Source organism: Myxococcus sp. MISCRS1 (assembly GCF_026626605.1).
GTDB classification, from domain to species: Bacteria; Myxococcota; Myxococcia; order Myxococcales; family Myxococcaceae; genus Myxococcus; species Myxococcus fulvus.
Window position 1 is genome coordinate 1669455 of record NZ_JAPNKB010000001.1, and the last position, 115343, is coordinate 1784797.

Sequence of the window (115343 nt, forward strand, 5' to 3'; positions counted from 1 at the left end):
GCTGAAGAGCTATCTGAAGAAGAAGTCCGGCGAGGAGTTCTGGCGGCGGCTGGAGACGCGCGCGCTGGAGGCCGAGCACGGCCTGGTGGCCGCCTCGCCCGGCATGCCCATGGCGGGCGTGGAGCTGCCGCCGGAGCTGCGGGCGCTCGTCGCTCGGTGGGTGGTGGACGGCTGCAAGGACACCGAAGGCAAGTCCTGGTGCCGTCGTTGACGGCCTTTGTGGGGGACGTTCGCGCAGGTTCCGCGACACCGCATGGCGCGCCCCTCGGAGCTGCGGGCACTCGTCGCTCGGTGGGGGGGGTGGAGGGTTGAAGGAGTTTCCGCAAGCAGGTCCTTGTGCCGTCGCTGACGGCCTTTGTCGGGGAGGTTCGCGCATGTTCCGCAACGCGACGTGGAGCAGTTCCGTCCGGTGGTGCGCCGTCCTGGCGCTGTGGCTCCTCGCGGGCTGCGGCGAGTGGGCGATGGCGCCGGCCCCCGCGCTGAGCCAGGTGCGCGTGCCGCTCGCCGGCCGGAGCTCCGCGTCGCGCCTGTCGCTGGGCCAATACCACTCGGTGGGCGTGCACTCGGACGGCACCGTGTGGGCCTGGGGCTACAACCGCCAGGGACAGCTGGGCAACGGCCAGCTCACCGACAGCCCGACGCCGGTGCAGGTGAGCCAGCTCACGGACGCGGTGGCGGTGGCCTCGGGGGACTACCACTCGCTGGCGCTGCGCTCGGACGGCACCGTCTGGGGCTGGGGCGACAACTACTCCGGACAGCTCGGCACGGGGACGACCAGCGCGAGCGTGCAGCCGGTGCGGGTCCAGTCCCTGACGGGCGTGCTCTCGGTGGGCTCGGGCTTCTCGCACTCCGTGGCGCTGCGCTCGGACGGCACCGTCTGGGCCTGGGGTGACAACCGCTACAAGCAGGTCGGTCCCCACTCGGCGACGAGCAACTCGCTGCCCATCCAGGTCCCCGGCCTGCGCGAGGTCATCGCGGTAGCGGCCGGTGGCAACACTTCGCTGGCGCTGCGCGCGGACGGCACCGTGTGGGCCTGGGGCGACAACCGCAGCGGTCAGCTCGGCGACGGCACGGTGACGACGCGCGGCCAACCCGCCCAGGTGCTCGGCCTGACGGGCGTGGCGACGGTGTCCGCGGGCGCGTCACACTGCGTGGCCTTGCGCTCGGACGGCACGGCGTGGGCCTGGGGACTCAACGCCACCGGGCAACTGGGAGACGGCACGGTGAGCAACCGCACCGCGCCCGTCCAGGTGCCGCTGACGGAGGTGATGGCGGTGGTGGCCGGCAACTACCACTCGCTGGCGGTGCGCTCGGACGGCGCGGTGTGGGCCTGGGGCGACAACCGCTACCGGCAGCTCGGCAACGGGACGCTGACGAGCAGCCGGGTGCCCATCCTCGCGGGGCTCACGGGCGGCGTCACGCTGGTGGCGGGCTTCAAGCACTCGCTGACGCTGCGCGCGGACGGCACCGTGTGGGCCTGGGGCGACAACGCGTTCGGCCAGCTGGGTGACAGCACCTTCCAGCCGCGCATGTCGCCGGTGCGCGTGGGGACGACGCAGACGCTGGGCAACCCGGGTGTCACGTCGGGCCAGCTGCACTCCGTCTACCTGGACGCGTCCGGGAATGTCTGGAGCTGGGGCGACAACGAGAGCGGCCAGCTGGGCAACGGCACGGGCGCGGACCGGCTGACGCCCGCCCTCATGGGGCTGTCAGGCGCGGTGTCCGTGGCCGCGGGCGACAAGCACACCGTGGTGCTCAAGGCAGACACCACCGTGTGGGCCTGGGGAGTCAACAGCCGGGGCGAGGTGGGCGACGGCAGCAACGTGGACCGCTCGCAGCCCGTGCGGGTCTCCAACCTCACGGGCATCTCCGACGTCTCCTCCGGGGCCCTGCACTCGCTGGCGCTGCGCAACGACGGCACGGTGTGGGCGTGGGGCTTCAACCGCTACGGACAGCTGGGGGATGGCTCCACGGCGGACCGCAACGTGCCCGTGCGGGTGACGGGGCTGACGGGCGTGACGGCCATCGCCGCGGGCCACAGCCACTCCATGGCACTGCGCTCGGACGGCACCGTGTGGGCGTGGGGCTACAACTTCGACGGACAGATTGGCAGCGGGACGAACGCTTGGCACATCGTCCCGGTGCAGGTGGTGGGGCTCACCGGAGTGACGAGCATCATCGCGGGGGGCTACCACTCGCTGGCGCTGCGCTCGGACGGCACGGTGTGGTCCTGGGGCTACAACGGCTCGGGGCAGCTGGGGAATGGCTCGACCCTGAACCTCAACGCGCCCGGGCCGGTGTCGAACCTGACGGGCGTCGTCTCCATCGCGGCGGGGAACTTCCACTCGCTGGCGCTGCGCTCGGACGGCACGGTGCGCGCGTGGGGGTTCAACTTCGACGGCCAGCTGGGCGATGGGCTGCTGGAGAACCGCCACGTGCCGGTGATGGTGGCGGGGATGAGCAACGCGGTGGCCATCATCGCGGGGGACCACCATTCGATGGCGCTGCGCTCGGACGGGACGGCGTGGGCGTGGGGATACAACGGCGAGGGACAGTTGGGGGACGGCACGCGGGATGACCGCCTCATTCCCACGCAGGTGGAGATGTTCTGAGGCGCCACGCTTCACGGGACGGCCGTTGGGTCCCTTCCGCAGCACCCGACAAGGAGACACCCATGTTGCCTCGAAGACTGAACGGGCGGGCGCCTGGAGCGCTCGCGGCCAGCGGACTCGCCCTGGTGTTGCTGGGCGGCGCCGACGCGCGGGCCTTCACCGAGGAGCACGTCATCATCCTCATCGACCGCAGCGGCTCCATGCTCACGACGCGCGCCTCGGGCCAGACGCGCTTCGTGGAGGCCGTGACGCGGGGACGCGACTTCGTGCAGACGCCCAATGCCCTGCCGCGACGCTTCGCCGTGTGGACGTTCGAGGGGGCCACCTACCGCCGTGAGCAGGGCTTCATGGACGGGGCGTCGACGGTGACGACGCTGAACAACCTGACCTCGGGCCTGGGGGCCACGCCGCTGGCGGTGACCGTCTGCGATGCCGCGGACGAGCTGCTCCAGTTCGAGCCCGGCGTGGACGCACGCAAGGTGGTCCACCTCATCTCCGACGGAGAGGAGAACAGCACGCCCGAAGACTCGCTGTGCTACGGGCCGTCCAGCAACAAGCGCTACCCGGACCTGGAGGAGGGCTCGTGGCAGTGGAAGGTCCGCAACATGCTCAAGACGGGCGACCCGCTGCGCGACAGCCCCAACCCCTTCCAGCTCGTGTTCGACGCGGACGTCTTCTACAACCACCTCAACCTGTCGCCCTTCGCGGACCCGCTCGAATCCCCCTTCCTCGTCCTGCTCCGGGGGTTGTCGCGCGACTCGGGCGGTCAATACATGCCCATCGAGGACTCACGACCGCTTCCCATCCCGGGTGACACGGATGGCAACGGGTGCATCGACTCGAAGGACTACTACCTCATGCTCGCCAACTACGGGCTGAGCATCCCCCCTGGAGACCCCAAGGCCGACTTCAACGGAGACAAGGTCGTGGACTTCACCGACTACAGCATCGTCCTGGGCAATCTGGGCCGAGGCTGCGGGGCCAGCCCTCAGCCGTGGCTCCCCACGGGCGGCGTGCCAGAATAGTCAGCCCCGGCGTGGACCCGGCACGAAACAGCCGGCCGGGTCCGCGCCCCGAGGTCTCAGGTCAGAAGGTCACGTTGCACCGACCGCCCATCCCCCACTGAGCGATGACCATGGAGTAGTCGTTGTAGTCGACGATGAAGTCACCGTTGATGTCGGCCCGCTTGTCCCCAGGCGGAACGGTGTTCCCGAAGTTGGCGAGCACCAGGTCCAGGTCCACGTTGTTGACACAGCCGTTCCGGTCGACGTCGCCGAGCGCGGGAACCGGCTGGTTGTCCTCGACGACCGTGAGCCGCCCACCGGACTCCTCGGCGATGGTGCGCAGGTACCTGACGAACGGGCCGCCAGTGGGAGCGGGAATGCTCGCATCCGCGACAAGCCTCCCGTCCCGCGAGACCTCCGGGACCACCTCCGAGCCGCCATCCCGAAGAGTCAGGAAGCTCCCGAAGAAGGTGATATGAGAAACAATCTCATAGCCGGTCGGAGGCACGTTGGTGTTCTGGGCATTTCCGGTCCGCAGCTTGTTCCTCACCTTCCACTGCCAGGACTGGGGGTCCATCGCGGGGCTGTCCGAGCCCTGGCACTCGGAGCCAATGGGACTGTCATTCTCCTGGCCGTCGGAGCTCAGCTCGATTCGCTTCTGCGCGAAGACATTCGTACGAAACCCTCTCAGCTTGTTCACCGCCTCGCAGGCCGAGTAGGCCAGCGGGGTCGTCCCACTTCCCGCCTGCAAGGCGCTCAAGGCATTGAAGATGAGCTGGGGCTCCGTCGTGAAATCCTGATGCACCTGATATGAATTATTCTCGAACGACCAGACCGCCATGTATCGCGGCAGCGACGAACCCGCCTCCACGGCCTCCCTGGCCATCTGCATGCCCACCGCGAACCGCTGCCGGTTGTCCAGCGAGCGCACGGTCTGCATCGACCCGCTGCGGTCAATCAGGAAGACCACGTGCACCTCCTTGAAGGGAGGGAGCGGCTGCGCCATCACCACGCCTGGGCTGGCGAACACCAGCAGTCCCAGGAGCATGGCCCAACGAACGACGGCATCGTGTTTCGTCACGGGGGCATCCTTTCGTGAGGGAGGAGGGACGACCCGACTCGAAGTCCACGACTGAGCGGAATCCGTCCCCAGAACGCCAGACATTCGAGCGCTCGAACCCTGTATGCCATACAGTTTCAACCCGACCAATAAGGGGAATCACATAACATCCAAACCACACCACGGACGCCCATCCAGGACTCCATCGGACAGACACACCTTGCGATGGCGTGACACACTTTCGATGACGCCCTCCGTCACATCCAGGAGCGTCGCCGGGGCGCGATCACCTGTCCCGAGGCCCGTCGCGGTCTGCCCCCTCCTCGGAGCCCCACCGTGCGGGGCACGTCCGACAGGACTGGCCTTGGGAGGTCGGCTCCGGAGAGAATGCGCGCGCGCCGGTGGGTGGCCGGCGACCTTGGGGGAAAGCGCATGAGCCAGGAGCGCGTCATCTTCGGCAACACGGTGGACAGCCTGTATCTGAAGACCCTCGACAAGGACTTGTCCTACGACCTTCGCAACGAGCTGCGGGAGATGGGCATGGACCTGGACGGCCCGCTCCAGGCCGCCTATCCCCACGCCGTCTGGGTGCGCTGCCTGGACACGGTGGCCCGCGCGCTCCATCCGGACCGGACGCTCGAGGAGGCGCGCCGGCTGCTCGCGCGGCGCATGATTGAAGGCTACGCGCAGACCGTCATGGGCGCGGCGGTGCTCACCCTGGCGCGCGTGCTGGGCCCCATGCGCTCGCTGGGCCGGATGACGCACAACTTCAGGAGCGGCAACAACTTCACCGAGACCCGCGTCACGGTGGTGAACCCCACCACCGCGGACCTCTGGTTCAACGAGCCCGCGGCCACCGAGGGCTTCGTCGAGGGTGTGCTGGAGGAGGGGCTGCATCGCATCGGTGTCCGGGGGCTGACCATTTCCCGCACCCGTCACGACCAGGACTCCTGTACCTATCGGCTCGAGTGGTACGACCCCTCCGCTCGCTGACCTCCTTCCCCGAGCCCCTCGATGCCCCGCCTCCTCGACTCCCTCCCCGAGCTCTACCGCGAGCTGCTCCCCGGCTTCTTCCGCCAGGACGTCCCCGAGGAGACCAAGGCCACCTGTTCGAACTGCGCCATGTGCGAGGGCTCCGCCCAGGGCAGCGTGGAGGCCGTGGACGGCGTCAGCCGCCTGTTCCGCCCCGACACCAAGTGCTGCACCTACTTCCCGCGCCTGCCCAACTACCTGGTGGGCGCGCTCCTGTCGGACGAGCGGCCGGAGCTGTCCGAGGGCCGCTCGCGCATGGAGGCGCGCATCGCCGCGCGCATCGGCGTGACGCCGCAGTGGGTGAAGCCCCCGGCCAAGTTCAACTTCCTCTACAAGAACGGCACCCAGTTCTTCGGCCGGGCCGCGTCGCTGCGCTGCCCCTACTACGCGCAACACAGCGGCGGCTGCACCATCTGGCCCTACCGCGAGGCGGTGTGCTCCACGTTCTTCTGCAAGTACGTGGCGGGCGCGGACGGCCGCAGGTTCTACATGTCCCTCAAGACGTACCTGACGCTGACGGAGATCCAGCTGTCGCGCTGGACGACGCTCCAGCTGCTGCCCGACTACATCCTGTCCGGCAAGGACCGCCCGGAGCTGCAGCCCTCACCGCTCGCCGTCGAGGACCTGGACGACGCGCCACCTCCCGCGCGCGCCTACGCGGACCTGTGGAAGGGCTACGTGGGCCTGGAGGTGGACTACTACCGCGAGTGCCACCGGCTGGTGCGCGGGCTGGACGCCGCGGGGCTCGACAAGCTGCTCGGCCTGGACGGCCTCATCGAGCTCAAGGCGCTGGAGGCGCACCTGGGCACCGCCGTGTCCTCCCAGCTGCCGCGCACGCTCAAGTTCAACGCGGACGCCACCGTGCAGTGGATGCCCGACGGCAGCGTGGCCCTGGGCGCGTACAGCGACTTCGACGCCGTGGCCCTGCCCGGCGAGGCCTACGGACTGCTCGTGGAGTTCACCGGGCGACAGAGCGTGGAGGCCGTGCGCCACCACCTGCGCGAGCACAAGCAGGCGGACCTGTCCGAGGACGTGCTGCTGGAGCTCTACCGGCACCGCATCCTCGTGGAGGTCTAGGCTCGGCTACGGAGGGCCGGACAGCGCTCCCAGCTCCTGCAACAGGCGGCTGGACGCGTGCGCCTCCCGCCACGCGGGCACCGACGCCGACAGGTGCTCGGCCAGCCACGCGCAGAAGCCCGGGTCTCCAGCACCGAGCCACTCCGCCGACTCGGTCAGCTCCGCCTGCGCGGCCTCCCACGCCCGGCGGTAGGCGCTCGCCGAGGACATCACCTGCGTCACCGCGTGCGTGAAGGCATCCAGCGACGCCCTCAGCTCCAGCGCCGCCGAGGGCTCCTTGCCGCGCGACTCGCGCAGCCGTCCCAGGTGCAACAGCAGCCCCTGCTCCAGCGCCGCGGTGGTGCCCAGCCGCGCCTGCGCCCCGCGCAAGAGCAGCTGCAGGTCCTCGTTCAGCTCGCGCAGCAGCTCCTCCGTCGAGCGCGCCACCGGGCGGCCCAGCCGCGTGCAGACGGCCTGCCAGAGGTTGCTGTACGCGAGCAGCTCGCTGACCCCGCGGCGGACGTGAGGAGGGATGCGGTCCAGGAACTCCAGCGCGGCGCCACGCGCCTCGACGGCCAGCGCGCCGGAGCCCTTGGCCAGCTGCAGCAGCTTCCAGGCCCACGGAAGGGCCTGCTCGGTGGAGCGGAACAGCGCCTCGCAGCTCGCGCTCAGCGCGCCCGCGTGGCTGCCCTCCTTCGGCACCGCGGGGGCCTGGGCCATCTTCAAGGGCTCCGGTTCCTGGGGCTCATGCTGAACACTTCCTTCGTGCTCGCGCCGCGCGCCTTCCGACGAGGAATGTTCGCGTTCCGAAGAGCTGTCGTCCAGCCACATGCATCTCCTCCGGCCTCGTCGGCGGACCCCCGGTTATCGCACGCCCCGTCGGCAACCTCCAAGAGCCTCGCGACCCGGCATGAAGGACACCCGACGTGCGTCCCGGACGTCGACGTCCGTGGCCGTTCGGGCATTCAAAAGGTCACAGGCATTCCCGAAAGTTGAGAGCTCCAACAAAAGCGGGCCCGGACCCGCGACGCGCGCAGGCCCGGGCCCAGGTGAGGGGGGCGCCCCAGGCCTCAGTGCAGGGTGTGCTTCAGGTGGCTGAGCTTCTTGTGCGTGCTCTTCTGCTTGGGCAACAGCTCCATGCGCACGAAGCGGCGCAAGTCACCGTGGACCTTGCCCGCGTTCTGCTCGTAGTCGCGAAGGCCCTTGTCCTCGCCCTCCTCCAGGGCGGAGATGGCCTTGTCCTCGCCCAGGAGGTCCGCGCCGCCCTGGACCACCTTCGCGAAGACGCCCCACACGCCCGAGCCCTCCGCGGGCTCTCCGTCGAGCTGCCGGATGCGCTCCTTGAGCGCCTCCACGCGCTGCTCGTGGTCCTTCAGGCACTCCTCGAGCGTGCGCCGCCGCACGTCGTGCTCGATGTGCCCCATCGCCTGGCGGTAGGTCTCCACCGCTGAAATCTCGCCCCGCAAGAAGGAATTGAGCGTCTCGACATCCTTGCCGGCCTGAGCCATCGACGGCCTCCTGGTGAGGGTGAACGGATTGCTGTTCCAAGAAGTTGAGGCGCGGCCGGCGGCTCGCAACGAGGGCCCCCTCCCCCGCCACCTCCCCCGGGCCACACGCACCGTCCGTGTTTCCACGCGGGCCGGCGCGACTGTCCGGGTAGTCTGTTTGCAAGAATGCGTCAGGGCTGTGAAGCTGATCCCAGAGTACCCCGGTTCCTGTGCCGTGCCCCTGGCCCGTGGGAAGCTGGCCAGGCAACCCAGCTCGCTCCTCCTCGACGAATGACCGCCCCGTCGCCTGCTTCACCGTCGCGCCCGCTGCTCACGTTCGCCCTGGTCTGGCTGGGTCAGTTCGTCTCCCTGTTCGGCTCCGGGCTGACAGCGTTCGCGCTGGGCGCGTACGTCTACCAGCTCACCGGCTCCACGACGCGCTTCGTGCTCATCTCGTTCTGCGCGACGCTGCCGTTGGCGGTGTTGTCGCCGTTCGCGGGCGTGCTGGTGGACCGGTGGGACCGGCGCAAGGCGATGCTCTGGAGCGACGTGGGCTCGGGCGTCACCACGGGGCTCATCTGGACGCTGCTGGTGGCGGACAACGCCGGCTGGCTGAAGTTCCAGAGCTGGTACATGTACCCCATCGTCCTGCTGGGCGGTTGTTGCACGGCGTTCCGGTGGCCCGCGTGGCAGGCGACGACGCCGCTGCTCATCCCCAAGCGGCACCTGGGGCGCGCCAGCGGACTGGCGGAGCTGGGCGCGGCCATCAGCCAGATTGCCTCGCCGGTGTTCGCGGGCGTGCTGGTGGGCAGCATCGGCCTGCACGGCGTGCTCTTCATGGACGTGCTGAGCTTCCTGTTCGCCGCGAGCGTGCTCGTCGCGGTGCGCTTCCCGTCACCACCGCCGAGCGCGGCGCGGGCTCCGGGCCAGCGCTCGATGCGCGCGGAGCTCGCCGAGGCGTGGCGCTTCGTGCGCGAGCGGCGGGGGCTGACGTACCTGCTGTGTTTCACCACGTTCACCAACGCGAGCATGGCGCTGGTGCTGCTGCTCATCACGCCGCTGGTGCTGAGCTTCACGGACGTGAAGAACCTGGGCGTCATCGGCTCCGTGTCCGGCCTGGGCATGCTGGCCGGGGGCGTGCTCACCAGCGTGTGGGGCGGCCCCAAGCAGCGCATGCGGGGCGTGGCGGGCTTCCCGCTCATCGCCGCGACGATGTTGCTGCTGGCCGCGCTGCCCCCCAGCGTTGCGTTGCTCGCCACGGCGGCGATGCTGTTCCTGTTCTCCATGCCGCTCACCGCGGCCAACTCGCAGGTGCTCTGGCAGACGAAGGTGCCGCTGGAGATCCAGGGCCGGGTGGCCGCGCTGCGAAAGACGGTGGGCCAGTCCGCGGTGCTGCTGGTCACGCTGGTGGCGGGTCCGCTGGCCGACCGCGTCTTCGAGCCGTGGATGGCTCCGGGCGGCGCGCTGGCGGACAGCATGGGGCGCCTTCTGGGCACCGGCCCCGGCCGCGGCATCGCGCTCCTCTTCGTCGTCATCGGCCTCACGGTGTTGTGCGCCGTGGGCCTGCTGCTTTCGTCCCCTCGCGCGCGGCGCGTCCAGGAAGAGCTTCCGGACGTGATTCCCTCCCATCCGCTCGCCTCGACGCTTCCTTCCGAACCGCCCGCGGCCAACGCCGTGCCCGAGAACAGGCTCTCGGCGACGGGGAACACCCCGTCTTGAGCACGTCGCGGTTCTGGCCGTCCGCGCCCATGTATCCACTGGAGTATCCGTGAGCACGCGCATCGACTCTCCGACGTCCGTCGGCCCCGTCACCCCATCCGACGCCCCCGTGGCCGCCTCCGGCTCGCCGCTGGTGGTCCTGCGCGCCGGTGACGAGAAGACTCCGCCGATCTACCTCGTGCATCCGCTGGACGGCCGGCTGGACTGCTACGCCGCGCTCGCCGGGCACGCGCCCGCGTCCCAGCCCGTGCTGGGCTTCCAGGCGCGAGGCCTCACCGATGGCCGCGCCCCGCTGGAGTCGCTGGAGGCGATGGCCGTCTTCTACGTGGAGGCGCTGCGCGCCGAGCGGCCCGAGGGGCCCTACCACCTCGCGGGCTGGGCGCTGGGCGCCGTCATCGCGTGGGAGATGGCACGCCTGCTCCAGCGCGACGGGCACGCCGCGCGGCTCACGCTGCTCGAGCCGCCGCCCGCGGTACCCGACCGGAGCGTGTCCGCCACCGCGCTCGCGGCCCACGCGGCCCTGTTCGCGAGGGACCTGGCGCTCCAGGGGGGATTGGCTCCGCTGGAGCTGCCCGCGGCGCTCACCACGGGAAAGGACCCGGAGCCCCTGCTCGCGCACCTGCATGGCGCGGGGCTGCTGCCCGAGGGCACGCCCATCGAGTCCCTGCGCGCGCGCTTCAAGGTCTTCTCCGCTCACCTGCGCGCCGCCCGCCGCTACGTCCCGGAGCCCTTCCCCGGCTCCGCGCTCGTGGTCCGCGCCGCGGAGGCCACCGGGGCCAGCGACACCGAGCAGGACCGGGGCTGGGCGGTGCTGGCGGAGGAGGGCTCACGGCTCGAGGTGACGCCGGGTGACGGCTACACGCTGCTGCGCGAGCCGCACGCGAAGGCGCTCGCCGCCCGGCTCTTCGACGCCGCGCGCGCGGGCGAGGGGCCCATCCCCACGGGGCATGGCGACGGCGCGCCGCTGTCCTACGCGCAGCAGCGGCTGTGGTTCCTGGACCAGCTCCAGCCGGGCAGCCCCGCGTACAACATGTTCTACGGCCTGCGCTTCACCGGGCCGCTGGAGCACGCGCTGCTGGAGCGCGCCTTCACGGAGCTGACGCGGCGCCACCAGACGCTGCGCACCACGTTCCGTGCGTTGCCGGAAGGCCCCGTGCAGGCGGTCTCCGAGCCCGCGCCGTTCAGCATCCCGGTGGTGGACCTGCGCGCGCTGTCGCCGGAGGAGCGCGACGCCCAGGCCCAGCGCCTGGCGGACCAGGCGGCGCGCACGCCCTTCGACCTGGCGTCGGGACCGCTCTTGCGCGCGACGCTCTTGAAGCTGGACGCACACGAGCACGTGCTGCTCATGGTCATCCACCACATCATCTCGGATGGGTGGTCCATCGGCGTGCTCACGCAGGAGGTCCCCGCGCTCTACCTGGCCTTCGCGCGGGGACAGCCAACGCCGCTGCCCGAGCTGCCCGTGCAGTACGCGGACTTCTCCGTGTGGCAGCGCGGGTGGCTGACGGGGGACGTGCTCGAGTCGCAGCTGGCGTACTGGCGCACGCAGCTGGCCGACGCGCCGCACGCGCTGGAGCTGCCCACCGACAGGCCCCGCCCGCCCATCCAGACCCTGCGCGGCGACATGCTGCGCGTGGACATCCCGGAGAAGCTGGCGCCGGCCGTCTACGCGCTGTGCCGCGAGGAGGGCGTCACGCCCTTCATGGTGCTGCTGGCCACGTTCCAGACGCTGCTGGCGCGCTACTCCGGCCAGGACGACATCATCGTCGGCTCGCCCATCGCCAACCGCACGCGCGCGGACCTGGAAGGGCTCATCGGCTTCTTCGCCAACACGCTCGCGCTGCGCGCCCGCTTCAAGCCGGGCATGACGTTCCGCGAGCTGCTCCTCCAGGTGCGCGAGACGACGCTGGGCGCGTACGCGCACCAGGACGTCCCGTTCGAGAAGCTGGTGGACGAGCTGCGTCCGGAGCGGGACCAGAGCCGCACGCCGCTGTTCCAGGTGATGCTCGCCCTGCTCAACACGCCGAAGGCGGTGGGCCAGGACGACGGGAGCTCCGCGCTGAAGGTCCGCCCGCTGGACGCCATCAGCGGCACGTCGAAGTTCGACCTGACGCTGCTGATGTCCGATGACGGCACCGCCTTCCACGCGGTGTTCGAGTACAACCTGGACCTCTTCGACACGGCCACCATCCAGCGGATGGCCACGCGGCTGGTGCGCCTGCTGGAGGCCGCCGTCCGCGAGCCGGGCCAGTCCGTCTTCCGGCTGCCCCTGCTCGAGGACGCCGAGCGCCACCAGCTGCTCGTCGGCTGGAACGACACGTCGAAAGGCGACTTCACGCCCTCGCCCATCCACGTCCCCGTGGAGGCGCAGGCCCGACGCACGCCCGACGCCGTCGCCATCACGGACGGCACCCACGCGCTCACGTACGCGGAGCTGGACACGCGGGCCAACCAGCTCGCCTGGCACCTGCGCGCGCGCGGCGTCGCGACCGGGAGCACCGTCGGCATCTGCCTGGAGAAGTCGCTCGACATGGCCATCGCCGTCCTGGCCACGCTCAAGGCCGGGGCCAACTACCTGGCGCTGGACCCGACCTACCCCTCCGAGCGGCTGGCCTACATGCTCGCGGACACGCTCGCGCCCGTGGTCCTCACGCACTCGAGCCTGAAGTCCGCCCTGCCCTTCCTGGAGTCCACCCGCGTCATCACGCTGGATGACGAGGCGGACGCGCTCGGACGGCAGCCGCGCCACGCGCCCGGCGTCGACGTGCCGGTGGATGCCACCGTCTACGTCATCTACACCTCCGGCAGCACGGGCCTGCCCAAGGGCATCGTCATGCCCCACCGCGCGCTGAGCTCGCTGCTGACGTGGCAGGTGGGCCAGTCCGCGCTGCCCGGGGCCACGACGCTCCAGTTCGCGTCGCTCAACTTCGACGTCTCCGTGCAGGAGCTCTTCTCCACCTGGTGGACGGGCGGCACCGTCGCCCTGCCCACCGGGGCGCTGCGCCAGGACATCCCCGCGCTGCTCGACTTCATGCACCAGCAGGGCGTCGCGCGGCTCTTCCTCCCGTTCGTCGCGCTGCAGGCCATGGCGGACGCCGTCGCGCACGGGGCGACTCTTCCCACCGCGCTGCGCGAGGTGGTCACCGCCGGCGAGCAGCTGCAGGTGAGCGCCAGCGTCGTGGCCTTCTTCGAGAAGCTCCCGGGCTGCTCCCTGGAGAACCAGTACGGCCCCTCCGAGGCCCACGTCGTCACCGCGTTCCGCCTGCGCGGCGAGCCCGCGGCCTGGCCTCCCCTGCCGTCCGTCGGAAGCCCCGTGGGCCACACGCGCATCTACCTGTTGGACGCGCTGGGACAGCCGGTGCCCGTGGGCGTCGCCGGTGAGGTGTACGTCGGCGGTGAGCACCTGGCGCATGGCTACCAGCGCAAGGCGGACGTCACCGCGCGCAGCTTCGTGCCGGACCCGTTCTCGCGGACGCCGGGCGCGCGGCTGTACCGCACCGGTGACGCCGCTCGCTGGCGCGCGGACGGGACGCTCGACTTCCTGGGCCGCCTGGACTCGCAGGTGAAGCTGCGCGGCTTCCGCATCGAGCTGGGCGAGGTGGAGACGGTGCTGCGCTCCGCGCCGGGGCTGCGTGACGCGGCCGTGGTGGTGCGCGAGGACGTCCCGGGGGACCGGCGGCTCGTCGGCTACGTCGTCTCCGCCTCGGACGCGGCGCCGGACGTCGAGGCCCTCCGCGTCTTCCTGCAGGAGCGGCTGCCCGAGTACATGGTGCCCAACGCGTTCGTCGCGCTGGAGGCGCTCCCGCTCACGCCCAGCGGAAAGCTCGCGCGCAAGCGGCTGCCCGCTCCGGACGCGGAGAGCCTGCGCGGCGGCGCCTTCGCCCCGCCGCGCACGCCGCTGGAGGAGAAGCTCGCGACGCTCTTCGCGGACGTGTTGCACGTGCCGCGCGTGAGCGTCACCGACAACTTCTTCGCGCTCGGGGGGCACTCCCTGCTCGCCACGCAGGTGGTGTCGCGCGTGCGCTCCGCGCTCGGCGTGGAGCTGCCGCTTCGCACCGTCTTCGGCGCGCCCACCGTCGCGGCGCTCGCGGCGCAGATCGACACGATGCTGCTGATGTCGGGCAAGCGGCAGCCCCCTCCGCTCGTCCCCGTGCCGCGCTCCGGGCCCCTGCCGCTGTCCTTCGCGCAGCAGCGCCTGTGGTTCCTCGACCAGCTCCAGCCCGGCACCGCGACGTACAACATGCCGTCGTTCGTCCGGCTGGACGGACCGCTGGACCGCGCCGCGCTCCAGCGCGCCTTCGACGAGCTGGTGCGGCGTCACGAGGCGCTGCGCACCACGTTCCTCCAGCAGAACGACGAGCCCTACCAGCTCATCGCGCCGCAGGGCGAGCTGCCCGTGACGCACGTGGACCTGAAGGCCCTGGAGGCCGAGGCGAAGCAGCGGGAGGTGGAGCGCCTGCTCCACGAGGAGTACCTGCGCCCCTTCAACCTCTCCACCGGGCCGCTGGTGCGCGCGCTGGTGCTGGAGCTGACCCCGACGGAGCGCATCCTCGCGCTCAACATGCACCACATCGTCTCCGACGGCTGGTCCATGGGCGTGCTCGTCCAGGAGGTCGGCGCGCTCTACGGCGCGTTCGCGATGGGGCTGCCGTCGCCGCTGCCCCCGCTGGCCCTCCAGTACGCCGACTACGCCGTGTGGCAGCGCGACTGGCTCAAGGGTGAGGTGCTGGAGCAGCAGCTCGCGTGGTGGCGGGGACGGCTGGGCGGAGTGCCGCCGCTGGAGCTGCCCATCGACAAGCCCCGGCCTCCGGTGCAGACGTTCAACGGAAGCCAGGCGCCCATCACCTTGAAGCCGGAGGTCTCCCGGCGGCTGAAGACGCTGTGCAACCGCGAGGGGACCACGCCGTTCATGGCGCTGCTCGCCGCGTGGCAGCTGCTGCTCTCGCGGCACACGGGCCAGGACGACATCGCCGTCGGCTCGCCCATCGCGGGCCGGCAGCGCGCGGAGCTCGAGGGCCTCATCGGCTTCTTCGTCAACACGCTGGTCTTCCGCGCGCGCGTGGATGCGCGGGCGTCCTTCCTGACGCTGCTCCGGCAGGTGAAGGAGAACGCGCTCGGCGCCTACGCGCACCAGGACGTCCCCTTCGAGCGGCTGGTCGAAGAGCTCCAGGTCCGCCGGGACCTGAGCCGCAGCCCGCTGTTCCAGGTCCTCTTCGCGCTCCAGAACACGCCCGGCACCTCCGCCCAGAAGCAGGACACGGCGCTCGAGCCCGTGGAGGTGAAGGACACCGTCATCAAGTTCGAGCTGGAGCTGAACTTCGTGGACGGGCCCGAGGGGTTCCTCGGCGCGCTGACCTACAACACGGACCTGTTCGAGCACGCCACCATCGCGCGCATGGCGCGGCACTTCGAGGTGCTCGTCGAGGCCGTCGTCACCCGGCCCGACGCGCCCCTGGCCACGCTCTCCATGCTGCCGGAGGAGGAGTCCCGTCAGCTCCTCGTCGACTGGGCCTCCACGCCCGCCCGCGTCCCGGTGGACGTCACGCTGCCGGAGGTCTTCTCCCGCGTGGCGGCCGAGCGGCCCGACGCCACCGCGCTCCTCTTCGGCGACACCACCGTCACCTACCGGCAGCTCGACGAGCGCTCGAACCAGCTCGCCCGGCACCTGCGCTCGCTCGGCGTCACCACCGACTGCCGCGTCGCCGTCTCGCTGGAGCGCTCGCCCGAGCTCATCGTCGCCCTGGTCGCCATCCTCAAGGCCGGCGCGGCCTACGTCCCGCTCGACACGTCCTATCCGCGGGAGCGGCTGGTCTTGATGCTCGAGGACTCGAGCCCCGACGCGCTCGTCACCACGGGCGCGCTGCGCTCCCTGCTCCCCGCGGACGGGCTCACGTGCGTGCTGCTCGAGGAGGCCCCGCTGGACGGCCTCGCCTCCACGCCGCTCGCGCCCGCCGCGCACCCGCATTCGCTGGCCTACATCGACTTCACGTCCGGCTCCACGGGCAGGCCCAAGGGTGTCGCCTGCACCCATCGCGGCGTCATCCACACGCTGGTCGGCATCGACTACACCCGCTTCGGGCCCGAGCAGACGCACCTGATGCTCGCGCCCATCTCCTTCGACGCCTCCACGTTCGAAGTCTGGGGCGCGCTGCTGCACGGCGCGCGGCTGGCCCTCCTGCCGCCGAGGACGCCGTCGCTCGAGGAGCTGTTCCAGACTGTCGCCCGCCACGGCGTCACCACGCTCTGGGCCACCAGCGGTCTGTTCTCGCAGCTCGTCGAGAGCCGCCTCCCCGTGCCCGCCTGCCTTCAGCGCCTCCTCACCGGTGGCGACGTCGTCTCCGCGCTGAACGCGCGCCGCGCCGTGGCGGGCTGGGGCATCCAGGTCACCAACTGCTACGGCCCCACCGAAATCACCGTCGTCGCCACGACCTTCACCGTCGCGAGCCCCGACGACGTCGGCGTCTCCGTCCCCATCGGCCGTCCGACGAACGGAACGCACCTGCGCGTCCTCGACGCGTCGCTGCAGCCCGTGCCCGTCGGCGTGACGGGGGAGCTGTTCATCGGCGGTGACGGCCTCGCGCGAGGCTACGTCGGCCAGCCCACCTTCACCGCGGAGCGCTTCGTCCCGGACCCGTTCTCCACCGTGCCCGGGGCGCGCCTCTACCGCTCCGGCGACCTGGTGCGCTGGAGGCAGGACGGCGCGCTGGACTTCGTCGGCCGCGCGGATGCGCAGGTCAAGGTCCGCGGCTTCCGCATCGAGCTGTCCGAAGTCGAGGCGGGGCTGCTCTCCCATGCCTCCGTGCGCGAGGCCGTGGCCATCGCCCGCGAGGACGTCCCCGGCGACAAGCGCCTCGTCGGTTACTTCGTCTCGGACGAGCTCGACGCCGTCACCCTCCGGGCCTTCCTCAAGTCGCGACTGCCCGAGTTCATGGTGCCGTCGTCCCTGCTGCGGCTCGAGGCGTTCCCGCTCACCGCGAACGGGAAGGTGGACCGCAAGGCGCTGCCTCCGCCCGAGGCCGTCCTCACGCCGACGTCCTCCGCCGAGCTCGTCCCGCCGCGGACGCCCACCGAGGAGCGGCTCGCCACGCTCTGGATGCAGATCCTCCGCGTCCCGCGCATCGGCGTCACCGACGACTTCTTCGCGCTGGGAGGACACTCCCTGCTGGCCACGCAGCTCGTGTCGCGCATCCGCACGGCCTTCCAGGCGGAGCTCGCGCTGAGGGAGCTGTTCGAGGCGCCCACCATCGAGACCCTGGCCGCCCGGCTCGACGCGATGGCGCTCGCGGGCAAGGGGCCGGTGCGTCCGCCGCTGATCCTGGTGCCGCGCGATGGCGCCCCGCTGCCGCTGTCCTTCGCGCAGCAGCGCCTGTGGTTCCTGGACCGGTTCCAGCCCGACAGCCCGTTCTACAACGTGCCGTCCGCGCTCCCCCTCGACGGAGCGTTGGACCTGCACGCGCTGGAGAAGGGCATCCAGGCGCTCGTGCAACGACACGAGGCCCTGCGCACCAGCTTCCACGTGCAGCCGGACGGAGTGCCCTTCCAGCGCATCCACGAGCACGCGGAGCTCCGCCTCCCCATCGTCGACCTGAGCACGCTTCCGGAAGCGGAGCGCGAGGCCCGGGCGTTCGAGCTGGCCGCGGCCGAGGCCCAGAAGCCCTTCGACCTGGGACAGGCGCCCCTCCTCCGCGCCTCCGTGCTGCGCCTGTCCGACGAGCGCCACGTGCTGCTCGTCACCCAGCACCACATCATCTCCGACGCGTGGTCCAACGGCATCATCTCGCGCGAGATTGGCGTGCTCTACGACGCCTTCGCGCGCGGGCAGCCCTCTCCGCTGCCGCCGCTGACGTACCAGTACGCGGACTACGCCGTGTGGCAGCGAGGCTGGCTGCAGGGCGAGGTGCTCGCGCGGCAGGTCGGGTGGTGGAGGACGCAGCTGGAGGGCGCGCCGCGGGTGCTGGAGCTGCCCACGGACAGGCCCCGGCCGCCCGTGCAGACGGCGAACGGCTCGACGCTCAACATCCGCCTCGGACGCGAGCTCACCGCGCGGCTCCAGGCGATGTGCAAGCGCGAGGGCGTCACGCCGTTCATGGCGCTGCTGGCCTCCTTCCAGGTGCTGCTCGCCCGCTACTCCGGTCAGGACGACATCGTCGTCGGCTCGCCCATCGCCAACCGGCACCAGTCCGAGGTGGAGGGAATCGTCGGGTTCTTCGTCAACACGCTCGCCCTGCGCGCCCGGCTCACGCCCGGCCTGAGCTTCCGTGAGCTGCTGAAGCAGGTGCGTGACACGACGCTGGGGGCCTATGCCCATCAGGATGTGCCCTTCGAGAAGCTGGTGGAGGAGCTGCGGCCCGAGCGCGACCTGAGCCGCTCACCGCTCTTCCAGGCCCTGCTCGCGCTCCAGACCTACGAGCGCACCGGCGGCGACGGCGGCGACTCCGACACGCTGGACGTGGACAGCGGCACCGCCAAGTTCGACGTGTCCCTGCTCCTGTTCGACTCCGGCAACGACATCGGAGGCATGCTCGAGTTCAACACGGACCTGTTCGACCGGAGCACGGCGGAGCGGATGCGGTCGCACTGGACGCGGCTGCTCACGTCCGTCGTGGACGCCCCCGAGCAGTCCATCTGGAGCGCCCCGCTGTTGGCCGAGGAGGAGCGCGGCAGGCTCCTGGTTGACTGGAACAGCACCGCGAAGGGACCGCACACCGCCACGCCCATCCACGAGCCCGTGAGCGCGCGCGCCAGGCTCACGCCGGACGTCATCGCGGTCACCGATGGGACGCGCGCGCTCACCTACGCGCAGCTCGAAGGCCGCGCCAACCAGCTCGCGCATCGGCTGCTCGCGCTCGGCGTCGAGGCGGGTGTGCCCGTGGGCATCTGCCTGGACAAGTCGTTGGACATGACCGTCGCCGTGCTGGCGTCGCTCAAGGCCGGCGCGTCCTACCTCCCGTTGGACCCGAACTACCCCGCCGAGCGCCTGGCCTTCATGCTCGAGGACTCGGCGACGCCCGTCGTCCTGTCGCACTCCACGCTGCGCGCCTCGGTGCCCGCGTCACGCGCGAGGCTCGTGCTGCTGGATGAGGAGGCACAGGACCTGGCCACCCGGTCCACGCACGCCCCGGAGGTCTTCGTCTCGCCGGAGTCCCCCGCCTACGTCATCTACACGTCGGGCTCCACGGGCAGGCCCAAGGGCGTCGCGCTGCCGCACCGCGCGCTGAGCCACCTGCTGACGTGGCAGCTGAGCCAGTCGCCAGTGCCCTCGGCGACCACGCTCCAGTTCGCGTCGCTCAGCTTCGACGTCTCCTGCCAGGAGCTGTTCTCCACGTGGTGGGCCGGCGGCACGCTGGTGCTCCCCACGGGAGGACTGCGTCAGGACATCCCCGCGCTGCTCGACTTCATGCACCGGCAGGGCGTCGCGCGGCTCTTCCTCCCCTTCGTCGCGCTCCAGGCCATCTCGGACGCCGTCGCGCACGGCGCCACGCTGCCGGTCGCGCTGCGCGAAGTCGTCACCGCCGGTGAGCAGCTCCAGGTGACGCCCGCGCTGGTGGCGTTCTTCGAGCGGCTCCCGGGCTGCATCCTGGAGAACCAGTACGGCCCATCGGAGACGCACGTCGTCTCGGCGTTCCGACTCCAGGGCCCTCCCGCGTCCTGGCCCCGGCTGCCGTCCATCGGCGGCCCGTTGCCGCACACGCAGATCTACGTGCTGGACGCGCTCGGACAGCCGACGCCCGTGGGCGTTCCCGGCGAGCTGTTCATCGGCGGCGCCCACCTCGCGCTGGGGTACGCGGGCCGCGCCGAGCTGACGGCGGAGAAGTTCGTCCCCCATCCGTTCAGTCCCACGCCGGGCGCGCGGCTCTATCGCACGGGCGACTCCGCGCGGTGGAAGGCGGACGGCACCGTCGAGTTCCTCGGCCGCCTGGATGGTCAGGTGAAGCTGCGTGGCTTCCGCGTGGAGCTGGGCGAGGTCGAGTCCGCGCTGCGCGCCCTCCCGGGCATCCGCGATGCGGCCGCCACGGTCCGCGAGGACGTCCCCGGCCTCAAGCGCCTCGTGGGGTATCTGGTGCCCGCGGCCGAGTCCGCGTCGCCGGGCCTCGAAGCCCTGAGGGCCGCGCTCCTCCAGCGCCTGCCCGAGTACATGGTGCCCTCCGCGTTCGTCACGCTGGAGGCGCTCCCCCTCACGCCGAGCGGCAAGGTGGCGCGCCGCCAGCTGCCCACGCCGGAGGTGAGCGAGCAGGAGCGCGAGGCGCCGTTCATCGCGCCCCGGACGCCCCGGGAGGAGAAGCTCGCGGAGATCTTCTCCAACGTGCTGCACCTGCCGAGGGTGAGCATCACCGACAACTTCTTCGCGCTCGGTGGGCACTCGCTGCTGGCCACGCAGGTCATCTCGCGCGTCCGCTCGGCGTTCGAGCTGGAGCTGCCGTTGCGCGCGCTCTTCGAGGCGCCGACGGTGGCCGCCCTCGCCGCCCGCATCGAGGACGAGACACCTGGAGCCGGCCGCGCGCCTCCCCTCGTCGCCGTGCCGCGCGACGGCGCGGTGCCGCTGTCCTTCGCCCAGCTGCGCCTCTGGTTCATCGACCAGTTCCAGCCCGGCGGCGCCGCGTACCACATGCCGTCGTTCGTCCGGCTGGAGGGACCGCTCGACACGGCGGCGCTCCAGCGCGCCTTCGACGAGCTGGTGCGGCGTCATGAGGCGCTGCGCACCACGTTCTTCCAGCAGGACGACCAGCCCTTCCAGCGCATCGCGCCGCACGGCGAGCTGCCGCTGGCCCGAGTGGACCTCCAGTCCCTGGAATCCACACAGGCCCACGCTGAGGTGAAGCGCCTGCTCCTCGAGGAGCTCGCCCGCCCCTTCAACCTGTCCACCGGGCCGCTCATCCGCGCCCAGCTCCTGGCCCTGTCACCCACCGAGCACGTGCTCGCGCTCAACATGCACCACATCGTCTCCGACGGTTGGTCCATGGGCGTGCTCGTCCAGGAGGTCGCCGCCCTCTACGACGCCTTCGCGCACGGCAAGCCGTCACCGCTGCCGCCGCTGACGCTCCAGTATGCCGACTACGCCATCTGGCAGCGCGCCTGGCTCCAGGGTGACGTGCTGGAGGGACAGCTCTCCTACTGGCGCCGTCAGCTCGCCGGCGTCACGGCCCTGGACCTGCCCACGGACAAGTCGCGGCCGCTGGTCATGTCCTCGCGCGGTGGCAATGTCGGCGTCTTCCTGCCGGCCACCACGGCGAAGAAGCTCGCGGAGCTGTGCCAGCGCGAGGGCGCCACGCCGTTCATGGTGCTGCTCGCCGCGTGGCAGGTGCTACTGTCGCGCTACTCGGGCCAGGACGACGTCACCGTCGGTTCTCCCATCGCGGGCCGTCAGCGCGCGGAGCTCGAGGGCCTCATCGGCTTCTTCGTCAACACGCTCGTCTTCCGCGCGCGCATCGATGGGCAGGCGTCGTTCCAGCACCTGCTCAAGCAGGTGAAGGAGTCCGCGCTCGGCGCCTACGCGCATCAGGACGTGCCGTTCGAGCGTCTGGTGGAGGTGCTCCAGCCCGCGCGTGACTTGAGCCGCAGCCCGTTGTTCCAGGTCCTGTTCTCGCTCCAGAACACGCCGGCCTCGGCCATCCAGAAGCAGGAGCTGACACTCAGCCCCGTCGACATCGACGACACCACGTCCAAGTTCGAGCTCAACCTCAACCTCGTGGAGCTGCCGGACGGATATGCCGGCTCGCTCGGCTACAACTCCGACCTGTTCGAGCACGGCACCATCGAGCGGCTCGCGCTCCACTTCACCCAGCTGGTCGAGTCCCTCGTCTCGCGCCCCGACGCCCCCATCGCCGGCCATGCGCTGCTCACCGCGCACGAGCAGCGGAAGGTCCTGGTCGAATGGAACGACACGCGTTGGGACATCCCCACGGAGCCCTGCGTCCACCGGCTCGTGGAACAGCAGGCGCGGCTCACGCCCGAGGCCGTCGCGGTCCTCTCCGATGACGGAGCGCTCACGTACCGTCAGCTCGAGGCGCGCGCGAACCAGCTCGCGCGGCTTTTGGTCTCCCGTGGCGTGAAGCCGGGAGACTTCGTCGCCCTCCTCTCGCACCGCACGCTCCAGCTCCCCGTCTGCCTGTTCGCCATCCTCAAGGCGGGCGCCGCGTACCTCCCGCTCTCGCCCGACTATCCGCGCGAGCGCCTGGCCTTCATGCTCCGCGACAGCGGCGCGCGGTTGGTGCTCACCCAGGAGTCCCTGCTCGACCTGCTGCCCGAAGGTGTCACGGCCGAGCGGCTGGACTCCGCGGCGTACCAGGAAGCCCTCGCGCGCGAATCCACCGAGCCGCTCTCCGCGCGTCACGAGGCCGAGGCGCCGGCGTATGTCATCTACACGTCCGGCTCCACGGGTCAGCCCAAGGGCGTGCTCATCCCGCATCGAGCCCTCGCCAACCACATGGCGTGGTTCCTCGAGGCCTTCCCGCTCACGGACCAGGACAAGGTGCTCCTCAAGACGCCGCTGGCCTTCGACGCCTCCGTCTGGGAGTGCTGGGCGCCGCTGCTCGTCGGCGCGCCGCTGGTCCTCGCGCCGCGGGATGCACACCGCGACGCCGCGCTGCTGCTCGACTCCGTCATCCGGCACGGCATCACCGTGCTCCAACTGGTTCCGTCGCTACTGCGCTTCGCGCTGGATGAGCCCTCGCTGTCGCGTGTCACGTCGCTGAAGTGGCTGTTCTGCGGAGGCGAGGCGCTGTCCACGTCGCTCGCATCGAAGGTCCGTGAGCAGCTCTCCAGCACGCGGCTGGTCAACCTCTACGGCCCCACGGAAGTCACCATCGATTCGACGTCCACCGTCGTGGGCGAGGCCGTGGCAGGAGGCTCCATCCCCATCGGCCGCCCGGTCGCCAACACGCGTGCCTACGTCCTGGACGGCGCGCTGCACCCCGTGCCCGCGGGCGTCCCGGGCGAGCTGTATCTGGGCGGCGCGCAGGTGGCACTCGGGTACCTCGGCAGGCCCGCGCTCACCGCGGAGCGCTTCATCCCCGACCCGTTCGCTTCCACGCCCGGGGCGCGGCTCTATCGCACGGGTGACCGGGCGAGGTGGCTCGCCGAGGGACAGCTCGAGTACCTCGGCCGCACCGACTTCCAGGTGAAGCTGCGCGGTCTGCGCATCGAACTGGGGGAGATCGAGGCCGCGCTCCGCACTCAACCGGGCATTCGCGACGCCGTCGTCCTGGTGCGTGAGGACGTGCCCGGCCAGCACCGACTCGTCGCCTACCTCGTGCCCGGGGCGGTCGACACCGTGGCCCTGGTGGCCGCGCTGCGCGAGCACCTGCCCGAGTACATGCTGCCCACGGTCTTCGTGCCCCTGGAGGCCCTGCCGCTGACGCCCAACGGCAAGGTCGACCGGCAGGCCCTGCCCGTTCCGGAGCAGCGCGCCGAGGACACGCTCTTCGTCGCGCCGCGTGACGCGCTCGAGACGGCCCTCGCCGGCATCTGGGCCGAGGTCCTCCAGCTCGACCGGGTCAGCGTCACCGCCAACTTCTTCTCCCTGGGCGGACATTCGCTGCTGGCCACGCAGGTGGTCTCCCGCGTGCGCAGGACGCTCGACCTGGAGCTGCCGCTGCGCGCGCTCTTCGAGTCGCCCACCGTCGCCACGCTCGCGGCTCGACTCGCGCAGACCTCCGGCACGTCCGCGGGCACGAAGACACCCGCGCTGGTGCCGGTGCCACGCTCGGGAGAGCTGCCGCTGTCCTTCGCCCAGCAGCGCCTGTGGCTCATCGACCAGTTGGAGCCGGGCAGCTCGACGTACAACATCCCACTCGCGCTGCTCCTTCAGGGGCCGCTCGACGTGGTGGCGCTCCAGGGTGCCTTCACGGCGCTCGTCGACCGACACGAGTCCCTCCGCACCACGTTCGTGACGCACGAGGGCGCTCCGCGTCAGCACATCCACGCCTCCTCTCCGGTCCACCTGGCCGTGGTGGATCTCCAGTCGCATCCCGAGGTGACCCGGCTCGACGAGGCTCACCGGCGGGTGAGCGAGGAGGCCTCGCGCCCGTTCGACCTGGAGCGCGGCCCGGTGCTGCGCGTGCTCCTGCTGAAGCTGGAGGCCGAGCGGCACGTGCTCGTGGGGACGGTGCACCACATCGCGTCGGATGGTTGGTCCATGGGCGTGCTGCTCCGTGAGCTGGCGGAGCTCTACTCCGCGAAGCTCAACGGACGGGCTTCGCAGTTGGAGCCCCTGCCCATCCAATACGCGGACTTCGCCGCGTGGCAGCGTGCGTGGCTGCGTGACGAGGCGTTGGAGCGGCAGCTCTCGTATTGGCGGCAGCAGCTCGCGGACGCTCCGCCGTTCCTGGAGCTGCCCACGGACAAGCCCAGGCCTCCCGTGCAGACGAACCGGGGGGCCACGGTCCCCGTGCGCCTGCCTCGCTCCGTGGCGGAGCGACTCGCGGCCTTCTGCCAGCAAGAGGGCATCACGCCGTTCATGGCGCTTCTCGCCGTGTGGCAGGTGGTGCTGTCCCGCTACTCGGGGCAGGACGACATCGCCGTGGGCTCACCCATCGCGGGCCGCACGCGCGCGGAGACCGAGGGACTCATCGGCTTCTTCGTCAACACACTGGTCCTGCGCACGCAGGTCCCCGCGTCGCTGCGCTTCCGTGAGCTGCTCGCGCGGGTGAAGCGCACCACGCTGTCCGCCTATGAGCACCAGGATGTGCCCTTCGAGAAGCTCGTCGAGGAGCTCAACCCCCACCGCACGCTCAGCCACTCGCCGCTGTTCCAGGTGATGCTCGTCCTGCAGAACGCGCCGACGACGAGCATGGAGGTGCGTGGAAGCACGGAGGTCAAGGCACCCTTGCGCCTGGAGGCGTTCGACTCGGGCGCCCCGAGCGCGAAGTTCGACCTCACCCTGACGCTGGGCGAGGGACTCGAAGGCGGACTGGGCTACCGCACGGACCTGTTCGAGGAGGCCACCATCATCCGGATGGTGGAGCACTTCGGAACGCTGCTCGAGGCCGCGCTCGGTTCGCCGGACTCACGGCTGAGCGAGCTGGAGATGTTGTCCGCCGAGGAGCGCCGCCGCGTGCTCGTCGATTGGAACTCGACGCGCCGGGAGATGCCCTGGAAGGGTGCCTTCCACGAGCTCTTCGAGGCCCAGGCCGCCCTCACGCCTGACTCGCTCGCCGTCCTCGACGACTCCGCCTCCCTCTCCTTCTCTGCCCTCAACCAGCGCGCCAATCGGCTCGCGCACCTGCTTCGCGCTCGCGGCGTCGGGCCCGAAGTCCGGGTCGCCTTCTGCCTCGAGCGCTCCGTCGACTCCCTCGTCGCCCTCCTCGCCATCCTCAAGGCCGGCGCCGCCTACGTCCCCCTCGACTCCGCCTACCCTCGCGAGCGCCTCGCCTTCATGCTCCAGGACTCCGGCGCTCCCTTCGTCCTCACCCACTCCCACCTCCTGCCTCGTCTCGACACCAGCGTCTCCACGCCTCTGTGCCTCGACGACTCGGCCCTGCTCGACTCCCTCGCCGCGCTCCCGGACTCCAATCCGCACCGCGTCTCGCTTCCCTCCCACGCCGCCTACGTCATCTACACCTCCGGCTCCACCGGCAGGCCCAAGGGCGTCCTCATCCACCACTCCTCCGTGGTGAATCTCCTCCACGCCCTCTCCTCCTCCATCTACTCCGACGTCCAGCGCCCGCTGCGCATCTCCCTCAACGCGCCCCTCTCCTTCGACGCCTCCGTCAAGCAGCTCGTCTTCCTCGCCCTCGGACACGCCCTCTGCTTCGTCCCCCAGGCCGCTCGCGAAGACGTCCCCCTGCTTCTCTCGTGGCTGTCCCGTCACCAGCTCGACGTCCTCGACTGCGCCCCCTCTCACCTCCGCCTCCTCCTCGACGAGGGCCTCGCTTCTTCTTCTCGGCCCCTTCGCGTCCTCATCGGCGGTGAGGCCATCGACGACTCCCTCTGGACGACGCTCTCCTCCTCGCCTTCCCTGCGCGCCTTCAACGTCTACGGCCCCACCGAAACCACCGTCGACGCCACCGCGCTCCCCATTACCTCCGCCTCTCGGCCTGCTCTCGGCCCTCCTCTCCCCAACGTCTCCACCTTCATCCTCGACGCCTCCCTCCAGCCCGCTCCCATCGGCGTGCCTGGAGAGCTCTTCGTCGGTGGTGACGGTGTCGCGCGTGGCTACCTCGCCCGGCCGGACCTCACCGCTGAGCGCTTCATCCCCAATCCGTTCTCGGACATCCCCGGCTCGCGCCTCTACCGCACCGGTGACAAGGCCCGCTGGCTGCCTCACGGCCACCTCGAGTACCTCGGCCGCATCGACTTCCAGGTGAAGCTGCGCGGCTTCCGCATCGAGTTGGGTGAAGTCGAGGCCGCTCTCGAAGCCCTTCCTTCCGTCCACCACGCCGCCGCTCTCGTCCGCGAGGACGTCCCGGGACTCAAGCGCCTCGTCGCCTACGTCACCCCCTCGGACGTCGACACCTCCGCACTCCGCACCGAGCTGCTTCGCAACCTCCCCGAGTACATGGTGCCCTCGGCCTTCGTCGCCCTGGACTCCCTGCCTCTCAACACCCACGGCAAGCTCGACAGGAAGGCCCTCCCCGCCCCCGACTCCGGGCCCACTGACTCCTTCCTCGCTCCTCGCAACCCCACCGAGACGCTCCTCGCCTCCATCTGGGCAGAGGTCCTCCACCTCGACGCCGTCAGCGTCTCCGACGACTTCTTCTCCTTGGGTGGCCACTCCCTCCTCGCCACCCAGGTCGTCTCCCGCATCCGCAAGGCCTTCCAGGTCGAGCTGCCCCTGCGTGCGCTCTTCGAGGCGCCCACGGTGGCATCGCTCGCGGCGCGCATCGAGGTCGAGAAGCAGTCAGGGCTTGCGAACGAGAAGCCGGCGCTCGTGGTGGTGCCTCGCACGGGACCGCTGCCGCTGTCCTTCGCGCAGCAGCGACTGTGGTTCCTGGATCGACTCCAGCCGGGTAGCCCCTTCTACAACATCCCCTCGGCCATCCAGCTCCACGGCGGAGTGAACCTCGATGCGCTGGAGCGTGCGCTGCGCACGCTCGTCCAGCGACACGAGGCCCTGCGCACCTCCTTCCACGTCCAGGCGGATGGCGAGGCCGTGCAGCACATCCACACGGATGTGACGCTGTCCGTCCCCGTCGTGGACCTGCGGCACGTGCCCGAGTCCCAGCGGGAAGCCGAGACCCTGCGACAGGCCCAGGCCGAGGCGCAGAAACCGTTCGACCTGGCCCACGCGCCGCTGCTCCGAGCCTCCGTGCTCCAGCTGTCCGAGCAGCGCCACATCCTGCTCGTCACCGTCCACCACATCGTCTCGGATGGTTGGTCCAACGGCATCCTCACGCGCGAGGTCGGAGCGCTCTACGGCGCGTTCGCGCAGGGCCTGCCGTCACCGCTCGCTCCGCTGGAGTTGCAGTACGCGGACTACGCCGCATGGCAGCGTGGCTGGCTGAAGGACGAGGCGCTGTCCCAGCAGGTCGGTTGGTGGAGACAGCAGCTCTCCGGCGCACCGCACGCGCTGGAGCTGCCCACTGACAGGCCCAGGCCGCCGGTCCAGACGTCCAATGGGTCCACGCTTCCCATCGCGCTGGGAGCCCAGCTCTCGGCCGAGCTGCGTGCCCTGTGCCTGCGAGAGGGCGTCACGCCGTTCATGGCGCTGCTGTCCGCGTTCCAGGTGTTGCTCGCGCGCTACTCGGGACAGGACGACATCGTCGTCGGCTCGCCCATCGCCAACCGGCAGCAGGCGGAGATCGAAGGCATCGTCGGGTTCTTCGTCAACACGCTCGCCCTGCGTGCGCGGCTGTCCGTCGGGATGACCTTCCGCGAGCTGCTGAGCCAGGTGAAGGAGACGACGCTCGGTGCCTACGCGCACCAGGACGTGCCGTTCGAGAAGCTCGTCGACGAGCTGAAGCCCGAACGTGACCTGAGTCGCTCGCCGCTGTTCCAGGTGATGTTCGCCCTGCAGAACACGCAGCGGACAACTGGACCGAAGGACGGTGAGGACGCGGGCGCCATCCAGCCGATGCATGTGGACAGCGGCACCGCCAAGTTCGACCTGTCCCTGCTCTGCGGCGACTTCGGCGACGACATCGGCGGCCTGCTCGAGTTCAACACGGACCTGTTCGACCGGAGCACCGCGGAGCGACTCGGCGCGCATCTGCTGAACCTCTTGCGCGCAGCCGTGAGCGAGCCGGGCCAGTCCATCTGGAAGCTCCCGCTCCTCGGCATCGAGGAGCGCCAGCGCACGCTGGTCGCCTGGAACGACACCTCACGCCACGACCACGCGGCCACGACGATGCATGGGCCGGTGGAGGCCCAGGTGCGTCGCACGCCTGACGCCATCGCGCTGTCTGACGGTACGCGCTCGCTCTCCTACGCCGCGCTCGACGCTCGCTCCAATCAGCTCGCGCACCACCTGCTCGCCCTCGGGGTCTCTCCGGGCAGTGCCGTCGGCATCTGTCTCGACAAGTCCCTCGATATGGCCGTCGCCGTCCTCGCCACCCTCAAGGCCGGCGCCTTCTACGTCGCCCTCGACCCCAACTACCCCGCTGAGCGCCTGGCCTTCATGCTCGCGGACACCCGCGCGCCTGTCGTCCTCACCCACTCCTCCCTCTCCTCCGCCCTCCCCGCCTCTTCCTCCGCTCGACGCATCCTCGTCGACTCCGAGGCCGACGCGGTGGCCCTGCGCCCCTCGGTGGCGCCCGCCATCCACGTCTCCCCCGAGGACATCGCCTACGTCATCTACACCTCCGGCAGCACCGGCATCCCCAAGGGCATCGTCATGCCCCACCGGGCCCTCAGCTTCCTGCTCGCCTGGCAAATCCGGCAGTCACCCAACCCCCTCGCGGTGACACTCCAGTTCGCCTCCCTCAACTTCGACGTCTCCATCCAGGAGTTCTTCGCCTCCTGGTGGGTAGGCGCCCACGTCGTCCTCCCTCTCGGGGGCCTTCGCCAGGACATCCCAGCCCTCCTCGACTTCATGCACGCGCAGAAGGTCGAGCGGCTCTTCCTCCCCTTCGTCGCACTCCAGGCCATGGCCGACTCCGTCTCCCATGGCGCCACGCTTCCTTCTTCGCTTCGCGAAGTCGTCACCGCGGGGGAGCAACTCCAGGTCAACGCCACCCTCACCGCCTTCTTCGAGAAGCTCCCCGGCAGCGTCCTCGAAAACCAGTACGGCCCCTCCGAGGCCCACGTCGTCTCCGCCTTCCGCCTCGACGGTGCGCCCTCCGCTTGGCCTCGCCTGCCTTCCATCGGCAGCCCCGTTGGCCATACGCAGCTCTACGTCCTCGACTCCCTCGGTCAGCCCGTCCCCATCGGCGTCGCCGGTGAAGTCTTCGTCGGCGGCACCCACCTCGCTCACGGCTACCTGGCTCGTCCGGACACCACCGCCGCGGCCTTCGTGCCGAATCCGTTCAGCAGCATCCCCGGCTCTCGTCTCTACCGCACCGGTGACTCCGCTCGCTGGAAGGCCGACGGCACCCTCGAGTTCCTCGGCCGCCTCGACTTCCAGGTGAAGGTGCGTGGCTTCCGTGTCGAGTTGGGCGAAGTCGAGTCCGTCCTCCGCATGGCTCCCGGCCTGCGCGACGCCGCAGCCGTCGTCCGTGAGGACGTCCCGGGCGACAAGCGCCTCATCGGCTACGTCGTCCTCTCCTCCGACGCTCCGCTTGACGCAGAGGCCCTCCGCGCCTTCCTCCTCCAGCGCCTCCCCGAGTACATGGTGCCCTCCGCCTTCGTCTCCCTGGCGGCACTGCCCCTGACTCCCTCCGGGAAGCTCGCTCGCAACCGTCTCCCTGCTCCGGACGTCGACGCCTTGCGTGGCGACTCCTCCTTCGTCGCTCCTCGCAATCCCGCCGAGGAGAAGCTCGCTTCCATCTTCTCCTCCGTCCTTCGCCTGGAGCGCGTCGGCGTCACCGACAACTTCTTCTCCCTCGGTGGCCACTCGCTCCTCGCCACCCAGGTCATCTCTCGCATCCGCTCTTCCTTCGGCGTCGAGCTGCCTCTGCGGGCCCTCTTCGAGGCCCCCACCGTCGCCTCTCTCGCCTCGCGCATCTCCTCCGCTTCTCGCGAGGCCCTCGGCGCTCAGCCTCCTCCCATCCTCCCTGTTCCTCGCACCGGGCCCCTCCCCCTCTCCTTCGCCCAGCAGCGCCTCTGGTTCATCGACCAGCTCCAGCCCGGCTCCTCCACCTACAACATGCCTTCCTTCGTGCGCCTCTCAGGCCCACTCGATTCGAAGGCCCTCCAGCTCAGCTTCGACTCCCTCGTCTCCCGTCACGAAGCGCTGCGCACCTCCTTCATCCAGAAGGATGACCAGCCGTTGCAGGTGATCGCTCCGCACTCGGAGCTACCGGTGACACACGTGAACCTCCGGGAGCTCGCGCCCGAGGTCCGCGGCGCCGAGGTCGAGCGTCTGCTGCGCGAGGAGTACCAGCGGCCCTTCAACCTCTCCACGGGTCCGCTCATCCGCGCTCAGCTCCTGGAGCTCAGCGACACCGAGCACGTCCTCGCCCTCAACATGCACCACATCGTCTCCGACGGTTGGTCCATGGGTGTCCTCATCCAGGAGGTCGCCGCCCTCTACGACGCCTTCTCCCACGGCAGGCCTTCTCCCCTCGCCCCTCTCTCCATCCAGTACGCCGACTTCTCCGTCTGGCAGCGCTCCTGGCTCCAGGGCCCTGTCCTCGACGCTCAGATCGACTACTGGCGGCACCAGCTCGCGGACCTCACGACGCTCGAGCTGCCCTTGGACAAGCCGCGTCCTGCCGTCCAGACGTCCGCGGGCGATGTGGCGCTCATCACCCTTCCGCTCGCGACCACGGAGAAGCTCAAGAGCCTGTGCCAGCAGGAAGGGGCGACGCCCTTCATGGCCCTGCTCGCCGTGTGGCAGCTCCTGCTCTCCCGCTACTCGGGCCAGGATGACATCGCCGTCGGCTCCCCCATCGCGGGTCGTCACCGCTCGGAGCTCGAGGGGCTCATCGGCTTCTTCGTCAACACGCTCGTCCTGCGCTCCCGCGTCGACGCGCACGCGTCCTTCCCGCACCTGCTGCGACAGGTGAAGGAGGCGGCGCTCGGGGCCTACGCGCACCAGGACATCCCCTTCGAGCGTCTCGTCGAGGAGCTGCAGCCCACGCGCGACATGAGTCGCAGCCCGCTGTTCCAGGTCCTCTTCGTCCTCCAGAACACGCCGGCCTCGGCTGTCCAGACGCATGAGCTCTCCCTGAGCCCGGTGGACATCAGCGGCGGGACCTCGAAGTTCGAGCTCCAGCTCAGCCTCGTCGAGTCCCCCGAGGGATTCTTCGGAGGCCTCAGCTTCAACACCGACCTGTTCGAGCGCGCCACCGCCGAGCGCATGGCGCGTCACTTCGAGCGCCTCGTCGAAGCCATCGTCAACAACCTCGACGCGCCGGTCTCCGCGCACGCCATGCTCACGGAGGACGAGCGCCGGCAGGTCCTCGTCGACTGGGCCTCGGCGCCGCTGAGCGCCCCCGTCGACTCCACGATTCCCGAGGCCTTCGCCCGCGCCGTGGCGCTCGCGCCCGACGCCCCCGCCCTGGTCTTCGGCGAAACGGCGCTCACCTACCGGCAGCTCGACGAGCGCTCCAACCAGCTCGCCCGGCTCCTGCGCCACCACGGCGTCACCACCGATGACCGCGTCGCGCTCTCCCTGGAGCGCTCCTTCGAGCTGGTCATCGCACTCGTCGCCATCGTCAAGGCGGGCGCGGCCTACGTCCCGCTCGACGCGTCCTATCCGTCGCACCGGCTCCTCGCCATGATGGAGGACACCCAGCCGCGCCTGTTCCTCACCTCACGCGCGCTGGTCTCCAAGCTGCCGACCGAAGGCGTCACCACGCTGATCCTCGAGGAGGTCGACACCTCCGCGCAGCCGGCTGGACCGCTGCCCTCCCTGGCCCTCCCCGAGTCGCTCGCCTACGTCGACTTCACCTCCGGCTCCACCGGCAGGCCCAAGGGCGTGGGGACACTTCACGCTGGCGTGCTGCGGACGCTCGTCGGCGCGACGTACACGCGCTTCGGCCCCGAGCAGACCCATGTCCTGCTCGCGCCCATCTCGTTCGACGCCTCGACGTTCGAAATCTGGGGCGCGCTGCTGCACGGCGCTCGGCTCGTGGTGCCGCCGGCCCACACGCTGTCGCTGGAGGAGATCGAACTCACCGTCTCGCGGCACGGCGTGTCCACGCTGTGGGCCACCAGCGGTCTGTTCTCGCAGCTCGCGGACGCGGTGCTCCCGGGGCTGAGCACGGTGCAGCACGTCCTCACCGGCGGCGACGTGGTCTCGCCGGTCCACGCCCGCAAGGCGCTGACGGCCTGGGGCGCGCAGGTCACCAACGCCTACGGCCCCACCGAGTCCACCGTCTTCGCCACCACCTTCGCCATCACACGCGCCGAGGACATCGGCGCCACGCTGCCCATCGGTCGGCCCATCCAGGGAACGCGGCTCCTCGTCCTCGACGCCTCGCTCCAACCCGTGGCTCCGGGGGTCACCGGAGAACTCTTCATCGGTGGCGAGGGACTCGCTCGCGGCTACCTGCTCCGCCCGGACCTCACGGCCGAGCGGTTCGTCCCCGACCCGTTCTCCGCGTCGCCGGGTGCGCGCCTCTACCGCACGGGCGACCTGGTCCGCTGGCGCGCGGATGGCACCCTCGACTTCCTGGGCCGCGCCGACTCGCAGGTGAAGCTGCGTGGCTTCCGCATCGAGCTGGCGGAGATCGAAGCCGCGCTGCGTGAGTACTCGTCCATCACGAGAGCCCTCACGCTCGTCCGAGAGGACGTGCCCGGGGACAAGCGCCTCACCGCGTACTTCACCGCGTCCTCGCCCGTCGACCCGGCCTCCCTGCGCGCCTTCCTCAAGCAGCGGCTGCCCGAGTTCATGCTCCCGTCGTTCCTCATCCCGCTGGCGGCCTTCCCGCTGACCGCCAACGCGAAGCTCGACAGGAAGGCCCTGCCGGCGCCCGACACCCTCGCCTCGTCCGCCTTCGTCGCGCCACGAAACCCCACCGAGGAGCTGCTCGCGGCCATCTGGGCGGACGTCCTGCGACTCGACAAGGTGAGCGTCGCCGACGACTTCTTCGAGCTGGGTGGACACTCGCTGCTCGCGACGCAGGTGGTCTCGCGCGTCCGGAGGGCCTTCGAGGTCGAGCTGCCCTTGCGCGCCCTGTTCGAGGCGTCGTCCATCTCCGCCCTGGCCTCGCGAATCCTGGCCGTGAGGGGAGAGTCCGGGACGCAGGCGCCGCCTTTGGCGCCCGCGCCTCGCACGGGGGAGATACCGCTGTCCTTCGCGCAGCAGCGACTGTGGCTGGTGGACCAGTTGGAGCCCGGCAGCTCCGCGTACAACATCCCCTCGGCGCTGAGGCTCCGCGGCACGCTGAACGTCGCGGCGCTGGAGCGCGCCTTCACCGCGCTCGTCGAGCGTCACGAGTCCCTGCGCACCACGTTCCTCGCGCGCGACGGTGAGCCCATCCAGGTCATCCATCCGGTGCGGGCGTTCGTGCTGCCCGTCGTGGCGCTGGGCATCCTGCCCACCGAGGAGCGCGAGGAGCGCGCCGTGCGCCTCGCCACCGAGGAGGCCCAGCGTCCGTTCGACCTGGCGCGAGGGCCGGTGCTGCGCGCCATGTTGCTGCGCCTCGCCGCCGAGGAGCACGTGCTGCTGGTCACCCTGCACCACGCCGTCTCGGACGGTTGGTCGATGGGTGTGCTCATCCAGGAGCTCGCGTCCCTGTACGAGGCGTTCTCCACGGGCGTCGAGGCGCGGCTCGCGCCGCTGCCCATCCAGTACGCGGACTTCGCCGCGTGGCAGCGCTCGTGGCTGAAGGGCGACGTGCTGGAGCAGCAGCTCGCCTATTGGAGGAAGCAGCTCGGTGAGCTGCCGCCGCTGCTGGAGCTGCCGACGGACAAGCCGCGTCCGCCTGTCCGCAATCCGCGCGGAGCCTCGCGTCCCGTTCGGTTGTCGCGGGAGCTGACCGAGCGACTGGCCGTCCTCTGCCGCCAGGAGGGCGCCACGCCGTTCATGGCGCTGCTCGCCGTGTGGCAGGTCCTCCTCTCGCGCTACTCGGGGCAGGACGACATCGCCGTGGGTTCGCCCATCGCGGGCCGCACGCGGACGGAGACCGAGGGGCTCATCGGCTTCTTCGTGAACACCCTCGTGTTGCGCACCCGGGTCCGTCCGGGACTGCGATTCCGTGAGCTGCTCGCCCAGGTCCGGGCCACGACGCTCGCGGCCTACGAGCATCAGGATGTGCCCTTCGAGAAGCTCGTCGAGGAGCTGAAACCCCAGCGCAGCCTGAGCCACACGCCGCTCTTCCAGGTGATGCTGTCGCTCCAGAACATCCCCGTCGCGAGCCGCACCGTGGCGAGCGCGACCGAGGACAGTCCGCCGCTGCATCTGGAGCCGTTCGCGCAGGACCACCAGACGACGAAGTTCGACCTCACGCTCACGTTGTCACAGACGCCGGACGGGCTGGCCGGTGGGCTCAGCTACCGGGTGGACCTGTTCGACGACGCGACCATCGAGCGTTGGGTGGGGCATCTGCACACGCTGCTGGAGGCGGCCATCAACGCCCCCGACACGCTCGTGGGCGAGCTGCCGATGTTGTCCGCCGAGGAGCGCCGCCGCGTGCTCGTCGATTGGAACTCGACGCGCCGGGAGATGCCCTGGAAGGGTGCCTTCCACGAGCTCTTCGAGGCCCAGGCCACCCTCACGCCTGACTCGCTCGCCGTCCTCGACGACTCCGCGTCCCTCTCCTTCTCCGTCCTCAACCGGCGCGCCAATCAGCTCGCGCACCTGCTTCGCGCTCGCGGCGTCGGGCCCGAAGTCCGTGTCGCATTCTGCCTGGAGCGCTCCGTCGACTCCCTCGTCGCCCTCCTCGCCATCCTCAAGGCCGGCGCCGCCTACGTCCCCCTCGACTCCGCCTACCCCCGCGAGCGCCTCGCCTTCATGCTCCAGGACTCCGGCGCTCCCTTCGTCCTCACCCAGTCCCACCTCCTGCCTCGTCTCGACACCGGCGTCTCCACGCCTCTGTGCCTCGATGACTCAGCCCTGCGTGACTCCCTTGCCGCGCTCCCGGACTCCAATCCGCCTCGCGTCTCGCTTCCCTCCCACGCCGCCTACGTCATCTACACCTCCGGCTCCACCGGCAGGCCCAAGGGCGTCCTCATCCACCACTCCTCCGTGGTGAATCTCCTCCACGCCCTCTCCTCTTCCGTCTACTCCGACGTCCAGCGCCCTCTTCGCATCTCCCTCAACGCCCCTCTCTCCTTCGACGCCTCCGTCAAGCAGCTCGTCTTCCTCGCCCTCGGACACGCCCTCTGCTTCGTCCCCCAGGCCGCTCGCGAAGACGTCCCCCTGCTTCTCTCCTGGCTGTCTCGTCACCAGCTCGACGTCCTCGACTGCGCCCCCTCCCACCTCCGCCTCCTCCTCGACGAGGGCCTCGCTTCTTCTTCTCGGCCCCTTCGCGTCCTCATCGGCGGTGAGGCCATCGACGACTCCCTCTGGGCGACGCTCTCCTCCTCGCCTTCCCTGCGCGCCTTCAACGTCTACGGCCCCACCGAAACCACCGTCGACGCCACCGCGCTCCACATTACCTCCGCCTCTCGGCCTGCTCTCGGCCCTCCTCTCCCCAACGTCTCCACCTTCATCCTCGACGCCTCCCTCCAGCCCGCTCCCATCGGCGTGCCTGGAGAGCTCTTCGTCGGTGGTGACGGTGTCGCGCGTGGCTACCTCGCCCGGCCGGACCTCACCGCTGAGCGCTTCATCCCCAATCCGTTCTCGGACATCCCCGGCTCGCGCCTCTACCGCACCGGTGACAAGGCTCGCTGGCTGCCTCACGGCCACCTCGAGTACCTCGGCCGCATCGACTTCCAGGTGAAGCTGCGCGGCTTCCGCATCGAGTTGGGTGAAGTCGAGGCCGCTCTCGAAGCCCTTCCTTCCGTCCACCACGCCGCCGCTCTCGTCCGCGAGGACGTCCCGGGACTCAAGCGCCTCGTCGCCTACGTCACCCCGGCTGACGTCGACACCTCGGCCCTCCGCACCGAGCTGCTTCGCAACCTCCCCGAGTACATGGTGCCCTCGGCCTTCGTCGCCCTGGACTCCCTGCCCCTCAACACCCACGGCAAGCTCGACAGGAAGGCCCTCCCCGCCCCCGACTCCGGGCCCACTGACTCCTTCCTCGCGCCTCGCAACTCCACCGAGACGCTCCTCGCCTCCATCTGGGCAGAGGTCCTCCACCTCGACGCCGTCAGCGTCTCCGACGACTTCTTCTCCTTGGGTGGCCACTCCCTCCTCGCCACCCAGGTCGTCTCCCGCATCCGCAAGGCCTTCCAGGTCGAACTGCCCCTGCGCGCGCTCATCGAAGCGCCGACCATCGGGGAGCTCGCGCAGCGGGTCGAGGCAGCTCTGAGTGAGGGCCCGTCCAACACACGGCCTCCGCTGGTTGCGGCGCCTCGTACCGGGCCGCTGCCGCTGTCCTTCGCTCAGCAGCGACTGTGGTTCCTCGACAGGCTGGAACCCAACAACGCCTCCTACAACATCCACTCGGGCAAGGTGCTCGATGGCCACCTGGATACGGCCGCGCTGGAGCGGGCGATCCAGGAGCTGGTGCAGCGACACGAGGCGCTGCGCACCTCGTTCCACGTGCAGGAGGACGGCACCGCGGTCCAGGTCATCCATCCGCACGCCGAGCTATCGGTCCCCGTCATCGACCTGCGACATTTGACGGGTCCCGCGCTGGACGCGGAGGTGGGGCGGTTGACCTCCGAGGAGTCCGGCAAGCCGTTCAACCTGACGAGCTCGCCCCTGCTGCGTGCGTCCCTGTTGCGCGTGACGGAAGAGACCCACGTACTCCTCGTCACGGTGCACCACATCGTCTCTGATGGCTGGTCCAATGGAATCCTGCTGCGCGAAGTGGGCGCGCTCTACGAGGCGTTCTCGCAGGGACGTCCGTCTCCGCTCGCGCCGCTGGAGTTCCAGTACGCGGACTACGCGCTGTGGCAGCGCGACTGGCTGAAGGACGAGGCACTGGAACAGCAGCTCTCTTGGTGGAGACAGCAGCTCGCCAGCGCTCCACATGCGCTGGAGCTTCCGACCGACCGACCGCGACCGCCCGTGCAGACGCATGTCGGCGCAACGCTGCCCGTCCACCTGAGCACCGAGCTGACCGAGTCACTCCGCGCGCTGTGCAAGCGCGAGGGCGTCACGCCCTTCATGGTGCTGCTCGCCGCGTTCCACACCTTGATGGCGAGGTACTCGGGGCAGGACGACATCGTCGTCGGCTCGCCCATCGCCAACCGACAGCAGACAGAGCTGGAGGGCATCGTCGGGTTCTTCGCCAACACGCTCGCCCTGCGTGCGCGGCTGACCGGGACAATGTCGTTCCGCGAGCTGCTCGCGCAGCTCAAGGAGACGACGCTCGGGGCCTACGCGCACCAGGACGTGCCGTTCGAGAAGCTCGTCGACGAGCTGAAGCCCGAGCGAGACCTGAGCCGTTCTCCGCTGTTCCAGGTGATGCTCGCGCTGCAGAACACTCCGCGACAGGCGCGTGGTGATGCCCGTCGAGAGGAGGCGGCTCCCACGCCGGGCCCCATGACCGTCACCCACGGCAGCGCCAAGTTCGACCTGTCACTGCTGCTCGCGGACCACGGCGACGACATCAGCGGTCTGCTCGAGTTCAACACCGACCTGTTCACGCCGGCCACGGCCATGCGGATGGGCGCGCACTTGCAGCGGCTGTTGCAGTCCGCCGTCCGCGACCCCAGTCAGTCCATCTGGCGACTGCCGATGCTCGATGCACAGGAGCGTCAGCAGATCCTCGTCACCTGGAATGACACCTCGGGCGAGTCGCACGCCGTCACGACGATGCATGGGCCGGTGGAGGCACAGGTGCGTCGCACGCCTGACGCCATCGCGCTCTCCGACGGTACGCGCTCGCTCTCCTACGCCGCGCTCGACGCTCGCTCCAATCAGCTCGCTCACCACCTGCTCGCCCTCGGGGTCTCTCCTGGCAGTGCCGTCGGCATCTGCCTCGACAAGTCCCTCGACATGGCCGTCGCCGTCCTCGCCACCCTCAAGGCCGGCGCCTTCTACGTCGCCCTCGACCCCAACTACCCCGCTGAGCGCCTGGCCTTCATGCTCGCGGACACCCGCGCGCCTGTCGTCCTCACCCACTCCTCCCTCTCCTCCGTCCTCCCCGCCTCCTCCTGCGCTCGACGCATCCTCGTCGACTCCGAGGCCGACTCGGTGGCCCTGCGCCCCTCGGTGGCGCCCGCCATCCACGTCTCCCCCGAGGACATCGCCTACGTCATCTACACCTCCGGCAGCACCGGCATCCCCAAGGGCATCGTCATGCCCCACAGGGCCCTCAGCTTCCTGCTCGCCTGGCAAATCCGGCAGTCACCCAACCCCCTCGCGGTGACACTCCAGTTCGCCTCCCTCAACTTCGACGTCTCCATCCAGGAGTTCTTCGCTTCCTGGTGGGTAGGCGCCCACGTCGTCCTCCCTCTCGGGGGCCTTCGCCAGGACATCCCAGCCCTCCTCGACTTCATGCACGCGCAGAAGGTCGAGCGGCTCTTCCTCCCCTTCGTCGCACTCCAGGCCATGGCCGACTCCGTCTCCCATGGTGCGACGCTTCCTTCTTCGCTTCGCGAAGTCGTCACCGCGGGGGAGCAACTCCAGGTCAACTCCACCCTCACCGCCTTCTTCGAGAAGCTCCCCGGCAGCGTCCTTGAAAACCAGTACGGCCCCTCCGAGGCCCACGTCGTCTCCGCCTTCCGCCTCGACGGTGCGCCCTCCGCGTGGCCTCGCCTGCCTTCCATCGGCAGCCCCGTTGGCCACACGCAGCTCTACGTCCTCGACTCCCTCGGTCAGCCCGTCCCCATCGGCGTCGCCGGTGAAGTCTTCGTCGGCGGCACCCACCTCGCTCACGGCTACCTGGCTCGTCCGGACACCACCGCCGCCGCCTTTGTGCCGAATCCGTTCAGTGGCATCCCCGGCGACCGCCTCTACCGCACAGGTGACTCCGCTCGCTGGAAGGCCGACGGCACCCTCGAGTTCCTCGGCCGCCTCGACTTCCAGGTGAAGGTGCGTGGCTTCCGTGTCGAGTTGGGCGAAGTCGAGTCCGTCCTCCGCATGGCTCCGGGCCTGCGTGACGCCGCCGCTGTCGTCCGCGAGGACGTCCCGGGCGACAAGCGCCTCATCGGTTACGTCGTCCTCGGCACTGACGCTCCGCTTGACGCAGAGGCCCTCCGTGCCTTCCTCCTCCAGCGCCTCCCCGAGTACATGGTGCCCTCCGCCTTCGTCTCCCTGGCGGCACTGCCCCTGACTCCCTCCGGGAAGCTCGCTCGCAACCGTCTCCCCGCCCCCGACGTCGACTCCCTGCGTGGCGACTCCTCCTTCGTCGCTCCCCGCAACCCCGCCGAAGAGAAGCTCGCCTCCATCTTCTCCTCTGTCCTCCGCCTGGAGCGCGTCGGCGTCACCGACAACTTCTTCTCCCTCGGTGGCCACTCGCTCCTCGCCACCCAGGTCATCTCCCGCATCCGCTCCTCCTTCGGCGTCGAGCTGCCGCTGCGGGCCCTCTTCGAGGCCCCCACTGTCGCCTCTCTCGCCTCTCGCATCTCCTCTGCTTCTCGTGAGGCGCTCACCGCCCAGCCTCCTCCCATCCTCCCCGTTCCTCGCACCGGGCCCCTCCCCCTCTCCTTCGCCCAGCAGCGCCTCTGGTTCATCGACCAGCTCCAGCCCGGCTCCTCCACCTACAACATGCCTTCCTTCGTGCGCCTCTCAGGCCCACTCGATTCGAAGGCCCTCCAGCTCAGCTTCGACTCCCTCGTCTCTCGCCACGAAGCGCTGCGCACGACCTTCTTCGAGCGCGACGGTCAGCCCTTCCAGCGCGTCAGTCCGAACGGAGAGCTACCGCTGACGCGGGTCGACCTGCGGGGACTCGACGAAGAGTCCTCACGCATGGAGATCCAGCGAAGGTTGCGTGAGGAGTACCAGCGGCCCTTCGACCTCTCCACGGGTCCGCTCATCCGCGCTCAGCTCCTGGAGCTCAGCGACACCGAGCACGTCCTCGCCCTCAACATGCACCACATCGTCTCCGACGGTTGGTCCATGGGTGTCCTCATCCAGGAGGTCGCCGCCCTCTACGACGCCTTCTCCCACGGCAAGCCTTCTCCCCTCGCCCCTCTCTCCATCCAGTACGCCGACTTCTCCGTCTGGCAGCGCTCCTGGCTCCAGGGCCCTGTCCTTGACGCACAGATCGACTACTGGCGTCACCAGCTCACGGGCATCCAGCCCCTGGCGATGCCCATCGACAAGGCCCGGCCTCCGCTCCAGACCTTCCGAGGCGCCACGCAACCCGTCCTCATTCCCCAGGCCGTCACCGCGAAGCTCAAGGCGCTCTGCCAGCGTGAAGGCTCCACGCCCTTCATGGCGCTGCTCGCGGCGTGGCAGCTGCTGCTCTCGCGGCACAGCGGACAGGACGACATCGCCGTCGGCTCGCCCATCGCCGGCCGTCACCGCTCCGAGGTCGAAGGCCTCATCGGCTTCTTCGTCAACACGCTCGTCTTCCGTGCCCGCATCGCTCCACGCGCTTCGTTCGTCGAGCTGTTGCGTCAGGTGCGTGAGACCGCGCTCGGCGCCTACGCGCACCAGGACATCCCCTTCGAGCGACTCGTCGAGGAGCTGCATCCCGCGCGCGACCTGAGCCGCAGCCCCCTGTTCCAGGCCCTGTTCGTCCTCCAGAACACGCCCGAGTCCTCCATCCAGAAGACCGAGCTGACGCTGAGCCCGGTCGACGTGGGCTCCGTGGTCGCCACCGCCAAGTTCGAGCTTCAGCTGAACCTGACGGAGACCCCGGACGGCGTCTTCGGAGGACTCGGCTACAACACGGACCTGTTCGAGCGAGCCACCATCGAGCGCCTGGCCCGGCACTTCGAGCAGCTCGTCGAGGCCATCACCCAGCGCCCCGAGGCCGCCCTCTCCGAGCACGCCATGCTCACGGAGGACGAGCGCCGCGACGTCCTCGGCACCTGGGCCCTGGCGCCCGCGCGAGTGTCCACGGACTCCACGCTCCCGGAGGTCTTCGCCCGCGTCGTGGCCCAGACTCCCGATGCCGTCGCGCTCATCCACGGCGATACGAGCCTCACGTACCGACAGCTCGACGAGCGCTCGAACCAGCTCGCCCGACACCTGCGCGCCCTCGGCATCTCCACGGACTCCCGCGTCGCGCTCGCCCTCGAGCGTTCACCCGAGCTCGTCATCACCCTGGTCGCCATCCTCAAGGCCGGCGCCGCCTACGTCCCTCTCGACACGTCCTATCCGCGGGAGCGTCTGGTCTCCATGCTCGAGGACTCGCGGCCCGGAGCCCTCATCACCACGAGGGCGCTGCTCCCCAACCTCCCCGCGGAGGGCCTCACCACGGTCCTCCTGGACGAGGTCTCACTGGCGCACCAGTCCATCGACGCCGTGCCGCACGCCGCCCTCCCGGAGTCGCTCGCCTACGTCGACTTCACGTCCGGCTCCACGGGCAGGCCCAAGGGCGTTGGCAGCACCCATCGCAACGTCATCCGCACGCTCATCGGCACCGACTACACGCGGTTCGGTCCCGAGCAGACGCACCTGCTGCTCGCGCCCATCTCCTTCGACGCCTCGACGTTCGAAATCTGGGGCGCGCTGCTGCACGGCGCGCGACTGGTCATCCTCCCGCCGCACGCGCCCTCGCTCGAGGAGCTCTTCCAGGCCATCGCCCGCCACGGCGTCACCACGCTCTGGGCGACCAGTGGTCTGTTCGCGCAGCTCGTCGAGGCCCGTCTGCCCGCGCCCGCCTCGCTCCAGCGCGTCCTCACGGGCGGCGACGTCGTCTCGCCAATCCACGTCCGCCGCGCGCTGACGGAATGGGGAGTGCCCGTGGGCCACGCCTACGGCCCCACCGAGACCACGGTCTTCGCCACGATGTTCACCATCGAGGGCGTGGAGGACATCGGGTCCACGCTGCCCATCGGCCGCCCCATCCTCGGCACGAGCGTCCGGGTCCTGGACGCGTCGCTTGAGCCCGTCCCCGTCGGTGTCACGGGCGAGCTGTTCATCGGCGGCGAGGGCCTCGCGCGGGGCTACGTCGGCCAGCCTTCGCTCACCGCGGAGCGCTTCATCCCCGACCCGTTCTCCTCCGAGCCCGGCGCTCGCCTCTACCGCACCGGCGACCTCGTTCGCTGGCGGCATGACGGCCTGCTGGACTTCGTCGGCCGCGCGGACGCGCAGGTCAAGGTCCGAGGCTTCCGCATCGAGCTGTCCGAGGTCGAGTCGGCCCTGCTCGCGCATCCCGCCATCCGGGAGACCGTGGCCATCGCGCGCGAGGACGTCCCTGGTGACAAGCGCCTCGTCGGCTACTTCGTGGGTGACGACGTGGACACGACGTCGCTGCGCGCCTTCCTCAAGTCGCGGCTACCCGAGTTCATGGTGCCGTCGTCCCTGCTGCGGCTCGCCGCGCTCCCGCTCACCGCGAACGCGAAGCTGGACCGCAAGGCGCTGCCGGCTCCCGAGTCCGTCCTCGGCGCACCGTCCGAGACGTACGTCGCGCCGCGCACGCCTACCGAGGAGCTGCTCGCGTCCATCTGGGCGGACGTCCTCCGAGTCCCCCAGGTCGGCGTCTCGGATGACTTCTTCGAGCTGGGTGGCCACTCGCTGCTCGCCATCCGCTTGATGGCGCGGATTCGCGAGCGGACGGGCAGCTCGCTCCCCGTCACCGCGCTCTTCCAGGGCTCCAGCATCGAGCGACTGGCCTCCGTGCTCGAAGCGCAGCAAGCCGGAGTGCGCGCCCTGCCGAACCTCGTGCGACTCGACGCGGGCACGTCCACCGAGCGCCCGCTGTTCCTCGTCCATGGCGGCGGCGGCAGCGCGCTGGGCTACACGGAGCTGGTGCGCAGGCTCACTCCGAGCCGTCCCATCCACGGCTTCTCCGCCAGCGGGCTCGACGGGGGAGAGCTGCCTCCGGCCTCGGTCGAGGTCCTCGCGCGCGACTACCTGTCGCAGCTTCGCGTCGTGCAGCCCAAGGGGCCGTACCTGCTCGCGGGCTGGTCCTTCGGCGGGCTCGTCGCGCACGAGATGGCGCGTCGACTCCAGGCGCAGGGTGAGCAGGTGGAGCTGCTGGTCCTGGTCGACAGCCACGCGCCCAAGCCGGAGCCGCGCCCGGCCCCCGAGGCGCTCACGCAGCTGGTCTCGTTCGCACACATCCTGGGGCTGCCGTGGCGGGAGCTGCCGGTGGACCGGGAGCGGCTGATGCGGCTCGAGGGGCGCGAGCGACTGGCGTATCTGCTGGAGCAGGCGCGGGTCGTCTCCCCGGGGTTGGCGTTGGACTTCGACACGGCGGAGCGGCTCTTCGCCCTCTATCAACGGATGAGCGCCGCGCAGCGGGCCTACGTCCCCACGGGCACGCCGTACGAAGGGCCCAGCGTGCTCATCCGGGCCAGCACGCCGCTCGAAGGCGTGACGGTGACACCGGACCTCGGCTGGGGTGCGTGGCTCGCGACCGCGCCCACGGTGCACGAGGTCCCGGGAGACCACTACACGATGCTGCGCGCGCCGCAGGTCGACACGCTCGCGGCGCTGTTCGAGCAGCTCCTCGCGGCGCTGAAGCGGGACGCGGCCTGACGTCTCCCGTCAGGCGCGACACGACGGAATAAGCGCGGCGGCTCTGGGTTTCCAGGTCCGCCGCGCGAACACACCCCGCCGTCCTGTCACGGAGCCCGCGTGAAGCTGTCTCTCCTGCTGCTCTCCTGTCTCGTGTCGCTGCCCGCCTTCGCGCAAGCAACAGCCAAGGACACCACCGCGGCGCGTCAGCAGCTCACCGCCGTGGTCGACGACTTCCGCGACGCCATCCTCCAGAAGGACAAGAAGAAGTTCCTCGGCTTGTTCCTGCGCGAGGACATCACCTGGCAGTCCGTCGATGGCGACGAGCTCATGAAGCGCCGTCGTCAGAAGAACCCCCAGGCGACCCGAATCAATCTGACGGCACGCGAGACTCCGACGCGGTTCATCGACGGAATCGTGGCGGACAAGGGGCGCAGCGAGGAGAAGTTCACCAACGTCCGCATCGACACGGACGGAACCATCGCCTCGGTCTCCTTCGAGTTCACCTTCCTCTTCGATGACCGCGTCATCAACCGAGGACAGGAGAGCTGGCACCTGGTGAACACGGACTCGGGCTGGAAGATCGCCTCCGTCATCTGGTCCAACAACTAGGGCGGGTGAAACGACATGGCTCTCCTCTCTGTCCTCGCCCTCGCGTCCTTCTGCTTGGGGGCCGCGCCCCAGGACCCCGTCGCCGCGAAACTCGACGCCCACCTCCGGACCTATGTCGACAAGGAGGGTTTTCGCGGCGCGGTGCTCGTCGCGAAGGACGGGAAGGTGATTCATCGTGCCGCGTACGGACTGGCGGACGAGAAGGGCAAGCGCCCCAATCAGGTGGACTCCCAGTTCCTCATCGGCTCTCTCACCAAGTCCTTCACCGCCGTGACGGTGATGCAGTTGGTGGAGGCTGGCACCCTGGACCTCCAGACGCCCATTTCGCGCTACCTCCCGAAGCTGCGCGCCGACCTGGGCAACAGCCTGACGCTCCACCTGCTGCTCAAGCAGCAGTCCGGACTGCCCACGCACCTGGACTCCCTGGTGGAGCGCGAGTCCAAGACGGATGTCTCCTCCGAGGAGATATTGCGGCTCATCAACACCGCGCGACTCTCGTTCAAGCCTGGAACGAAGTACGAGTACTCCAATCTGAACTACCACCTCGCGGCCCTCGTCATCGAAGCCGTCACGGGGAGGTCCCATGCGCAGGTGCTCCAGGCGAAGACCTTCGGTCCGCTCGCGATGTCGGACTCGGGCATCGAGCGCGCCACGAACGTCCCGCCCAAGCGGTCATTCGGCTACGCCAAGGGCTTGCTGGGCGTTTCACGCGACGAGAACAACGTCTCCTATGCCCTGGGCTCGGGCGACATCTACGCGACGGTCGATGACCTGTACACCTGGGCCCAGGCGCTCTTCGGAGTGAAGTGGCTCTCCGCGGAGAGCAGGACGCGGCTGTTCACAGGAGGGACGCGCGAGCAGGGCTACTACGGCTATGGCTTCCGGATTCAGCCCTACCAGCGAGGCCCCGGCGTCCAGGAGCGCGGCGTGCTGGTGCGGCACGGAGGCTCGATGGATGGCTTCCTCTCCAATCTCCACCACTACACCGAGGACCGACTGACCGTGATTGTCCTCGGGAACGTGCGGCCCTTTCCCATCCGCGAGCTGACGTTCGAGCTGAAGGAGCTGGCTCTGGGGTTCGAGCCCGGGAGCCGCTCGCGCGCGGAGCTTGACGAGTAACCCCGCGGCTCGTCGCCTGGGTGACGCAGTCCAAGCCAGGGCTGCTATCCTCGGAAGCGTCGTCGCTTCCCGGGAGCCCGCATCGTGAGCGTCAGCATCGAGGACCTGCGTCAGCGCGCGCGGCGGCGGCTGCCTCGGACCGTCTTCGACTATGTCGAGGGCGCCTCGGACGACGGCTTCACCGCCGACGCGAATCGACGGAGCTTCGAGCGCTATCTCTTCCGCGCCCGCTCGCTCGTGGACGTGAGCGTCATCGACCACTCCGTCACGCTCCTGGGTGAGCGGCTCGCCACGCCCATCATCCTCGGCCCCACGGGACTCGCGGGCCTGCTCGCACCCCGTGGAGAAGAACTGGCCGCCCGGGCCGCTGCGAGCCGTGGCGCCGTCTTCACCCTCAGCACCATGTCCATCGGGACGATTGAAGAGGTCGCCGCCGCGTCCTCCGCGCCCCTCTGGTTCCAGCTCTATGTCTGGAAGGACCGGAGCGTCACGCAGTCCCTCGTGGAGCGCGCGAAGGCCGCGGGCTACCGCGCGCTGTGCCTCACCGTGGACGTGCCCGTCATGGGCAACCGGGAGCAGGACCGGCGCAACGGCTTCACCGTCCCGCCGCGCCTGCACTTCTCCAACGTGATGGACGTGCTGCGCCACCTCGGCTGGGTGCTGCGCATGACGTCCAGCCCACGCGCCACCTTCGGCAACTTCGTGGACCACCCCGCGCTCACCCAGGCGAACGCCGTGGGCGTGGCGCGCTTCACCAACAGCCAGTTCGACCCCGCCGTCACGTGGAAGGACGTCGAGTGGCTGCGCTCCATCTGGCCCGGCCCCCTCGTGCTCAAGGGCATCTCGTGCGCGGAGGACGCGCGCAAGGCCGTGTCGCTCGGAGTCGAGGCGCTCGTCGTGTCGAACCACGGCGGACGACAGCTCGACTTCCTCCCCGCCGCCATCGACGTGCTTCCCGAGGTCGTGGACGCCGTGGAGGGCCGCTCCGAGGTCATCCTCGATGGCGGCATCCGCCGGGGCTCGGACATCGTGAAGGCCATCGCCCTGGGCGCTCGCGCCTGCATGGTGGGCCGCCCCTTCCTCTACGGTCTGGCCGCGAACGGACAGGCCGGCGTGGAGCAGGCGTTGGACCTCCTCACCTCCGAGGTCGACCGCACGCTCGCTCTGCTGGGCCGCCCGCGGCTCTCGGAGCTGGACCGCTCGGCGCTGCGACTCGACGCCCCCGCGTCCCTGGAGCACGCCACGACGTCCACCCACCTGGGGCCACATGCCCTGCCACGACGCACGGGTGGGGCTCACGAGTCGTGAAGCGGAGCGTGGGTTGACGGCTCACCATGTCAGCCGTTAGCTTGCGCTTCGTGCTGATGCCTTCCACCTCGATGGCCGCGCCGTTCCGCCGCTGCTGTCAGGGGTGTGCCTGTTGTGCCCGCTCGGGCCTGGGCTGTTGAAGCGCGCGTCGGACGCTCCCTGAGTCCTCGTGCCTCGCCCAGCGCCACCTCGCCCCGAGGTCCGGCGCTCCCCTTCCGCACACCGCTGTTCCCCCTTCGTCGCTCCTCCATGCGCCTTGCCTTCCTCCAGCCCTCCGCCATGTCGCCGGCCCTCCAGCGGGCCCGCGCGTCCGCGTGCGCTGACGTGAAGGCCGCCTGTCGCTGTCTGGCGTGTGCGTGCGTGGTGTGTCCGCCTCCGGGCGGCCCACGAGCATCGAGGAGTGGATAGCCGTCCCATCCATCCCCTGACCTGCTCGCGCGGCCCGCCCTCGAAAGAGGCGCGGGCCTTTTGTTTTCCCCAGGAGCCCACCGTGTCTTCCGCGCAGTCCACCTCACCCGCAATCCCCCCGCTGCTCTCGGAGGCGACCGCCCTCGGGGAAGCCTCCGCGCAGACGCTCCTCGACTGGGTGGAGCAGCGGCTCGGCTCACGTGCGGCCATCGCCTCCAGCTTCGGCGCGGAGGACATGGTCCTCATCGACCTGGCGCGCAAGCACGCGCCCGGCGTGCGCGTCTTCACGCTCGACACCGGGCGGCTGCCTCCCGAGACCTACGAGCTCATCGAGGTCGTCCGCAGGCGCTACGGCATCGAGGTGGAGACGTACTTCCCCGAGCGCGCCCAGGTGGAGGCGCTCGAGTCCGCGCGGGGCTACTTCTCCTTCCGCCAGGACCTGGCCTCACGCAAGGAGTGCTGCGCCATCCGCAAGGTCGCGCCCCTGCGTCGCGCGCTGCATGGCAGGGAGGCGTGGCTGACGGGCCTGCGCCGCGAGCAGTCCCTCAACCGCACGGACGTCTCCGTCGTCGAGCTCGATTCGGCGCATGGCGGGCTGCTCAAGCTCAACCCCCTGGCGGCGTGGAGCCGGCAGCAGGTCTGGGCCTACATCCAGGAGCACGGCGTCCCCTACAACGCGCTCCATGACCGGGGCTATCCCTCCATCGGCTGCGCGCCCTGCACCCGCGCCGTGAAGCCGTACGAAGACGAACGCGCGGGCCGCTGGTGGTGGGAGGCGCGCGAGCACAGCGAATGCGGCCTCCACCCCGCCCGATGAACCGAGGCCACACCATGACGACCGCCATTCCTGTCGACTATCCCATCTGCCTCCGCTTGGAGGGCCGCCGCGTCCTGCTCGTCGGAGGTGGTGCCATCGCCGAGGGTCGCGCCCTGGCCCTCCTCGAGGCGGGCGCACGCCTCCAGCTCGTGGCGCCCACCGTCACGCAGACGCTCGCGAAGCTGGCCGGAGAAGGCCGGCTGGACTGGGTGCCACGCACCTATGAAGACGGAGACACGCGGGGCCACACGCTGGTGCTGACGGCCACCGATGACGCCTCGGTGAACCAGCGCATCGTCACCGAGGCGCGGGCGCGCGGGCTCTGGGTCAACACGGCGGACGAGCCGGAGCTGTGTGACTTCACGCTGCCCTCCGTGGAGCGCCGTGGTCCCATCACCGTGGCCGTGTCCACCGCCGGGCAGGCCCCCGCGCTGGCGAGGCACCTGCGCCGCGCCCTCGCCGCGCACATCGCGCCCCACCACGTGCTGCTCGCGAGGCTGAGCGGGTGGCTGAGGCGGCAGCTTCCCAGGGGCCCTCGTCGCCAGCAGCTGCTCAAGCGACTGGCGGAGGGAGACCTGGGCGTGCTGCTCGCGCGCGGGGAGCAGGCGCGGGCCTTCGCGCGGCTGCGCACGGAATTGAAGCACTGGAAGTCGTTGGGGGAGCCCACATGAAGGAGTCATCGAGAGGTCGCGTGTACCTGGTGGGCGCGGGCCCGGGAGACCCGGAGCTGCTCACGCTGCGCGCCGCGCGCCTGCTGCGCGAAGCAGACACGGTGGTACATGACCGGCTCATCCACCCCGGAGTCCTGGAGCACGCGCGTCCCCATGCGCGGCTCATCTACGTGGGCAAGGAGGGCGGAGGCGACTCCGTCCGACAGGAGGACATCCACGCCGTGCTCATCGCGCAGGCCCGGCTGGGTCGCGCCGTGGTGCGGCTCAAGGGCGGAGACCCGTTCGTCTTCGGGCGAGGCGCGGAGGAGGCGCTCGCGTTGGAGGACGCCGGCATCCCCTACGAGGTGGTGCCCGGCCTCTCCGCGGGCATCGCCGTCCCCGCCTCCGCGGCCATCCCCGTCACCCATCGGGACCTGTCCGGCGAGGTGACGTTCGCCACCGCCTTCCGCGCGGAAGGCGCGCCCGATTGGTCCTTCCTCGCACGCGCAAAGACACTGGTGCTGTTCATGGCCGGGCAGCGGCTGGAGGAGACGACCACAGCGCTCATCTCCGCGGGCCGCGCGTCGACGACCCCCGCCGCGCTGGTGGAGGCAGGCACCTGGGAGCATCAACGCGTGGTGGAGGCCACGCTGGGAGATGTGGCCCGACAGGCAAGGCAAGCGGGCCTCGGCTCCCCGGCGCTCCTGGTCGTGGGCGAGGTGGTCTCGCTGCGCGCGCGCCTCGCCTCACTCACCGCGCGCCGTGACTCGGCGCTGGAGCAACCCCTTCCTCGTCGAGCGGAGGCCGGACATGACTGACACGACACACGCTCGCGCCACACACCTGGAGGAGCTGGAGGCGGAGAGCATCCACATCCTCCGGGAGACGGTGGCCGAGTTCGCCAACCCGGTGATGCTCTACAGCATCGGCAAGGACTCGCAGGTGCTGCTGCACCTGGCGCGCAAGGCCTTCCATCCCGCGCCCCTGCCCTTCCCCCTGCTGCACGTGGACACCACGTGGAAGTTCCGGGACATGTACACGTTCCGGGACAGCTTCGTGGCGCGGCACGGGCTGAAGCTCCTGGTGCACCAGAACCGCAAAGCGCTCGCCGAGGGCATCAACCCGTTCGACCACGGCAGCCAGAAGTACACGCACGCGATGAAGACGCAGGCGCTGCTGGAGGCGCTCGCGCTGCACGGCTTCGATGCCGCCTTCGGTGGGGCCCGCCGCGACGAGGAGAAGTCCCGCGCCAAGGAGCGGGTGTTCTCGTTCCGGGACAAGCACGGTCAGTGGGACCCGCGCCGTCAGCGTCCGGAGCTGTGGAACCTCTACAACGGCCGCGTCGACGCGGGCGAGAGCATGCGCGTCTTCCCCCTGTCCAACTGGACGGAGCTGGACGTGTGGCACTACGTGCTGCGCGAGCGAATCCCCGTGGTGCCGCTCTACTTCGCCGCCGAGCGGCCCATCATCGAGCGCAACGGCACCCTGCTGATGGTGGACGACGAGCGCATGCGCCTGCGCCCCGGCGAGAAGCCCACGCCGCGCAAGGTGCGCTTCAGGACGCTGGGTTGCTACCCGCTCAGCGGCGCCATCGAGTCCTCGGCCACCACCGTGGAGGCCGTCATCCACGAGATGGTCCACGCCCGACAGTCCGAGCGCCAGGGCCGGCTCATCGACCACGACGAAGAAGGCTCCATGGAGCTGAAGAAGCGCGAGGGGTATTTCTGATGGACACCGCACTCCAGGCTCCACGCGAGCCCGACCTCCAGCGCCTGCTCGACGAGCACGCCCACCGTGCCCTGCTGCGCCTCGCGGTGGTGGGCTCGGTGGACGATGGGAAGTCCACGCTCATCGGCCGGCTCCTGTACGAATGCGATGGGCTGTTCGAGGACCAGATCTCCGCCGTGCGAAAGGCCAGCGCGAAGCGGGCCGCCGCCGCGCGCACCGAGGCACTGGCCCAGGGACTCAAGGCCGCCGCCGGCGGGGGGGACGAGGAGGAGCTGGACTTCTCCCTCTTCACCGATGGCCTGCGCGCCGAGCGTGAGCAGGGCATCACCATCGACGTCGCCTACCGCTACCTGTCCACGGCGCGCCGGAAGATCATCATCGCGGACACGCCGGGACACCTGCAGTACACGCGCAACATGGCCACGGGGGCCTCCACCGCGGACGCGGGGGTCATCCTGGTGGACGCGCGCCTGGGCGTGCTGCCGCAGACGCGGCGACATGCGTACATCGCCTCGCTGCTGGGCATCCCCTACCTCGCGGTGGCGGTGAACAAGATGGACCTGGTGGGCTACGAGCGCGCCACCTTCGAGCGCATCGGCAGCGAGCTGGCGGACTTCGCGCGCACCCTGGGCTTCGAGGGCGTGCGGCTGTTCCCCGTCAGCGCGAGCCGGGGCGACAACATCACCCGCCCCAGCGCGCACACGCCCTGGCACGAGGGCGGCACGCTCTTGAGCTGGCTGGAGTCCCTGCCGCATCAGCGCCGGCTGGACGGCGCGCCGTTCCGCTTCCCCGTGCAGTACGTGATTCGACCGCACCAGGACTATCGAGGGCTGGCGGGACAGGTCGCCTCGGGCACGGTGCGCGTGGGGGACGAGGTGCAGGTGCTCCCCTCGGGACGCAGGACCCGGGTGGAGGCCATCGACACGTTCGACGGTCCGCGCGAGGACGCCTCGGCGACCGCGTCCGTCACGCTGCGCCTCTCGGACGACGTGGACGTGAGCCGGGGCGACGTGCTCTCCCACGTGGACCAGCCGCCGCTGTCCCTGCAGCACCTGGACGCCATGCTGGTGTGGTTCGGTGAGCAGCCGCTGGATGCGACGCGCCGCTACCTGGTGAAGCAGGGCACCCGCACCACCCCCGCGCAAGTCGAGCGCGTGCTGTGGCGCAAGGAGCTGGAGGACCTGTCGGAGGCGCCCGCGGAGGCGCTCGCGCTCAACGACATCGGCCGCGTGCGACTGGTGTGCCGCCGCCCGCTCCTGTGCGACGCGTACCAGGAGAACCGTCGCACGGGCGCCTTCATCGTCATCGACGCCCTCACCCACGACACGGTGGGCGCGGGGATGGTGCTGGGCCCGGCCGAGTCCGCGTCCCGCACGGGCACGTCGCTGGTGTCCCAGGCCGAGCGTGAACAGCGGCTGGGACAGGCCGGCGCCATCGTCCTGCTTCCCCCGACACCGGAGGCCGCGGGGCGCGCCTTCGCGCTGGAGCGCAGGCTGTTCGACCTCGGCCGCGTCGTGGCGACCGTCGCGGGCGATGTGGAGGTCGCGCTCGCCCTGTCACGCGCGGGGCTGGTGGCGCTGGTCCACGCGGACGCGCCCCAGCTTCGCCGTGTGCTGCGCGAGGAGGCCCAGGAGGCGCGGACGCCGTGGTGGGAGCTGGACGACACCGAGACCTTGGAGCAATGGGTGGAGCGCCTGACGTCGGAGGTCGGGACATGAGCGTCTCGTCTCCAGGGAGCCTGACTCCGACACCGCCCTTCCTCGACGCGCTGCTCGGCGCGGAGCGGGGCACGCAGCTGCTGCGGCTGGTGGAGGGGTTGGATGCCTCGGCCCTGCACTGGCTGAGTGGCTACGCCGCGGGGCTCGCGACACGCGCGCCCAGCGTGCAACCGGTGACTCACGCCGCGCCACCGGCGGAACCCTCCGTCGCGCCGCTCACCATCGTCTACGGGACGCAGACGGGGAACAGCCGCCTGCTCGCGGAGCGCTTCAAGCAGCAGACGGAGCGCGCCGGGTTGCCGGTGCGCCTGGTGAGAGCCAGCGAGTATCCGGTGCGGGAGCTGGCCCGGGAGAAGCTGCTCGTGGTGGTCATCAGCACGCAGGGCGATGGAGACCCGCCCGACGACGCGCGCGGATTCTGCGAGCACCTCCTGGGCAAGCGGGCGCCCCGGTTGGAAGGGCTGCGCTACGCGGTGCTCGGGCTGGGTGACTCCAGCTATCCGAAGTTCTGCGAGGTGGGACGACAGCTCGACGAGCGACTGGCGGAGTTGGGCGCTTCACGGCTGGCGGCGCGCGCCGACTGCGACCTGGACTTCGAGCCCGTGGCCTCCGGCTGGCTGGACCAGACCCTGGAGCGCGCACGGGAAGCGCTGGAGCCTCACACGCCCGTCGTCGCCACCGTCGTTCCCTTGCGAGGCAGCTCCACAGCCCCCGTCGTCAGCAAGCAGGCTCCGTTCGCAGCGCCCGTGCTGGCCAACCAGCGAATCACGGGGCGCGGCGCGCTCAAGGACGTGCGCCACGTGGAGCTGTCGTTGGAGGGTTCGGGCCTCGAGTACACCCCGGGCGACGCGCTCGGGGTGTGGGCACCGAATGGTCCCGAGTTGGTGGAGGCGGTGTTGACCACGCTGCGCCTCGATGGCTCGGAGCCGGTGACGCGCGATGGGAAGACCTGGCCGCTCGGCCACTGGCTGACGGAAGAGCTGGAGCTGACACGGCTGAGCCGTCCGTTCCTGGAGCGGCAGGCCGCGCTCAGCGGCAGCGAGGAGCTCGGCGCGTTGCTGTCTCCGGGCGGCTCGGAGTCCTTCCGTGCGCTGCTCCGTTCGCACCAGGTCATCGATGTACTCCGTCAGCATCCCGCCCCGTGGAGCGCGACGGAGCTGGTGCTCGCGTTGAGGAAGCAGACGCCTCGGCTCTACTCGATTGCGTCGAGTCCCAAGCGCGTGGGCGCGGAGGCGCACCTGACGGTGGCGGTGGTCGACTACACCGCCTTCGGCGCGCGGCACCTGGGCACGGCGTCCCACCACCTGGCCACGCGTGTGGACGGGACGGACACGGTCCGCGTCTTCGTCGAGCGCAACGAGCGCTTCCGGCTCCCGGAGGACGGCGCGCGGGACGTGGTGATGATTGGTCCGGGCACGGGAGTGGCGCCGTTCCGGGGCTTCGTCCAGGAGCGCGCGGAGACCGGCGCGAAGGGCCGCAACTGGCTCTTCTTCGGCGAGCAGCACTTCCGCACCCAGTTCCTGTACCAGACGGAGTGGTTGGAGGCGTTGAAGAAGAAGACGCTGCACCGGCTGTCGGTGGCCTTCTCGCGCGACACCGCGGAGAAGGTCTATGTGCAGCAGCGCCTGCGCGAGTCGGGCAAGGAGCTCTACGCCTGGCTGGAGGGAGGCGCGGCCATCTACGTGTGCGGCGATGCCCAGCGCATGGCGCCGGATGTCCATCAGGCACTCGCGGACATCGTCGTCGAGCACGGCGCTCGCGGCCGCGAGGACGCCGAGGACTGGTTGAAATCCCTGCGGGACGAGCGGCGCTACCTGCGTGACGTCTACTGAAGCCCGATTGCGAGCGAAGACATGAGCCCTCAGCCCAAGCCCCTCTCGGAAGTCGAACACATCAAGGCGAACAGCCGCCTGTTGCGCGGCACGCTGGCGGAGAGCCTGGCCGACCCGGTGACGGGCGCCATCGCCCCCGCCGACACCAGCGTCATCAAGTTCCATGGCAGCTATCAGCAGGACGACCGGGACGCTCGCGAGGAGCGTCGGCAGCAGAAGCTGGAGCCGGACTACAGCTTCATGTTGCGCACCCGATTGCCCGGCGGCGTGTGCACGGCGTCGCAGTGGTTGGTGATGGACGGGCTCGCGCGTGAGCACGCCAACGGGACGCTGCGCATCACCACCCGGCAGGCCTTCCAGCTGCACGGCATCCTCAAGGGAGACCTCAAGCCGACCATCGCGCGCATCAACGCGGCCCTCATCGACACGCTGGCCGCCTGCGGTGACGTCAACCGCAATGTGCTGTGCAACCCCAACCCGGTGGACACCCGGGTGCACGAGGTCGTCCACGACTGGGCGGTGCGCCTGTCCGAGCACCTGCTGCCCAAGACGCGCGCGTACCATGAGCTGTGGCTCGGAGAGGAGAAGGTGGGCGGAGGCGAGGACGAGCCGCTCTACGGCGCGACGTATCTGCCACGGAAGTTCAAGGCGGCGGTGGCCGTGCCGCCGGAGAACGACGTGGACCTCTTCGCCCAGGACCTGGGCTACATCGCCATCCTCGAGGACGGAGCCTTGAAGGGCTTCAACGTCACGGTGGGTGGCGGCCTGGGGGCCACGCATGGAGACGCGAGCACGTTCCCCCGGCTCGCGGATGTCATCGGCTTCGTGGTGCCTGAGCAGATGTTGGTCGTGGCGGAGGAGGTGCTGAAGCTCCACCGCGACTTCGGGGACCGGGGCAATCGCAAGCGCGCGCGGCTCAAGTATGTCCTCGAAGACAAGGGCGTCGCGTGGTTCAGGGAGGAGCTGGAGCGCAGGCTGGGGTTCGCGCTGGAGCCCGCGCGGCCCTTCACCTTCGAGCACAACGGGGACCGCTTCGGCTGGCGCGAGGGCCATGACGGGCGGTGGCACCTGACGCTGCACCTGGACAGCGGGCGCGTGGCGGACCGGCCTGGGGCGCCGCACCTCACGGGCCTGCGGGAGATTGCTCGCATCCACTCGGGTGACTTCCGGCTGACGCCGAACCAGAACCTCATCATCGCGGGGATTCCGCCGGAGTCGCGGGAGCGCATCGAGGCGCTCGTCCGGGCGCATGGGCTGGAGGGCTTCCGGACGGCGAGCCCGCTGAGGCGCAACGCGCTCGCGTGCGTGGCGCTGCCGACGTGTGGACTGGCGATGGCGGAGGCCGAGCGATACCTGCCCACGTTCGTGGAGCGGGTGGAGGCGCGGCTGAAGACGCATGGCCTCCAGGACGCGAACATCCTGCTGCGAATCACCGGCTGTCCGAATGGGTGCGCGCGGCCGTACCTCGCGGAGATTGGACTCGTGGGCAAGGCACCGGGCCGCTACAACCTGCACCTGGGTGGAGACGGTCGAGGGCAGCGGCTCAATCGGCTGCACCGGGAGAACGTCGACGAGGCGACCATCCTCGACACGCTCGAGCCGCTGTTCGCCGCGTATGCGCGAGAGCGGCGGCCTGGGGAGGGATTCGGGGACTACGTGGTGCGAGCGGGGCACGTGGGCGCGCCCCGAAGTCCCCAGGCCGCGTGAAGCTCAGGCGCCGAACCAGCCGCGCTGGCGTGCGTCCTCGATGCGGGCTTCCAGATAGGTCCACAGGGCGGGGCAACCCGCCTGGATGGGCGGAGCGATGCGAGCCACCACGCGGGCGTGGCTGACGCCGTTCTCGCGCCAGCTCTGCCCTTCGTTGGACAGGTTGAGGAGGACGGGCATGGCGCGGTCCACGGCGTTGGCATAGCGGGACTCGGGGGTCTCTCCCTGTTCGAACTCGCGCCACAGGGCCAGGAAGAGCGGGCCCTGGGGTTCGGGCAGGAGTCCGAAGATGCGCTCCACGGCGGCGAGCTCGGCCGCCTTGCGCTCCTTCCAGCCGCCCTCGACGAAGGCCAGGGTGTCACCGGTGTCGATCTCTCCCACGTCGTGCACGAGCAGCATGCGCACCACCCGGTCCATGTCGGTGCCCGCGGGTGCGTAGGCGGAGAGCGAGAGGGCCAGCATCGCGAGCTGCCAGCTATGCTCCGCGGAGTTCTCGTACCGCGACAGCCCCAGCGGCTTGACCTTGCGAGTCACGCCCTTGAGCTTGTCCAGCTCCAGGATGAAGTCGATGATTTGCTGCATCGGATTCTCGCCCACTGTCGTGCCTCCCGAGGCGCTCGAGTCGTCTCGGGGATTCCATCACACGTGTCGACGGTGCGCGCCTACGGGATGACCTTCATGCGTCGCAGTTCGTCGAAGAGGCGAAAGAACATGGCCTGGGTGTCGACGAATTCGTGGAAACCGAAGCGGCGTGCCTTCGTCCCGTCGGCGAACATGTCGTAATCCCACGAGAAGACGAAGTCACCGAAGCGCCACGACGACACGTCCTGGTACGAATGCCCCGCCAGCCCGTGCTTCGCCGTCATCGCGTCCCAGAGCGGCCCCTTGTCCGCCATCACCACGTCCAGTGACATGGGCAACCCCGGCGCCGCCTCCAACCCGAAGTAGCGCGCGATGCTCGGCCACAGCTCGCTCCACCGGAACAGGTCTCCGTTGTTGATGTTGAACGCCTGATTCGCACACCGCGGCTCCGTCGCCGCCCACACCGTGGCCTTCGCGAGCAGGCCCGCGTCCGTCATCTCCAACAGCGCATGGTACGCCCCCGGCTTCCCCGGGAACCTCAAGGGCAACCCCAGCTCCTTCGAGATGGACGCATACACCGCGAGCACCAACGCCAGGTTCATCGGATTGCCCAGCGCCACGCCTCCCACCACCGATGGACGGATGGCCGACCACGTCCACGCCTTGCCCCGCTGACGCTGCTCCAGGAAGCGCTGCTGGTCCACGTTGAACTCCGGAGGCATGTGCTCCGGGTCCGTCTCCCGCGCCGGCGTCTTGAACGGCCCCAGGTGCGCGCCATACACCTTGTAGCCCTGCATCAGGCTGACATGACGCAGCCCCGGGGCCACCGGCTCCAGCGCCTCCACGACATTCACGAGCATCGCCAGGTTCGGCGCCACCAGCTCCGCCCACGTCGGCCGGTCCTGATACGCGGCGTAGAAGACGTGCGTCACCCGCCCCAGCTCCGCCAGCTTCACCCGGCAGTCCTCCGCGTCGAGCAGGTCCACCTTCACGTGCCGCACCCGCCCCGCCGACTCGCCCCCGCGTCTCGACAGGCCGATGACCTCCCAGTCTCCCAGCGACGCCAGGTGCTCGATGAGGTTCTTCCCGATGACACCCTGCGCCCCCACCACGAGCGCCACCTTGTCCTGTGCATTCATTGCAGGCTCCCATGCAGCACCGCGCCGGAGCGCGGCTCACGCGACTCCATCCACAGCGCCACCAGCACGACGAGAATCGCGGACACCGGCACCAGCGCGGACACCCAGGTGATGGCTCCCAAACCCGGTCCGTCGTCGATGACGACCCCGCCGAACCACGCCCCCAGCGCATTGCCCAGATTGAACGCGCCGATGTTGAGACTCGACGCGAGGCTCTGCCCCGCCCCCCGCGCTTTCTCCAGCACCCACATCTGGAGCGGCGGCACCGTCGCGAAGGCCGCCGCGCCGAACACCCCCACCGCGATGACGGTGAGCACGCGGTCCTCCCAGACGAACGTCATCCCGAAGAGCACCACCGCCAGCACCGCGAGCGTCCCGAGAATCGACGGCACCAGCCTCCGGTCCGCCAGCTTCCCGCCCACCAGATTCCCCACCACCAACCCGCCCCCGAAGACCAGCAGGATGGGTGACACCGCCGACGCCGAGAACCCACTCAGCCGCGTCAGCAACGGCGCGATGAAGGTGAACACGGCGAACACCCCGGCGAAGCCGAGCACCGTCGTCAACAACCCCAGCAACACCGGCCGCCGCCCCAGGGCTCTCAAGTCCGCGCGCCAATCCCCCGGCTCCTCCGGCGCGCCCTCTTTCGGCACGTACACCGCAATCACCGCCACCGCGACGAGCCCGATGAGCGCCACCACCCAGAACGTCGCGCGCCAGCCAGATGCCTGCCCCAGCCACGTCCCCAGCGGCACGCCGAGGATGTTCGCCACCGTCAGGCCGGTGAACATGATGGCGATGGCGGACGCACGCCGGTCCACCGGCACCAACCCCGTCGCCACCACGGAGCCCACGCCGAAGAACGTCCCATGCGACAGCGCCGTCAGCACCCGGGCTGCCATCAGCGTGCCGTACGTGGGCGCCAGCGCGCAGAGCACGTTGCCCACCGTGAAGATGACCATCAATCCCAGCAGCACGTGCTTTCTGGACCAGCGTCCCGTCAGCACCGTGAGCACGGGCGCCCCGGCCACCACCCCCAGCGCGTAGCCGGAGATGAGCAGCCCCGCCGTGGAGATGGAGACGCCCAGGTCAGCGCCCACCTCCATCAACAACCCCATGATGACGAACTCCGTGACGCCGATTCCAAAGGCGCCCACGGTCAATGCGAACAAGGCCAGCGGCATGGCTTCGTGGCCCTCCGATGAAGAAGTGGATGGGCCCTTGTATGGACGGCACGATTTCCGTGCGGTAGAGCGCCGTGCGGAACAGGACTTGTGACTTCGGCTCACCATGGCTCGACTCGACGTCAATCGCTTCGGAGAGATGGAGGTCTTCGTGAAGGTGGTGGAGCTGGGCGGCTTCTCCGCCGCGGCCCGCGCCTTCCGGATGACGCCCTCGGCGGTGAGCAAGCTGGTGGCCCGCCTGGAGCAGCGACTGGGAGCCCGCCTGGTCAACCGCTCCACCCGCGCGCTCCAGCTCACCCCGGAGGGCTGCGGCTTCTATGAGCGCAGCGTGCGCATCCTCGCCGAGCTGGAGGAGGCCGAGCGCGGCGCCGCCACGAGCGACGAGCCTCGAGGCCGCCTGCGCGTCAACACCAACGCCGCCTTCGGCCGCGTGCTGCTCATCCCCCTGCTGCCTGGCTTCCTCGCCCGTCACCCCGGCGTGTCGGTGGAATTGGTTCTGACGGACCAGCTCATCGACCTGCTCGACGAGCGCACCGACGTGGCCATCCGCCACGGCCAGCTCAAGAGCTCCCAGCTCACCTCGCGCCGCCTGGGCGAGACGCGGATGGTCATCGTCGCCTCACCGGACTACGTGAAGCGTCACGGCCTGCCCCAGTCGCCCGAGGAGCTCGGCGCCCACAACCGGCTGGGCTTCAGCTACGCGCGCGCCATCGAGGGCTGGCCCCTGAAGGAAGAGGACACGCAGCTCGCCGTGCCGCCCATCGGCAACGTCCAGGCGAGTGACGGCGAGGCGCTGCGACAGCTCGCCCTGGCCGGCGTCGGGCTGGCGCGGCTGGCGCGCTTCCAGGTGCAGGACGACCTGGACAAGGGACACCTCGTGCCCGTGCTCGAGGCGCACAACCCCGGCGACACCGAGGCCATCCACATCCTCTTCATGAGCCAGGGAGGCCACCTGCCCTCGCGCGTGCGAGCCTTCGTGGACCACCTCACCGCCCACGTGCGCATCCCCTGACGCGCGACCTCAGGCCCGCGTCAGTCGCGAGGCGAGCCGGGGCAGCACGTCCCCCGCGCTCGCTTCGATACACAGGTCCGCCAGCTCCACGCCGCGACACTCGCCCAGGTTGAGGATGGCGATGGGCACCTGTCGCTCGGAGGCGCGCACGAGGAAGCGATAGCCGGAGTAGATGGCCAGCGACGAGCCCACCACCAGCAGCGCGTCCCCCTCCTCCAGCAACCCGAACGCATCCGCCACCGTGGGCGCGGGCACGTTGTCCCCGAAGAACACCACGTCCGGCTTCAGCGTCCCGCCGCAGCGCAGGCACGCGGGCACCCGGAAGGACTGGAGCACCTCCGAGCTCAGCTCCGCGTCACCGTCCGGCCGCAGCTCCAGCACCTGGTGGGTGAAGTCCGGATTGAGCGACAAGAGACGCTCCTGCAGGTCGACGCGCGCCTCCTGCGCCCCGCAGTCCAGGCAGCGCACGCGGGCCAGCGCGCCGTGCAGCTCGATGATGCGCGAGCTGCCCGCGGCGTGGTGCAGCCGGTCCACGTTCTGGGTGATGAGCCCTCGGACATGGCCGCCCTGCTCCAGCGCGGCCAGCGCCTGGTGCGCGGCGTTGGGACGGGCGGCGGCGAAGCGGGGCCAGCCGAGCAGGCTGCGCGCCCAGTAGCGGGCCCGCACCTCGGGGCGCTGGAGGAACTCGCGGTGCTGGATGGGGTTGCGCGCGCGGGCGCGGGTGCCTGGACCGCGATAGTCGGGGATGCCCGACTCCGTGCTGCACCCGGCGCCGGTGAGCACCACCGTGCGCCGTCCTCGCAGCAACGAGGCCAGCGCCTCCACGTCCTCGGCGGCTCCAGGCACGGGTGACGTCAGCGGCGATTGGCTCATGGCGGCCTACGTATAATGGCCACCCCGCCAACTTGCCCAGCCTCCCTGCCCGCCCTCCCCGCCCCAGGAGCGGGACTCCGCCCCGCCGGCCAGGCTGGCGAGCGGGCCGCCGCCCGATGAGGCCTGGAGTCCCCCAGCCGCTGCCGTGGCGAGCGAGCATCAGCTCGCCGACGTCGACGAGTCGTTGCGATGCAGCGCGTCGGCGACACCCACGCGGTCCGCCTCGCCGGGGGCGATGAGTCGCTGCCGCCGCGCTGGCCACGCCCACACGGGTCAGCTCACCGTTGGCGCCAGGTCGACTCCAGGGGCCCCGGCCACACCCGAGCACATCGCGGGGACACCTCCGAAGAAGGCAACGCCCGGTCGACGCCGCTCCACGGGGGCCATCCGTGATAGACGCCCGCCCATGCCCAGCTGGCAATGGAAGGCGTTCGCGGAGCTGACGCTCGAGGAGCTGTACGCGGTGCTCGCGCTGCGGCAGGAGGTCTTCGTGGTGGAGCAGCGCTCCATCTACCAGGACGTCGATGGCCTGGACCCGAGCTCGCTGCACCTGCTCTCCCACGAGGGCGAGGGCCCGGAGCGCTTGCTCTGCGCGTACCTGCGCATCCTCCCGCCCGACGTGAAGTTCCCCGGCGCCGCGAGCCTGGGCCGCGTGGTGACCTCGCCGCGCGCCCGGGGACGCGGACTGGGCAGGGAGCTGACCGAGCGCGGCCTCGCGCGACTCGAGGCCCTGTACCCCGACGCCACCATCCGCATCTCCGCCCAGGACTACCTGCGCGCCTTCTACACGAGCCTCGGCTTCATCGCGGAGGGAGAGGTCTACGACGAGGACGGCATCCCTCACATCGAGATGAGCCGCCCTCCCCGTCGCTGAAGCCCCGCGCCGGCTAGTTGTTGAAGTACGGCGAGGTCGCCTGGCGAAGGAGCGCGGCCAGGTCCTCCGCCTCGAGCAGCTGCCGCCCGGAGAGGCCCGGCAGCTGAGCCTCCACCGCGAGCCGCCCCTCCCGGAGGATGGCGTAGGCCTCGAACGTCTGGACCTGCTTGAGGATCCGCACCATCACCTTCCGCGTGGCGAAGGTGCGCACACCATCCAGGTCGAGCAGGTTGGCGCGCAGCTGCGCGAGAATCAGGGGGGTCACCACCGTGTCCGTCCGGGGGGCGTTCCTCACGTAGCCACGCAGCGGCGACGCATCCAGGTAGAGCCGCTGGAACACCACGCGCGTCATGGCATCCGCCCTCGCGCCGTAGCCCGGGTCCGCCGCCAGCACCTCCGGAGCAATGGGCGCCTCCAGCCCCTGCATGGCGAGAGTCCAGGCCCGGACACGCTGGGCGGAGAGGCGGGAGGCCCTCAGGTACTGGAGGACACCGTTGAGGAGGGCGTCATCGGGACCGCGGCCACTTCCCGCCAGGTGCGCCTCCAGCGCTTGTCGATAGGCGGGACCGTAGAACAGCTCCAGCGGCGCGGGCGTCGCATCGTACCGGGTGCAGTCCGGGTCCGTGAACGAGTCCTCGTCCGTGCAGAACGGCTCCGTCGGCGGCGAGGAGGACAGGCCATACAGATAGCGGACGGCGGCGACGTCATAGGGGCCGACCGCCTCGCCCCGCAGGTCCTGCTCCGGCGCGAACGTGTACTCCATCACCGAGTTGGACGGCTTCGCGAACGAGCCCTTGAAGTTGTGCCGCAAGCCCAGCGTGTGCCCCACCTCGTGCATCACCACGACGGTGAAGAAGCGCTCCACCCGCTCCTCGGGCGAAGGCACGGGGAGCTCGTTTAGCGCGGACCCCTGCGCCCGGAGCGGACCGGAGAGGCTCGCCGCCGCGTCCGCCAGGTGCAGCTCGCACAGGTGGGAGGGCGCCATGCCGTTCCACGACAGCTGGAGGGCCTTCTCGGGCCGAGGCCTCACGGCCACCGCGGGCGCGGCCCCGGTCGGCAACGAGCCGATGACCTCGATGGCGTGGTCCAACCACGCGCTGCTGAGATACACGCTCGCGCCCAGCGTCTCGCCGGTGTTCGGGTTCGTGCGCCAGTTCGCGAACGCCGTCTCGTAGGACGGGTCCGGGTCGAAGAGGATGAAGTTCTTGTCGTCGTCCCCGAAGGACTCTCCGGGCTCGGCCATGCGCACGGTGAAGACCGTGAAGCCGAAGGCCTGGTTCCAGGACTCCACGCCCTTCTTCACCGCGCCGATGATGTCGTAGGGCAGGTAGCGAGGGTCCGCCTGGGACGTGCGCAACGTGTCGCTGATCACCCAGGTGATGGGCTTCATCCCGGGCCGGATGTTCCACTTGCCCACCAGCGTCTCGACGAGGCCACGGGTGTTGGGGACGATGCGGCTGGCGCTCTCGTAGAAGTACGCCGGCGTCGGGGGCGTCTGCATGGGCGTGAAGCCCTGGCCCTCCTGATAGCGGCGCAGCGCGACGCCCACCGTCGCGGTGACGCGGAACGTCTCGTCGGGTGAGGCCTCGAAGTCCGCATAGCCATACGCGCGTCCGGTGATGACCTTCTGGAAGGAGACCCCGTCCTTCAGCGCGCGGAAGCGCTGCGCGAACGCCAGCTCCACCGAGAACGGCGGCCCGTAGAAGGTGCGGGTGAACGCATCCATGCCCATCACCCGGTCCAGGCCCGCGGCCGGGTCGAAGAGCACGTACTGGTCCGAGCCCCGCAGGCGCGAGAAGCCAGGATGGTCCTCGATGACGGGCCACGCCTCGACGATCTCCTCGGGCTTGAAGAGCGTGCTGCGCACCTTCGTGTCGTCCACGTCGAACGCATACAACCGGCCGTTCTGCTCCTGGAAGGACACCACGCGCACGCCCAAGGAGGTGGCGCTGCTGCCGTAGAGGCTCTCCGGGGTGTGCTGCTCCAGATAGACAGACATGAACCAGCGCTTGCCCAGCTCACTTCTGCGCAGCGCCAGGTAGAAGGTGCCGGGCGAGTCGTCCTGAAGGCCCGTGGCCGCCGAGCCCAGCCCCGAGCGCAGCCGCTCGATGGAGCCCGGCTCCAGCGTCCTCGGAATGGCGACGATGGGTCCTTCCAGCGTCACCTGGGGCACCTCGGGATGGACTGCGTCAGAACATCCGGACGACACCATCCAGAGCGCGCACACCCACCCCATCAGCCCGCATCCGCGGACCTGTGTTCGAGTCGTCATGTCGCTTCCTTTCCGGGAGACCTTCGAGGAAACGAGAGCAATCCCCACGCATATCGAAGCGCGCTACGCTGTCGGGACTTCAACCTCCAGCCCGACGAGTGTGTGTCTTCGTGTACGAGCGCTTGCGACTGTCCCTGCTGATGCTGGCGCTGTGGCTCGGCGCCTCGGGCTGCGTCATCGGCCCGCGCTTCACGCGCTGCCCCGGCGAGGGAGGGCGCGGCTGGGTGGAGCTGGACAGCGAGCACTACACGCTGCGCACGGACCTGCCTCCCGAGCAGGCTCGCGAGGCGATGGGAGAGCTGGAGCGCATGCGCATGGTGCTGCTCGCGGGCATGTGGCCGTCCGCGCTCCGACAGCCGATGGCGAAGCTGTCCGTCTACGTGCTCGCGGATTGGAAGGAGTTCAAGGGTCTCTACCCGCGCCGCGTGCAGGCGCTCTACCACCGCTCGGAGACCGAGGCGCTCATCGTCCTGTCCGGCCCACCCTCGGCGTGGGCGCGTCGCTACTCCGCCCTGTCCATGGACGCCTCCTCGCGGCTCAACCACGAGCTGGCGCACTACCTGAGCTCCTACGTCCTGCTGCGCCAGCCCCTGTGGCTCTCCGAGGGGCTCGCCGAGTACCTGGAGACCGCGCAGCTCACGGCGGACGGAAGGAGCGCCGTGCTGGGCGTCCCCAACAAAGATGCCACCTATGTGGCGGCCCGGATGCTGCGCGAATCGGTGGACAGCGCCCAGGGCGGTGGCGTGGTTCCAGGCACCCTCGCCTGGGAGCCGGGGCTGAACTTCGAGGAGCAGGACCGCGAACTCTCCTCCATGTACGCGGGGAGCTGGGCGCTGGTGCACTGGCTCATCCACGAGCGCGCCGAGCGCTTCGCTGAATTCCAGACGCGGCTGTCCCAAGGGATGGCGCCCGACGAGGCCCTCCGCGGGGCACTGCCGGAGCTGGCCCAGGGCACGATGGACCAGACGCTCTGGGAATACCTCCGAGGGCGCCCTCCCCCGCCACGGCAGGTGGTGGTGCCACCCACGGACCTGGCCTTCGTCGAGCGAACCCTGGAGGACGCGGAGGTGCACGCCACGCGCTCGAAGCTGGCCGCGCTGGGGGCGTCGATGGCCCGGCAGGCGGCGCTCGTGAAGAACCGCCAGGTGCTGGCCCGCAAGGAGCTGGACGAGGCCCTGCGCATCGACCCCCAGGGACTCCCGGCCCTGGCGGTGAAGTCCGCCGAGGCCTCGCGCGAGGAGAAGCTCACGCTCGCGAGGACCGCGGTGCGCGCCCACCCCGATGACAGCGGCGCGTGGCTGCTGCTCGGCGCCGCGCTGGAGTCGGACGAGGCCGCCCAGGAGGAGCGCGAGGCCGCCTACAAGAAGGCCCTCTCGCTGGAGCCGCGGAGCATCCCCGCCACGAAGGGGCTGGCGTGGCTGTACGTCACCCAGGGCCGCTCCGCGGAGGCGCTGCCCTTGGCCCAGTGGGCCGTGTCGCTGGCGCCGTGGAGCCCCTCCGCGCTGGACACCCTGGCGCTGGCGCTCGCGGGACAGGGGCGCTGCGAGGAGGCCATCCAGCTGGAGCACCGCGCGCTGGGACACCTGCGCGAGCAGCGCAGCACGGAGCAGGAGCACGTCCTGCGTGAGCGCCTGGCGAAGCTCGCCGACGGTTCCTTGTGCAAGCCCTCGCCGCCGTGACGGCTACAGCTTGCGCAGCCGCACGCGCTTGACCTTGTGGTCCGGCCCCTTGAGCAGGATGAGCCGGGCGCGCGAGCGCGTGGGCGCGATGTTCTGCGCCAGGTTGGGGCCGTTGATGTCGCCCCAGATGTTCTCCGCCATGGCCGTCGCCTGCTCGGGCGTCAGGTCGGAGAAGCGCCGGAAGTAGCTGCGCTCGTCGCGGAAGGCCGTCTGCTGCAGGCGCAGGAAGCGGTCCACGTACCAGCGGCGGATGTCCTGCTCGCTGGCGTCCACGTAGATGGAGAAGTCGAAGAAGTCCGACAGGAAGGTGTGCGGGATGCGCTGCCCGACGACGCCGGACTGCAGGACGTTGAGGCCCTCCAGGATGAGGATGTCGGGCTGGCGGATGACCTTCGCCTCCTCGGGCACCACGTCGTAGACGAGGTGCGAGTACACGGGCGCCGTCACCTCCGCGCGTCCCGCCTTGAGCTCCGCGAGCAGCCGCACCAGCGCGCGCCGGTCATAGCTCTCCGGGAAGCCCTTGCGGTTCATCAGGCCGCGCTCGGTGAGGACGCGGTTGGGGAAGAGGAAGCCGTCCGTGGTGACCAGCTCCACCCGCGGGTGGTCCGGCCAGCGCGCCAAGAGCGCCTGGAGGATGCGGGCGGTGGTGCTCTTGCCCACCGCGACGCTGCCGGCGATGGCGATGATGAACGGCACCTTCTGCGTGGTGCCCCCCAGGAAGGCCTGCTGCTCGGCCCACAGCCGCTGCGCGGCCGCCACCTGGAGGTTGAGCAGCCGGGACAGCGGCAGGTAGACGTCCGAGACCTCCTCCAGGTCCAGGTGCTCTCCCAGCCCTCGCAGCCCGTCCAGGTCCTCCGTCGTGAGCGTCAGCGGCGTGGAGGCGCGCAACGCCCGCCAGGCCTCGCGCTCCAGCTCGACGAACATGGACACCGAGGGCACGGCGGCTGCGGTCATGGAGAGGCTCTTTTCCGGAGGCTGCTGGATACCGCGCCTACCACAGCGCGGCGCTCGGTGCGCGGGCTCAAGTGCCGGAGGCGGGGTCCCACCCGTAGAAACGCTTCAGCTCTTCATACAAGTCGGGGGTCTTCTTGCGCATCCGCTCGGGCCGCTCGAAGAAGTTCTCGCTGGCCACGGCGAAGAACTCCGCCTCGTTGAGGGCGCCGTAGTCATCCAGCACCTGGCGCTCGCGGGGGCGGCCCTGCTGGAGCGCGTGGAAGTGCTCGCTCATCACCGAGGCCCAGGTGCGGTAGTGCGAGTAGCTGCGCAGCCTCGGCGTGCCGTCGAAGGCGCCGTCGGCCCGGTCCAGCACGTGGGCGAACTCGTGGGTGGCGGTGTCGTGGCCGTCGTCGGGGTTCTTCAACCCGCCGAGCACCGCGGCCCAGGACAGGATGACCGAGCCCCAGTGCTTCGCCTCCCCCAGCACCACGCCGGTGCGGTCCGGCAGCAGGAAGGCGTCCGGGTAGATGATGACTTCGCGCAGCCGGTCGTAATACGACAGGTCCAGGTGCACGACGAGCTGCACGGCGGTGGCGGCCACGACGACGCGAATCTCATCGGTGATGGCCAGGCCCCCCGCGCCGATGAACTCCTTCTCCCAGACGAAGACCTTCAGCTTCGCGAGGAAGTCCTCGCGCAGGGCGGGCGACAGCCGGGAGAAGAACGGGACCTGGGCCTCCAGGTGGCCCAGCCACTCGGAGGGGAACGGCCGCCGCAGCAGACGTCGGCGTCGGAGCTGGCGAAACAGACCGGTCATCGGGACACGACCCCGGGGACGTCCCGGAGCTTCCTCGGGGGCAGGCATAGCAAATGTTCCACTGTCGTGCCTTCCCGTCACTCCGCAATCCCGATGGACCGGCGGTGGCGGTAGGGTGCGGCCCGGAGGGCTTGAGGCCGGTAGCCCCGACGCGGTCATGGATGTGCGACGAGTCATGAGCGGACGAGTGGTGAAGTGGTGCGCGATGCTGGGACTCGCCCTGGGGGCGGGGCAGGCGGGCGCGCAGGAGCCGGGACAGGTGGTGGACGAGGTGGTGGTGCGCGGTCCGGAGAAGACGCGCCCGGAGACGGTGCAGGCGTACTCGCGCATCGACGCGGGGGACGAGCTCACCTTCGAGCAGTTGGACAAGGTGGAGCGACGGCTGCTCGCCACCGGTCTGTTCCAGGAGGTGACGGTGCGCACCGAGCCCACGGGCCCGGGCCGCGTCCGCCTCATCCTGGAGGTGGAGGAGAAGGCCTCGTGGGTGGTGGCGCCCACCTTCGCGTTGTCGTCGGACAACGTGGGCGGCGGCGTGCTGTACGCGGAGAACAACCTGTGGGGCCGCAGCAAGAAGTTCGCGACCGCCGCGCAGGTGAGCACCGCGGAGAGCGGCCTGTTCGTCGGCTACCTGGACCAGAACGTCTTCGGGTTGCCGCAGCTGCGCTTCAGCCTGGAGGGCCAGCTCCGAAGCGACCGCATGGACGAGTACCAGCCGGGGGCGGGCCAGGAGGACCCGGAGGTGGTGCGCCGCACGCGCCTCAACTCGGCCTCGCTCGCCGGGGAGTTCGGCGTGATGCTCTTCGAGCGCGTGCGCGCCGCGGTGAAGTACCGGCTGATGAGCATCGACGCGAAGTCGCCGGACGCGAAGGAGGAGGTCACCACGCCCGCGTTCTCCACCGGCCCCGCGCAGCAGGACGCGTCGGTGCGGTTGATGGTGGGAATCGACACGCGGCAGAACCTGCACGCGGTGATGGAGGGCATCAACCTGGAGGCCTCCTACGAGGTGTCCAATCCCGAGGTGGGCAGCGACTTCCGCTACCGGCGCTTCGGGCTGCTGTACCGCCATGGCCTGCGCCTGTTCGAGGAGCACAACGTGGTGCTGCGCGGCGAGGCGGCCGCGGGCGTGGACCTGCCCTTCCACCAGGAGCTGGTGATGGGCGGCAACTCGCTGCGTGGCTTCGTCCACCGGCAGTTCCGCGGCGACACGCGCCTGTCGTTCACCGCCGAGTACCACTTCCCGCTCTTCACCATCCGCCAGCTGTCCTTCCGGGGCGTGGGCTTCTCCGACACGGGGCTGATGGTGTGGAGGGACTTGCCCGCCGACGGTGAGCTGCGGGACGTGAACGGGCGCGTGGTGCGCGGCTACCTGCCCGACAGCAAGAGTGGCCTGAAGGGCTCCACCTTCGCGCAGGGCGTGGGCGCGGGCCTGCGGCTGTACCTGCGCAACATCGTCCTGCCGCTGGTGGGCGTGGACGCGGCCTACGGCGTCAACTCGGGGGAGTTCCGTTTCTACCTGGTGGCGGGCGTCAGTCCGTCCTGAAGCGGACTGTCAGCCGGGTGAGTCCCGCGGCGTCCGGTGCGGCGCGCGGGACGTCCCCCTTCGAGCGGTCAGCGCGACTACGCTCGCGGGAAGCCAGCGGCTCGCCGTCCCTCCTCTTCTCCCCGTGGGTGCTCACCATGTCCCAGGAACGCTTCACGACGAGCCGGGAGGTGTACCACCGCATCCGGTGGGACCCTCGGCTGGAGGCCCGTGAGTTCGTCATCGGCTACGACACCCACGGCGAGCGCCTGGAGGAGATGCCGTTCGAGGCCTTCGTGCCGGACGGCGAAATCCCCTGGCACCGCGTCTGGTACTTCAAGCGCGGGCGCGAGGTGGTGTGGGACCGCAAGGAGCGCATCGACCGGCTGAATCACCTCGTCGAGCCACCCGCCGAGGCTCCCGCCCCCACCCCGCCCCGTCCTCGCGAGGTCCCCGGCTTCGCGCGCCTGCATGTCCATCGCTACGACGCGCGGGCCGGGGATTGGATGAAGTCCCCATCCTCGGCGCCGGGGGACGCGCGCCTGGCGCCGGAGCGACTCACCGTCGCCACCTTCAACGTCCTCTTCGACCTGTACGACCGGGAGAAGCTCGCCACCGAGCACCGCACGCCCGCGGCCCTGGCGCTGCTGCGCGAGACCGACGCGGACGTCATCGTCCTTCAAGAAGTCACCGCGCCCTTCCTGCGGGCCCTGCTCGCGGAGGGCTGGGTGCGCGAGCGCTACCACGTGTCGGACGGTCCCGAGGCGAACACCGTCGTCCCCTACGGGCAGGTGCTCCTGTCGCGCGAGCCCCTCGCCTCGGTGTGGCAGCGGGTCTTCTCGCGCGACAAGCGCCTCATCGTGGGCGAGCTGCGACTGGCGGGCGGCCCGCTGTGGGTGGCCACGCCGCACCTGACGAGCAACCGCGAGGCCACCGGCGCCGCGGCCCGGGCCACCCAGGTCCAGGCGCTGCTGGAGGAGCTCCCGACACTCACGGGCGACGACGACGCGGGCGCGCCCGACGTCGTGCTGGCCGGGGACTTCAACTTCGGCGACGGAGACGCGGAGGTGGAGTCCTTCCGCCGCGCGGGCTTCGTGGATGCATGGCCCACGCTGCGCCCGTCCGAGCAGGGGGAGACGTACAATCCTCGGCTCAACTCGCTGGCCGCCATCACCACCGTGTCCGGACGGCTCCAGCGGCTGGACCGCGTGCTGGTGGCCTCGCCCTCGGGGCGACTCTCGCCGGAGTCCATCGAGCTGTTCGGCGAAGCCCCGCTGAAGGGCGCGCGTGCTCCGTCCGGCGAGCCGCTGTTCGCGTCGGACCACTTCGGCATCCGCTGCGTCCTGCGCCGCGACACCCGCGCGGCCTCCTCCGCGACGGGCGCCGCGGCGGCCCGGCTCGTCCACCACACCGCCGTGGTGCTCATCCCCCCCGAGTCCGTGTGGCCGCCCATCCAGGCGCTGCGCAAGAAGCACGACGCGAAGTTCGAGCGGTGGATGCCCCACGTCACCCTGCTCTACCCCTTCCTCCCCGAGGAGGACTTCGACACGGTGGCGGCGCTGCTCTGCGAGGCCGCGCGGAGCATCGAGCCCTTCCAGGTGACGCTCTCCGACTTCGACCACTTCGACCACCGCGCCAGCGCGACGGCGTGGTTGAGGCCCGAGGACGCGCCCCGAGGTGCCCTGACGCGACTGCACGCGAAGCTCGTCTCCGTGGTGCCCGAGTGCGCGCCCCCGGCCCATGGGTTCCACCCGCATCTGTCCGTGGGGCAGGTGCCCCACTCGGACGACGTGGACGTGGAGCGCACCGTTGCCACGTGGGCACGGGGCTGGCGTCCGCTGAGCTTCGAGGTCCGCGAGGTCTGCATCATCCGCCGCCAGGGCAACACGCCGTTCGAGGTCGTCCGACGCATTCCGCTGGGTGTCGCGCGCGCGGAGGTCACGACAGCGGGCACCGGTGACGACGCGCTGCGCTCCGCGCTCGGGAACGTGGGCGCCGTCGAGAGCGCTCCCGAGACACGGGCGAAGCGCGACGAGGCCGTGGAGCGGCTGCGGGTGCTGTGCGCTCGCGTGGGTGCCTCGCTGCATCCGTATGGCTCCTATCTGCTCGGGACCGATGGCGCGGGCAGTGACGTGGACGCGGTGGCGCTCGGCCCCGCGGGCCAGTCACGGGAGGACTTCGCGCGGGAGCTGTTGGGGGAGCTGGCGAGGTCGGAGCCCGAGAGCCGCGCCGCCTCGCGCTTCGTCGCCGATGCGGCCATCCCGCTGGTGAAGGTGGTGCTGGGCGGCGTGAGCTTCGAGGTGTCCCACGCCAGTCGGCCCGAGGGCGCCGGGTCCCTGGACCCGCTGGAGCTGCTCGCGCGACACGCGGACGCGTTCGACCCCGCGGGCCTGCGCTCGGTGCTGGGGCTCGCGGACATGAAGGGCGTGCTGGAGGCGCTCGGTCCGGACGAGGACACCCACGCGAGGTTCAGGCGCCTGCTGCGTGCCGTGAATGCCTGGGCCCGGGCTCGGGGGCTCTACTCACATGCGCTCGGCTATCTCGGGGGCCTGTCGTGGACGGTGCTCGCGGCCTGGGCCACCACGCGCGCGGCGCCCGAGGCGGTGAAGTCCGACGTGGACCTGCTCGCGCACTTCTTCGACACCTTCGCCACGTGGCCCTGGCCCCAGCCCGTGGCCCTGACGATGGAGACGGCGCGCTACCGGCCGGATGGCAAGCGGGACCTGCTGCCCATCATCGCCCCCGTGGCGCCGCTGAGGAACACCACACGCAACGTGTCGCGCTCCACCTCCCGCATCCTTCGCGAGGAGTGGGCGCGCGCGAGGGAGCTCGTGGCCCAGGCGCGCAGGACGGGGACGCCCGGAGCGTGGTCCCTGTTGTTCGAGCCGCTCGATTCGACCAGCCAACCGTCGACCCGACTGCGGCTGAGCGCCGACGCGAAGACTCCCGAGGGGCGCGAGGTCGCCCAGGGGTGGCTGCTCGGGCACATCACGGCCCTGGCGTACCGGCTGGAGAGTGATCGCCGCCTGACGGTGCGTCCCCTCCAGGCGCCGGGAGCCGGGGGCTCGCTGCTCATCGGGCTGGAGGCCCGGGACCCGAGCGCGCTCGCGTGGAGGCCGGGCACGCCGCTCGTCGAGGCGGTGGAGTCCTTCCGCGCGTCGTTCCTCGAATGGGCCCACCGTCCCGACGGGGCCACCCTCCAGGTGGAGCTGTCACGCGCGAGCGCCTCGGGCCTCCCAGGGGAAACAGACCCGTAAGGACAGACACCCCGCTGCAGCCCTGGCGCGTCCCATGAATGTCCTCCCTGGGTGAGATAGACTTCACCCGAAGTCATTCACACCGAGGGGGGTCGTCGTGTCCCAGAGCCATCGTGTCGCGAAGCTGCCCATCCGCATGCGGGGCTTCGTCCAGCCCGACACCGAGTCTCAGTTCGAGGGCTACGTCGAGGCGGGCACCTACTTCGTGCTGGAGGAGAAGCCGGGCAGCCCGACGCCGGACACCGACTTCGTGCGCCTGGAGGTCCCCACGCTGGGCGCGCTGGACACCTGGGTCTGCACGCGCTGGCGCACGCAGCACTACGTGAGCGTGACGAACCAGGCGCAGCCTCCGCCCGCCGTGCGGCTGCCCTTCGATGACGACCCGCTGGCCATCGCCGAGAGCCAGCTCGTCACGTTGCTCCAGGGCCTGAAGGACTTCCGCTACGACCTGGACCAGGCGTACTACCCCTGGGACCTCCCGGGCATCCGCGTGCCTCGCGCGCCGCCCCTGTTCAACAACTGCTGCACCTTCGTCGAGGCGCTCACGGTGAAGGCCTTCGCGGACGCCCACGGCGCGAACTTCGCGTGGGACTCGCGGCGCCACCGGCAGATGATGATTGCCTCCACGGAGGACTTCTTCTCCCCCGTCACCGCCGCCGTCGAGAGCGGCATGGCCATCCCCGCGCCCTCGGCCGATGCCCACCCGCATCCGTGGACGCTCATCCAGGGCTGGCGCAACCCGTGGCGCTCCGGCCACAGCTTCCTCGTGGTGGACCACCACCCCGCCACCGACAAGGCCCTGGTGCTGGAGTCCAACAGCGCCAACGGCCTCGACGGCGTCGGCTACCGGGGCATCGGCAACCTGAGGGACATCGGCCTCGAGCCGCCCGAGGGCTGGTGGAACCTGCCGGACGTGTGGACGTGGCGGAAGCTCTGCTCCACGTATCTCTTCCGCCAGCAGGCCTGGCTCAAGGTCAAGGACCGCTCCTTGTCCAGGCTGTCCGCCACCTCGCCCTGAACGCGCGGCTCAGAAGCGCCGGCGCCGCAGCTCCAGCATCCAGGCCTCCAGCGCGTCCACGGCGTTGGAGGGCGGCGCCTCGGGCAGCACCGACGCCGCCAGCGCCGCGTCGAGCACCTCGAACGAGCGGGCCACCCGGACGCGCCACGCTTCGCTCAGCGCCTCCGGCAGCTCGCTCTTCTCCCCGCGCCGCTTCTGCTCCACCAGCTCGCGGGCCTCGGGGAAGCCGTGGGCGTCCAAGAGCTCGGTGACGTCCGTCTCCACGACCCCGGTGCGCAGCAGGTGCGTGCCCGTCAGCGTGGTGCGCAGCACGTAGAGCAGCTTCTTGGCGGAGCGAAAGCCGCTCTTCTCCCACTCACGCAGCTGGCCGTGGGCGAAGCCGTTGTAGTGCCGGAACACCCGCCGCGACAGCACCTCGCGCGCCAGCGGCTGGAGCGAGGCGAGGTCCGGAGAGGCCCGCAGGGTGATGGCGCCCAGGATGCGCTCCAGGTAGTTGCCATTGCCCTGCAACAGTCCCTGGAGGACGGATGCGAGCTCATTGGACGAGTAGTCCACCTCCACGCCATCCACCACCTCCAGGCGCTCGGCGTTGAGCTGCCGGGGGCTGAGCCCCAGGAGCATGGCGGTGGGCGCCACGTGGATGGACTTCAGGTCCAGGTCACTGTCGGGCGAGGGGAACCCGTAGGCATGCGCCCCCGTCAGCGACACCACCAGGTGCTCGCGTCGCGCGGACTCCTCGTCGAGCACGCGGTCCGCCACCGTCTTCTCGTGCTCCGTCAGCGTGCCCTTCATTCCGAATCCCTCCACTCCATCCGCGGGGCCTCGGGCGCCTCGCGTCCCCAGGGCCCCGGCGCCTTCGTCACCCAGCGCCGCGCCACCTCATCCCCCACCCGCCGCAGCAGCCGGTCCGCGCGCGCGTAGTCGGGCTGCTCCGGCAGACGGCTCTCCCGCCGCGCCGCCTCCAGCTCCGGCGCCATCGCCTCCGCGTCGCGCAGCACGTCCTCGAGCGGGACCTGCCCCGCCTTGATGTCCAACAGCCGAGCCTTCAGGGCACCCGTCGCCTCGAAGACGGGCTCGCCGTGGCGCAGCCAGCCCGTGGCCGTGGCGATCAACCGCAGCAGGTTGTACGCGTTCTTCGGTCGCAGCTCCCGCGCCGACGGAGGACGCTGTCCCCCTCCACGCGCGTAGGCGGTGAGCGCCGCGAAGTCGTTGGCGGCGAGCAGGCCCTGGTCCGACAGCGAGCGATAGAGCTGCTTGACGTAGGTCTTCGCCGCCAGCAGCGCGTCCTCGGGCGTGGGCGCGCCGCGCGGGGAGATGTCCGCCAGTCGCCGGGCCACTTCGTCCAGGTCCGGCGTGGGGTCCTCGCACAGCCACTCCAGCAGCAGGTCCCGGTGCTCGGCGAGCCGCTGGCTGCGCGTGAGCTTGTCGAGCTGGCTCATGGCGTAGCGACCGAAGCTGCCGAAGATGGACTGCGAGACGAAGGCCTCGCGCTCCGCGAGGAACCACTCGCCCAGCTCATCCAGCGCCCGGGCGCCCGGGACGAACAGCGTCTCCAGCGTGTTCGGGTCCGCGCGCAGGGCCTGCTCCACCGTCTTGCGCGCCTCCCAATAGGTCGTGCTGCCGTCGGCGCTCACCAGGTCCTGCGGCGCCTCCACCAGGCCGAAGCTCCACGAGAGCGGCAGGGCGAACACCCCTCGCACGTCCACGTCCGACTGCGCGTTCGCCAGTCCCCAGGCATGGCTGCCCACGCGCGTCTCCAGCACCACGCACGGCCCCAGCGCGTTCCAGGCGGCCTCGCGCCGCTGGGCGAACTGGACCTGTCCCGGACGCCGGGGCACCAGCTCGTCGCGCGCGAACCACACCTCGCCCACGCCGACGATCTGGATGTCGAGCCCGCCGTCCTTCGCCCGCACCACGCGCCCCACCACGCCCTGGGGGATGCGCCGCCCGCCGGAGGTCATCCGCTCCACGCGCGTCGTCACCTCGGTGCCATGCGGCAGCGGCACCGACAGCCGGTCCACCTCTTCCAGGCCTCGGATGCGCGCGGCGCCCGGGTGGGAGGAGTCCTTGGGAGAGTCACTCATCGTTCACCTCGAAGTGCGCGGCCGCGCGAGGGACGCCCGAGCCCCCGGAGGGCTGACCGGGACCTCAGCGGCGCGCCGTGGGCAGGGCGATGCTCTCACGAAGGCGAGACAGCAGTCCGCGCGTCGTGGACAGCTCCGCCCGGCACCGGTCCAGCCGCTCGCGCAGGGAGTCGACGTCATCGCCCGCGTCCGCGCTCAGCTCCAGCTCCCGACTCAGCGTCTCCAGGGCCGACGCGCCGAACCAGGCCGCGTTGGACTTGAGCGTGTGCGCCGCGCGGCTGAGGTCGTCGAGCAGCCCCTGCCCCAGCGCCGTGTACGCGTCGTCGAGCAGCGCGGGCATGCTCTGCAGCGCGGTGTCGATGAGCTCCGGGAGGATGTTCCCCGCCTGCGAGCCCAGCTCCCGCCACAGCCGGGCCAGCGCCGCGGGCTGCAGGCCGGGGATGCGCGCGGCCTCGGGCACCAGGTCGTCGGAGAGCCCCTGCTCCGCGATGACGACGCGCTCCGGCCGCGTGCGGGTGCCGCCGACGGGCCGCGGCGTCTGGCAGCGCACCAGCGCGGCGGTGAGCGCCTCCACGCGGATGGGCTTGGACAGGAAGTCGTCCATCCCCGCCTCGAAGCACTGCTCCCGGTCGGAGTCCATCGCGTTGGCCGTCATCGCGATGACCCACGGCTGCACCGTGGGCGGCAGCTCCTTGCGGATGCGCCGCGTGGCCTCCAGGCCGTCCATCTCCGGCATCTGCAGGTCCATGAAGACCACGTCGAAGCGCTGGCGCAGGGACCACTCCAGCGCCTCGCGCCCGTTGGACGCCGCCTGCACCTGATAGCCGAGCCGGTCCAGCATCAGGCTGGCCAGCCGCTGGTTGGTGAGGTTGTCCTCCACCAGCAGGATGCGCAAGGGGACGCGGTCTCCGGGCCTGTCACGCGGCGCGGGAGCCCCCGTCGGCGCGGGCTCCACGCGCACCCGGGGCACGTTCTTGGAGAAGCAGGACATCAGCGTGTCGTGGAGCTGCGAGGCCTTCATCGGGCGCGACAGCACCCCGGAGAACAGGCCCGGCGGAGGCGCGGCGCGGCGTCCCGGTGAGGTCAGCAGGAACAGCGGCAGCGCCCGCAGGTCGTCGCGCTCGCGGATCCGCGCCGCCAGCGAGGGACCGTCCAGTCCCGGCATCTGGTGGTCGATGAGCGCCAGGTCGAACCCGGAGCCGCCCGACTGGAGCTTGGAGAGCGCCTCCATGCCGGAGCCCGCCTCCACCGGCTCGGCGCCCCACGCCTGGAGCTGTCGTCCCAGGAGCCGGCGGTTGATGGCGTTGTCGTCGACGATGAGCACGCGCCGGCCGCGCAGCAGCGGCTCGTCCGAGCGCAGGTAGCCCGCCGTCGTCTGCGGCGCGGCCTGCACGGTGAGCGCGAAGAAGAACGTGGTGCCTCGGCCGGGCACGCCCTCGCTCTCCACCCAGATGCGCCCGCCCATCGCCTCCACCAGCCGCTTGGAGATGGCGAGCCCCAGGCCCGTGCCGCCGAAGCGCCGCGCCACCGACACGTCGAGCTGGTTGAACGGCTGGAACAGGCCCTGGCGCTTCTCCTCGGGGATGCCCGGCCCCGTGTCCTGCACGGAGAAGGTGAGCTCCCACGGCGCGTCGGTCGCCTCGGCGCGGCGGACCCCGTCCACGGAGACGACGGCGCCGCCCGACTCGGTGAACTTCAGCGCGTTGCCCACCAGGTTGAGCAGCACCTGGCGCAGGCGTGAGGCGTCCCCCATCACCACCTGGGGCACGTCGGGCGAGATGTCCGCGCCCAGGTCCAAGCCCTTCTCGCTGGCGCGCACCGCGAGCAGGTCCAGCACCGACTCCACGCACTGACGCAGGTCGAACGGGTGGCGGTCCGTCTCGAAGCGGCCGGCTTCGATCTTGGAGAAGTCCAGCACGTCGTTGAGCAGCGTGAGCAGCGCCTCGCTGCTCTGGCGGATGGTGGAGATGAACTCGCGCTGCTCGCCCGTCAGGTGCGTATCCAGCATCAGCCCCGTCATGCCGATGATGGCGTTCATCGGCGTGCGGATTTCGTGGCTCATCGTCGCCAGGAACAGGCTCTTGGCCTGGTTGGCGGACTCGGCCGCCTGGCGCGCGCGCTGGAGGTCGGTGATGTCGTGGTAGATGGCGATGAAGCCCAGCTGCCGGCCGCCCACCGACACCGGCAGCGCCAACAGCTCCACGTCCACCATCGTGTGGTCCTTGCGCAGCCGCCGCGTGACGGAGTGCACGCGCCCGCGCTGGGTGACGTCGCGCTGGGCCTTCTTCGCCTCGGGCAGGACGCTGTCCTCGGTGGCCACCAGGTCGAAGATGTGTTTGCCCAGCGCCTCCTGCGGCGTGTACCCGAAGAGCCGCTCGGCGGCGGGGTTCCACGACAGGACGATGAACTGGCGGGTGATGGTGACGATGGCGACGGGGCTGTTGCGCACCACCGCCTCGAAGAACTCCTTCTGCTGACGGATGGAGGCCTCGACCTCCAGGCTGCCGCGCATGTCCTGGAGCTGGAGCACCCAGCCCAGCGCGTTGCCGGCCGCGTCGAACTGGGCCAGCGTCTGCACGCGCAGGTAGTACGCGGGCCCGGCGCCGCCCGGCCGCTGTCCGGCCAGCTCCGTCTCGTGCGGCGTGTCCGGCGAGCCGCGCGTGTCCGGCGGACGCCACCCCGACAACAGGCGCGTCACCGCCATGCCCACCAGCTCACCGCGCGGGCCGAAGATGCGCTCGGCGGCGCGGTTGACCTGCTGGATGAGCTGGGCAGCGTCGAGCACGAGCACCGCGTCGCGCGCGTGCTCGAAGACGGTGGTATGGGCTCTGGACGCCAGGTCGGACACCACTCCCCCTACCCTCCCGAGTGTAGGTCAGCTCCGCCCCCGCTCCTATTTTCGAGACCACGCGAGCAGGCCAGGGCCCAGGGGCCCGCCCACGACGGGCACGGGCCCCTGCCCAGCGTGCTGGTGGCGCGCGCTTTCAGCGGCTGCGCCACCACGCCTTGAACTCCATCCAGGAGATCCTCCCCGTGCGGTCCGCGTCGACGATGTCGAGGGCGATCTCCAGCTCCTCGTCCGTGACGTCCTGCCCGAGCGCCTCCAGCAGCCGCGCGAACTCGGCGCGCTCGATGGCACCGGTGCGGTTGCGGTCGTAGCGCTGGAAGATGTCGAGCAGTTCGTTGCCGGAGCTGGTGAGCTCGTCCACCGCCGCGTGCTCGGGCGCCAGCGGGAGGATGCCGGCGGAGGACGTCTCCACCTGCTCCACGGAGGCGAGGCTGGGGGCGGGGCGCTCGTCCGGGACGGCGGGGGGCGGCGTCTCGGGCACGTCCCGCGAGACGACCAGGCGCGGTGACAGGGGCGCCGTGGCGGGCGCGGACTTCCTGCCTCCACGGGAGGGCTTCCGGGTCGAGCCCTTCTTCGCGGCGCGCTTCTTCGTGACGGCCTTCTTCGCGGTGCTCTTGCGAGCCACGCTCTTCTTCGCGGTGGCCTTCCGGGCCGTGGGCTTCTTCGTCGCGGCCTTCTTCGTCGTGGAGGCGCGCCGGGATGACTTCTTCGCAGCACTCGACTTGCGCTTCTTCGTCGCCATGGGTGAGCCCCTCCTGGGCGGCGCGCATCGTAGCGCTCTCCTGGTGCGGGTCGGCAGCCCCTGGGTGCAGGTCCCCGGCCGGCGTCTCCCCGGCGGAGCCCACCGGCGGCCCCTCCGCTCGCCCGCACACCGAGTGTCGACTCGTCGGTGCCAGGTCCCTGTCCGGCCCCACGGCCCGGCGCTCGCCTGGACGTCTGGAGGGCGGTGGTCCGGCATCCGGACTTTTCTCCAGGGATTCCAAGGTCTTGGTCAACTTTGACCCAGCCAGGCTGGAGCGCATCGATGGCCTGGAACCCTGGCGGACAAACTGTTAGCAGGCCGGGCGTTGGTTCACCTGATTGCTCCTGGCGTCATGCTGGTAGCAAGAGGGCCCCGCGAGATGTTCACATGCCGCCGCGCGCTGCGAGCAGGGCCGCCCCGCGCGCATTGGAATGCCCCCGCCCGAACCCCATTGGACTTCCGCCTCTGAATGAATGACTCGCTAGAGACCCTCCTCGCCGATGGAATCATCGAGGCCGTTCTCGGCCAACTGAAGACGGGCAAGGAGGCGGAGGTGTGGCTCGTCCAGCACGCCGGGCAGGTGGTGGCGGCCAAGCTGTACAAGGAGCGCCACGAGCGTAACTTCCGCAACAACGTGGGCTACCGGGAGGGGCGTGAGGTGCGCAATTCGCGCACGCGTCGCGCCATGGAGAAGGGCAGCAAGTTCGGGCAGGCCGCCGCGGAGGAGGCCTGGAAGAGCGCGGAGTCGGACTCGCTCTACAAGCTGCACGCGCAGGGCGTCCGGGTGCCCACGCCGGTGTTGTTCTACGAGGGCATCCTCCTGATGGAGGTGGTCATCGACGCGCAGGGACATCCGGCCCCGCGCCTGGTCGAGGCGCCGCCGACCACGCCCGAGGAAGCGCTGGCGATGTACGTGGACCTGCGCGCGCAGGTCATCAGCATGCTGTGCGCGGACCTCATCCACGGAGACCTGTCGCCGTACAACATCCTGATGGGGTACGCGGGGCCGGTCATCATCGACTTCCCGCAGACCATCGCCGCGGCGCGCAACAACCGCGCGGAGTTCTACTTCCGCCGCGACCTGGACAACGTGCGCGAGTTCCTCGCGACGTACGCGCCCGCGCTGTACGGCATGGCGGGGGACACCGGCGAAATCTGGAGCGCCTATGTGCGGCGCGAGCTCACGCCGGACTTCGTGCCCTCGGGAGGCTTCCGTGAGGGGGCTCGCCGTGGGGGCCAGGGCAAGGGCCGTCCGGACGCGCGCTTCGGGGGCGGCCATCCGCGACTGGAGCAGCGCGCGCCGCAGGTCGAGGTCGCGCCCGCTCCGCCCAAGCCGGCGATGACGCCCGAGGAGGCCGCCGAGGCGGAGCTGCTCGAGCTGGAGGCGCTGGTGCTGAGGCAGGGGGGTGGCGAGCGAGGCAAGCCGCCCGCCGCTCCGGCGCAGCGAGGAGGCCGCAGGGGTCCGGGGCGAGGACCGCCGCGCTCGGGCAACAACCGTCCGAACCCGCCCGCGTCGCAGCAGGCGCGTCCGGCGGGTGGTGGTGGTGCTCGGCCGCCGCAGGCGAATGGCGCGCGGCCGCCGCAGGGAGAGCAGCGCAATGGAGGTCCTCGAGGATTCCAGGGCGGCGCGTACAACGGCAACGGCGAGGCAGCGCGCAACGGTGACTCGCGCAACGGCGCGCATCGGCCGCAGGGCGGCGCGGGAGAGTCGCGCGGTGGTGGACCTCGCGGCTTCCAGGGCGACTCAGGTCAAGGCGCTGGAGACTCGCGCGGGGGGCCTCGTGGCTTCCAGGGCGAGCGCCGCAACGGCAATGCGGCGCAAAGCGCTGGGGATTCGCGCGGTGAGCCTCGTGGGTTCCAGGGCGAGCGCCGTAACGGTGATGCCGCGCAGGGCTCGGGCGACTCGCGTGGCGGTCCTCGCGGCTTCCAGGGCGAGCGCCGTAACGGTGATGCCTCGCAGGGCCCGGGCGACTCGCGCGGCGGTCCTCGCGGCTTCCAGGGCGAGCGCCGTAACGGTGATGCCGCGCAGGGCTCGGGCGACTCGCGTGGCGGTCCTCGCGGCTTCCAGGGCGAGCGCCGTAACGGTGATGCCTCGCAGGGCCCGGGCGATTCGCGCGGCGGTCCTCGCGGCTTCCAGGGCGAGCGCCGCAACGGCGATGGGGCGCAAGGCACAGGCGATTCACGTGGGGGCCCTCGCGGCTTCGAGGACGGAGCGGCGCAAGGTGCTGGCGACTCGCGCGGTGGTCCTCGCGGCTTCCAGGGCGAGCGTCGCGACGCGGCGGCACCGGGCTCCGGTGATTCACGTGGCCGTGGACCTCGCGGTGCCCAGGGTGAGCGTCGCAATGGAGGCCCCAGGGACTTCCAGGGTGAAGCTCGCAACGGCCAGGACGCGCACGCGTCCGTCGCCCCTGCGTTCGAGGGCGGGGACACGCGTGGCGCGGAGGCTTCACGCAACGGTGGCCCGCGGGGTCCCGGCGACTTCCGCAATGGAAACCGCCGCGGAGACCCGTCCGAGCCCCGCAACGGCCACGCCAACTCACGGCCCCCGATGAACGGACGCGGCAACCGCGACGAGCGTCAGCCCCTGGTCGAGCACCGGGGACAGGGCAACGAGGTCCAGGCAGGCGCGAGCAACACCTTCGCCGGCAATGACGCGCGGCCTCCCCGTGGCGAGCGTCGCGGAGGTCCCAATCGGCCCTCGCAGCCCGCCGTGGAGACCCGTCCGCCGACCGGCCCGGGGGGCAACACGCTGCGCGAGGCGCGCCAGCAGCGCCCCAACTCGAACCGGGGCAACGCCCCTCGCGGTCCCCGAGGCGGTCCCCAGGTGAGCTACGTCGCGCGCAACAACAACCCGTCCGACTCGGGCCCCACCGAGACCGGCTCCTGAGGCCCCAGGGCCCGGTGGACGCCAGTCGTCACCGGGCCCTTCCCCACTTCGACACGGCGTCACGTCATCCCACGCGGATGACGACCTTGCCGAAGTGGGCCCCGCTCTTCAGGTGATGGAACGCCGCCACCGCCTCGTCGAAGGGGAACACGCGGTCCACCACCGGGCGGACGGAGTGCTGCGAGAACGCACGCAGCAGCGCCTCGAAGCTCTGCCGATGTCCGACGAGGATGCCCTGCACCCGCAGGTTCTGCATCAGGATGGACGTCAACGGCACCGCCCCCGCGACCCCGCTCAGCACGCCGATGACGGACACCGTGCCGCCGGGCCGCACCGCGCGCAGCGACTTCTCGAACGTCCCCGCCCCACCCACCTCCACGACGTGGTCCACGCCCGCGTTGCCCGTGAGCGCACGCGCCGCCTTGTCCCAGTCCGGCGTCGTCACGTAGTTGATGCCGTCGTGCGCCCCCAGTCCTCGCGCGCGCTCCAGCTTGTCGTCGCGGCTCGAGGTGATGAGGACGCGCGCCCCCATCATCCGCGCAATCTGCAGCGCGAAGATGGAGACGCCTCCCGTCCCCTGCAGCAACACCACGTCCCCCGCCTTGAGCGCGCCATGCGTCACCAGCGCGCTCCACGCCGTGAGGGCCGCGCAGGGCAGCGTCGCGGCCTCCTCGTCGGTGAGGTAGTCGGGCGTGGGCACCACCCCGTCCTCGCGCAGCACCATCGTGTCCGCGAGCGCGCCATCCAGCGGCCCACCCAGCGTGGACTGCTGCGCCAGGCGCGTCGGCTCACCGGCGGCCCACGCCTGCGCGAAGAGCCCGATGACCCGCTCTCCGACCTTCACCCGCGTGACACCCGGCCCCACCGCGTCCACCACTCCCGCGCCATCCGAGTTGGGGACCAGCGGTAGCTTCTGCCGCGGGTTGTAGCGCCCCTCCACCATCATCAGGTCGCGGTAGTTCAGGCTCGTCGCCTTCACCCGCACGCGCACCTGGAACGGGCCCGGCGTGGGGTCCGGCCGCTCGCACGACACCAGCTTCTCCAACCCGAATCCGTCCCGAATCTCGTAGGCCTTCATGGGGCCGGTTCTACCGCTCCCGCACGCCCCGGGGGAGGTGCGTCCGTGAGTCCCATGCGAATACACTCCACGTTCAACAGTGCACGCGCTCCTCCTCCTCACCTGCTCGCTCCTCGCCTCCGCGCCGAGTGCCCGCTTCCCACAGGGAACCGCGCGCATGGAGGTGGGCCCCGCGCCACACGGGCTGCCGGACTGGAGCCTCCAGCGCTGCGCCGAGTGTCACGCGCCCGAGGTCGACGCCTGGAGGAACAGCGGCCATGCCTCGGCGCGCACGGATGACGTCTTCCAGGTCGCCATCACCGAGGACCGTCCGGGCTGGTGCGTCCAGTGTCACGCGCCCCTCGCGCGGAACCTGGAGCGCGGCGCGCTGCCCGCGAACAGTCCCCCCGAGGAGCACGGCGTCACCTGCGCGGCCTGTCACGCGCGCATCGACAAGGCCCAGGCCGCCCCGGGCATGCCCTGCGCGGGCTGCCACCAGTTCGGCTTCCCCGTCCTGAACATCGATGGCCAGCGCGTGCGCCTCTCCAAGACGCAGTGGCAACAGGACACCGTGGGCGAGTGGACCGCCTGGCGCAAGGCCACCGGAGACACGCGCCACTGCACCGACTGCCACATGCCCCGGGGTGACCACGGCCTCGGCGGAACCCGGCGCACCGAGGCGCTCAAGGCGGCGCTCGTCGTGGAGCCGCGCGATGGCGAGCTCGTGCTGTCCACGCGCGAGGTGGGCCATGGCTTCCCCTCCGGCGACGTCATGCGCTGGGTGAGCGTGGAGGTCGCCGACAATCCGCTCTTCGAGTCCGCCACCACCGTGGCCACGCTGGGCCGCCGCCTGGAGGTCCGCCCGTGGGCCCCGGAGCCGCTGGCCCACCTGGGCGCCATCGAGGACACCCGACTCGTCCCAGGCCGCCCCCTCCGCGTCCGGATCCCGTCCACGGCCCGCTACGCGCGCGTCGTCTACCACCTGGTGTCCCGCGAGCAGGAAGACTCGGGACTCTACCCCGCGGGCCTCTCACGGCACGTCCTGTGGGCCGCACCCCTTCCGCCACCCCGCCACACCCTGGAGCGCAAGCCATGATCCTCCTGTCGCTCATCCTCGCCGCAGCCCCCCCCGTCCTGCTCGAGCCCGACGCGGGCGGCGCGCACCGGCTGCATCCGCGCCGCGTGACGGCGTCCACGTTCCTGGAGAACGGCTGGAACAAGCACGCGCAGAACTACCTGCCGCTCTACGTCGCGGACGACGACCCGGCCACCGCGTGGGTGGAGGGCGCGAAGGGGCGCGGCGAGGGAGAGGCCCTGGAGTGGTGGGGACCGTCCCTCACGCGCGCCAAGGTGTTCCGCGTCTTCGTGCGCAACGGCTACCAGAAGTCCGAGAAGCTCTACCGCGCCAACGCGCGTCCCCGGAAGGTGAAGCTGGAGCCGCTGGTCCAGGGCGAGACGGGCCCGCAGACGACGGGCGCGCCGGTGGAGGCGGAGCTGCGCGACGTGCTCGGCTGGCAGGAGGTCCGCGTGCCCGTGCCGGAGCGCGTGGGCGGCGTGCGGCTCACGCTCGTGTCCACCTATCCGGGCGCGACGTATGACGACACGTGCCTGAGTGACTTGCGCGTGTACGTGGAGGGTGAGGACCCGTACAAGGCCGAGGCGGAGACGGCGGCCTTCGAGCAGGTGCGCGCCTACGCGTACGAGCGGAAGATGGCCGCCGCGCGCAACGACACGAAGGCGAAGGTGGAGTGGGCGCCGCGCTACAAGGTGGAGACGCTCTTCGAGAAGGACTTCACGGAGAAGGAGATGCTCTCGCGCCCCGGTGGGGTGATGAGCGTCGCCGCCTCCGACTTCCTGGCCACCGTGCCGGAGAAGCCCGCGTACAAGGCCGCGCTCGCTCGCGCCCGGCAGATGGCCGCGGAGTTCGACCGCGTCGACCTGAACCGCGCGGGCACCGACTCCGAGGCCCGTGGAACGTGGACCCGCGTGAAGCCCGCGCAGCTTCGCCCCCAGAAGGCCGCGGCGAGCGCGGCGCTGTCCGCGATGGAGGACCCGGGCCTGGTGCGCGTGGCCGGGCTGCTCCACCTGGCGGACACCACCTTCTTCGAGGCCGACACCACCCAGGCGCAGATGAAGGCGCGAATCCAGAAGGCGCTCGCCCAGGAGGGCCGCGAGCTCGTCGCGTGCGAGAAGCGGTGCGAGAAGGAGCGCCGCGAGGCCCCCGCCGAATCGGACTTCACCTGCGAGGAGGAGTGCTCGGGCGTCTTCTCGGAGCTGTCGGGCTCCAAGAGCGAGCTGCTGGAGCACCGGGCCTCGGGCGGCGAGTTCCTCCAGGGGCCGCTCGACAAGCCCACCGCGTTCCTGCGCGGCACCTCCGAGGCCTCCGGCAATCGCGAGGTGTGGCTCACCTTCCGCCAGACGCTCATCACCTACAAGGACCAGCGGGCCGACTCGGTGGTCGTCTACGGCAACATGCAGGGCTCGGACGACCCGGTCTTCTTCTACGTGCTCGAGTGGAGCGAGAAGGCGGGCAAGTCGCGCCTGGAGAGCATCACCGCCATCGTGGTGAACGCCCAGGCCGCGCGCGTGCTGCGCTACCGCCCCGCCTCCAGCGCCTGAGCGGACAGTCGCGCCACCGCCTGCCGGGGCGTGAGGATGAGGAAGGGCATCCCGTGCCGGTCCGCCATGGACAGCACGCGCTTGTCCTTGCTCACCAGCCACGACGCCCCGGCCCGCGCGGCCAGGACGAGGAACTTCTGGTCGTCGCGGTCCTTGCATCGGGGGAGCTCCAGCGCCGGGTTCCCCTCCCCCGCCGGCAGTACCCGCGCGTGCTCGCGATAGCGCGCCAGCGCCGTGCTCCGCGTGTCCTGGGCCCGGCCCGGCAGGAAGTGGCGCGAGGCGAGCACATAGCCCAGCTCCACCAGCGTCGCGTCCTCGGCCCAGGCCACCAGGCGTCCGTCCCGCAGGGCCTGGTGCAGCTCACGCAGGGCCGGGTCCTCGAACACGTAGAGGTCCAGGACGACATTGGTGTCGAGCACCACGGGCAGCACGGGGGCAACGGGAGTCATTCGGGTTTCCTGCGGGCACGGTATGCTGCCCCCGCATCGCATGAGGGGGTCGGATGGAGCTACAACTTCTGAAGTGTCCGGGCTGCGGCGCGAACCTACCGCCCCCCGCCTCGGCGAACGGCATCCTCACCTGCGCCTACTGCGGCGCGATGGTGTCCGCCAAGGGCGTGGCCGTCTGGCCCAAGCCCGCGCGTCCCGCGGATGACCCGCCCTTCGCTCCGGACCGGCCTCGCGTCACCGTGGCGGGCACGCGCTACGTGCTGCTCGGCCGCCTGGGCCAGGGGGACAGCTGCGACGTGTTCCTCGCGCGGCGCGACGCGCGCATCACGGAGATGGTGGTGCTGAAGGTCGCCCGCGCGCTGTCGGATGGAGACCTGGTCGCGCGGGAGTACGAAATCCTCGAGGAGCTCCAGGGCTCCAGCGCCCAGGGCGCCGAGCACTTCACGCGGCTGCTCCCCCAGCCCGTGGCGCGGGGCAAGGTGAAGGACCCGGTGGGCACCGCGCGCCCGGCGGCCGTGTATCGCTGGATGAGCGGCTTCCAGCACTCGCTGACGGAGCTGCGTCAGGTGTCTCCGGAGGGCATCGACCCGCGCGCGGCGGTGTGGATGTGGAAGCGCGCGCTGGAGGTGCTCGGCTTCGTGCACCGCGCGGGCTACGTCCACGGCGCGGTGCTGCCGCCCCACCTGCTCGTGCACCCCAGGGACCATGGCGTGATGCTGGTGGGCTGGTCCAATGCCACGCGGTACCACTCGACCCTGGCCCTGCCTTCCGCCAGCGTGGCCCACCCGGACTTCTATCCGGAGGCGCTGCTGGACGGCGCGACGCCCTCGCCCGCCACGGACCTGGCCATGCTCGCGCGCTGCCTCGCCTGGGTGCTCGGTGGGACGGCGGCGACGGGCCTGGCGCCATCGAAGGTGCCGGCGCCGCTCGTCGCGCTGCTGCGCGACCAGGCCCGGCTCCAGGGCGGAGCGCGGGTCGATGCGTGGAGCGTGAAGGAAGAGGTGTCACGGGCGGCGCTCGAGGCCTTCGGACCTCCGCGCTTCGTTCCCTTCACCCTGCCCGGGTGGCGTTGAGCGCGGCGGAACGCCGTGGCGTGGAAGGAGAGTCGAGCGATGGGTTACGGGAGCTACAGCAGCCAGGCGCACGAGGCGCTCATCCAGACCCGGGCGACCTTGTCCCGGCAGGTCCTCTTCCGGCAGGAGCGCTGCCATCCGTTGATGGACCCGCGCGGGGTGGACTGGCGCGAGAGTCGGGACAGCGAGGAGCATCCCCTCTCGCTGGGCATCGTCTTCGCGCTCGATGTCACGGGCTCCATGGGTGACATCCCGGAGCTGCTGGCGCGGCGCGGGCTGCCCAGCTTCATGCGGGCGCTCCTGGACGTGGGCGTGACGGACTCACAGGTGCTCTTCATGGCGGTGGGCGACGCGAACAGCGACCGCGCCCCGCTGCAGGTGGGCCAGTTCGAGTCCAACGAGCGACAGATGGACCAGTGGCTCACCTCGTCCTTCCTGGAAGGCGGCGGAGGCACGCCGGGCCACGAGTCGTATGAGCTGGCGATGTACTTCGCCGCGCGCCACACGGACCTGGACTGCTTCCGCAAGCGCAACCGCCGGGGCTACTTCTTCATGACGGGTGACGAGCGGCCCTACCCGTTCGTCTCGCACACGCAGGTGGCTTCGCTCATGGGGGACGGGCTGGAGAAGGACCTGCCCGTGCAGCAGGTGGTGGACGAGCTCCAGCGCGCCTTCGAGCCCTTCTTCCTCATCCCCGGTCTGGCCCGCCGCCGCAACTGCGAGCGGTACTGGCGGGAGCTGCTCGGGGACCGCGTCATCTGTCTGGAGGAGCCCGGAGACTGCGTGGACGTGACCTCCAGTCTCGTCGGCCTGTGCGAGGGCGCCATCGCGGACATCGACGCGCTGGCCCGCCACCTGGAGCGCGAGGGCAGGGACCGCTCCCGACGCGGCGCCGTCATCCGCGCGCTCACGCCCTTCGCGGCCACGCTGGGACGCGACGGCACGCCTCAGCCGCGGCTGGAGGACGAGCACCTGCCCGTCGACGACGCCAGCTCCGGCCACCGGCGCATCGTCCCTCGCGACGGGCGATGAGCGCCTCGCGCGCGGCCCACATCGTCGTCGACCTGGGCTTCGGCGACGCGGGCAAGGGCACCCTCACGGACTGGCTGACGCGTCGGCATGACGCGCGGCTCGTGGTGCGCTTCAACGGCGGCGCGCAGGCGGGGCACAACGTCGTCACCGAGGACGGCCGACACCACACCTTCTCCCAGTTCGGCGCGGGCACCTTCGTGCCTGGCGTGTGGACGCACCTGGCGCACTCCACCGTCTTCCATCCGCTGGCCCTGCGCGTGGAGGCCCGCTACCTCGCCGAGCGCGGTGTGCCGGAGGCCCTGTCGCGCGTGACGGTGAGCGAGCGGGCCCGCGTCATCACGCCGTTCCATCAAGCGGCGGGGCGGCTGCGGGAGCTGGCTCGGGGCGATGCGCGACATGGCACCTGCGGCGTGGGCGTGGGCGAGACGGTGCGCGATGCGCTCGCGCACCCCGAGGACACCGTGCTCGCGGGCGACCTGAGGGACGCGAGCGGACTCGTGCGCAAGGCCCGCGCGGCGCAGGAGCGCTTGCGAGGGGCGCTGGAGGAAGTGCTGCGCCTCACCGAGGGACTCTCCGACGCCGCGCCGGAGCGGGCCCTGTTGGAGGACTCCGGCGTGAGTGCCCGCTGGGCGGAGGCCGTGCGGAGCATCGAGCCTCTTCAGCGCGTCGTCGACGACGCATGGCTCGGGGCCCGGCTTCGCGCGGGCACCACGCTCTTCGAGGGCGCGCAGGGCGTGCTGCTGGACGAGTGGCGCGGCTTCCATCCCCACACCACCTGGAGCACGTGCACCTTCGAGCCCGCGCTGGCCCTGCTGCGCGAGCATGGCTTCGATGGCGAGGTGCACCGGCTGGGCGTGCTGCGCGCGTATGCCACGCGCCACGGAGAGGGCCCGTTCCCCACCGAGGACGCGAGCCTCGCGCCCTCTCTCCCCGAGCCGCACAATGGCGCCGACGGCTGGCAGGGTGGCTTTCGCGTGGGCGCCTTCGACGCGGTGCTCGGCCGCTATGCGCTCGAGGTCTGCGGCGGGGTGGATGCGCTCGCGGTGACGCACCTGGACCGGCTGACCTCGCGCTGGCCGGTGTGCGACGCATATCGCGCCGCGCCCGGGCAGGTCGGCTCCGGCGAGGACTCGACCCTGGTGCGTGAAGCGCCGGGTTCCGAGCGCATCACCGCGCTGCGTCCCAGTGACTCCGAGCGGGACCTCGACTGGCAGGCGCGCCTGACGCGGGCCCTGGCGCGCTGCGTGCCCGAGCGGAGGACCCTGGAGCTGGGTGGGGCCCCGGAGGCTCGCGTCGAGCGCTTCCTCGGCTGGGTGGAAGCCGCCCTGGGCGCGCGCGTCACCGTGGCGTCCCGGGGGCCGACGGCCGGGGACAAGCAGCCCCGAGGCTGACGCCACCCATGCCTCCGCGTTAGCGTCGCGGTGTCTCGAACGAGGGGGTCAAGCCAACATGGGGTACGGGTCCTACAGTCACGAAGCGCACAGGGCGATGACGGAGGCTCGCAGCGAGCTGCCGCCGCAAGAGGTGTTCAAGCAGCGCGCGTGTCATCCCAGGATGGACCCGTTCGGGGTGAAGTTCCGCGAGAGCCGGGACAGCGCGGCCCACCCGAACTCGCTCGCCGTCGTCATGTCGCTCGACGTGACGGGCTCCATGGGCAACATCCCCGAAATCCTGGCGCGCAAGACGTTCCCCTCGTTCATGAAGGACCTGATGGACGCGGGCATCGCGGACCCGCAGGTGCTCTTCATGGCCGTGGGTGACGCGGACTACGACAGGGCCCCGCTCCAGGTCGGCCAGTTCGAGTCCTCCGAGCAGCAGATGGACCAGTGGCTCACGTGGATGTTCCTGGAGCGCGGTGGCGGCGCGAACCCCTCCGAGTCCTACGAGCTGGGCATGTACTTCGCCGCCGAGCACACCGCGATGGACTGCTTCGAGAAGCGCGGCAAGAAGGGATACTTCTTCATGACGGGCGACGAGCCGCCCTCCGAGGAGGTGGCGGCGCGCCACGTGACGAAGCTCATCGGCGACTCGATGAAGGACAACCAGCCCATCTACCAGACGGTGAAGCGGCTGGAGCGGACGTTCCATCCGTTCTTCCTCATCCCGGACCAGCGCCGCCGAGGCTCTTGCGAGGAGATCTGGCGCATCGTCCTGGAGGACCGGGTCATCTGCATGGACGACGCCGCGGACACCTGCGACGTGGCCGCCGCGCTGGTGGCCCTCACCGAGCGCGCCGTGCCGCACCTGGACGCGCTGGGCAGGCGGCTGAGGGACGCCGGCAAGCCCGCCGAGCGGGTGAAGAGCGTCCTGCGGGCCGTGGAGCCCTGGGCCCAGAAGCTGCGCGACACGCCATAGGACAGTGCCGGCGTCAGGCCCTTTCCCACGGGGCCCGACGCCGTGATACCCCCAGGCCGTGAGTGATTCCTTCGAACGGCTCGGGTTGTCTCCGGACACGCTCGGCGCGCTGCGCCGGGTGCGCTTCACCCAGCCCACCCCCATCCAGGTCCAGGCCATCCCTCCCGCGCTCGCGGGCAAGGACGTCATCGGCTGCGCGGCCACGGGCACCGGCAAGACGGCCGCCTATGTGCTTCCCCTCGTCGAGCGCTTCGCGGGCCGGAAGGGCACGCTGGGGCTGGTGCTCGCCCCCACGCGGGAGCTGGTGCGGCAGATTGCCGAGCCGCTGGGCGTCTTCGCCGAGGCGCGCGGCCTGACGCACACCGTGGTCATCGGCGGCGAGGACATGTCCGCGCAGGTGGAGGCGCTGAAGGCCCATCCCACCTTCGTGCTCGCCACGCCGGGCCGGCTGGTGGACCTGCTGGAGACGGGCTCGGTGAGCCTGTACCGGATGGAGGGGCTGGTGCTCGACGAGGCGGACCGGATGCTCGACATGGGCTTCCTGCCCCAGCTGGAGCGCATCCTCGCCGCGCTGCCTCGCAAGCGGCAGACGCTGTTGTTCTCCGCGACGCTCGGCCCCGACGTGGGCAGGTTCGCGCGGGAGCGGCTGCACAAGCCGGTGCGCGTGGAGGTGACCCGCAGCGGGACTCCCGCCGAGCGGGCCGAGCAGCGGCTCTACATCGTGAAGCCGGAGGAGAAGTCGGCGCTGCTGCTCACGTTGCTCGCGGAGAGCGACTCGACGGCGCTCGTCTTCGCCAAGTCGAAGGAGCGCGCGGACAAGGTGCTGCGGCTGCTCCAGCGCGAGGGCCACAAGAGCGCGGTGCTGCACGCGGACCGGACGCAGAACCAGCGGCGCCAGGCGCTCGAGGGCTTCCGCGAGGGGACCTACCGGTGCCTGGTGGCGACGGACATCGCCGCGCGCGGCCTGGACGTGGAGGACGTGGGACAGGTCATCAACTACGACCTGCCGCACTCTCCCGAGGACTACGTGCACCGCATCGGCCGCACGGCGCGCGCGCAGGCCAGCGGCGTCGCGTCCACCTTCGCCACGTCGCGGGACAAGCACGTGGTGGCGGAGATCGAACGCATCATGCGCGGACAGATTCCCCGCGTCCCCGTGCCGCGCGAGGACCCCGTGTTCCAGGAGGCGTGGACGCGCTTCCTCGCATCCCAGAAGGACCCCGGTCCTCCGCAGAAGGACTCGGGAGCGTCCCCCGGCAAGGAGCAGGGTCGCCACGCCCGGACCCACGGCAAGCGCAGGCCCCGCTGAGCGGCACCACCGCTCGAGCGTGCCCCCATCCGCCGCTCCGCCGCAGGAGGCCCTCGGAGCCCCCGGGCGCGCCTGCGTGGCGCTCGCCCTCCGCCACAGGAGGCCTCGGAGCCCCCGGGCGCGCCTGCGTGGCGCTCGCCCTGCCGCGCACGCGCGGCTTCGACGGCGCACGGCCTTCAGGGCGTGGCGGTCTGCTCCCGCGCCAGCTCCGCGCGGAAGAACGCGCTGCCCTCGGCCAGGGTGCGCATGTAGCCGCGCACGTCCTCGCGCGCCTCGGGCGACAGCTTGAAGAACGGCGTCACGTGCTCGTCGGGCACGTAGCGGAACGTCAGGTTGATGCGGCGCGTGCGGAAGTCCGGCAGCTTCGGCGCCAGGTCATGCCCCGCGCGCGTGTCCACCCGCTGCACCCGGTGGAACGTCTCCTCCTTCCACCGCGTCCCGCCGAACAGCTCCAGCGCCCCGTCGTCCAGCCACTGCTCCAGCACCACCGCGTCCCGCTCACCGGGCCGAGAGGACGTCACGAACTGGATGAGCGCCCGCTCGCCGAAGGACAGCGACGCCACCGGGCCGGGCTCGAAGTCCTTGTGCTCGCCCACCCGCGCCGTGTCCACCCAGCGGTCCTCCTCCAGCCGGTTGCCGTAGAAGTTCACCAGACACGTGTTGAGGTGCCAGCCCCTGGGCATGTCCGGCCCCCGGAACATGCGCCGCGCCAGCTCCTCGATCTTGGTCACCTGCCGCTGGAGCACCTCCGGGAACGGCTCCGCCTTCACGCACCGGTTCCAGACGCCCTTGGGCGGCCGGTAGTAGTCCAGGCACGCGAACTGCCAGTTGCCCAGCCAGTACACCGGTCGGAGCAGGCGCCGCTGCTGCTGCCCAGGCGGCGGCGGGAAGTGCTTCGAGAAGCGCTCCTCCCACAGCGGGTGCAGCCCTCCCAGCCAGGTCAGGATGGCCTCCTTGTCCAGGGCGGACAGGAAGCTCGCGTTGTAGTGGTGGCCGGGTGTGCGCTGGCGGGCCTTGTGCGCCAGCGAGGGGCCTCGACGGGGGGGGAGGGCCATGGGCGACCCCGTGGTACCACACCGGCCGCGTCCGGAGGGGCCCTTGCGCAATCCGCCCACCCCCGGTGTTGGTAGGGAGGCCGGATCGCGAAACCACCATGTCCGAAGACCGTCTCCACACGCTGTACCGCACCTACGGGCCCTCCCTGTACGCCCGCTGTCGCCAGATCCTGGGCGATGACGCCGCCGCGGCCGACGCGGCGCAGGAGACCTTCCTCCGGCTGCACCGCCAGCTGGACCGCGCCCCGGATGCCCAGCACGCCCTCGCGTGGATCTACCGCGTGGCCACCAACTACTGCCTCAACCAGGCCCGAGACAGGCGCCGCCGCGCGGTGCCCGTGGAGGAGCTGCCCGACGTGCCCGGCGTCGACAGCGAGCGCCTGCTGGAAGACCGGGACCTCGCCCGCCGCCTCATCACCACCGCGCCCCCCAAGGTGGCCGAGGTCGCCTGGCTCCACCTCGCCGACGGGATGACGCAGGAAGAGGTGGCCCAGCTCCTCGGAATCTCCCGTCGCACCGTCGTCAACCGGCTCGCAGACTTCCACCGGCACGCCCACGCGCTCGCCGGGAGGCCCCCCTCATGAACGCCCCCCCTCACGTCTCCAGCCTCAAGCTGGAGGCCCTCGCGATGGACGCGCTTCCCCCTCCGGAGCGCGCCACCACGCAGGCCCACCTGGACACCTGTCTCACCTGTCGCGCCCGCTCCGAGGAGCTCGCCTCCCACCGCCGGCACTTCACCGCCCACGTGCTCCCCCGCGCCCAGCTCCCCTCCCCGCGCGGGATGCCCTGGAGCAACTGGCGCTGGTGGGCTCCCGCGCTCGCGCTGGCCTCGGCGGTGGTGCTGCTGTTCGCGCTGGTCGCGGTGCCCTCACCCCAGGAGCCCGAGCTCGCGGTGAAGGGCGGCGCGATGCTCCAGCTCTTCGCCCACCGGGGCGAGCGGACGTGGAAGGTGGAGGAAGGCGAGGCCCTGGCCCCAGGGGACCAGGTGCGCTTCGTCGTGGAGGGGCTGGGCCTGCCCTACGTGCTGGTGGTGTCGGTGGATGGCGCCGGACAGGTGAACACCTACTACCCCTTCGGTGGACATGAGAGCGTGCAGTTGCCGTCGCGGGGGTTGCCGGTGGAGATTCCGGGGAGCGTGGTGCTCGACAACGCCCCGGGACCCGAGCGACTGTTCGCGCTGTTCTCCCGCCAGCCCTTGTCGTTCGAGTCGGTCGCGCCGGCGCTGCGCGAGCTCTCCACCGGAGGCGCGGAAGTCATCCGGGACCGCAGGCGGTTGCCGGTCGCCGCGGGAGCACAAGCCACCTTCCTCTTCGAGAAGACCCAGCCGTGATGACCTCTCTGCGCTGCCTCGTCGTCGCCGCGGTGCTGTGCGCGTCCCTGCCCGTCGAGGCGGGGACCCGACGCATCGCCGTGTTGGTGGGCCACAACGTGGGCAGCGGGGAGCGGCCGCCCCTGCGCTACGCGGAGGCCGACGCCACGAAGCTCGCGGGCGTGCTGTCGGAGCTGGGGGACGTGGCGCCCTCGGACCTCATCATCCTGAAGGGTCAGGGGCTGGCGCCGGTGCGGTACGCGCTGGACGAGGCGGCTCGCAAGGTCGAGGCCCTGCGCCGTCAGCCGGACACGCGCGTGGTGCTGTTGTTCTATTTCTCCGGACACTCGGACGGCGTGGCGCTGGAGCTGGGCACGGAGCGGCTGCTGTACTCGGAGCTGCGGCGCTGGCTGGACGCGACGCGCGCGGACGTGCGGCTGGCCATCGTCGACAGCTGCCGCAGCGGCGCCCTGCTGCGCTTCAAGGGAGGCCGCCCGGGTCCCTCGTTCGAGCTGCGGCTGACGGATGAGGTGCACAGCACCGGGCACGCGCTGCTGACGTCCAGCGCGGAGGACGAGCTGGCGCTGGAGTCGCGGGAGGTGGGCGGCTCGCTCTTCACGCACCATCTGGTGTCGGGGCTGCGCGGCGCGGCGGACTCGTCCGGAGACGGGCTGGTGACGTTGGCGGAGGCGTATCAATACGCGTATGCGCACACCGTCTCGTCCACCGCGGACGTGCTGACGGGCGCGCAGCATCCGGCGTACGACTACCGGCTGACGGGCAAGGGGGAGCTGGTGCTCACGCAGCTTCCGAGCCCGGGCACGGCGCTGGAGCTGCCGTCGGACTTCGAGCGCGCGCTGCTGTTGAAGCCGGGGCGAGGACAGGTGCTCGCGGAGCTGGGGCCGGGCGCGGTGCCTCGGCTCGCCGTGCCTCCGGGCGAGTACGAGCTGCGAGCGTGGCGAGCGGGACGACAGCACGTGGGCGCGGTGAACGCCGCGGCCGGACAGGTCAGCAAGGTGCGCTGGGACGACCTGAAGCTGGCGCCGCCATCGCCCACCCTCGCCGGCCTCAAGGGGAGCCATCCGGTGCCCATCTCGCGCAAGGTGGTCATCGCGTCACCGGAGGAGTGGCAGTGGCTGGAGCCGACGCCGGAGGAGACACAGGCCCCACCCGAGGAGGCACCGCCACCGGAGCCGGACCCGACCCAGGAGCCGAGGCCCTGGGGCTCGGTGGAGCAACGTGTCGCCGCCGCCGCGCTGACCGAGAATCAGAACGCCCCCGAGCCCCTCGTGGCCCGCTCTCCCGAGCCGGTCACCGAGGGGCGCACGCTTGATTCGGCCCGCGCGTCTGCGCCGCTGGAGATCTCGCCGTATGTGCCCGCGACGCCCGGGGACCGGGAGCTGACGTTGACGGCGGGGATGCGCCACACGGTGGTGGACCCCGCGGGCGCGCTGCTGGCGTTCCGCGCGGAGCTGTCCAAGGCGCTGCAGGGACTGACGTTCGCGCTGGAGGTGGGCCAGGGGCCGCACGAGGAGAACCGTGAGTTCACCACGGGCCTGACGGTGGGCTATGCGCTCAAGAAGCGCTACCGCTACACGGAGCTGGCGCTGGGCGTCGAGGCGGGGTTGCAGGTGGTGGTGCAGACGGGGGACGGAGACTCGGGCTGGACGATGGGCCCGTCGGCCGCGCCCGTCGCGTCGTTCGCGCTGTACGTGGTGCCGCAGATGGCCGTGACGGTGGGCGGGCGCCTGCCGGTGGTCGTCGTCCGGCTGGATGAGCGGACCCAGTGGAAGTTCATCCCCGCCGCGGACGTGGGGCTGCGGATTCCGTTCTAGCGGAGACTGTCGGTCGCGAGTTGGCGACTCGAGCAGGGCTCACGTGGGGCCACCGCACTGGCCCCACGTCGAGGCACCTCGAACCGGCTCAGCGTCCGTGCGTGATTCCCACGGACGCGCCTTCGGACGGCTCGCGCGCGGACGCGGGCATCACCGTCGGCTTCGGCGCTGCCGCGCCCGCGGGGGCCACCACGGCCTGAGCCGGCTCGACCGAGGCCGCGTTCATCGGCGTGACACCGGCCTGCACGGCGGCGGCGCTGTTCACGGACTCGGCACCCGCCTGCACCGCGGCGTTCACCGGCGTGCCCGCCACAGGGCCCGCGGCGGCGTTCACCGGCGTGCCCGCCACCTGCACGGCGGCATTGCTCACGGACGCGGCACCGGCCTGCACGGCGGCGGCATTGCTCACGGACGCGGCACCGGCCTGCACGGCGGCGGCGTTCATCGACTCGGCGCCCACCGCGGCGGGCTGCGCGGACGCGGTGGACTTCGCCACCTGCGTGCCCGGCGCCGGAGCCGGCACGGGCTTCGCGCAATCCGTCACGGCCTTCGCCTCGGTCGCCGCCACCGCGCCCACCGACGCGACCAGCGGGGCCTTCGGCTCGGGAGGCAGCATGCGCGGCGGCAACACGAAGGGCGGCGGCACGGGGCAGTGCGTGCACGGCCCTCGCAGCGGCACCGCCAGGCGCTGACCGGCGCGCAGGAAGCTGCCCTTCATCCGGTTCGCCTTGCGAATCAGCGCCACCGACGAGTTGTACCGAAGCGCGATGCCACCCAGCGTGTCACCCGAGCGGATCCGGTGCGTCGTCACGTTGTGCTCGGGCTGCAGCGACAGCAACGGCTGCACCCGGCGCCCCAGCTCCTGCGCCTTCGGGTTGTGGAAGCGCAGGTGGAAATGGTCCCGGTGCCGACGCGCGTGCCGGATGATGCCCGCCGGGTGGAACAACGAATCCAGCCACGCCTTGTCCTCGCCCGCCGACAGCGCGTAGTCGTACAGGACCTTCTGCACGCGCTTGTCCACGAGGATGAGCTGGATGTCCGTCTTCGTCACCACCGCGCGGATGAACGCCCAGTTGAGCGGCACGTTGATGTACTTCTCGCGCTCGCGCTCACGGATGGGGTCCACCGTCGGGTAGTAGAAGCCGACGTCCACGTCGCGGCCGTTCTGGTGGCTCTTGTGGGGGCGCTTGTAGCCACCCTCCTTGTTGCTGATGCCGTTGACGCGGATGGGCGGCGCCTCCGGGAAGCGCGAGCGCACCTCCCGAATCGCGGTGATGAGGTAGTCGATGCTCTCCTGCGTGCCCCACGCGATCTCGGGCTGCACCACGAGCCAGTCGGCGCCCTCCCCCTTCGGGAACTGCACCGAGTTCACCAGCCGGCCACTGTGCGCGAAGCCCACCGCCATGGAGCCCAGCGACGCGATGTCGTCCTTCCAGCGCCGCGCCAGCTCCTCGTCGGAGATGTCCGCCGTGTACAGCGGCCCCGTGGGCACCTCGCCGCCCACCACCGGCGTCTCACCCTCGCCGTCGTCGCCCTCCCCCTCGCCGGCCTCCGCCGTCTCGTCCTCGCCCTCCAGGTCCTCCTCGGACAAGGAGCAGCCCTCGGCCGGAGCCTCCGCGGCGACGGGCACGGCGGCTGTCTCGACGGCGACCGGCGACGGCACGACCGCCGGCGGCGCCTCCTGACTCCCCTGCGTCAGTCCTTCTGAACGCACGGAGGCCAGGGCGGACTCGCCGCCAGAGTGGGGAACCACGCGCCCGGCACAGCCGGCGCAGACCAGAAGGAGCCAAAGGGGGTAACGCACCGGGGCGAAGGATTGCCCGAGATTCGTTCGAGCACAAAGCCCCTCCCCGGATTTTTTGGCGCCCTCCCGGCCCAGGGGGCCACCTGGAGTGGCCCCCACCACACTTGCCGAGCAGGAAGGGAGGCGTCAGGGGGCCGGCGGCGGGACCTTGAGCGCGACGTCAAGCGCCAGTTCGATCATCTCGTCGAACGTCGTCTGCCGGTCCTGGGGCGACAGGTGCTCCCCGGTCTGCAGGTGGTCCGACACCGTCAGCAGGCCCAGCGCGCGCGCACCGAACTCGGCCGCCACGCCGTACAGGCCCGCGACCTCCATCTCGATGGCGAGCACACCCATGCGCACCAGCGCGGCGTTGAGCTGCTCCTGGGGGTGGTAGAACAGGTCGGAGGTGAAGACGGAGCCCGCACGCACCGGCTTGTTGCGACGCTCGGCCGCCTCCACGGCCCAGCGGGCGAGCTCGAAGTCCGCCACGGCCGCGAAGTCATGGTCCAACAGCCGCATCCGGTTCACCTTGGAGTCGGTGCCCGCGCCGGTGGCCACGATGACGTCGCGCAGCTTCACGTCCGGACGCAGCGCGCCGCAGCTGCCCACGCGGATGAGCGTGCGGGCGCCGTACACCTTGATGAGCTCCGTGGCGTAGATGGAGATGGAGGGCACCCCCATGCCGTGCCCCATCACCGACAGGCGACGGCCCTGATAGGTGCCGGTGAAGCCGAACATGTTGCGCACGGAGGTGACGCCCCGGGCGTCCTCCAGGAAGCGCTCGGAGATGTAGCGAGCCCGGAGGGGGTCACCGGGCATCAGCACCACGTCGGCGAAGTCGCCGGGTGCGGCGGAGATATGAGGAGTTGCCATGGGCGCGCACCATAGCCCGGGATTACCAACTTGAGCTGCCGAAACCCGAGCCGCTGCCCGAAGAGCCGCCTCCGTAGGAAGAGCTGGAGAAGCCGGAGCCGCTGCTCGACGAGGAGGACGACGAGGACGAGGACCACGACGAAGAGGACGAGGAGGACGAGGACCACGACGATGCGCGGGAGCGCTCCTCCTCGCGGCGGCGCTCCTCCTCCGCCTCCACGATGGCGTCGGACGCGGCGCGGGAGGCCCTGCCCGCGGACTGCTCGGCCTCGACGTACAGGCCCCGGTCCAGCGAGCGCCGGGCCTCGTCGAGGTAGGAGCCTCCGGGCCGCCCCCGCCACGAGCTCGCCTGGAGCACCAGCTCGGCGGCGCCCGAGATGGCGTTGGCGGCCTGCTCGGCGGAGCGCAGCTCTCCGCGCAGGTCCGCCGTCCTGCGGGCCGCGTCGGCGGCGATGCGTCCGGCCAGCGTGTCGACCGCCGCCCAGTCGTTGTGGGGCTTGCCGAACTCCGCCTGGGCCTTGGACAGGTCCTTGCCCAGGGACAGGAGGGCATTGACCGCCACCACCGTCGCCCGGCTGTCGGCGATGCCGTCGTTGGCGGCCTGGCGGATCCACACGTCCGCCGAGGACACGGCCCGCTCCGCCGACGCCAGGCTGTCCTGGGCCTGCGCGTGCTGGGCCCTGTCCCGGGCGACGGACTGGCGCACCTGCTCCAATGACAGACACGCGGCGGCGAGCTTCTCTCCGGCGGCGAACGGGTCCGCGGGCCGCGCCTCCGTGGTCTGCACGGCCGCCTGGAGGAGCCCCTGGGCCGCGTCCCGAGCCTTCACGGTGGACCGCATCACCCGGGCGTCGGAGACATCGGCGGTGCAGGCCGCGAGCAGGCCCCGGGCGGCCAGCAGGACGCCCGCGTTGTGCTCCTCCGCGGCCTGGAGTCGTCGCGCCTTCTCATCGACCTCCAGCAGACGGGCATGGCTGAGCGCGTGGAGGCGCTCCACCTGGCCCAGCAGGTCCGCGGAGGCGAGCAGCCGCGCCTCGGCGAAGGCCAGCTCCGCGGCCTTGAGCTTGCTCGCGGCGTCGAGGCGGTGCCGGACGACCTCCGTCAGGTTGTCCTGGACGGTGCCGTTGGCCTCGGGGTGCACGGGGTCCTCGGGGCGAAGGCGCAGCGCGGTGGGACGGTAGCGCTTCAGCAGCGACTCGAGCAGCACGGTGCCCTCCGCCACCCGCGTCTCCAGTCGCCGGGCCTCTTCGCGACAGGCGTCCCGTCGGGAGGCGAAGGTCTTCCGGGCCTCGCGACTGCTCGCGATGATGGCGCGCACCTCGTCCACGCGGGCGAGCACGGCGTCCAGCGCCTCGCGCGCCGTCTCCAGCCGGCCCTCGGCGAGCGCCTCGCGCCCCGTGGCCAGCAGGTTCGTGCCGACCGAGTGCCGGTCCGTCGGGTTCGACTCCGGCTCGTTCAAGAGCGCCGACGCGGGCTTGTCCAGCTCACGCCCCAGCGCCTCGCGCGCCGACGCCGTCTCCTTCTGCGCGCGGCCGAGCTCGTCCTGTGCGCGCGCCGCGAGCGTCACCAGCTCGGAGGTCTCCGCCGCCTGGCCGGCCAGGGCCGTGAAGGACCGCGCCAGCACCGCGACCGAGGCCCCCGCGGGAGCCTGGAGCAGCGCCTGCGCCACCTCCTCCGTCGCCTCGCCCCGAGCCGCGAGCGCATCCTCCAGCCACCGACGCGACAGGCCCGCCTTCACCAGCGCCGCCCCCGCGCGCTCCACCGCGGGAGCCACCTGCCCCACGGCCGCCTCCATCACCGCCACGAGCGCCTCGGCGTCCTCCAGACGCCGTCCGCCCTCCGTCAGCGGTCCCTCCACCGCGGCCATCGGGTCCTTGGCCAGCAGCGGGCGCGCGGCCGCGACGAGCGACTCCAGCGACGGCGCCACGAGCGCGACCACCTGCTTCACTCGGAGCACCTCCGCCCCGGGCGTCAGCGAGCGCAGCCGGGCGCAGAAACTCTCCAGCGCGTCCACCCCGTCCAGCGCGACCTGGGGGACACTCTCGAGGGCCTCCACGAGCCGCAGCCCCCGCTCCGCGTGGGAGTTGAACGCCTCCAGCAGGTCCAGGAACGAGAGCGAGAACGGCTGATAGCTCTTCACGTCTCCGATGAGCCGCTGGGCGTGCGAGCGCGGCCCGCGCAGGACGCCTTCCACGCCTTCATCCGGGTGGAAGACAATGGGCGCGTCGCGCAGCAGCTCGGTGACCTTCTCGTAGCGCGAGGTGCCCAGGTGCGCGCCCAGCCCGTGCAACGGGCCCGAGCCCGCGAGCAGGTCCTCGGCCCGGTGCAGCACCCGCGCGGCGGCCGTCACCAGCAGGAAGAGCTCGTCCACATTGGACGCGAGCTGCTGTCCCCGCTCGCGCGTGAGCCCCTCGAAGCGCCGCGCGATGTCGTCGCGGGACTTGCCCGCCACCAGGTGCGTGCGCTCCAGCAGGTCGAACAGCGCCTGGGTCTTCTCGTCGACGACGGTGCGGAAGCGCTCGTGTTGTTCGATGGCCGTGCGTCGGCTCGCGTTGCGACGACGGCGCGCCAGCACGCCCGCGAGCAGCAGCCCCGCGCCACCCGCCGTGGCCCCCGTGTCCCGCATCCGCCGGGCCTTCCGCGCCTTCTGGGTCTCCCGCTCCGCCCGCCGGAGCGCCTCTTCGCTCTCGTCCATCGCGTGGCGATGCAGCTGCGAGCGGGACTCGAACGTCTCGCGGGCCTTCTTCTGCGCGGCCCTCGCCCTCGTGAGCGCGTCCTGGACGGCCTCCGCGGTCGGCAGCGCCTCGAGGGCCTTGAGCGCCTCGTCGATCTCCACGAGCCGGCGCTCGTCCTTCTCGGCGGACGTCAGGGCCTCGGCGACCTTCACGCGAGCGGACTCGGCGGCGACGAGCGCGTCGCGATGGGACGGCGACATGTCGCGGACCGCGGCGTTGGCATTCTCCACCGCCGTGTCCAGCGCCTCCAGCTGCGGCTTCGCGAAGCCCGCGTAGCGGTGCCCGGGCAGGCTCTCCAGCGCGGCCTCCAGGACCTTCAATCGGTCGCTCGCGAGCCGATGGGACTCCATCGCCGCGCGCAGCCCCTCCAGGTCCGCGCGCAGCCCGTCATACAGGGACGTCGCCCTGGCGAGGTCCGCCTTCTCCGGCGGCGTGAGCAGCGCGAGCGCCTGGAGGAGCGTCTTGCCCGCGGCCTGGAGGTCGACGGCTGCCGCGGACAATCCCGGCGGTATCGCCGACCTGAAGACCGAGGCGCGACGCTCCTCGAGCCCGGGGAGCTCCTTCTGGAGCGCCACGAGACTCGCCCTCAGCGCCTCGATGCGACGGGTCCGCTCAAGCTCCTCCCTGTCCAGGGCGGCGCGCAGCTGGGTCTCGATGGAGTCGACGGTGTTCTTCACCGCGTCGATGAGGCGGCCGCCGTTGCGCATGGCCTCGACGGCGCGGGCGTCCAGCGAGCCTGCCCAGCGGTCCTCGCCCAGCCGGCGTTGGTCCTTGGTCTCCGAGGCGAAGTACGACAAGCGGCGCTCCGCCAGGGAGATCACCAGCACGGTGCCATCGGGCTCCCTCGTCCGGGGGTTCTTCAGCGCGCCGAAGCCCGTCCGGTTCGACAGGCCCTTGCCCAGCGCGTGCAGCGCGGCGTCGATGTCGCGGAAGGTCGTCCCCTCGGCGTCGACGTAGCGCTCCCCTTCCGCGTCCGACATCAACACCACGGTCCAGCGCGGCGCTTCCTCCGTGAGCCACGCCTCCAGGTCCTCGAGCTGGTCGTCGGTGACGCCGACGTCGCCCTTCACGTAGAGGTGCTGGGACTCCTTCCAGGCGCCGATGACGCTGGTCGCGCTCGTGACACGTCGAGGCTCACGGGCCGCCTCGACAGGCGGCGCGGCCAGCAGGAATAGGACGACCAGGAAGGCGAAGCGCGGCAACCCGAGGGTCATCGATGGCTCCGAAGCGATGCGACGCGGCCGGATGTTCAAGGAGAGGCGGTCCACTCGACGTGGAAGTGGGCATCCAACGTCGGCAGTACATAGTCCGCCGGCAGCGGCGCGAAAGGCGCGGCCTTCTGAACGGCCGACAGCGCGGCGGCGTCCCAGGCCTTGGAGCCGGACTCCACGCCCACGACCGCCGAGACGAGCTTGCCGTCCCGTCCAATCACCGCCTGGACCACCGCCTTGCGCCCCACGGCGGGCACGCTCTTGCGTCCTGGCTGCTTCCACTTGCCGGCGACCTGCGCATAGACCTTCTGCTGGTAGGCGACGTTCGTGAGGTCGGGCTGGAAGAAGGCCTGCAACCGGGGACCCGCGGCGGCGAGCGCCAGGGGCGCGACGACCAGCGTGAACAGGGCCACCAGAGACAGCGAGCGGGAGCGGAGCATGGCCGACCATCGTAGTCGCCACCGAGCGTCGCCGCACAAGGGGCTTCCTCCGGGACTCCGCGACTCGCCCGGGCTCCTTCTGGGATGGCGCGTCAGGGCAGGCTCATCGGTGCCGCGCCCGGTCATCGACGGAGGTGCCATGGCGAGCCTGCCTCGCGGAGCAAGCGCCGCGCCTCACCCGGCATCAACGTGGGCGCCGGAGCTGGCCTCTCCGCCGAGGCGCCGAACCGCATCCGCCCCTCGACGTCGCCACCGAGTCTTCCTCGCGGCGGCGGACTCATCCCCCGCGCGACGCGAGGACGAAGCCCGTGAGTCAACGCCAGCGCTTCAGGGTGAGCGCGGTGAGCATGAGCGCGCCGCCCGCCCCCGCGACGACGGCGAGCGGCCGACGCAGGTGCTCCGACAACGCGGAGAGCACGCCCAGCGTCACGTCCCGGCTCGCGGCCCGTAGCGCGGAGCCCGGGTGTGCATCCCGCACCACCCCGCCCTGCCGCCGCAGCTCCTCCGACGCACCTCTCACCGTCGCCGCCGCCGTGCGCTCGGCCATCGCCGCCACGGCTCCGCCCAGGTCCGTCCCCTCCCGCCGGGCCTTCAGCTCCAGCTCCAACTGCTCCACCACCGAGTGGACGAACCGCCGGCCCGCTTGCTCCAGCACCTCGTCGAGCCGCTCGGACCGTGCCTCCAACGCCTGGCTCAATCCCTCGATGAGCCCCTGCCCCGCGCGTGACGCCAGCTGCGCGGCCATGGGAGCCACCAGGTCCATGTCGTGCTCCAGCTCCTTCACCGCGCCCCGCACCGCGCCGGTCGCCATCGTCCGGGCCCGGGCGCCGGGCTTGCGCAGCTCCCTGCGGCGCAGCGCCTCCGTCTCCGCGGTGCGCTCGAGCCACCCGTTCATCCGCTCCACCAGCTCACGCGACAGCAGGTCCACGCCCGGCATCGAGCGCCGCAGCTCCTCCACCGCGCCCCGGACCGCGCTCTCCGCGAGCGTGTGCGTCCAGGCACCTGGCGCATGCTCGTTCGCCTCGTGCACCGTGCGAGCCAGCAGGAGCACCGTGTCCTGGATGAGCTCCTTCAGGGTGCCGTCGAGCGCCGGCAGCTCTTCCTGCAGCCCCTCGGTGGCGCCGCTCACCGCGCCGCTCGCCAGCCCGTGGGCGGCCAGCCGCTCCAGCGACAACGCGAGACGCCGCACCCGCTCCACTGGCGACAACCATCCTCCGTTGCGCATCGCTCGCTCTCCCGCTGACCGCTCCGTCGGCCACGTGCCTGGGAACGATTGCGACGCGCGCCGCTGCCCGACACCCCGAGCAGGCGACGAGGGCGGCGCACGGCGGTCCCCACCCATCGCGCATCGCCGGCAGGAGGGCAGACAGGCATCTGGGAGACATCTGCACTCGGGTTGCGCGCCCCACCCCGCTCCGGAACAGTACCGCGGGGGTAGGACGATGCTGGGCTATCAGGCGAATGCACAATGGCGGGACATGTCTGACTTCGTGGTGCACTTCACGAAGCCGGGCGCGCCATTCCATGACGCCTACCAGAACATGATGAACATCCTGGGCACGCGCACGCTCATCCCCGGAGCCCAGGGCTTCGGGCTCGCGCGCAAGGAGCCCCAGGTCGCGGAGCGTCACCGCGCGGTGTGCTTCAGCGAAATCCCCCTGGACCAGCTCGCCCGGCTCGTCCAGCGCCGCAGCCTGTACGGCATCGGCTTCCGCAAGAACTTCATCCTCTCCCAGGGCGGAGGGCCCGTCTGGTACGTCCAGTACGCGTCGCCCGCGCACCTGTCCCTCAAGCACCAGGTGGACCAGGCCCTTGCGGCGCCGGAATCCAGGGCGCATCCCCTGTGGTCCATGACGCCCTTCGTGGACATCCAGGGTGACTCCCACAACGCGCCCTACAACTACCGCTTCGACTGGGAGCGGGAGTGGCGCGTCCCGGGCCTGTTGCGCTTCACCGAGTACGACGTGGCGGTGCTCTTCCTCCCGGAGGAGCTGCACGCGACGGCGCGCGGCTTCTTCGAGTGGGCCGTGCGCGAGAAGGCGGGCCCGGGCTACTTCTGCCCGTGCCTGGACCCGCTGTGGGACGCGCCGCGAATCGCCGAGGCGCTGGAGAAGCACGCGGAGGACTCCGCGCGCCTGCGTGCTGGCTAGGCCCGGCTACTCGAACACGGACAGCTCGCCCAGGGCCTGTATCTCTCCGGAGACCTGCGCCTCACCCGCGTGGTCGAAGCTCGCCGGTCGCAGCCGGACGTAGCGCACCGGTCCCACCGGCTCCAGCGGGCCCTCCAGGAAGTGCGGTCCCTGGGACCAGGAGAACCGCCCGTCGAAGGGGCTGTCCCACTGCGTCTGCTCGTTGTAGGCGCGCGGCCCCCTGCGGTTCAGGGGCGGCGGGACATAGTCCTTCGCGAAGTTGCGCAGCACGCCCATCCGCGTCCACTGCTCGGCGTCCAGGCTCCCCTCCACCACGAAGCCCAGGAAGTTGCCTTCCGCGCCGCGCACCACCGCGTGACGCAGGCTCCGAGGCTCCTCGAGCGTGAGCGTCAAGGCATCCACCGGCTTGAGGCCCAGCGCGACGCGCTCCAGCCTCCCGTCCGTCCAGGGACAGGCGCCCCTCGAAGGAGCGGGCTGGCACGTCGCGCCGCGGCTCACGGGCCGGAGCCCCGCGGGCGGCAGCGGAAGCTCCTCCGTCCGCCAGTCCACCCGGAAGACCAGCGGGCTGTGCTTGCCTCCCAGCGGGTAGAACATGAACCCGCCCAGGGAGTGGGCCCGCAGCATGACGGCGGGCTGGGCGAAGTCCTCCAGCACGAAGCGATTGGCGACCCACCCGGACGACGCCGCCCACACCCGGAACAGGGGCTGGCCGCCATCGACGATGAAGAGCGCGGGCTCCGGTGTGGTGGGCAGGTTCGGGATGACGTTTTGATTCTCGTCCGACGTCATGGCGTACTCGCCGGTGAGCGGCGGCACCGGCACCGGAGGAAGCGCGCCGAAGCTCACGACGGAGCCCTCCGCGCCCGACGAGACGGCGAGCTGTGAATCCCAGATGCGCAGCGTGGGCAGCTCCACGTCGTCATGGAAGATGAAGGACGCGAAGACACCCGCGCCCGTCTCGTCCCGCCACTGCGCCCGGAAGCGGAAGGGCTGGTGCAGGTCCGGGTCCGGCGAGTTGGCCGACTGCACGTCGCCGTAGCGCATCTCCAGGAAGAAGTCGCCGTAGCCGTCGGTGACGCCTTCTCCGTAGTGGATGAACTCCGGCATGACGTACTCCACGTTCGCCTCGCCACGCGGCTCGTGGTGGGCCGTCCTCGCATAGGGCACCACGCCGTCGGTGACGGACGAGCCGTCGCGCCGCTCCAATCGGCCGTACACGAAGATGAGGTCGTCCTGGAAGCGATCACACCCCGGCGCGAGCAGCAGCAGCACGGCGGACAACCCCAGACTCGGAAGAGATGGGCGCATCTTCAGTAGCTCCCCTTCAGGCCGAACATCGGCAGGATGACGGGCAACCCCATCGCGTTGCGTTGCAGCTTGCCGGCCTTCCGCTTGTATTCGTAGGCGAACACCTCCTGCTGCAGCGAGAGGTTGAGGATGTCCAGGTACGCCTCGACGTTGAACTCCTCGTAGGCCCAGGCCTTGGCGACGCGGAAGTCCACGCGGAAGAACGCGGGCAGTCGCTCCACGCGGTCGGCGTCCTGACGCACCCACAGCCGATAACCATCGTGCGTGCGCGACTCGCGCTGGGTGACGGAGGAGACCTCGCCGGACTCGGGCCTGCCCGTGTTGAAGTGCAGCACCGAGCCCACCGTCCAGTTGTCGCCGAACTTGTAGCTGACGGCGGCGTTGAAGACGTGGGCCTGCTCGAAGGCGAAGGGCAGCTCTCCCTCCGCGACCTCCCGGATGCTGTTGTCATCGTTGTAGCGCGCGAAGCGGCGGTGGCGCTTGCTCTGCAGGAAGCTGTACGTCACCCAGCCGAACCAGTCGCGGCCCAGCGGGTGGCGGACCATCAGGTCCAACCCATACGCGTACCCACGCGCCTTCGGGTCCGCGTACGGCTGGCCCCGGCGCTTGCGGTTCTCGAGGACGTCCATCACCTCGAACTCCACCGTGCGGAACAGCGGGTTGAAGTAGACGTCCCCCGACAGCTCCAGCCCCGAGCCGAGCTTCCACTCCGCGCCCACGTCGAACTGGGCGCCCTCCTGGACGCCGTGGTTCAGGCCCGACACGTCCATGGCCGGCAGGTGGAGCAGCACGGTGGGCGGCTGGTGGTAGAGCCCGGCGCCGCCCTTGAGGGTGAGCGTGGACGTCAGCGTGTGGCGCACCGCCAGGCGCGGCTCGATGACGAAGTGCTGGATGCCGGGGACCAGGTGATAGCCATCCACACGCAGGCCGGGTGACACCAGCCACTTCTCCGCGGGACGCCACGTCGCGCCGGCGAACACGCCCGTGAAGGTGGCGAGCGCGGAGGGCTGCTTGAGCGGATGGGCATCATCCTGGGGACGCCAGCCCGGGGGTCTTGCGGAGCCGGTGATGCCGGTGGCCACGCGGCGGTGCTCCACGTCCGCGCCCACGTGGACCGCGAGGGACGTGGACAGCTCGCGCTTCCAGCCGGTGCGCGCGGAGAACGTGAGCTGGTCCAGGCCGTAGCGGCCGGCGAGGACCTCCTCCGGCCCCCGCTCCTCGCGGAGGATGATGCGCCGGTAGCCGAGCAGGGCCACCTCGTCGAGGCCCACGGTGAAGCCGAGCTCCGCTTCGCCGCCCGCGAGGGGATGGGTGCCGCGCAGGTCCACGCGGTGGAAGCGCGAGACGATGGTGGCGCCCATGCTGTCCTCGTAGCCGGCGGTGGCCTCGCCCGCGTCGTCGGAGCTGCCCAGCGCGAGCAGGCGCAGCCGTCCGGCGCCGACCTTCTGTTCGATGCGGGCCTGGTAGTCCCAGAAGGCCGCGTGGATGGGGTTGTCCTCCTCGTCGTTGAAGATGGCGTAGGCCAGGGGGATGAGCAGCCCGGTGTAGCTGTAGCGGCCCGACACGGTGAGGGAGGTGCCGGTGCTGTCGAAGGGGACCTCGACGAAGCCGCCCGCGTTGAGGAGGTCCGCGTACGCGGCGAAGTGCGGACGGTCCTCGCGCGGCTTGCTCAGCCGGCCCTCCACCGCGCCACCCAGGAGCCGTCCGTACTGGACGGGCGGTGTGCCGGGATGGAAGTCGATGGTGTCGATGAACTCGGGGTGCACCACCGCGGGGCCGAGCAGCAGGTGGTACAGCATGGGCACGCGCACGCCGTCGATGTAGTAGCCGGTGGCGGCGGGCTGACCGCCTCGCACCACGGGATAGCCCAGGCCGGAGGCGACGCTGGCCACGCCCGGCATGAGCATGATGACCTTGAACGGGTCGCCTTGCGTGCCGGGCACCTCGCGCAGTTCCTGCTCCTGCAAGGTGATGCGGGAGACCTCGGTGCGCGGGCGCGTGTCACGCACCACCGTCTCGTACGGGCTCACGCGGGCGGGCTGGAGGCGGTAGATGACGTCGAGCGTCTGGCCCGACGTGAGGGACTCCTCGAAGGTACCGAGCTGATGGCCGGGGGCGCGCACGCGGAGCGAGTGGGTGCCCGGGGGCAGTTCGAGTTCGAAGCGGCCTTCCAGGTCGGTGATGGCGACGGGCTCCTCGCCGTCCGCGAGGAACAGGGCGGCGTCCACGAGCGGCTCGCGGGTGCCTCGGGCGCGGACCTCGCCGCGCAGGCGGGACTGGGTGAAGCGCAGCGGAGCTGGAGGCTCGAAGTGGTAGGCGTATGGCAGGCGCACCGACACGGCGCGGTCGCCGAGGGTGGCCGGGGTGAAGTGCAGACCTCTCGCGGCCTGGATGGCGGCCTCGTTGAGCTGGGGGTGCGTGGCGGGCTTCTCCATGGTGACCTCGGCCACGGCGCCCTGCTCGTCGATGCGCAGGAGCAGGCCGACGTCGCTGGGGGCACCTTGCAGCCCTTCGGGCCAGGAGACGGGGGACTCGGTCAGCAGACGAGGCGTCAGCAGGGAGACGGCGCCGCCATCCGGAGTCAGGCCCAGGCGCGTGGCGTCCTCCGCGGCGATGGTGGTCCCCGCGTCCGTGGCCTGGACATCGATTTCGACGGCGCGGGCCTCGCCACCGGCGGTGGGGAGCGCTTGAGCCCAGGAGGCCAGCGGCACCCAGAGGATGCAGAGCAACAGGGAGAGGGAGGGACGGGGGGAGTCCTTCATGAGAGGGATACGTGGGCCGCCCCCTGCCCTGGCTGGAGCATTCCCACCCAGCGGCACATCCTTGCCCGGCGCAACTGCCCACCCGCGTCGCTGGCTCCACGGCACGGCGCAAACTCTTGCCGCCATCCAGGAACGCGTCTTGACACGTCTCAGCAAGCTCCGTCGGGCCACTCCTCGGAGACCAAGGCCTACTCATCGAGCGTGTGGAGGCAACGCTCGGCGCTGCGTCGGTCCGAAGGGCCGTGCTACGGTGCGCGCCCTCCCGAGGAGCCGATGCACATCCAAAGACTTGAGCTGAAGAACTTCCGTGGGTTCGAGGACTTCGGGCTCGATCTCCACCCAGAGTTCACGCTCCTGCTGGGGCGCAACGGGGCGGGAAAGACGGCGGTGCTGGAAGCGCTCGCGGTCGCCATCGGCGAATGGTTCACGGGGCTGCGTCAGGTAGCGGGCCAGTCCCGCTACCTGAGAGCCGATGACGTCCGCCAGGTCGGGCACATGTCCCAGGGAGTGCCTTCGATCGAGCAGGTCTACCCGGTCGAGGTCACGGCTCACGGGACAGTCGTCGACGGGCAGGCGGTCACCTGGAGCCGGCACATCCTCGCGCGAAGCAAGAAGTCGCGGTCCACCGGCGGAACTCCCGTGAGCCAGCGAGCCGAGGCCATGGAAGCAGCCGTCATCCGTGGCGAAGACGTTGACCTGCCGGTCATCAGCTTCTACGGCACCGCCCGGCTATGGCTGAAGAAGCGAGATCGCGAGGGCTCCGCGGTGACCTCGCGCCTTCACGGCTACCACGCGAGCCTGGAGCCCGCCTCGTCGACCTGGCAGTTCGAGGCGTGGATGCAATGGAGGGAGCAGGCGCGCATCGAGCGCGTGGCCTCGGCACTTCAGGCGGGGCAGGATGTCTCGGCGGTGCATGAGCCCCAACTCGAGGCGGTACAGCACGCAGCAGCCGCCTGCCTTCCAAGCGCGAAGAAGCTCTACTTCAGCCTGAACACTCAGTCGGTGATGGTGGATCTCGAGGACGGCCGCACCCTGCCCTTCCATCTCCTGTCGGACGGCTACCGAAACCTCGTTGCGCTCGCGGCCGACCTCGCTTGGCGATGCGCGCAACTCAACCCACACCACGGGGTCAATGCCCCCAAGCTGGCACGAGGCATCGTGCTCATCGACGAGATCGATCTGCACCTGCACCCGCGCTGGCAGCGGCGTGTCATCGGGGATTTGAGGAAGACCTTTCCGGGCGTGCAGTTCGTGGCAACGACCCACTCGCCCCAGGTGCTCTCGACGGCGGAGGATGCGTGGGTCCGGGTGCTCGTTTCTGGCGAGAAGGCGCCCCGGACTGTCTCGCACGTGAAGGGGAAGGACACGAATGCGCTGCTCGAGGACATCTTCGATGAGCCATCACGGCCCCAGGAGATGCAGAGCGCTCTCGACAGATTGGCTGAGTTCATCGATGGCTCGAAGCTGATGGAGGCCCGGGCGCTGCTGGACACGCTGCGAGCCCAGCTCGGCGCCGATGACGCGGACATCGTGCGTGCGGAGTGGGCGGTGCGAGACCTCGAGGATGATCTCAGTGCTGAAGATCACGAAGAGTCCTGAACCCTCGCGCCTCGCAGTGGCGCGTGCGCAGTACGAAGAAATGTACGGCACGGTGGACGACAATGCCTGGACCTCGCTGGACGGACAGTGCAAGCAGTCGATGCGCGAGCAAGCCTGGGACGAACAGGGCGGGCTCTGTGCGTACTGCATGTCGCCGCTCAAGGGCACGCACGCAGCAGACTCCAGGCAGCCCCAATCAGGAGGGATGAAGCTGGAGCATTTCGAGGCGAGGAATGCCGCCGGCCATCGCACGCTCGACTGGGACAACCTGCTCGGCGTGTGTCCAGGAGTCATCGTCGGGCGCTCCTTTGCTGGAGCTGGAACCCATGATGAAGGCACTGCGCATTGCGACACGTATCGGGGAAATCTGCCAACAGCGCAGCAGCCCCTCTCCTACAGCCCGGCCAGGATGCCGCCGGATGTCGGTGAGCGCTACCGCTACGACAAGGTCCGAGGGGAGATCCTCAGCGACGACGAGAATGCCACCAAGGACATCTCGCGCTTGAATCTCAACGTCGCAAGACTCAAACGCAATCGCATGGCCGTGATTGACGAGATCCGTCAGCAACTCGAAAAGGACGACAGTCCCCCACGGCTGAAGGCGCTCCACCAGCACTACGCGCAGAGGGATACAGACGGGCGGCTCCGGCCCTACGCGGGCGTCGGCCTCTGGTACCTCAAGCGCAAGCTCCGCCGCCATGGAGTGAGTCCTTGAAGAGCCCCGCCTGAATGCGCACGGCGGCGCTCGCCCTAAGTCCACCGGACGACACACGTCCGTGGCAGGGGGCCTGTCAGCGCTCCTCCGGATGCCTATTCCTTCGAGTCCGACGGGGTTTGCGGGAGGCGGAGGAGCAACACGGTGGCCCGGAAAAGCGTGTCGAGCGTCGTACTGGCATGTGTCGTGAGTCTGATGATGGCCTGCGGGGGCGACAGTCCCCCCGGTCCCGAGGGTCAGCCGCCCGACCGGGCACCCTCGGGTGACCCCGACGCGGGTCCCCCCACCGGACAGCCCGGCCCGGATGCGGGCGTGCCCGACGCCGGCGAGCCTCCTGCTCCCGACGCGGGCACACCCGACGCCGGCCCCGCGCCCACCGTCTGCGCCCCCACCGCAGGCGAGGCGAAGTGGGTCACCGAGGGACAACAGGTCACCGCCACCGTGACGTGCTCCACCGGCCACACCGGGGCCGCCGTGCGCTTCACCGTGGACAACCTGCCCACCGGCGCCACCTTCGACGAGGCCACCGCCACCCTGCGCTGGACGACCGGCAAGGACCAGGCGGCCGTGTGGAACCTCGTGCTGCGCGAGCGCTCCACCAACGAGACGGGCACCCTCAAGGTCGGCGTCGCCGAGAACAACGGCGGCCCGGGCAACGTGGCCATCGTCGACCCCTCGAAGTACACCGAGGAGTACGGCCTGCCCGTCTTCCACCTCACCTACGAGCCGCCCCTCACGTCGGGCAGCTACAAGGGCGCCAAGCTCATCTACCGGGGCCGCACCTACCAGGTGGAGGCCAAGTACCGCGGCGCCACCTCCGGCGCCTTCCCCAAGCGCAGCTTCACCTTCAAGTTCCCCGACGAGGACCTCTTCGATGAGACCGTCTACGGCGACGGCTTCGTCGACAAGAAGCGCATCGCGCTCGTCACCACCTTCAATGACAACTCGTACGTGCGCACCCGGCTCGCGTTCGACCTGTGGAGCCGCATCTCTCCCGACAACATCCGCGTGCGCACCTACAGCGCCGTGCTGTACGCCAACAACCGCTACCTCGGCCTCTACACCGTGGCGGACCTGCCCCACAAACGGCTGATGGCCGACCACGGCCTGGACAAGGACTCCGACCTGTTCAAGGCCGTGGAGAACGACGCCAACTTCTCCCGCGTCCGCCGCGACGGCACGCCCAAGGCCTCCCTGCGCGAGGGCTTCGAGAAGAAGGTCGGCGAGCCTGAGATGGGCCAGCCCCACGCCTGGGACACCCTGGAGGCCTTCATCGGCTTCGTCGCGGACTCCGATGACGCCACCTTCCGCGCCCAGTTCCCCCAGCGCGCCAGCCTGAGGGACTACGAGAACTGGTGGATCTTCAACACGCTCATCCACGGCACGGACTCGCACTCGAAGAACGCCTATCACGCGTATGACCCGAACACGCAGGGCCCCTGGCGCTTCATCCCGTGGGATCTGGACGCGAGCTTCGGGCAGAACTTCGACACCACGCGCACGTCGCCGACCACGCGCTCCAACTTCGCCAACACCAACCGCATCTTCGCGCGCCTGCTCGCGGACCCGACGTTCTCCGGGCCCATGCGCGAGCGCTACCGCGCCCTCCTGAAGAACGAGGTGAAGCTGGAGACGGTGCTCGCCCTCATCGACGTCTACGAGCGCGAGACCTCCGCGGTGGCGAAGCGCGACTGGGCCAAGTGGGAGCTGGAGTACCGGGCCCTGGGCGCGCCCGGCACCGTGGGCGAGGGCAACTTCCCCAACTGGTACCAGCGCACCGACTTCAACACCTACGAGCAGGAGCTGGAGTACGTGCGCCAGTGGGTCCGCACCCGCTGGCCCGCCCTCCAGTCCCAGCTCCCCTGACACCCGTTCTCGGGCCGGCGCGGCCTAGAACTGCGCCGAGCCCGGCACGCGCGGGTACGGAATGGCGTCGCGGATGTTCTGCAGGCCGCACATGTAGACGATGAGCCGCTCGAACCCGAGCCCGAAGCCCGCGTGCGGCACCGTGCCGTAGCGGCGCAAGTCGCGGTACCACTCGTAGTGCGACGGCTCCAGGCCGAAGCGCTTCATGCGCGCATCCAGCACGTCCAGCCGCTCCTCGCGCTGGCTGCCGCCGATGATTTCGCCGATGCCCGGGGCCAGCACGTCCATGGCCGCCACCGTCTTCCCGTCCTCGTTGATGCGCATGTAGAAGGCCTTGATGGCCTCCGGGTAGTTCATCACGACGACGGGCCGGCCCACGTGCTCCTCGGACAGGTAGCGCTCGTGCTCCGTCTGCAGGTCCTTGCCCCACTCCGGCGCGTACTCGAACTTCTTCTTCGCCTTCTTGAGGATCTCAATCGCGTCCGTGTAGTCGATGCGCTCGAAGCTCGAGTGGATGAACTTCTCCAGCCGCTCCGTGACGCCCTTCTGCACGCGCTCCTCGAAGAACTTGAAGTCCGGGCCGCAGTCCTCCAGCACCGCCTTGAAGACATACTTGAGGAAGCGCTCGGCCAGGTCCGCGTCCGCGTTGAGGTCCGCGAAGGCGATCTCCGGCTCGATCATCCAGAACTCGGCCAGGTGGCGCGTGGTGTTGGAGTTCTCCGCGCGGAACGTGGGGCCGAAGGTGTACACCTTCGACATGGCCATGGCGTAGGCCTCCACGTTGAGCTGGCCGGAGACGGTGAGGTACGCCTCCTTGCCGAAGAAGTCCTTGTGCCAGTCGATCTTCCCCTCGGGCGTGCGCGGCGGGTTGACGGCGTCCAGCGTGGACACGCGGAACATCTGCCCGGCGCCCTCCGCGTCGCTCGCGGTGATGATGGGCGTGTTGACCCAGAAGAAGCCCTCCTGGTCGAAGAAGCGGTGCACCGCCTGCGCCGCGCGGTGACGCACGCGCGTAATCGAGCTGAACGTGTTGGTGCGAACGCGCAGGTGCGCCACTTCGCGCAGGAACTCCAGCGTGTGCTGCTTGGGCTGGATGGGGTACGTGTCCGGGTCGTCCACCAGGCCCAGCACCTGGACCTCGTCCGCCTGGACCTCGAAGGCCTGCCCCTTGCCCTGGGACTTCACCAGCGTGCCGCGGCAGACGACGGAGGCGCCCGCGGTGAGGCGGAGGACCTCCTTCTCGTAGTTGGGCAGCGAATTGGGGGCGACCACCTGGAGGGGGTCGAACACCGAGCCATCGCTCACGTTGACGAAGCTGATGCCCGCCTTCGAGTCGCGCCGGGTGCGCACCCAGCCACGGACCTCCACCTTCGTCCCTGCCTCCACCGCGCCGGCGAGGACCTGCTTCACACTGACGACCTGCATTGACGCTCTCCCTTGAGCGGAGTCTGGGCCGGGAGTTAGCCGGCCCCCGGCCCCGACCACAAGCCCGGCGTGGCTTCTTGGGGCTCCCAGGAGCCCTTTCCCGGCCCCCGGAAGCACGCCTGGAACCCGGCCAGCCGTGTCAGACCCTCCAGGTACTCTTTTCACGTGGTCGCCCGAGAAGGGGACCAGAAACCCCACGAAACCCTCACGCCATTCGCGAGCCAACGCGGCCCGCCTGGCCGTGCCCTACCTGGAGAGTCACATGGCTTCCACCCAGTCCAAGTCCCGCAAGTCCGCCTCCCGCAACCGCTCCTCGGAGTCCACCAAGGCGGCCTTCGAGGACCTGGCTCGCAAGGCGCGCAACAAGCCCGTCGTCCCGGCCAAGGAGCAGGAGGCCCGTGACGCGCACGCGCGCGGCGTGCTCGCGGACGTGTCCAACCTGTCGGCCGAGTCCGCGGTGAAGAAGGTCACCGAGGCGGGGCTCACCATCGGCAAGACGCTGGCGGGCATCAACGAGCAGGTCATCGCGCTGGTGGAGGAGATGAAGCAGCTGGACGAGGCCATTCGCCTGAAGACGGAGGAGCTGACGGAGCTGCATGGCAAGGACGTGGCGGCCAGCGCCGTGGACGTGCTGGTGGCCGAGTACGACGTGCGCAAGGCGAAGCTCCAGGAGGAGATGGAGCAGCTCCAGAAGGACATCGCGGAGACGCGCGAGCGGGCGGCCTCGGAGCTGGCCACGGAGAAGGCGGCGGCGGAGCTTTCGCGCACGCGCGCCGAGGAGCAGTACGCCTACGACGTGCAGGTGCAGCGCAAGAAGGAGCAGGACGCGTTCGCCGAAGGGCTGCGCGTGCAGGCCGCCTCGGAGAGGGACCGCAAGGAGAAGCTGGAGAAGGACTGGGCCGGCCGCGAGGAGCAGCTGAAGCTGCGGGAGAAGGAGCTGGAGGACCTGCGAAAGCAGGTGGCCGAGTTCCCCGCGCAGCTGAAGAAGGAGGCGGACACGGCCGCGGCGATTGCCGGCAACCGCGTCAAGGCGGACTGGGAGCTGAAGCTGACGCTCGCCAACAAGGACGCGGAGACGGCGCAGAAGGTGGCCAGCATGGAGATTGCGTCCCTCAAGGAGACCAGCACGAAGCAGGCCCAGGCCCTCCAGACGCTCCAGACGGAGCTGGCCGAGGCCA

At 70.7% G+C, this 115343-nt stretch carries 63 protein-coding genes and 1 pseudogene (2 of these 64 cut by a window edge); 39 read left to right on the forward strand and 25 right to left on the reverse strand.

The window, feature by feature from the left end:
- From OWM54_RS06510 to OWM54_RS06520, 3 genes are all read left to right on the forward strand, one after another.
- On the forward strand, window positions 1-211 hold the final stretch of the coding sequence (locus OWM54_RS06510; RefSeq protein ID WP_267696915.1) for a hypothetical protein. It extends 947 nt beyond the left edge of the window; the window shows 211 of its 1158 coding nt (coding positions 948-1158); the start codon falls outside the window, past its left edge; the stop codon is at window positions 209-211.
- Between the two features lie 163 nt (window positions 212-374).
- A complete protein-coding gene (locus OWM54_RS06515; protein WP_267696916.1) occupies window positions 375-2612 on the forward strand; it encodes an RCC1 domain-containing protein in 2238 nt (745 codons plus the stop codon).
- Window positions 2613-2674: 62 nt separating this feature from the next.
- The gene (locus tag OWM54_RS06520) at window positions 2675-3637 is read left to right on the forward strand and encodes a VWA domain-containing protein (RefSeq protein ID WP_267696917.1); all 963 of its coding nucleotides are present in this window, start codon (window positions 2675-2677) and stop codon (window positions 3635-3637) included.
- Window positions 3638-4346: 709 nt separating this feature from the next.
- Here OWM54_RS06520 and OWM54_RS43355 read toward each other — a convergent pair.
- Window positions 4347-4781: pseudogene (locus OWM54_RS43355) on the reverse strand (VWA domain-containing protein); the annotation flags it as partial.
- Window positions 4782-5108: 327 nt separating this feature from the next.
- On the opposite strand from OWM54_RS43355, the gene OWM54_RS06530 reads away from it, so the two are divergent.
- Both OWM54_RS06530 and OWM54_RS06535 read left to right on the forward strand, forming a co-directional pair.
- Window positions 5109-5669: a DUF2378 family protein gene (locus OWM54_RS06530; protein WP_267696921.1), complete on the forward strand. Its 561-nt coding sequence runs from the start codon at window positions 5109-5111 to the stop codon at window positions 5667-5669.
- Between the two features lie 21 nt (window positions 5670-5690).
- Window positions 5691-6785: a hypothetical protein gene (locus OWM54_RS06535; RefSeq protein WP_223746485.1), complete on the forward strand. Its 1095-nt coding sequence runs from the start codon at window positions 5691-5693 to the stop codon at window positions 6783-6785.
- 6 nt (window positions 6786-6791) lie between these two features.
- On the opposite strand, the gene OWM54_RS06540 is transcribed toward OWM54_RS06535, so the two are convergent.
- Window positions 6792-7484: a hypothetical protein gene (locus OWM54_RS06540; RefSeq protein ID WP_223746904.1), complete on the reverse strand. Its 693-nt coding sequence runs from the start codon at window positions 7482-7484 to the stop codon at window positions 6792-6794.
- Window positions 7485-7834: 350 nt separating this feature from the next.
- Window positions 7835-8272 (reverse strand): DUF2383 domain-containing protein, encoded by a 438-nt coding sequence (locus OWM54_RS06545; protein WP_046712600.1) that lies wholly within the window; start codon window positions 8270-8272, stop codon window positions 7835-7837.
- 270 nt (window positions 8273-8542) lie between these two features.
- Between OWM54_RS06545 and OWM54_RS06550 the strand changes: the two genes are divergently transcribed.
- The 12 genes from OWM54_RS06550 (at window position 8543) to cysI (ending at window position 55482) form a co-directional block, all read left to right on the forward strand.
- The gene (locus tag OWM54_RS06550) at window positions 8543-9970 is read left to right on the forward strand and encodes an MFS transporter (RefSeq protein WP_267696922.1); all 1428 of its coding nucleotides are present in this window, start codon (window positions 8543-8545) and stop codon (window positions 9968-9970) included.
- Between the two features lie 49 nt (window positions 9971-10019).
- Window positions 10020-43604 carry a non-ribosomal peptide synthase/polyketide synthase gene (locus tag OWM54_RS06555; protein WP_267696923.1) on the forward strand — a complete coding sequence of 11195 codons (33585 nt, stop codon included), beginning with the start codon at window positions 10020-10022 and terminating at the stop codon, window positions 43602-43604.
- A 99-nt stretch (window positions 43605-43703) separates the two neighbouring features.
- A complete protein-coding gene (locus tag OWM54_RS06560) occupies window positions 43704-44195 on the forward strand; it encodes a hypothetical protein (protein ID WP_267696924.1) in 492 nt (163 codons plus the stop codon).
- Between the two features lie 15 nt (window positions 44196-44210).
- Window positions 44211-45314 (forward strand): serine hydrolase domain-containing protein, encoded by a 1104-nt coding sequence (locus OWM54_RS06565; RefSeq protein ID WP_267696925.1) that lies wholly within the window; start codon window positions 44211-44213, stop codon window positions 45312-45314.
- An 84-nt stretch (window positions 45315-45398) separates the two neighbouring features.
- Window positions 45399-46622 (forward strand): alpha-hydroxy acid oxidase, encoded by a 1224-nt coding sequence (locus OWM54_RS06570; RefSeq protein ID WP_223751314.1) that lies wholly within the window; start codon window positions 45399-45401, stop codon window positions 46620-46622.
- A gap of 490 nt (window positions 46623-47112) precedes the next feature.
- Window positions 47113-47847 carry a phosphoadenylyl-sulfate reductase gene (locus tag OWM54_RS06575; RefSeq protein WP_267696926.1) on the forward strand — a complete coding sequence of 245 codons (735 nt, stop codon included), beginning with the start codon at window positions 47113-47115 and terminating at the stop codon, window positions 47845-47847.
- A 14-nt stretch (window positions 47848-47861) separates the two neighbouring features.
- On the forward strand, window positions 47862-48518 hold the full coding sequence (locus OWM54_RS06580; protein WP_267696927.1) for a precorrin-2 dehydrogenase/sirohydrochlorin ferrochelatase family protein: 657 nt from the start codon (window positions 47862-47864) through the stop codon (window positions 48516-48518).
- Window positions 48515-49315, forward strand: coding sequence for a uroporphyrinogen-III C-methyltransferase (cobA, locus tag OWM54_RS06585; RefSeq protein WP_267696928.1), 801 nt, complete (start codon window positions 48515-48517; stop codon window positions 49313-49315). Before OWM54_RS06580 ends, cobA begins: the two co-directional genes overlap by 4 nt.
- Complete coding sequence (gene cysD, locus OWM54_RS06590) at window positions 49308-50225, forward strand: sulfate adenylyltransferase subunit CysD (protein ID WP_223751310.1); 918 nt, start codon at window positions 49308-49310, stop codon at window positions 50223-50225. The genes cobA and cysD overlap by 8 nt, the downstream gene beginning before the upstream one ends.
- A complete protein-coding gene (locus OWM54_RS06595) occupies window positions 50225-51943 on the forward strand; it encodes a GTP-binding protein (protein WP_267696929.1) in 1719 nt (572 codons plus the stop codon). The genes cysD and OWM54_RS06595 overlap by 1 nt, the downstream gene beginning before the upstream one ends.
- Window positions 51940-53775, forward strand: a complete 1836-nt coding sequence (locus OWM54_RS06600) for an assimilatory sulfite reductase (NADPH) flavoprotein subunit (RefSeq protein ID WP_267696930.1) — start codon at window positions 51940-51942, stop codon at window positions 53773-53775. Before OWM54_RS06595 ends, OWM54_RS06600 begins: the two co-directional genes overlap by 4 nt.
- Window positions 53776-53796: 21 nt before the next feature.
- Complete coding sequence (gene cysI / locus OWM54_RS06605; protein ID WP_267696931.1) at window positions 53797-55482, forward strand: assimilatory sulfite reductase (NADPH) hemoprotein subunit; 1686 nt, start codon at window positions 53797-53799, stop codon at window positions 55480-55482.
- A gap of 3 nt (window positions 55483-55485) precedes the next feature.
- On the opposite strand, the gene OWM54_RS06610 is transcribed toward cysI, so the two are convergent.
- From OWM54_RS06610 to OWM54_RS06620, 3 genes are all read right to left on the reverse strand, one after another.
- Window positions 55486-56064 carry an HD domain-containing protein gene (locus OWM54_RS06610; RefSeq protein WP_267696932.1) on the reverse strand — a complete coding sequence of 193 codons (579 nt, stop codon included), beginning with the start codon at window positions 56062-56064 and terminating at the stop codon, window positions 55486-55488.
- An 80-nt stretch (window positions 56065-56144) separates the two neighbouring features.
- Entirely contained in the window at window positions 56145-57203 is a 1059-nt protein-coding gene (locus OWM54_RS06615) for an SDR family oxidoreductase (RefSeq protein ID WP_267696933.1), read from the reverse strand.
- A complete protein-coding gene (locus OWM54_RS06620; RefSeq protein ID WP_267696934.1) occupies window positions 57200-58387 on the reverse strand; it encodes an MFS transporter in 1188 nt (395 codons plus the stop codon). Before OWM54_RS06620 ends, OWM54_RS06615 begins: the two co-directional genes overlap by 4 nt.
- 106 nt (window positions 58388-58493) lie before the next feature.
- On the opposite strand from OWM54_RS06620, the gene OWM54_RS06625 reads away from it, so the two are divergent.
- The gene (locus tag OWM54_RS06625) at window positions 58494-59399 is read left to right on the forward strand and encodes a LysR family transcriptional regulator (protein WP_267696935.1); all 906 of its coding nucleotides are present in this window, start codon (window positions 58494-58496) and stop codon (window positions 59397-59399) included.
- 9 nt (window positions 59400-59408) lie between these two features.
- On the opposite strand, the gene OWM54_RS06630 is transcribed toward OWM54_RS06625, so the two are convergent.
- A complete protein-coding gene (locus OWM54_RS06630; RefSeq protein ID WP_267696936.1) occupies window positions 59409-60272 on the reverse strand; it encodes an NAD-dependent protein deacetylase in 864 nt (287 codons plus the stop codon).
- Window positions 60273-60678: 406 nt separating this feature from the next.
- On the opposite strand from OWM54_RS06630, the gene OWM54_RS06635 reads away from it, so the two are divergent.
- A complete protein-coding gene (locus OWM54_RS06635) occupies window positions 60679-61146 on the forward strand; it encodes a GNAT family N-acetyltransferase (RefSeq protein ID WP_223751302.1) in 468 nt (155 codons plus the stop codon).
- Between the two features lie 13 nt (window positions 61147-61159).
- Here OWM54_RS06635 and OWM54_RS06640 read toward each other — a convergent pair whose 3' ends face one another.
- A complete protein-coding gene (locus OWM54_RS06640) occupies window positions 61160-63418 on the reverse strand; it encodes a zinc-dependent metalloprotease (protein WP_223751301.1) in 2259 nt (752 codons plus the stop codon).
- 110 nt (window positions 63419-63528) lie between these two features.
- Between OWM54_RS06640 and OWM54_RS06645 the strand changes: the two genes are divergently transcribed.
- Window positions 63529-65097, forward strand: a complete 1569-nt coding sequence (locus OWM54_RS06645; protein ID WP_267696937.1) for a DUF1570 domain-containing protein — start codon at window positions 63529-63531, stop codon at window positions 65095-65097.
- A gap of 3 nt (window positions 65098-65100) precedes the next feature.
- On the opposite strand, the gene coaA is transcribed toward OWM54_RS06645, so the two are convergent.
- The gene (coaA, locus tag OWM54_RS06650) at window positions 65101-66051 is read right to left on the reverse strand and encodes a type I pantothenate kinase (RefSeq protein WP_267696938.1); all 951 of its coding nucleotides are present in this window, start codon (window positions 66049-66051) and stop codon (window positions 65101-65103) included.
- Window positions 66052-66118: 67 nt separating this feature from the next.
- Window positions 66119-66850 carry a M90 family metallopeptidase gene (locus tag OWM54_RS06655; protein WP_267696939.1) on the reverse strand — a complete coding sequence of 244 codons (732 nt, stop codon included), beginning with the start codon at window positions 66848-66850 and terminating at the stop codon, window positions 66119-66121.
- A 175-nt stretch (window positions 66851-67025) separates the two neighbouring features.
- Between OWM54_RS06655 and OWM54_RS06660 the strand changes: the two genes are divergently transcribed.
- The 3 genes from OWM54_RS06660 to OWM54_RS06670 all read left to right on the forward strand — a co-directional run bounded on the left by OWM54_RS06660 (window position 67026) and on the right by OWM54_RS06670 (window position 72644).
- Window positions 67026-68390 carry a BamA/TamA family outer membrane protein gene (locus OWM54_RS06660; RefSeq protein WP_223751297.1) on the forward strand — a complete coding sequence of 455 codons (1365 nt, stop codon included), beginning with the start codon at window positions 67026-67028 and terminating at the stop codon, window positions 68388-68390.
- 137 nt (window positions 68391-68527) lie between these two features.
- A complete protein-coding gene (locus OWM54_RS06665; protein WP_267696940.1) occupies window positions 68528-71626 on the forward strand; it encodes a poly(A) polymerase in 3099 nt (1032 codons plus the stop codon).
- A gap of 97 nt (window positions 71627-71723) precedes the next feature.
- Entirely contained in the window at window positions 71724-72644 is a 921-nt protein-coding gene (locus OWM54_RS06670; protein WP_267696941.1) for a hypothetical protein, read from the forward strand.
- 9 nt (window positions 72645-72653) lie between these two features.
- Here the strand turns inward: OWM54_RS06670 and OWM54_RS06675 are convergent, their stop codons facing one another.
- The 4 genes from OWM54_RS06675 to OWM54_RS06690 all read right to left on the reverse strand — a co-directional run bounded on the left by OWM54_RS06675 (window position 72654) and on the right by OWM54_RS06690 (window position 78318).
- The gene (locus OWM54_RS06675) at window positions 72654-73436 is read right to left on the reverse strand and encodes a DNA polymerase beta superfamily protein (RefSeq protein ID WP_141332470.1); all 783 of its coding nucleotides are present in this window, start codon (window positions 73434-73436) and stop codon (window positions 72654-72656) included.
- Window positions 73433-74728, reverse strand: a complete 1296-nt coding sequence (locus tag OWM54_RS06680) for a DNA polymerase beta superfamily protein (RefSeq protein ID WP_267696943.1) — start codon at window positions 74726-74728, stop codon at window positions 73433-73435. Before OWM54_RS06680 ends, OWM54_RS06675 begins: the two co-directional genes overlap by 4 nt.
- A 64-nt stretch (window positions 74729-74792) precedes the next feature.
- Window positions 74793-77576: a response regulator gene (locus OWM54_RS06685; RefSeq protein ID WP_420715370.1), complete on the reverse strand. Its 2784-nt coding sequence runs from the start codon at window positions 77574-77576 to the stop codon at window positions 74793-74795.
- 136 nt (window positions 77577-77712) lie between these two features.
- On the reverse strand, window positions 77713-78318 hold the full coding sequence (locus OWM54_RS06690) for an EF-hand domain-containing protein (RefSeq protein ID WP_267696945.1): 606 nt from the start codon (window positions 78316-78318) through the stop codon (window positions 77713-77715).
- A gap of 469 nt (window positions 78319-78787) precedes the next feature.
- Between OWM54_RS06690 and OWM54_RS06695 the strand changes: the two genes are divergently transcribed.
- Window positions 78788-81205 (forward strand): RIO1 family regulatory kinase/ATPase, encoded by a 2418-nt coding sequence (locus OWM54_RS06695; RefSeq protein WP_267696946.1) that lies wholly within the window; start codon window positions 78788-78790, stop codon window positions 81203-81205.
- A gap of 64 nt (window positions 81206-81269) precedes the next feature.
- Here the strand turns inward: OWM54_RS06695 and OWM54_RS06700 are convergent, their stop codons facing one another.
- The gene (locus OWM54_RS06700) at window positions 81270-82283 is read right to left on the reverse strand and encodes a zinc-dependent alcohol dehydrogenase family protein (protein WP_223751289.1); all 1014 of its coding nucleotides are present in this window, start codon (window positions 82281-82283) and stop codon (window positions 81270-81272) included.
- Between the two features lie 157 nt (window positions 82284-82440).
- Between OWM54_RS06700 and OWM54_RS06705 the strand changes: the two genes are divergently transcribed.
- Together OWM54_RS06705 and OWM54_RS06710 are read left to right on the forward strand one after the other, a co-directional pair.
- The gene (locus OWM54_RS06705) at window positions 82441-83358 is read left to right on the forward strand and encodes a cytochrome c family protein (RefSeq protein WP_223751288.1); all 918 of its coding nucleotides are present in this window, start codon (window positions 82441-82443) and stop codon (window positions 83356-83358) included.
- Window positions 83355-84881 (forward strand): NADase-type glycan-binding domain-containing protein, encoded by a 1527-nt coding sequence (locus tag OWM54_RS06710; RefSeq protein ID WP_267696947.1) that lies wholly within the window; start codon window positions 83355-83357, stop codon window positions 84879-84881. The genes OWM54_RS06705 and OWM54_RS06710 overlap by 4 nt, the downstream gene beginning before the upstream one ends.
- Here the strand turns inward: OWM54_RS06710 and OWM54_RS06715 are convergent.
- Window positions 84857-85330 carry a putative toxin-antitoxin system toxin component, PIN family gene (locus OWM54_RS06715; protein ID WP_267696948.1) on the reverse strand — a complete coding sequence of 158 codons (474 nt, stop codon included), beginning with the start codon at window positions 85328-85330 and terminating at the stop codon, window positions 84857-84859. The two genes, OWM54_RS06710 and OWM54_RS06715, sit on opposite strands and share 25 nt — an antisense overlap.
- A gap of 53 nt (window positions 85331-85383) precedes the next feature.
- Between OWM54_RS06715 and OWM54_RS06720 the strand changes: the two genes are divergently transcribed.
- The 5 genes from OWM54_RS06720 (at window position 85384) to OWM54_RS06740 (ending at window position 91099) form a co-directional block, all read left to right on the forward strand.
- On the forward strand, window positions 85384-86403 hold the full coding sequence (locus tag OWM54_RS06720) for a hypothetical protein (RefSeq protein ID WP_267696949.1): 1020 nt from the start codon (window positions 85384-85386) through the stop codon (window positions 86401-86403).
- 39 nt (window positions 86404-86442) lie between these two features.
- The gene (locus tag OWM54_RS06725; protein WP_267696950.1) at window positions 86443-87435 is read left to right on the forward strand and encodes a VWA domain-containing protein; all 993 of its coding nucleotides are present in this window, start codon (window positions 86443-86445) and stop codon (window positions 87433-87435) included.
- Window positions 87432-88826, forward strand: coding sequence for an adenylosuccinate synthetase (locus OWM54_RS06730; protein ID WP_267696951.1), 1395 nt, complete (start codon window positions 87432-87434; stop codon window positions 88824-88826). The genes OWM54_RS06725 and OWM54_RS06730 overlap by 4 nt, the downstream gene beginning before the upstream one ends.
- A gap of 97 nt (window positions 88827-88923) precedes the next feature.
- Entirely contained in the window at window positions 88924-89790 is an 867-nt protein-coding gene (locus OWM54_RS06735; protein WP_223751282.1) for a VWA domain-containing protein, read from the forward strand.
- 58 nt (window positions 89791-89848) lie between these two features.
- On the forward strand, window positions 89849-91099 hold the full coding sequence (locus tag OWM54_RS06740; RefSeq protein WP_223785101.1) for a DEAD/DEAH box helicase: 1251 nt from the start codon (window positions 89849-89851) through the stop codon (window positions 91097-91099).
- Window positions 91100-91275: 176 nt separating this feature from the next.
- Here the strand turns inward: OWM54_RS06740 and OWM54_RS06745 are convergent, their stop codons facing one another.
- Entirely contained in the window at window positions 91276-92154 is an 879-nt protein-coding gene (locus OWM54_RS06745; protein WP_267696952.1) for an alpha-ketoglutarate-dependent dioxygenase AlkB, read from the reverse strand.
- A gap of 98 nt (window positions 92155-92252) precedes the next feature.
- On the opposite strand from OWM54_RS06745, the gene OWM54_RS06750 reads away from it, so the two are divergent.
- Genes OWM54_RS06750 through OWM54_RS06760 form a run of 3 tightly spaced genes read left to right on the forward strand, consistent with a single transcriptional unit; the run spans window position 92253 to window position 95298 of the window.
- Window positions 92253-92738 (forward strand): RNA polymerase sigma factor, encoded by a 486-nt coding sequence (locus tag OWM54_RS06750; RefSeq protein WP_141328153.1) that lies wholly within the window; start codon window positions 92253-92255, stop codon window positions 92736-92738.
- Window positions 92735-93484: a DUF4384 domain-containing protein gene (locus tag OWM54_RS06755; protein WP_223751279.1), complete on the forward strand. Its 750-nt coding sequence runs from the start codon at window positions 92735-92737 to the stop codon at window positions 93482-93484. The genes OWM54_RS06750 and OWM54_RS06755 overlap by 4 nt, the downstream gene beginning before the upstream one ends.
- Complete coding sequence (locus OWM54_RS06760; protein ID WP_267701099.1) at window positions 93484-95298, forward strand: caspase family protein; 1815 nt, start codon at window positions 93484-93486, stop codon at window positions 95296-95298. The genes OWM54_RS06755 and OWM54_RS06760 overlap by 1 nt, the downstream gene beginning before the upstream one ends.
- 88 nt (window positions 95299-95386) lie before the next feature.
- Here OWM54_RS06760 and OWM54_RS06765 read toward each other — a convergent pair whose 3' ends face one another.
- The 5 genes from OWM54_RS06765 to OWM54_RS06785 form a co-directional block, all read right to left on the reverse strand.
- A complete protein-coding gene (locus tag OWM54_RS06765) occupies window positions 95387-96961 on the reverse strand; it encodes a penicillin-insensitive murein endopeptidase (protein WP_267696953.1) in 1575 nt (524 codons plus the stop codon).
- Between the two features lie 267 nt (window positions 96962-97228).
- Window positions 97229-97954: a purine-nucleoside phosphorylase gene (deoD, locus tag OWM54_RS06770; RefSeq protein WP_141328160.1), complete on the reverse strand. Its 726-nt coding sequence runs from the start codon at window positions 97952-97954 to the stop codon at window positions 97229-97231.
- Between the two features lie 22 nt (window positions 97955-97976).
- A complete protein-coding gene (locus OWM54_RS06775) occupies window positions 97977-101903 on the reverse strand; it encodes a hypothetical protein (RefSeq protein ID WP_267696954.1) in 3927 nt (1308 codons plus the stop codon).
- A gap of 35 nt (window positions 101904-101938) precedes the next feature.
- Window positions 101939-102340, reverse strand: a complete 402-nt coding sequence (locus OWM54_RS06780) for a TonB family protein (RefSeq protein WP_046712560.1) — start codon at window positions 102338-102340, stop codon at window positions 101939-101941.
- Window positions 102341-102653: 313 nt separating this feature from the next.
- A complete protein-coding gene (locus tag OWM54_RS06785; RefSeq protein ID WP_267696955.1) occupies window positions 102654-103565 on the reverse strand; it encodes a hypothetical protein in 912 nt (303 codons plus the stop codon).
- A gap of 253 nt (window positions 103566-103818) precedes the next feature.
- Between OWM54_RS06785 and OWM54_RS06790 the strand changes: the two genes are divergently transcribed.
- Window positions 103819-104490, forward strand: a complete 672-nt coding sequence (locus tag OWM54_RS06790; protein WP_267696956.1) for an abortive infection system antitoxin AbiGi family protein — start codon at window positions 103819-103821, stop codon at window positions 104488-104490.
- A 6-nt stretch (window positions 104491-104496) separates the two neighbouring features.
- Here OWM54_RS06790 and OWM54_RS06795 read toward each other — a convergent pair whose 3' ends face one another.
- Window positions 104497-105798 (reverse strand): hypothetical protein, encoded by a 1302-nt coding sequence (locus OWM54_RS06795; RefSeq protein ID WP_223785096.1) that lies wholly within the window; start codon window positions 105796-105798, stop codon window positions 104497-104499.
- A gap of 2 nt (window positions 105799-105800) precedes the next feature.
- Window positions 105801-108560, reverse strand: coding sequence for a TonB-dependent receptor domain-containing protein (locus OWM54_RS06800; RefSeq protein WP_267696957.1), 2760 nt, complete (start codon window positions 108558-108560; stop codon window positions 105801-105803).
- Between the two features lie 273 nt (window positions 108561-108833).
- On the opposite strand from OWM54_RS06800, the gene OWM54_RS06805 reads away from it, so the two are divergent.
- The 3 genes from OWM54_RS06805 (at window position 108834) to OWM54_RS06815 (ending at window position 112740) form a co-directional block, all read left to right on the forward strand.
- Entirely contained in the window at window positions 108834-110159 is a 1326-nt protein-coding gene (locus tag OWM54_RS06805) for an AAA family ATPase (RefSeq protein ID WP_223785094.1), read from the forward strand.
- Window positions 110134-110874 carry a hypothetical protein gene (locus OWM54_RS06810; protein WP_223785093.1) on the forward strand — a complete coding sequence of 247 codons (741 nt, stop codon included), beginning with the start codon at window positions 110134-110136 and terminating at the stop codon, window positions 110872-110874. Before OWM54_RS06805 ends, OWM54_RS06810 begins: the two co-directional genes overlap by 26 nt.
- Before the next feature lie 195 nt (window positions 110875-111069).
- Window positions 111070-112740, forward strand: a complete 1671-nt coding sequence (locus OWM54_RS06815) for a CotH kinase family protein (protein WP_267696958.1) — start codon at window positions 111070-111072, stop codon at window positions 112738-112740.
- A gap of 24 nt (window positions 112741-112764) precedes the next feature.
- On the opposite strand, the gene asnS is transcribed toward OWM54_RS06815, so the two are convergent.
- Window positions 112765-114165, reverse strand: a complete 1401-nt coding sequence (asnS, locus tag OWM54_RS06820; protein ID WP_223751270.1) for an asparagine--tRNA ligase — start codon at window positions 114163-114165, stop codon at window positions 112765-112767.
- A gap of 262 nt (window positions 114166-114427) precedes the next feature.
- Between asnS and OWM54_RS06825 the strand changes: the two genes are divergently transcribed.
- On the forward strand, window positions 114428-115343 hold the 5' portion of the coding sequence (locus OWM54_RS06825; protein ID WP_223785091.1) for a kinetoplast-associated protein. Its footprint extends 113 nt past the window's final position; 916 of the gene's 1029 nt are visible here — the first part of the coding sequence; its start codon is at window positions 114428-114430; its stop codon lies beyond the right edge, outside the window.

What these genes read in the sequence shown, in the direction of transcription:
- OWM54_RS06515 (WP_267696916.1), top strand. Translation starts at nt 375, where the DNA reads ATGTTCCGCAACGCGACGTGGAGCAGTTCCGTCCGGTGGTGCGCCGTC.
- OWM54_RS06520 (WP_267696917.1), top strand. Translation starts at nt 2,675, where the DNA reads ATGTTGCCTCGAAGACTGAACGGGCGGGCGCCTGGAGCGCTCGCGGCC.
- OWM54_RS06530 (WP_267696921.1), top strand. Translation starts at nt 5,109, where the DNA reads ATGAGCCAGGAGCGCGTCATCTTCGGCAACACGGTGGACAGCCTGTAT.
- OWM54_RS06535 (WP_223746485.1), top strand. Translation starts at nt 5,691, where the DNA reads ATGCCCCGCCTCCTCGACTCCCTCCCCGAGCTCTACCGCGAGCTGCTC.
- OWM54_RS06540 (WP_223746904.1), bottom strand. Translation starts at nt 7,484, where the DNA reads ATGGCCCAGGCCCCCGCGGTGCCGAAGGAGGGCAGCCACGCGGGCGCG.
- OWM54_RS06545 (WP_046712600.1), bottom strand. Translation starts at nt 8,272, where the DNA reads ATGGCTCAGGCCGGCAAGGATGTCGAGACGCTCAATTCCTTCTTGCGG.
- OWM54_RS06550 (WP_267696922.1), top strand. Translation starts at nt 8,543, where the DNA reads ATGACCGCCCCGTCGCCTGCTTCACCGTCGCGCCCGCTGCTCACGTTC.
- OWM54_RS06565 (WP_267696925.1), top strand. Translation starts at nt 44,211, where the DNA reads ATGGCTCTCCTCTCTGTCCTCGCCCTCGCGTCCTTCTGCTTGGGGGCC.
- OWM54_RS06580 (WP_267696927.1), top strand. Translation starts at nt 47,862, where the DNA reads ATGACGACCGCCATTCCTGTCGACTATCCCATCTGCCTCCGCTTGGAG.
- cobA (WP_267696928.1), top strand. Translation starts at nt 48,515, where the DNA reads ATGAAGGAGTCATCGAGAGGTCGCGTGTACCTGGTGGGCGCGGGCCCG.
- cysD (WP_223751310.1), top strand. Translation starts at nt 49,308, where the DNA reads ATGACTGACACGACACACGCTCGCGCCACACACCTGGAGGAGCTGGAG.
- OWM54_RS06595 (WP_267696929.1), top strand. Translation starts at nt 50,225, where the DNA reads ATGGACACCGCACTCCAGGCTCCACGCGAGCCCGACCTCCAGCGCCTG.
- OWM54_RS06600 (WP_267696930.1), top strand. Translation starts at nt 51,940, where the DNA reads ATGAGCGTCTCGTCTCCAGGGAGCCTGACTCCGACACCGCCCTTCCTC.
- cysI (WP_267696931.1), top strand. Translation starts at nt 53,797, where the DNA reads ATGAGCCCTCAGCCCAAGCCCCTCTCGGAAGTCGAACACATCAAGGCG.
- OWM54_RS06610 (WP_267696932.1), bottom strand. Translation starts at nt 56,064, where the DNA reads ATGCAGCAAATCATCGACTTCATCCTGGAGCTGGACAAGCTCAAGGGC.
- OWM54_RS06615 (WP_267696933.1), bottom strand. Translation starts at nt 57,203, where the DNA reads ATGAATGCACAGGACAAGGTGGCGCTCGTGGTGGGGGCGCAGGGTGTC.
- OWM54_RS06620 (WP_267696934.1), bottom strand. Translation starts at nt 58,387, where the DNA reads ATGCCGCTGGCCTTGTTCGCATTGACCGTGGGCGCCTTTGGAATCGGC.
- OWM54_RS06625 (WP_267696935.1), top strand. Translation starts at nt 58,494, where the DNA reads ATGGCTCGACTCGACGTCAATCGCTTCGGAGAGATGGAGGTCTTCGTG.
- OWM54_RS06630 (WP_267696936.1), bottom strand. Translation starts at nt 60,272, where the DNA reads ATGAGCCAATCGCCGCTGACGTCACCCGTGCCTGGAGCCGCCGAGGAC.
- OWM54_RS06635 (WP_223751302.1), top strand. Translation starts at nt 60,679, where the DNA reads ATGCCCAGCTGGCAATGGAAGGCGTTCGCGGAGCTGACGCTCGAGGAG.
- OWM54_RS06640 (WP_223751301.1), bottom strand. Translation starts at nt 63,418, where the DNA reads ATGACGACTCGAACACAGGTCCGCGGATGCGGGCTGATGGGGTGGGTG.
- coaA (WP_267696938.1), bottom strand. Translation starts at nt 66,051, where the DNA reads ATGACCGCAGCCGCCGTGCCCTCGGTGTCCATGTTCGTCGAGCTGGAG.
- OWM54_RS06655 (WP_267696939.1), bottom strand. Translation starts at nt 66,850, where the DNA reads ATGACCGGTCTGTTTCGCCAGCTCCGACGCCGACGTCTGCTGCGGCGG.
- OWM54_RS06660 (WP_223751297.1), top strand. Translation starts at nt 67,026, where the DNA reads ATGAGCGGACGAGTGGTGAAGTGGTGCGCGATGCTGGGACTCGCCCTG.
- OWM54_RS06665 (WP_267696940.1), top strand. Translation starts at nt 68,528, where the DNA reads ATGTCCCAGGAACGCTTCACGACGAGCCGGGAGGTGTACCACCGCATC.
- OWM54_RS06675 (WP_141332470.1), bottom strand. Translation starts at nt 73,436, where the DNA reads ATGAAGGGCACGCTGACGGAGCACGAGAAGACGGTGGCGGACCGCGTG.
- OWM54_RS06680 (WP_267696943.1), bottom strand. Translation starts at nt 74,728, where the DNA reads ATGAGTGACTCTCCCAAGGACTCCTCCCACCCGGGCGCCGCGCGCATC.
- OWM54_RS06690 (WP_267696945.1), bottom strand. Translation starts at nt 78,318, where the DNA reads ATGGCGACGAAGAAGCGCAAGTCGAGTGCTGCGAAGAAGTCATCCCGG.
- OWM54_RS06695 (WP_267696946.1), top strand. Translation starts at nt 78,788, where the DNA reads ATGAATGACTCGCTAGAGACCCTCCTCGCCGATGGAATCATCGAGGCC.
- OWM54_RS06700 (WP_223751289.1), bottom strand. Translation starts at nt 82,283, where the DNA reads ATGAAGGCCTACGAGATTCGGGACGGATTCGGGTTGGAGAAGCTGGTG.
- OWM54_RS06705 (WP_223751288.1), top strand. Translation starts at nt 82,441, where the DNA reads ATGGAGGTGGGCCCCGCGCCACACGGGCTGCCGGACTGGAGCCTCCAG.
- OWM54_RS06710 (WP_267696947.1), top strand. Translation starts at nt 83,355, where the DNA reads ATGATCCTCCTGTCGCTCATCCTCGCCGCAGCCCCCCCCGTCCTGCTC.
- OWM54_RS06715 (WP_267696948.1), bottom strand. Translation starts at nt 85,330, where the DNA reads ATGACTCCCGTTGCCCCCGTGCTGCCCGTGGTGCTCGACACCAATGTC.
- OWM54_RS06720 (WP_267696949.1), top strand. Translation starts at nt 85,384, where the DNA reads ATGGAGCTACAACTTCTGAAGTGTCCGGGCTGCGGCGCGAACCTACCG.
- OWM54_RS06725 (WP_267696950.1), top strand. Translation starts at nt 86,443, where the DNA reads ATGGGTTACGGGAGCTACAGCAGCCAGGCGCACGAGGCGCTCATCCAG.
- OWM54_RS06730 (WP_267696951.1), top strand. Translation starts at nt 87,432, where the DNA reads ATGAGCGCCTCGCGCGCGGCCCACATCGTCGTCGACCTGGGCTTCGGC.
- OWM54_RS06735 (WP_223751282.1), top strand. Translation starts at nt 88,924, where the DNA reads ATGACGGAGGCTCGCAGCGAGCTGCCGCCGCAAGAGGTGTTCAAGCAG.
- OWM54_RS06745 (WP_267696952.1), bottom strand. Translation starts at nt 92,154, where the DNA reads ATGGCCCTCCCCCCCCGTCGAGGCCCCTCGCTGGCGCACAAGGCCCGC.
- OWM54_RS06750 (WP_141328153.1), top strand. Translation starts at nt 92,253, where the DNA reads ATGTCCGAAGACCGTCTCCACACGCTGTACCGCACCTACGGGCCCTCC.
- OWM54_RS06755 (WP_223751279.1), top strand. Translation starts at nt 92,735, where the DNA reads ATGAACGCCCCCCCTCACGTCTCCAGCCTCAAGCTGGAGGCCCTCGCG.
- OWM54_RS06760 (WP_267701099.1), top strand. Translation starts at nt 93,484, where the DNA reads ATGACCTCTCTGCGCTGCCTCGTCGTCGCCGCGGTGCTGTGCGCGTCC.
- deoD (WP_141328160.1), bottom strand. Translation starts at nt 97,954, where the DNA reads ATGGCAACTCCTCATATCTCCGCCGCACCCGGCGACTTCGCCGACGTG.
- OWM54_RS06775 (WP_267696954.1), bottom strand. Translation starts at nt 101,903, where the DNA reads ATGACCCTCGGGTTGCCGCGCTTCGCCTTCCTGGTCGTCCTATTCCTG.
- OWM54_RS06780 (WP_046712560.1), bottom strand. Translation starts at nt 102,340, where the DNA reads ATGCTCCGCTCCCGCTCGCTGTCTCTGGTGGCCCTGTTCACGCTGGTC.
- OWM54_RS06785 (WP_267696955.1), bottom strand. Translation starts at nt 103,565, where the DNA reads ATGCGCAACGGAGGATGGTTGTCGCCAGTGGAGCGGGTGCGGCGTCTC.
- OWM54_RS06790 (WP_267696956.1), top strand. Translation starts at nt 103,819, where the DNA reads ATGTCTGACTTCGTGGTGCACTTCACGAAGCCGGGCGCGCCATTCCAT.
- OWM54_RS06795 (WP_223785096.1), bottom strand. Translation starts at nt 105,798, where the DNA reads ATGCGCCCATCTCTTCCGAGTCTGGGGTTGTCCGCCGTGCTGCTGCTG.
- OWM54_RS06800 (WP_267696957.1), bottom strand. Translation starts at nt 108,560, where the DNA reads ATGAAGGACTCCCCCCGTCCCTCCCTCTCCCTGTTGCTCTGCATCCTC.
- OWM54_RS06805 (WP_223785094.1), top strand. Translation starts at nt 108,834, where the DNA reads ATGCACATCCAAAGACTTGAGCTGAAGAACTTCCGTGGGTTCGAGGAC.
- OWM54_RS06815 (WP_267696958.1), top strand. Translation starts at nt 111,070, where the DNA reads ATGATGGCCTGCGGGGGCGACAGTCCCCCCGGTCCCGAGGGTCAGCCG.
- asnS (WP_223751270.1), bottom strand. Translation starts at nt 114,165, where the DNA reads ATGCAGGTCGTCAGTGTGAAGCAGGTCCTCGCCGGCGCGGTGGAGGCA.